Here is a 114565-nt window from a genome sequence, read left to right on the forward strand (position 1 = left end):
TCGAGCGCCTGGGCTTGGCGGGATTGGCGGCAAAGGCACGCGCCAGGGTCACCACACCGACCGTGCCCGACGCATTGTCGTCGGCGCCATGCCATATCTTGCCGTCGCTTTCGCCATCGTGGTCATGATGTGCGCTGATGATGATCGTTTCCGGCGCCAGCTTGGGATCACTTCCCTCCACCAGCCCGACGGCATTCCACGCGACAGCCTCCCGACGCGAACTGTTGTGCAGGTGCAGGTCGATGGCCGTATCCAGCAGCGCCATCGAGTGTGACTTGAGGTCCTTGTCGATGGCGTTCTGCAAGGCACCCGGCGTGCTGCCGCTCGTTGCCAGCAGCTGGCCGGAAACGTCAGCCGAAATCACCATGCTCGGAATATGCAGTGGGTTGTCCACCAGCGCCTGGGAAGGAATCGGATTGGCGGCGTGTTCGGCATGATGGCCGATGCGCGCACGGATCTCCTGCGCCGAGGGATGGTTGTGGTTCGGCTCGGGCGCGATCAACACGGCGACGGCGCCATGTTCCTGCGCATTGAGCACCTTCACGTAGCCCGTGGCATAGCGCGTGTTGCCGGTGCCGTTGAAAATCGAGTTGGCATCCGTTTCCTGCGGCTCGTGATCGAACACCACCACGGCCTTACCCTTGACATCGAGACCGGTGTAATCGTCGTAGCCCAACTCCGGCGCCGTGATGCCGTAGCCGGCAAACACGACCGGCGCATCGACATCGATATCCTCGGGGAAGGCGCCCGATACATCGGGGCTTTTCCACTCCAAGCTCTTGCCTTGACGCTTCAGCGTGAGCCGTGTGGCCTGGGCATCGGGCCGGTATTCCACCAACGGCACCGCCTGGAGATAGCTGGGATGTCCTTGCGCGTCGGTGGCAACAGGCTTGAGCCCGGCCTTGGCGAACTCCGAAGCGACCCACTGTGCGGCAGCATCATCGCCGGGCTGAAGCGAAAGCCGTCCCTGCAATGCGTCGGATGCAAGAAAGCCGACATCCGCGCGCAGGTCGCGCTCGCGAATCTGTGCAAGACCGGGCTGCTCGCTCGACTGCGCAGCGGCAAACGCTGTGGCGGACACACTCGCGGCAAACGCGATAGCGAGGAAGGTACGTGGCATGGGTACTCCTGGGGTAGCTCGGACGTCCAGATGTCCGGAGATGGGCTACCGAGGGTGCCATGTCGGCGCCGCCTCGGCAAACGAGCGCTGCCATGTCAAAGATCACGCGAGGCCCCGAATGCATCGCCATGCTCGATATTCCAGTGTCAACCGACGTCGCCCCTCGAACGCAACACGCCGCCCGGGCCCACGTGCCTTCGATTGCCAAGCAACCTGTGAATAGGCAATGCGGCGATGTCAGCGGCCAATCGCGCCGCTACGCCACGTCCGACCACATGCGCATCAGGTTGTGATAGCAGCCGGTCAGCTCTACGCGAGCGGCCGGATCGCTTTGACTGGCGTTGAGACGCTGGATGCTTCGGTCCAGATCGAACAGCAGGGCGCGCTGCTCGTTATTGCGCACCATGCTTTGCACCCAGAAGAAACACGCCAGGCGGGCGCCGCGGGTCACCGGCGTCACTTGGTGCAGGCTGCTGGCCGGATAGACGATCATGTCGCCTGCCGCGAGTTTCACCGACTGCGTGCCGTAGACATCCTCGATCTGCAGTTCGCCGCCGTCATAGCTTTGCGGATCGGCCAGGAACAGCGTGGCCGAGAGATCGGTGCGGATCTTCTCCTTGCTGCCCGGAACAAGACGTACCGAACCATCGACATGGCTGCCGAAGTGCATGCCGCCTTCGTAGCGATTGAACATCGGCGGATACACCCGATGGGGCAAGGCCGCGCTGATGAACAACGGATGCCGTTCCAGCACGCCAAGGACGATGTCGCCCAGCTCCCTCGTCATGGGCGTCTCTTCGGCGAGCTGAAGGTTGCGCTTGACCTGGGCGCCCTGATGGCCGGCGGTAGCGCGCCCATCCACCCATGGCGCCTCGGCGCTGTCCAGCCGCTGCCGGAACAGCTTGAGCTGCTCGCCATTGAGGATGCCTGGAATCACTACCAGCATGGCAATCGGTCCCTTGCGATCAAAGCCGATAAGTCACGGTCAGCAATTCGGTGGCACCCAGGCCCGGGATCGAGCGGCCGCCATCGGACTGGATGACCCCGACGAAATACTTCTTGTCGGTGAAGTTGAGCATATTCAGGCGAATATCGTATTTCGGCTGATGGTACGCGACCGTGGCGTCCCAGCGGGTATAGCCGCCCACGCTGACCAGATTGTTGTTGGCCGCGTAGCGCAACGACTGATAAGTCGCCCCGCCACCAACCTCCCAGTGCTTGGTGACATTGTAGGTGCTCCAGAGCGTGCCGCTGTTGCGCGGCGTGTTGGCCAGCACATTGCCCTGGGTCCCATCCAGCGCCTTGACGATGTCCGAATTGAGTCGCGTATAGCCGGAGAAGATCTGCCACTGTTCGGTCAGCTGGCCGGTGGCGCCCAACTCGACGCCACGCACGCGCACCGTGCCTTCCAGCTCGTATTCACCGGTGGACGTCTGGGTGCGGGCATTGGTCTTGGTGACCTGGAAGGCAGCCGCATTCAGCAGCAGGCGGTCATCCACAAAATCCCACTTGCCGCCCGCCTCGTAGGACCGGTTTTTCTCCGGCTGCAGCGCTTGCGTGCCGTTGGTCACGGTAAGCGTTTCCAGCGACGGATCGAACGACGTGCCGTAGGACAGGTAGTACGACTGCTCATGCGTGGGCTGGAAGATCAGGCCGCTGCGCACGCTGGTGAAGTAGACCGTTTGCGCGGCGTTGGGCGGCAAGGAGATCGTGTTGGTGAGGTCGGCGGCGAAGCGGTCGCGGCGCAAGCCCGCCACCAGTTGCCACTGCTCGTTGAAGTGCATGGTGTCGTTGGCATACACGCCGGCCGTATCGGCGCTCCCCAATGCATGGTTACCGACGCTGCGCGTGACGTTGTCCGGCTGCGCCTGCACGCCCGGATCGAGCAGCGACACCAGCGGCAGATGATTGCGGGTATAGCCCTGATTGTCATAGTTGTCGTGGCCGAGTTCGAGCCCAGTGAGAAGCTCATGGTGCACGCTGCCGGTATCAAAATTGGCCATGAGGTCGGTCTGACTGTCGAACGAACGGTCGTGGATCACGCGATCGTGGCTGGCCAACTGCACGAGCAGATCCTGCAAGGGCAGATCGGTCGGATTGCCGGCGTTCTTGTTCAGCGTCACGCCGGTGTTGGTCACCACGGCATTGGGCGCCGTTTCACGAGCATCCACTTTATAGGTGCTGTACTGCAGCTGGCTGCGCAACTGCAGGTCTTCGTTGAAATGGTGATCGAGCCGCGCACTGAACGCGTTGATGGTTTGCGTGGTGCGGTCGGTGGTGAAGCCGTAATAGTTGGCGTGACTGACCGCAGCGGGACGACCATTGACGGGCGGCAGGCCGTAGTCGGGCTGATCAATATTGCGCTGGAGCAGCGCCGACAAGGTGATCTCGGTCGGCGTACCGATGCCAAAGCGCAACGATGGCGCGATGCCGCCGTCGCGATTGGAGACCACGTCGCGCGTGGAATGGATGTCCTGGGCGAAGACGTTCAGGCGCCCCGCCGAGGTGGCTGAAAGCGGCGTGTTGAAATCGCCGCTGACGCGGTAATGATCGTCGCTGCCGACGGTAGCCGACAACTCGGCGTTGGGTTTCAGTTCCGGCACCTTGCTGACCTGATTGATCACGCCACCGGTCGAGCCACGCCCGAACAGCATCGAAGATGGTCCCTTGAGCACCTCGACCGCGGCGAGATCGAAAGTGTCGCGGTAGTACTGGCCACGATCGCGAAAACCGTCGAGATAGATATCCGTGCGTGCGCTGAAGCCGCGCAGGTTGATGTTGTCGCCGATGGTGCCGCCTTCTGCCGCGGTGATCGTGATGCCCGGTACATTGCGTAGCGCATCGGCCAGCGAGGTCGCGCCCTGGGCGTTGAGCAGATCGCGATTGATCACCACGACGGACTGGGGAATATCGCGCAAGGCGGTCGGCACCTTGGCGCCGATCGTCGACGTATCGGTGTCGTAGCTGTTGCCGATGACGCTGCCGGTAACGTGAACGGCACCCAGCGTCTTGGTCGCATTGTCCGAGCTCGGCGGATCTGACGGCGTGGCCGACTGCGCCCATGCCGAGAGGGGCAGAACAAGAGCGGCGACCAGGGCTGCATGCAGGGGATGAGTTCGCAGGTTCGGCATAAGTGGTTTCAGTGAGTCGATAGGACGGTCAGGAACACCCCTCGCCTGCTCCAACAGCCAGAACGAAAGTAGCGAGACGACAACTGTAAATAAGAATGGTTGTCATTATCGACACCAGTTACGTAATTGTGAAGCGCAATATTTTGCGACGCATGCCGTTTCTTTCTGCCCCACATGCAGGTGATTCGAAGGCAGGTTTCGGCGTCCGTCTCCGTACTCTTGGGCGTATGGCTGAAATGGGCCGAAGCGCTGGATTCCGGCGTTGGCCGGAATAACGTGAGGAAGGGTTGATGTCGGATCGATGGCGGTGGATCGAGTGCTTCACTTGATCCTTCTGTGGGCGCAGGCTGGATGAGATCAAGCCTGCCAGCGCCGGCGCTAACCAAACCTACGATTCAATCGACCTTGTCCTGCAGCAGGGACAGCTGCCTGCGCAACGCCTCGTTTTCGGCTGTCAGTTCGGCCACGCGTCGGCGCAAAGTCACCAACTCACCCGGGTCGACCTCCTCGGCCGCTTCCTGGATAGCGGGCTCCTTCGGAGGCTTGCGGCGGGAATCGCGCACACGCTTGGCGGCTTGCTTCAGCTCATCGCTGCCAGCTATCGCCGCTGCGCGCTGCTCCTCCTCGGGAAGGCTTGCGACCGCCGCCGCCGCATTGATCGAAAGCGTGCCCGACTTCACTGCCGCCACCACCTCGGGTGCGGCTTGCTTCTGGATTTTCTCGATCAGCACCACCTGGTTGTTGCTCAGGCGCGCCTCACGAGCGATCGCCTGACGACTCGGCAATGGCTCAGGCTCCGAGGCAGCAGAGGGAAACGCGTCGGACGTTGCTTCGTCAGCCGCTGTTGCCGATGCTTCGACCACCGGTTTCGCCTGCTCTTCGGCTTCCTGCACGCGTGCCCGACGTTCCGCCAGAATCTCGCGCTTGCGCAACGCAAGCACACCGCGCTGAAAGTCGGAAACGCTGCGGCGCCCAAGGTGCTGCTCGATCATCCACAAGTGCACGTCGCCCATGGACTGAAAACGCGTGTTCTGCACTGTCTGGAACGGCAGGTCGTGCTTGCGGCAAATGCCGTAACGGTTATGTCCATCCACCAGGATGTCGCCCCACAGCACCAGCGCATCGCGGCAACCCTCGGCAAGCAGGCTTCGCTCCAACGCCTCGTATTCGTCCGCCGTCAGCGGGTCGATATAGGCCTTGAGTTCTTCGTTGACAACGATATCCATGGATACGATCTGGACCACCAAAAAGGGCCGGGCATTGTAGAGAAGCAGCGCGAGGATTGCCTGCCTGCCGGCACCCATCGGGTTGATCGCTTGCGCTTCCATGCGCCTCGGCGTTGGCAAGCAGGCGAAGGGCGAATCGACCCATGCAGGCCCGGCGCCTGGATAGAAGCCGCGGCTCGCCCCGCCTGGATCCGATCGGCAGCCCGGCGGCTTTGAACAAGCGAACGAACTACATCAATGAAGTAGCCAAAACGGATATAGAATTTCCGCTGTTCACGCCCTCGAAAGCGGCTTGACACCCAGCGCATCCTCGGCCCGGTCGGCCGGTACGCTGCCAGTACCGACAAGATTGGCCAGCCCTTACCCCAGAGGCACCCTCATGAGCCGACCACCACTCCCCCCATTCACTCTCGAAACTGCCATTCAAAAAGTGCGACTGGCGGAAGATGCATGGAACACCCGCAATCCATCGCAGGTAGCTCAGGCCTATACACCGGACAGTCACTGGCGCAACCGCAGCCAGTTTCTGCAGGGCCGCGAAAGCATTGAAGCCTTCCTTACCCTCAAGTGGCAACGCGAGCTCGACTATCGCCTGATCAAGGAACTCTGGGCATTCCGTGAAAACCGCATTGCCGTTCGCTTCGCCTATGAATGGCGCGACGATAGTGGGCAGTGGTATCGCAGTTACGGCAATGAGAACTGGGAATTCGACGCAGAGGGATTAATGGGGCGACGTATCGCGAGCATCAACGATGCCCCCATCGCAAGCGAAGCAAGGAAGTACCATTGGGCCCTTGGGCGCCGTCCCGACGATCACCCTTCGCTATCGGATCTGGGCTTCTAGTAAGCGGTCCCGCGTCCGTGCCGGAAGACCCGGACGCCATGCGCGGCAGACTCTGCTAACTTGGGATCTTTGACTCCGGGGGATCTCATGTTGCCGCGCCTACGCCTTGCCGCCGCCCTTGCGCTTGCCATCGCCTCGTTCGCCGTTGATGTCGCGGCGGACGAAGCCACGCCCGCACACACGCCGACCACGAAAGAACTGTTGGCCAAGTCCAAGCCGGAAGAGTGGCGCGCGCCCAACCCCCAGAACCTGTTGGTGATGCAGCTGCCGCAAGGCAAGGTGGTGATCGAGCTGGCGCCGGATTTCACGCCACTACACGCGGCCAACATCCGCACCATGGCGCGTGAGCACTACTACGACCAACTCGCCATCGTTCGCGTGCATGACAATTTCGTCACCCAGTGGGGCGATCCGGCCACTGACGACAATGGCGACAAGAGCAAGCTCAAGTCGCTGGGCTCGGCAAGGTCCACCTTGCCGCCCGAGTACACCCGCACGATTGATGCGAAGCTCCCGTTCACCGCCCTGCCCGACGGCGACGTCTATGCACCGGAAGTCGGCTTCTCCGATGGCTTTCCGGTGGCGCGCAACAAGGCGACCGGACAGGAGTGGCTGACCCACTGCTACGGCATGGTGGGCGTGGGACGCGACAACGATCCGCAAAGTGGCAGTGGTAGCGAGCTCTATGCCGTGATTGGCCAGGCGCCGCGTGGACTGGATCGCAACCTCGCCGTGGTCGGTCGCGTACTGCAGGGCATGGAGTATTTGTCCGGTCTGCCGCGCGGCACGGGTCCGCTGGGTTTCTACGAGCAGCCGTCGCAGCATGTGACCATCAGCTCGGTGCGCCTGATGTCCGACCTGCCCGAGGCCCAGCGCAGCAAGGTCGAAGTGCTGCGCACCGACAGCGCCACCTTCGCCGCCCTGGTCGAAGCCAAGCGCAATCGCCGCGACGACTTCTATCAATTCCCGGCAGGTAAAGTCGATCTGTGCAGCATCACCATTCCGGTCCGCGAGGCCAGGACGTCTCGCTGATGCGCGTGAACACCGTCTAAGCGCCCCTGCCAGTAACGACACATTCTTCATACTTGCATCGCCAGGATGCAAGGTGAACATCGAAGCCATGCTCGTGCGTGGCGGGAGCGCGGCATGCGGCGCGGCTGGAAGTTATTGTCCCTGGTAGTCGGCGTGCTGGCGGCGCTGCTCATCGTACTGCTTGTCGTCATCGCGACGTTCGATTGGAATCGGCTCAAGCCAAGCATCAATACGCAAGTCAGCGAGAGGATGGGGCGCCCCTTCGCGATCCAAGGCGATCTCAGCGTGCGCTGGCGGCGCGACACTGGCGGAGGCGGTTTGGCTGCCCTGATGCCATGGCCAGAGTTCATCGCCAAGAACATCACGATCGGCAATCCTGACTGGGCCAAGCAAGCGAATTTTGCCCAGCTCGATGCCGTGTACTTTCGCGTCGCGCCATGGCCGCTGATCGTGCATCGCATCGATATACCGGTGGTGTTCCTGGTGCTGCCGGTTATCGATCTGGAACGCGACGCGCAAGGCCGCGCGACATGGGATTTCAACCCTGCAACGGGCGCTGCGCCGTCGGCGTGGAACCTGGACTTGCACGCCATCGGCTTCGATCGTGGACACATCGCCCTGGACGACGCGGTCAACAAGGCCAACTTGCAGGTAACCGTGGAACCGCTCGAACGAGCCATTCCCTATGACCAGATCGTTGAACAACAGTCGTCCGACGCACGCGAGCAGGCGAGCAGAACCGTCGGCGCGGCGGCACGCAAAGAGCTCGCCAGGGCAGCCACCGAAAGCACCCCACAGCCCGCCCACACCAGCGCCACTTATCAGTTTGCGTGGCAGGCGGATGGGCACTATCAGGGCGTATCTGCAAAGGGCAGCGGCAAGACGGGTGCCGTGCTGGCGCTGGAGCAAACCGAGCAACCGTTCCCGGTTCAGGCCGATATGCATATCGGCGACAACCACATTGCCCTGGTAGGCACACTCACCGATCCGCTTCACCTCGCCGGGCTGGACGTGCGCCTGTGGTTCTCTGGCCGCAGCATGGCCAAGCTCTACCCGTTGATCGGCATCACGCTGCCTGACACGCCTGCGTATGCCACCGAAGGTCATTTGAAGGCGAGCCTACAGCGCGGAGCCAGTCATTATTCCTATGATAATTTCCGTGGCCGCGTTGGCGGCAGTGATCTTGCCGGCAGCGTGGTATACGAAACGGGCGGCGCGCGCCCCAAGCTCAGTGGCCAGGTGACCTCACAAGTATTGATGCTATCGGACCTGGCGCCACTCATCGGCGCAGACTCCAATACCGAGAAACAGCAACGCGGCGTTGCGACCGTGCAACCCGCGGACAAGGTCTTGCCGGTCGAGCCTTTTCGCACCGATCGCTGGCGCGCCATGGACGCTGACCTGACGTTCAGCGCGGGGCGCATCGTGCGCGAGGCTGCGCTCCCCATCGAGGCGGTGTCGACACATATCGTGATGAACCATGGGGTCATGCATCTGGACCCGCTCGCCTTCGGCCTTGCCGGGGGCAAGATCAACGGCGACCTGAGCCTGGACGGCAGCAACACGCCCATGCGGGGCGTGATGAAACTCAATGCTCGCCACGTGAAGCTGAATCAGCTATTCCCGAGGTTCGAGCCGATGCGCACCAGCCTGGGCGAGATCAATGGCGATGCCGCATTGAATGCACGCGGCAATTCGGTGAGCGAGTTGCTCGGCACGGCCACCGGTGAAGTGAAGCTGTTGATGAACGACGGCGTCATCAGCAAGACGTTGTTGGAAACGGCAGGTCTCAACGTGGGCAACATCGTGATCGGCAAGCTGTTCGGCGACAAGACGGTAAAGATCAACTGTGCCGCGTCCGACCTCACGGCAACCAACGGCCTGTTCGAGACGCGCCTGTTCGTCTTCGATACCGAGGATGCCACCGTCAAGATCGATGGCAGCATCAATTTCGCCGATGAGCGACTTGATCTCAACGTGCGCCCAGAATCCAAGGGCCTGCGCATCTTATCGTTGCGCTCGCCGCTATACGTCAGGGGCACCCTGAAAGACCCCGACGTCGGCGTGCAAGCGGGGCCGCTGATCTTGCGTAGTGGTGGCGCCCTTGCGCTTGGCGTGTTGGCAGCGCCGGTGGCCGCCCTGCTGCCACTGGTCGCCACCAGCAAGGACGATGAGACCAACGCCTGCGCTGGGGTGCTGGAGCAGATGCGCGGTCCGTCCAAGAGCCGACCGGTGCAGCCTGCACCGAAGTCCAAGCCCACGGCACCCGGCTGAGCCTGCCTTTCCGACCGCGGCGGGCTCCCGCGCACGCCAGGACGGCGGCTAGAATGCGGCGTCCCCTCCCCGCTGGCTCGTATTCATGCAACCCGTCACCAAGGCCCGCTGGCAGATCCATTTCTGCGTCCTGCTGTGGGGTTTCACGGCCATTCTCGGCAAGTTGATCACCTTGCCTGCCCTACCCTTGGTGTGGTGGCGCATGCTTTTGGTCGTGGCGGCGCTGTTCCTGTTTCCGAGCGTGTGGCGCGGCCTGAAGGCGATGCCATCAAGACTACGTTGGGCCTACGCCGGCATCGGCGTGCTGGTGTCGCTGCATTGGCTGACGTTCTACGCTGCGATCAAGCTGGCGAACGCATCGGTGGCGGCAACGTGCATTGCACTGGGACCCGTCTTTCTCTCCCTGGTCGAACCATGGATTGCACGTCGCAAGTTCGATCCTCGCGAGTTGCTGATCGGTGTCGCGGTCGTACCAGGCGTGGCAATGGTGGTCGGCGGCGTGCCCGCACAGATGCGACTGGGTATTGCCGTTGGTGCACTGTCCGCGCTGTTGGTGGCCTTGTTCGGCTCATACAACAAGCGACTGGTTGAGCATGCCGATCCGCTCACGGTGACCTGTATCGAGCTGGGCACGGGTACGCTGTTCCTTACCTTGCTGGCCCCGCTGTTGCCGCACATGGGCCCCGCGTTCGTGCTGCCCAGCCTGCACGATGCGGCCTTGCTGATGCTGCTGTCGTTCGGCTGCACCCTGCTGCCGTTTGCGCTGGCGTTAGTGGCCTTGCGCCATATGAGCGCTTTCGGCACGCAGATGGTGACCAATCTCGAACCGGTGTACGCCATCCTGCTGGCCATCGTGTTGCTTGGCGAACAACGCCAACTGGATGGCTGGTTCTACGCGGGTGTCGCCGTGATCCTGGCTGCCGTCTTCATCCATCCTTTGCTCAGCCGCCAGCAAGCGGCGCCCTCCCAGCCCGAGCTGCTGGGCACGTCCGAAAGCCACGGCATCGTCGAATAGCCCCAAACCCCGCACGACTGCGGCTAAAGTACGCCGGAACGAGCGTACGGGTTCTTCCAACCTTGGCGGGGTGGCTAGGATGAGGCTCAGTAGCGTGCCGTCGGTCTTCAGGGTCGAGTGGTTTCTGGCCTTGAGCTTGGCCACTTGTGTGATGTTCCTGATATTCGGCGACAAGCCGCTGGGAAGGCTGGATCAACCGCTGCAGCTTGGCCTCGCCTTCGCCTGGTTGTTCTTCGTGATACTCGGTGCGGCCCTGGCCGTCGTGCGCCATGCGGACCAGCTCGGCGAGAAGCTTGGCGAGCCCTATGGCACGCTGATCCTGACGCTGTCGATCACCTCCATCGAGGTCATCAGCATCACCGCCATCATGTTGCATGGCGAGAACAACCCGACGCTCGCACGCGATACCCTGTTCGCGGTCACCATGATCATTCTCAATGGCATGGTCGGGCTGTCCTTGCTGATGGGCGGATGGCGGCACCATGAGCAGCACTACAACCTGCAGGGTGCCAATGCCTATCTAGGCGTAGTGATTCCCCTTGGGGTACTGGCCCTGGTCTTGCCGAATTTCACCGTGACAACGGCGGGGCCGACCTTGTCCTTTGCACAGGAGTCGTTCGTTGCGATCATCTCCGTTGGCCTGTATGTCGCTTTCCTGGCCTTGCAGACGAGGCGGCATCGCGCGTACTTCGCAGGCTCCGTGCACGGCGAAGACAAGCACTCCGTCGATGATCACAGCTCATCCACTCGGCTACTGACGCACACGGTGCTGCTTGTGGCCTACATGGCCCAGGTCGTATTCCTCGCGGAGAAGCTGGCGCAACCGGTGGATTACGTCGTCGAAACCATGAAGTGGCCGGCGGCCTTCGCCGGCCTGACCATGGCGATCCTGGTAGCGACTCCAGAGGCCATCGGCGCGGTACGCGCGGCGCGCGCCAATCACATGCAGCGCTCGGTCAATATTTTCCTTGGCTCGGTGCTGTCGACCATCGGCCTCACCATTCCGCTGATCTTGATGATCAGCCATCTGACCCGGCATCCCATCGTGTTGGGGCTGGAGCACACCGACCTGCTGCTCTTCATGCTTACGCTCGCGTTGTGTCTGGTGACGTTTTCGAGCGGTCACACCAACGTACTGCAGGGTGCTGTACACCTGATGCTCTTCGTCGCGTATCTGTTTTTCATCTTCCAGGGATAGCTGTTGCCGCTCGTCGGAACGGCGCCGCGGCGCTACGCGCCCTTGGTTCAAGGATATCTCGCAGCATTCCCCATCCAGCGGCCACGGACCACGTGGCAGTCGCAAACATTCTCAGAACCAGATCCGGACGCCGGCCAGCCACGACGTCTCCCGCGCCCGCAAGCTCGCAGCTGTGGCATCATCCTGCGTGCCGAAACGGCGCGTCCAGTTGATGCCGATATACGGAGCGAATTTCCTGCTGAATTCGTAGCGCATACGCAAGCCTGCTTCGACGTCGGACAGACCCGATGAAATGCCACGTTGCGGATCGTCCTTGCCATAGACATTCAGCTCCAGCTTCGGCGACAGAATCAACCGCTGAGTGAAGCGCAAGTCGTAGCTGGCCTCGAAGCGTGCGGCCGTGCGGCCCTGCTCGCCGACGTAAAACGTGGCCTGCGTTTCGAACCAGTACGGCGCCAGCCCCTGCACACCAAGCGCTGCCCATTGGCGGTTCGGTCCTTGTCCGACATCCTGGCGCACACCCAGCTGCCAGTCCCAGAAGCGCGTCCATGCGTGGCTCCACAACACGTCGACGCGAGCATCCTGGGTTCCTTCGCTGTCCCGCTCGCCTTCTGTCTTCAGCCACAGGCGATCGATACCATTGCCCCACCAACCCTCCGCCTCCCAGCTAGTGGCGTAATCGCCATTCGTACTGCGGCTACGCTCCAGACGATCGAACAGCAGCATGCCCAATGGCGGCGACGGATTCATTTCCATCGACTCCGTCATCTCCGCAGGCGTCATGGCATGCATGGTGGCTTGTGGCGGCGGTGGTGGCACATGGTCGTTTGGCGGACGCGTGTCCTCGGCCACCGGCTGTGATGCCGTCCCATGATCTGCATGTGGATCATCGTGGCCGGCACGCGGGTCCATCGGTGCAGATGTCGACATGCCGGGCATATCAGGCATGTTCATACTTTGTGCCCATGCCGACACGGGGAGCGCCGCCAGCAGTGTCAGCGCAGCCGGAAGTAGGTTGAGCCGGCTCATGCCACCACGACCTCACGGAACATGCCCGCCATGTGGAAGAGTAAATGACAGTGGAATGCCCAGCGCCCCTGGGCGTCGGCACTCACCCGGAAGCTCACGCGCTGCGCGGGCTGGACCACCACCGTGTGCTTGCGCGCCTGAAACTCGCCTTCCGGCGATTCAAGTTCGCTCCACATGCCATGCAGGTGGATGGGATGCGCCATCATGGTGTCGTTCACCAGCACGATGCGGACCTGTTCGCCATAACGCAGCCGCAGCGGTCCAGCCTCGGAGGCAAGCGTGCCGTCGAACGACCAGCGGTAGCGCTCCATGTTGCCGGTGAGGCGCAAGGTGATCTCCCTGTCCACTCGTGGCGATATGGGCGTATCGACGGCATGCAGATCGGCGTAGGTCAGCACGCGGCGACCGCTGTCACGCAGGCCCACACCGGGGTCGTTGAGATTGCTGCGCGGCGTCGCCACGCGCATATCCACTTCCGGCCCTGTTTTCAGTGCCGGCGCGTGGGACTCTTGCGCCATTGACATCGGCGGCATGCCCGGCATGTCCATCGTCATGCCCGTCATGTCATGACTCATGCCGTGCCCCATGTCGCCGTTATTCATCGCGCCCATCATGTCGGCCATGCTGAGCAGCGGGCGCGGATCGAGCGGCGGCACGGCGGCAGTCATGCCGTCGCGCGGCGCCAGCGTGGCACGCGCGAAGCCGGAGCGGTCCATGCTTTGGGCAAAGATGGTCCAGGCACGATCGGCGGCGGGTTCCACGATGACGTCGTAGGTCTCGCCATTGCCGATGCGGAATTCATCCACGCTCACCGGTTCGATGGCCTGGCCATCCGCGGCAACGACGGTCATCTTTAAGCCGGGAATGCGCACATCGAAGAACGTCATCGACGCGCCATTGATAAAACGCAGGCGCACCTTGTCGCCCGCATCGAACAGGCCCGTCCAGTTGCCCGCGGGCGTTTGGCCATTGAGCAGATAGGTGTACGTGGCCGCCGAGACATCGGCCAGATCGGTGGGATCCATGCGCATGCGATTCCACATCTGCCGCTGCGCCAGCGCCTGTGACATGCCATTGCGCCCTACGTCATGCAGGAAGTCGCCAACGGTGGGCTTGCCATGGTTGTAGTAGCCGCTCTGCCTCCTGAGGTTCGCGTAGATCGTTTCCGGGCCAGTGTCCGTCCAGTCACTCAGCAAGATCGTGTAGTCGCGCTGCACCGCATGGCGCTCGCCGTCTCGTGGCTCGATCACGATGGGACCGTACAGCCCGGTCTGTTCCTGGAAACCCGCGTGACTGTGATACCAGTACGTGCCGGACTGATTCACGGTGAACCGGTAAACATACTCGCCGCCCGGAGGAATGCCGCCAAAGCTCAGGCCCGGCACGCCGTCCATGTCGGCAGGCAACACGATGCCATGCCAATGGATGGCACTCGTCACCGCGAGGCGATTTCGCACGCGTATGGTCACCGTTTCGCCCTGCCGCCAGCGCAGCAGCGGCGCAGGCAGCTGGCCATTCACGGCGGTGGCTACGCGCCGGTGGCCCGTGAAATTGACTGGCAGCTCAGCGATTTCGAGTTCGAAATGATTGCCGCGCAATTCGCTACGCTGCACCCCGGCCTGCGCCAGCGCGCTACCGCGCCAGAGGCCAAGCCCAGCCGCGACCCCGCCAAGGGCCAATCCCTGTACGAAACGCCGACGCGGCAGCTGGACGCCACGGGAATCTTGCATGTCCATTGAGTCACTCCGTCATTCGTTCCCGCGAGGCGGGTGCGTCGAATCGGCCGAACAGTCGGCTCTTTGCAGCGAACGGAGAATCAGGCAACCGGTGGGCGCAAGGGAGGTTCGTAGACCGGTTGTGGGGCGACCTCGCGGCCCGCCTTCTCTCCCGAGTTGTCGGGGAGCGCGTGCGGCAGGGTTTGCACCAAGGATGGCGGCACGCTGACCGCCGCATGTGCGCAGACACCATCGGGCGTTGCCGTTGCCGCGTGCCCAGGGGCTTGATGCTGGGAATCTGCGGCATGGGGCATCGACATCGACATCGATGCTCCCTTCGACGGACAGCATTCTTCCTGTGCCCAAACCGTACTTGCCAGGGTCAACCATGCACACAGCGCCAGCGCGAACAAGGCGCGGCAGCGACGCAGGCGACGGAAAAGGTGGCGGGACATAGCCGCAGCATAGCCAGCTAACAACGGCAAGCTCAACTCTGGAGGTGGCTTCATCGGCGCTACCGCGCGGCTTGGCTGCCGAGATCGGGGCGCCTGCACCGATTTTTTGGGCGAAAAACGTCAATCCTCACTTCCAACTATAATTGTCCGCCAAATGGCGCCCATCCCCTATGAACTACCGTCACGCCTACCACGCCGGTAACTTCGCCGATGTCTTGAAGCATTCGGTGCTGTTTGCGCTGATCGAAGCGCTGCAGGCGAAGGCCACGCCGTTTGGCTTCGTTGATACTCATTCGGGCAGCGGCTGCTACGCCCTCGACGGCGTGGAAGCAGGCAAGACCGGCGAGTACAAGGATGGCATCGTCCGTCTGCTGTTCCCTGATTTGCACCAGTCGCAGGAACACCACGCCGCCTTGCCGCCACTGTTGCGCCGCTGGCTGGACTCGATTCTCAAACTGCCTGGCAACGAGCATGGGCTGAAGCTGTACCCCGGCTCGCCACTGCAGGTCGCGCGCGCCATGCGCGATATCGACAGCGCCCAGCTGTGTGAGCTGCACCCCGAGGAAGCGGAGCGATTGCGCGAATTGTTTCATCGCGATCACCGCGTGCACGTGCATCAACGCAATGGCTATGAAGCACTCAAGAGTCTGATTCCTCCGCAGGAGAAGCGCGGCCTGGTGCTGATCGACCCGCCGTACGAGGCCCAGGAATCCGAATATCGCGTGATCGAGAAGGCGCTCAAGCTGGCACTGCAGCGCTGGCCCACCGGTGTGTACGCCATTTGGTACCCGATCAAGCTACGCAGCCAGGTGCAGCCGTTCCATCGCTGGCTGCAGCATTGCGGCGCCAGGCGCGTGCTGCGTGCGGAGCTGCTGGTACGCCCCGACGACTCACCGTTGCGCCTCAACGGCTCGGGCATGGTGATCCTCAACGCCCCATGGAAGCTCGACGACACCTTGCGCGAACCGATGCGCGCCATGTCCCGCCTGCTCTCGCAGGAAAAGCCGGCCCAATGGCGGCTCGACTGGCTGGTCGAGGATACCCCCAGCTCAACGCGTGACGAAGCTCGCGCACGCCACCTATCGCCCCCATCGCGTGCCCGTTAAGCTCAGCCTTATCGCCGCCTGAGATGCCGGAGCCCGCCATGCGCAAACGCCTTGCCAATGTCCTGATCCGCGGCGCCCTGCCGGCGAGCCTGATGGCTCTGGCCGCCTGCGCACCCGCACCTATCTACAAGCCGTCTGCCAACACGGTCGCCATCACTCCGGACGCGGTGGCGCATGAGCCCGAACGCTATGCCAACGCCGACGTGATCTGGGGCGGGCGTATCGTGGCTGTGCACAATCTCCCCGACCGCAGCGAGATCGAAATCGTCGGCTACCCGCTCGACAGCTCGCAGCGCCCGAAGGCGGAGGGTGGCGGCTGGGGCCGCTTTATCGCGGTGATGCCTGGCTTTCTAGAGCCCTTCAACTACCCGTCGGGCGCACTGATCACCCTGGCCGGCCGCGTCAGCGGCAGCCGCGCCGGCGAAGTGGGCGAGGCCAGTTACGTGTACCCGCTGGTTGGCGTGGCACAGTCGCATATATGGACGGCTGAAGAGATGCATAGCGGCCATCCCAACATCAGCTTTGGCCTGGGCGTGGGTGTCGGCATTCGCTGACACGCCATGCGGGATCGATAGCGAAGCACACTGAGAAACGCACGCATACGAGACATGCACTGGCGCTTTGCCGTAGCGGGCACTCAATCAGTAGGCACCCTGCCAGCTCTTTCGACGTCACTACACTGGAACGCTGAAGGAAACGTTTGCGTAAGGGGATGATCCGATGTCTGGCCAAGCCAATTCATTGAGGGCGATCCTGCTCGCACTCGGCGCGAATTTCGCGATTTTCGTGAGCAAGCTCGCAGCCGCCCTGATCACCGGTTCGGGCGCGATGTTGGCGGAGGCGGTGCATTCATTGGCGGACTGCGGCAACCAGGGTTTGCTGCTGCTCGGCATGCGCCAGGCGGACCGCCCTCCCTCCGACGAGTACCCGCTCGGATGGGGACGTGCACTGTATTTTTGGTCGTTCCTCGTCGCCATCCTGCTTTTCAGCGTGGGCGGCATGTTTTCCATCTACGAAGGCATCCACAAGCTTTCCCATCCCGAGCCGCTGAGATGGCCGTGGCTGGCTATCGGCGTATTGGCTTTCGGCGTAGTGGCCGAATCCTTCTCGATGCACGGCTGCCTCAAGGAAGTGAACAAGGTGCGTGATGGCCGTAGCCTGTGGCAATGGTTTCATGAAACCCGCTCCAGCGAGTTGCTGGTGATCTTCGGCGAGGATCTCGCGGCCTTGTTCGGTCTCAGCGTCGCGCTGGTCGCCGTGCTGGCGACCATGATGACCGGAGACCCTACGTTCGATGCGATCGGCACCATCGTCATCGGTGCACTGCTGGTGGTCGTGGCCGTCGCCGTGGCCATGGAGGTGAAGGCACTGCTCATCGGTCAGGGGCTGGAGCCCAAGCAGCGCGAGGCTTTGCTGGCCTTCATCAATGACCGCCCGGAAGTGGATGTGGTGCTAAACCTCATCACCCTGCAGATGGGGCCGGACGTGATGGTGGCGGTCAAGGCGCGCATGGCGCCAGCACGCGACCAGCTATCGCTGATCCTGGCGATCAATGAGGTGGAACGCGCCATGAAAGCGCAGTTCACCGATATACGCTGGAGTTTCTTCGAGCCGGACGTGATGGACTAAGACGTGGGCTGCAACAGATCCCACTTGTTGCCATAGAGATCCTGGAACACCACGACCGTACCGTAGGCTTCCTCTCTCGGCGGTCCGCAGAAGACTGCACCTGCGGCTTTCATGCGCTCGTAATCGCGCCAGAAATCGTCGGTGTGTAGCAAGAGAAACACGCGGCCGCCCGTCTGATCGCCCACGCGAGCCAGCTGCTCCGGCGTGGATGCCTTCGCCAACAGCAGCCGTGTTTCGCCGGCGCCGGCGGGCGACACCATCACCCAGCGTTTACCGCCACCCATATTCGTGTCTTCAATCAACTGAAAGCCCAGCACGCACGTATACCAGTCGATGGCTGCGTCGTAGTCCGCCACGACCAGGGCGATACTTCCAATGTGTTGCTTCACTACGTTTTCTCCGAAGGCGCGGGCCAGGCCCCCAATTCCGCCTGCATCTTCTTGGTGAGTTTCGCGCGCACCAGCGTGTAGGCCTGCCGAATAAAGGCTTCCAGCTCGGATGTGGCGAAACGCTGGGGCTCTATCACCGAGACCCAGTGCGCGCGTGCCATATAGGGGGCGGGGATGATACCGGGCTGGTCGGTCAACTCCAGGAACCGCTCGTCCTCCACCTTGAAAGACAGTCGGCCTCCCTCCGCGCCGTCCAACGGCGTGACCACGAACATCTTGCCGCCTACACTGAAGACCAGATCGCCGCCCCATTTGATATCCCGGGTAACACCCGGCCAACGGCCGCAGCATTGCTCCAGTTGCTTGGCGGTCAGCCCGCAGGACGCCTTCGTCATGGTCTTTGCCTCCCTCGATGCCTCGGCAGGGGCCGAAGCCTTTCCAGCGATTCTGAAACGCAAGGCAGGCTTTGTCTGCAGGGGCTCACCCGCTTGCTCTTGGGCACATGCGATGCGACATCTCGCCGCAAAATATGTCGATATTACAAAGCGTTTGTTCATGTTGCGGCGCACCCAATACGCTAAAGTATGGTCATGAACGCCGCCATCGATCACAGCAGCCACCGGCACGCCGTGGTGCCCCCGCGCAACCCCGAGCGCTTCGCCCGTTCCCATCTGACCAGTCTCCCCAAGGGCGAGCTGGTGCGAACGCACGACGGACGGGAACTGCGCTTGCGTGACATCGAACCGGGTGACGTGGCGGCCCTGAAGCGGCAGTTTGCCCGCCTGTCGCCGGAAGACATCCGGCGCCGCTTCCTGCATTCGATGAGCGAGCTGCCGGATTCCATGGCCCAACGCCTGTGCCGTATCGATCCGGCCGTCGAGTCGGCCTTTGTCCTGGTCGATGAAACCGTTACGCCCGCCGAAATTCGCGGCGTGGGCCGCATCTATGTGGATGAGGCCGCGGACAGCGCTGAATTTTCGGTGCTGGTCGAGCACGATTGGGCCCGGGTTGGCCTGGGCGTCCTGCTGATGCAGCGCCTGGTTGCTGATTGCCGCCGCCGCGGCCTGCACGAAATATGGGGCTATGTGCTGCTGGAAAACCGTCCCATGCTGCACCTGTGCAAGGACGTGGGCTTTACCCGCCGTCTGCTGCCGGATGAGCCGGGTACCACACAGATTTCCCTGCGACTCTGACTCCTCCTGTATGAGACGACTGCCCCGGACTTGCGGGGCGGTCGCGTTACACTTGCCCGCTTCCCGGCGCGGCACGATCGCCATGCCAATGAACCTAGCGTCCGCATGGCCCATAAAATCCCGCACCCGTCCTTGCCCACCAGCCCCAAGCAGCGTCGTTTCTGGACCTCGCCGCACGGCTCCTCGCGCGCCTTGCTGGTGGCGGAGGCCGCGCGCAGCCATGACGGCCTGCTGGTGGCGGTGACCCGCGACACTCAGCGCGCCCACGCGCTGGAGGACGAGCTGCGGCTGTTTGCCGGCGGCCTTCCTGTGTTGCACTTCCCGGACTGGGAAACCCTGCCTTACGACGTCTTCAGCCCGCATCCGGACATCGTCTCGCAGCGCGTCGCCACGCTTTACCAGCTACCGAGCACGCAACGCGGCGTGCTGGTGGTGCCAATCGCCACCTTGATGCAGCGCATCGCCCCGCGCAGCCATATCACCGGCTCGGGCCTGATGATGAAGAAGGGCCAGAAGCTGGATCTGGCTGTCGAGCAGCGACGCCTGGAGGCGGCAGGCTATCGCAACGTGCCGCAGGTAGCGGAGCCGGGCGACTTTGCCGTGCGGGGCGCGCTGATCGACATCTTTCCAATGGGCGCGGCCGAGCCGTATCGCATCGAGCTGTTCGATGACGAGGTCGAATCGATTCGCAGCTTCGATGCGGAAACGCAGCGCTCGTTGCAACAGGTGGAGCGCATCGAGCTGCTGCCCGCCCGCGAGTTTCCGTTGACCGAGAATGCGGCCAAGGACTTCCGCGCGAACCTGCGCGAGCGCTTCCCTATCGATGTGCGTCGGTGCCCGCTTTACCAGGACATGAAGGAAGGCGTCACGCCGGGCGGCATCGAGTATTACCTGCCGCTGTTCTTCGAGCAGACCGCGACCCTGTTCGACTATCTGGCCGACAACGCCGTGTTCCTGCTGGGCGAAAGTGCGCTGGAGTCGGCCGAGCAGTTCTGGACGCAAACCAGCGAGCGCTACGACCAGCGCGCACACGATATCGAACGTCCGGTGTTGCCACCGGCCGAGCTGTATCTGCCGCCCGAGCTGCTACGCGAGCAACTCAACAAGCGCCTGCGCATCGAGCTGGTCGAGAGCGGCCATGAGCATGCACAGTCCAGTGGCACGCAGCCGGCGCCCGAGCTCCCGCTCAATCGCAAGGGTGAGGAACCCGGCACGTCGCTGCGTCATTTCCTGGCCAGCTATCCCGGGCGCGTACTTATCGCAGCCGACTCGGCTGGCCGCCGCGAAGCCCTGATCGAGCAACTCGCCAGCGCCGGCCTCAAGCCCGACGCCGTGGATGGCTGGCAGGGCTTTCTCGTGGCGAGCACCAAGGGCGAGCCGCGCCTCGCCATCACCATCGCGGCGCTTGAGCAGGGCTTCGCGCTCACCGAACCTGCGCTCACCGTGCTCACCGAACGTGAGTTGTTCGGTGAGCGCGTGCGCACGGAACGCAAGCGTCGCCGTGGCGCCGCGCGCGATCCGGAAAGCATCATCCGCGATCTCACCGAGCTGACCATCGGCGCACCGATCGTGCACGTCGACCACGGCGTGGGCCGCTACCAGGGCCTGGTGTCCATGGAACTGGGCGGCATGGAGGGTGAGTTCCTCACCATCGAGTACGCCAAGGGCGACAAGCTCTATGTGCCGGTCGCCCAGCTCGGCCTGGTCAGCCGTTACACCGGCACCGCGCCGGAACTGGCGCCGCTGCATTCGCTAGGTGGCGACGCGTGGGAACGCGCCCGCCGCAAGGCCGCCGAGAAAGTACGCGACGTCGCCGCCGAGCTGCTGGCCATCTACGCCCAACGCGAGGCGCGCGGTGGCGAAGCGTTGTCGATTGATCGCCAATTAGTGGAGGAATTCGGCGCCAGCTTCCCGTTCGAGGAAACGCCCGACCAGCTGCAGGCCATCGATGCCGTGCTCGCCGACCTGGCCGCGCCGCGCGCCATGGACCGCGTGATCTGTGGCGACGTGGGTTTCGGCAAGACCGAAGTCGCCCTGCGCGCGGCGTTCGCCGCCGCTACGGCCGGTCGACAGGTCGCCGTGCTGGTACCCACTACCCTGCTCGCCCAGCAGCATTACCGTAACTTCGCCGATCGCTTTGCCGACTGGCCGGTGCGCGTGGACGTGCTGTCGCGCTTCAAATCGACCAAGGAAGTGAACGACGCACTCAAGCGCCTGGCCGACGGCCAGATCGACGTGATCATCGGCACCCACAAGCTGCTGCAGCCGGATATCAAGTTCAAGAGTCTGGGCCTGGTGGTGGTGGACGAAGAGCAGCGCTTCGGTGTACGCCAGAAGGAGCAGTTGAAAAAGCTGCGCGCGGAAGTCGACCTGCTGACCATGACAGCCACGCCGATCCCGCGCACCTTGAACATGGCGATGAGCGGACTGCGCGATCTTTCGCTGATCGCCACGCCACCCGCCCATCGCATGGCGGTGCGCACGTTTATCGCGGCATGGGAGCCTGCACTGATTCGCGAAGCGTTCCAGCGCGAGTTGCAGCGCGGCGGCCAGGTGTACTTCCTGCACAACGAAGTGGACACGATCGAGCGCGCCACGCGCGAGCTGGAGGAACTGATACCCGAAGCGCGCATCGGCGTGGCCCACGGCCAGATGCCCGAGCGCGAACTGGAACGCGTCATGGCGGATTTCCACCGCCAGCGCTTCAACGTGCTGGTATGCACCACCATCATCGAAACCGGCATCGATATCCCTACCGCCAACACCATCATCATCAACCGCGCCGATCGATTCGGTCTGGCCCAGCTGCACCAGCTTCGCGGCCGCGTCGGTCGTTCGCATCATCGCGCTTACGCGTATCTGGTGGTGCCTGACCGCAAGGCGATGACCGCCGACGCGGAGAAGAGGCTTGAAGCGCTGGCTTCGCTGGAAGAACTGGGTGCCGGCTTCACGCTGGCCACCCACGATCTGGAAATACGTGGTGCCGGCGAGCTGCTGGGTGACGAGCAGTCGGGCCAGATCCAGGAGATCGGTTTCGGCCTGTATACCGAGCTGCTCGAACGCGCCGTGCGCGCATTGAAGTCCGGCAAGGTGCCCGACTTTGATCTCACCAGCGAGCACGAGACCGAAGTCGAGCTGCACCTGCCCGCGCTGATCCCCGACGACTATCTGCCCGATGTGCACACGCGCCTGACGCTGTACAAGCGCATCGCCAGTGCACGCAACGAGGATCACCTGCGCGACCTGCAGGTGGAAATGATCGATCGCTTCGGCCTGCTCCCCGATGCCGCCAAGCAGTTGTTCGGCGTGGCTGGCCTGAAGCTGATGGCCACGCCGCTGGGCATCCGCAAGCTGGATTTCGGCGCCAACGGCGGACGCATCACCTTCCGCGACAAGCCTGAGGTCGATCCGATGGCCATCATCCGCCTGATCCAGAGCCAGCCGCGTATCTACAAGCTGGACGGCCAGGACAAGCTCAAGGTGAACCTGGAACTGCCCGGCGCCACGGAACGTCTGCGCGCCGCGCAGGAAGTGCTGGTTTCGTTGGGCGCACGGCGCCCTGGCTGACCGTCGCGCCTCGCGTTAGCGCGAGCGCTTGCCGTACTATCGGCCCTAGATACTCGTTCGATGGAGTCGAACATGTTGTCTGAGGACGAACTGGCCTTACTGGAAGCCATACGCGAGAGCGGCAGCCTCTCGCGCGCCGCGGTTCGGCTAGGCAAGGCCCCTTCCACCGTTTCACATGCAGCGCGGCAACTCGAAGCGCGCTTCGACGCCCTGCTGTTCGATCGCCGCCGCTATCGACTACAGCTCACGCCTGCTGGCCAGTTACTGGCGCTTGAGGCCGCACGCCTGATGCTGGATGTTTCGCGGCTCAGCCGCCGCGTGAAACAGATTGCCGGCGGCTGGGAAGATCGCCTATGGCTGGTCAGCGACGAGTTGCTCGAGTTCGAGATTTTCACCCCGGTGATCCGTGCTTTCGACGCGTTGGAATCGGGCGTGGCGCTGCGCATCACCCACGAAGTGTTGAGCGGCACCTGGGAGGCTTTGCGCGACGGTCGTGCCGACCTCATCATCGGCGCCACCAACGAGCCGCCCGCCATTCCCAAGCTGCGCTGGTTCGAACTGGGGGTGATGGACTGGGTCTTCGCCGTATCGCCGCGCCATCCCCTGGCCAAGGCGCAGGAACCCTTGCAGCGCGAAACCCTGGCCCAGCATCGCAGCGTGGTCGTGGCCGATTCGTCGCGCAGTTCAGAAGGCCGTGCGTATGGCCTGGTCGGCGGCCAGGCCACGCTCGCCGTACCAAGCATGCAGGCGAAGATCATGGCCCAACGACAGAATCTGGGCGTCGGCTGGCTGCCTCGCCACCGTGTCGCCGGCCTGCTCAAGCGCGGCGAACTGGTGGAAAAGGCGATGGCCGATCCGCGTGAACCCAATACGCTGTACGTCGCCTGGCGCGGCGATCACGAAGGGCGCGCGCTGTCCTGGTGGCTGGACCAGCTACGCCAGCCGCGGCTGGCGAAGCGCCTGATCAAGGGATTGGAAATTACCGGGTGACGCGTGCGCGTTCATTGGCTTGCGCAGCGCATGATTGGACACAACGCTGTGGGAGGATGAGCCCATGACCAGCAACCGCTCCATGCCACCAGGCATCATCATTCCCGAACTGGCGTATGCCGATGTGCGGGCTGCGGTCGACTGGCTATGCATGGCCTTTGGTTTTCGCGAGCGACTACGCATCGGCCATCATCGGGCCCAACTGGTGCTCGATGGCGGCGCGCTCATCGTGACGCAACTTGCTGGCCCAGCCAGCCCTGCGCACATGGGGAATGCGATCATGGTTCGCATTACTGACGTCGACGGGCACTATGCGCATGCGCGCGAATGCGGCGCGAGAATCAGCCATCCACCCGCGGATTTCCCCTATGGCGAACGCCAGTATTCCGTCGAGGACATCGGTGGCCATCGCTGGACGTTCTCGCCATCGATTGCCGACGTTGCCCCGGCCGATTGGGGCGGCACGTGGTTCGATATCACTTGAGCAGGATGCACAATGACGCACGACTCCCTACAACCCGCTGACGCCGTGCCCGGATTCCGGGCCAAGACGCTGATACGCCCAGCCATTGCCTGGATCACGGTCGCGCTGTTCCTGGTATTCGGCTCCGACTGGATGGCCGAACTCAACAAGCACACCATTGGCCTGAGCCTGTTCGCCTGGCTGTTCTTCGTCATCGTATGGGTGGCGTTTGGCGTCGTGCACGAGGCTGAGGAGCTCGCCGGTTTGCTCGGCGAGCCGTTCGGCACCTTGGTGCTCACGCTGTCCATTGTGATCATCGAGGTGGTGCTGATTTCCGCCGTCATGCTGGGCGCGGGAGACACCTCGACACTCGCGCGCGACACCATGTTCGCGGTGCTGATGATCGTGCTCAACGGCGTCGTCGGCCTTGGCCTGCTGATTGGCGGCATCCGTCATCACGAGCAGTCATACAACCTGCACGGCGCCTCGGCCTATCTTGCGGTGATCATCCCGCTTGCCACCATTGCGCTGGTGCTGCCGAACTTCACCGCGTCCACCTCGGACGGCTCGCTGACGCCGCTTCAGGCGATCTCCTTCTCGATCCTCACCATCGCGCTCTACGGCATGTTTCTCTGGCTGCAGACCGGCCGGCACAAGGGCTATTTCGTGGCGCCGAAGGACACTTCGGACGTGAATGAACCGGAGGATCCGCCGCCGCCGCCGCGCAGGGCAAGCAAGGGCGAGCTGGCCCGGCACATCGTGCTGCTGCTGATCAACATCCTGCCCATCATCATCCTGTCCAAGAGCCTGGCCAAGGTGCTCGACTACGGCATCGCCGCCACCGGCGCGCCGCCTGCGCTGGGCGGCGTCATCATCGCCATGCTGGTATTCACGCCGGAAGGCATCTCGGCCCTGCAGGCGATTCGTCGCGACCAGCTCACGCGTGCGATCAATCTATGCCTGGGCGGCGCAGCTTCCACGGTTGGCCTCACGGTTCCTGCGGTACTGGCCATCGGCCTGTTCACCGGCAAGCCGGTCGTGCTGGGTCTGCCGCCCGCCAGCATCGTGTTGCTCGCATCCACCCTAGTGCTGAGCGGCCTGACGTTCTCGGGATGGCGCACGACGATGCTGGAAGGCGCCGTACACTTGTCGATGTTCGCCGTATTCCTGGTGCTGATTTTCAGCCCATGAAGCGAAGCATCGACCGGCTGCCCCGGCTAGTATCGGAGCAGCCCGACATCAGCCCTGCCCCACGGCCTCTCGCGTCCTGGTACCGGCGCGCACCAGGTAGTGCACGCCGAACATGCCGAGAGGGTCGTTCCATGTCTGCGCCACTTCAAGACCGGCCTTGTCGGCGAGGTGGGCGAAGTCGGCTGGCGAATACTTGCAGCTATATTCGACCTGTATGGCTTCGTCCTGCTTGAAGTTCACTTGCTGCCTTCCCACGCGAACCTTCTGCTCGCGCGTGCTGACGATGAAGGTTTCGATGCGCCCGGCCATGGCGTTGTAATGCGCGCGATGACGGTACGCCGAGACTTCGAAATCGCTGCCGACTTCGCGATTCAGGCGCACCAGCATGTTCAGCGTGAACTCGGCAGTGACGCCAGCACGATCATTGTAGGCCGCCTCGATCGTTGCCGTGTCCTTCTTCAGGTCCGCACCAATGAGGATGCCACCACCGTCGCCCATTTCGCCGCGCATCTTGCGCAGCAGGTCGGCCGCCTCGCGCGCTTCGAAATTGCCGATGGTCGAGCCGGGGAAATACAACACCGTACGACGCGGCGCGCGCGGCGGGATAGGCAGGCGCAATGCGCGGGTGAAATCGCCATGCAGCGGCTGCACCGGCACGGCCGGAAAGCTTTCCGTCAACCCTTCGACGCAGCGGCGTAGCGGTTCGGCCGAGATCTCCACCGGCACGTAGGCCACGGGCGTACGCAAGTGTTCCAGCAGCATGCGCGTTTTCACGGCATTGCCGCTGCCGTATTCGACCAGTCGCACGTCTTCGCCCAGCACGTTGGCGATGTCAGCGGCGTGCGCGGACATCAGCGCGATCTCGCAGCGCGTGAGGTAATACTCCGGCTGCTCGCAAATCGCCTCGAACAACTGCGATCCGCGTTCGTCGTAGAACAACCAGGACGGGAGTTGCTTGGGTTTTGCCCGCAGTCCGCGCTGAACGATCTCGATCAGTTCATCAGTGGGTGGACGGCGTTCGTCGCCACGAAGGTCGCAGGCTTGCATACTCATCGGTCTTGCCCCAGGCGTATCCCCATGAACTGCCACCGCGCATGGGGAGGAAAGAAATTTCGATAGCTGGCGCGGATATGCTCGCGCGGCGTCGCGCACGAACCGCCCCGCAATACCCACTGCCCACACATGAACTTGCCGTTGTATTCGCCCAACGCGCCAGCCAGGGGCCGGAATCCGGGATAGCTGACATACGGCGAGGAGGTCCACTCCCACACATCGCCGAACATCTGCAGCAGGCCAGACTGCTGGGCGGCCGCTCGTGGATGCAAGGCCCGCTCGTCGAGCAAATTACCCTGTACCGGCAACGAAACTGCAGCACTCTCCCACTCCGCTTCCGTGGGCAGACGCGCACCGGCCCAACGCGCGAACGCGTCGGCTTCGAAGTAACTGACGTGGGACACCGGCGCGTGAGGATCGATGGCTTGCTCGCCGGCGAGCGTGAACTCGCTGGTGCGATCCTCCCGCCAGTAAATTGGGCGCTGCCAGTTCTCGCGCCGCACGACGTCCCAGCCATCGGACAGCCACAGCGATGGCTCGTCATAGCCACCGTCATGCACAAACTCCGCGTACTCGGCATTCGTGATCAAGCGATTTGCCAATGCATGGGGTTGCAGCAGAACGCGATGACGTGGGCCTTCGTTGTCGAAGGCGAAATCCCGGCCTTGGTGCCCGATCTCGACGATGCCTTCGCGCCCCGCGATAAAATCCAGGGTCACCGTATCCGCGGTATTCCGGGGAGCAGGTCGCGCGGTGTAGGCGGGCAGCAATGGGTTCATTGCAAAGGCATGCTTGATGTCGGTGAGCAAGAGCTCCTGATGCTGCTGCTCGTGCTCAAGTCCAAGCTCGATCACCGCCAGGGTCTCAGCATCCACACCACGATGCAGTCGCTCGCTCACCGCCTCGTCAACGCGTTCACGGAAATCGTAGATTTGCGCGATGCCAGGGCGCGAAAGCAGGCCACGCTGGGGGCGCGCGTGCATGGGACCCACGCTCTGGTAATACGAGTTGAACAGGTAGTGCCACTCCGGATGCGATGAGCGATAGTCGGCATCACGTTCCAGCACAAACTTTTCGAAGAACCAGGTGGTGTGCGCGAGGTGCCATTTGGCCGGACTGGCATCGGGCATGGACTGGACCATCATGTCCTCGGCGCTCAGCTGCGCGCACAGCGCCGCACTGCGATGGCGAATTCGTCGAAACCGCTGCACCGGCGTCTCGATCTCCGCCGCCGTCCGAACCACCGTCATTGGCGCCCCCATGGCCGGGTACCGGCGCAACCGGCCCCCGAAATGTCGTGATGGATATGGTCATGCCAGTACATTCTGCGCACCATGCCGCAGCAGTCGTTCAAACCGTGTGATGCATGGATGGCGGAACCCTGACAGTCATGCAGAGTGGCGGCTCGTTCACATTCCGGGCCAGTCCCCCTGAAACGACGAAGCCCGGCAAGATGCCGGGCTTCGGGGTCAAGCTGAGCGGTGCTGGATCAGCGACCGTAACCGCGGTAGTGGTCGTGGTCGTGGTCATGATGGTAATAACCGCCACCACGCGGATAGTAGCCGCGGCCGTGGTAATAGCCTGGCCCCACCACAACCCCCACAGCTGCCGGCGCGTAGTACACCGGTGCCGGTTCGTAATAGACCGGAGCGGGGGCATAGACCACCGGCGCAGGCGCGGGATAGTAAGCCGGACCACCGTAGTAGCCGACACCCACCGCTGGCAGACCGATGCCTACGCTCACGTTAACGTGGCCAGCGAAGGCCGGCGCCACGGCCACGCAGCCGAGCAACATGGCACTCGCCAGGACGACACGCTTGACGGAGGAAAGCTTTGACTTGTTCATGACCTGTTTTCTCCCAGAGGTGGCTCGATTCCGAGATAAGGGCCTATGCGTCCTAGCCTTACATCGTTCTTTGCCGGGATCAATGTTCTGACTTTTGCGCTGAATCAGCACTGAGTGAAATCGTCCGGTTACCTCAACGTTTACCCTGTTTGCGGACGTGGTTCACACTGCTGTTCCAGGGCGATTCCTGCGGGTGCAGGCGAAGCAGCCAGCAGCCATGAATATCGGCCCGGCGGGTGAAGTCGAACGGGATGCTGGGCGCGCTCCAATCCTCGACCATGAAGCGGTCATTCAGGGCTTCATGATCGAGCTTGAACTTGCGGAAATTATTGGAGAACACGATCACGCCATCGGCCGTGAGACGCTCGGCACAGGCCAGCAGCAGCTTCACGTGGTCGCGCTGGACGTCAAAGTCCTCGGCCCGCTTGGAATTGGAAAACGTCGGTGGATCGACGTAGATCAGCCCATAATGTTCCTTGTCCTGCTCGAGGAAGGTCAGCGCATCGGCCTGCATCAGGCGGTGCTTGGTACCCGTGAAGCCGTTCAGCGACAGGTTGCGGGAGGCCCAGTCCAGATAGGTGGCGGACAGGTCGACACTGGTGGTGTCGCGCGCACCGCCGGCCGCCGCATAGACGCTGGCCGTCGCGGTGTAGGCAAACAGATTGAGGACACGCCTGCCCTCGGCCAGCTCGCGCACCTTGGCGCGCACCAGCCGGTGGTCGATGAACAGGCCGGTATCCAGATAGTCGGTCAGGTTGACCCGGAAGCGCAGCCCGCCCTCGGCCACCTCGACGAACTCACCACGCTGGTCAAACTGGCCGTACTTGGAGCCGCCCTTGCCGCGCTCGCGGGTCTTCAGGCCGATGCGCTCGCGCGGCACGCCAAGCACTTCCCCGGCCACCCGCACGATCTCACGCAGGCGATGCCGCGCGGTCTCCGGCGGAATGTCGGCCGGCGCGCGATACTCCTGGATGTGCAGATAGAGCGGGCCACCCGCATGGCTGTAGACGTCGATGGCCGCGGCGTATTCCGGCATGTCCTGGTCGTAAGCGCGCCAGCAATGGATGTTTTCGCGCTCCAGTCGCTTGCGCAGATGGCGCAGGTTCTTCTCAAGGCGGTTGCGCAACATCTGCGCGCCTTCGGACAGCGGCTTCGCCTCGCGTTGCACGTCTTCGCGAGCATGCAGCTCAAACACCAGCAACACGGTTTCCAGGGCGCCGTTATAGAGCGCGTACTTCTTCTCGGCGCGCAAGGGGATGGCATGGCCCAGCTCTGCGTCACCCGCCAACACGGCGGCACGCCAGCCGGCAAAGCGCTCGCGCAAGGCTTCGCCAATCGCGCGATAAAGACGAGGCATTTCGTTCCGCTCGCCCAGGCGCTCGCCATACGGTGGATTGGTGATGACCAGTCCACGGTTGAAGCCGGGCGGCGGCGCGACATGAGTGACGTCGTGCTTGTCCAGCGTCAGAAAGCCAGCCACGCCAGCCTCCTGCGCGTTGCGCTTGGCCGTCTGCACCATGCGCGGATCGGCATCGCTGCCGAAGAAGCAACTGCGCAAGGTGCTCAGACCCGCCTCGGCGCGCTGGCGAGCCTCGTCCAGCACGCTGCGCCATAGCGCGATATCGTGCTGCGCCCAGCCGAGAAAACCGTAGTACTCGCGATGCAGGCCGGGCGCCACGTCGGCCGCCATCCACGCGCCTTCGACCAGCAAGGTGCCCGAGCCGCACATCGGATCGAGCAAGGCGCCGCCTTCGGCGTAGATCTCCGGCCAGCGCGCACGCAGCAGCATGGCGGCGGCGAGATTTTCCTTCAGCGGTGCCTCGCCCTGCACTTCGCGCCAGCCGCGGCGATGCAGCGGCGCACCGGCGAGGTCGAGCGACACGGTGGCGCGATCGCGTCGCAGGCGCAGGTTGATGCGGACATCGGGTTCGTCGGTATCCACGCCCGGGCGCGAGCCGTCGCGCTGGCGGAACTGGTCGACGATGGCGTCCTTCACCCGCTGCGCGATGAACTGGCTATGGGTGAGCTTGCTTTGCGAGGTGACCGAATCCACGGCCAAAGTGGCATGTGATGCGAGATGGGTCGACCAGTCGATGGACTGCACGCCCCGGTAGAGATCGTCGTCGGTAGCGGCATCGAACTCGGCCAACGGCATCAGGATGCGACTGGCCAGGCGCGACCACAGGCAGGCGCGATAAGCGGTTTCCAAGGTGCCGGAAAAATGCGCGCCGGCCAGCGCTTCGCGCACATCGGCGGCGCCCAGCGCGACCAGTTCGTCGCGCAACAGGTACTCGAGGCCCTTCGGACAGGTGGCAAAGAAAGCGCTCATGCCGCGGCGGCCACGTGATCGAGAAACAGCCGGAACTCCTCGATGATGCGCTCCAGGCTGACACTCAGCCGGTGGTCGTCATCGAGCATCATCAAGGGAAGGCGGTGGCGGCTGGCGAAGGCCAGTGCGTCTTCGGGCACGCAGACGTCGTCCTGCCAGCCATGGATCAGCTGGGTGGGCACGCCAGCGCGCACGGCGAAAGAGCGCGGATAGCCCGGAATGACGTCGCTAGGCGCCGCCATCAGGAACAGGCCGGCCACCGGGCGTTCCAGCGAGGCCAGGCCAGATACAAAGGCGCCCATGCTCGAACCCACCAGGATCGGGGGGACGTCCAGCGAATCGATCGTTGCGAGCAGCCGTGCGATGCGTGGCGGTATCGAGCCGGCATAACCCAGGGTGTCCTCGTCGCGGTAGTCCGGCCGATGGGTTTGCCAGCCCAGCGCTTCGGCGAAAGCAGCCAACGCGCTGACCTTGGTGGCGTCCGGACCGGAGTCTGAACCGTGCGAAAGAATGATCTGGCCGCGCATCTGCGGTCTCCAAAACGACGTCTATCAGGCCGCGCATCGTAACAGGCGGCGTTCCGCGGGGTGTCCTGGCCATGCGAGACTGCCCGCATGCCGCTCACCATTCACGACCAGCCCCTACCCTACGCTTCCCTGCTCCCGCAGCGCCCGGCCAGCGCCGTGGAAATGGTAGTCATCCACTGCACCGAGCTGCCGGACCTGGCGACGGCCCGTGAATACGGGGAAAGGGTGCTGTACGAGAGCGGCGCGGGCGCCAGCGGGCACTACTACATCGACCGCGACGGCTCGATCTACCGTTATGTGCCGGGCACCCGGGTGGCCAACCATGTGCGCGGGCACAATCCCAACTCCATCGGCATCGAGCTGGTGAACCTGGGCCGCCACCCCGACTGGTGGAGCTCCAGGCACCAGACCATGACCGAACCCTACACGCCGGCCCAGATTGCCGCCCTGCGCGCCCTGCTGGCCCAGCTGCGCCAGGACTTTCCGAACCTGCACCTGATTGCCGGCCATGAGGACCTGGATACGGCTCGCATGCCGGCCAGTGACGATCCGACCAAGGAAGTGCCCCGCAAGCTCGATCCGGGCCCGATGTTTCCGTGGGATGAGGTGCTTGAGGGGAGTGGTTTGCAACGGATCGGCAACGGTGACGAGCGCCAGCCGTGAAGCATGCTCACCCCTTCGCCAGGCCGCTCTGGCGCCGCGCCAGATCGACAATGGCCTGGATCGCAGCACGGGCCTGGGGACTGTTGTGCCAGCAGGTCGAACCAAGGGCACGACTGATCTGATAGGTGAGATCCGCCGGGTCCTGCCCGGCCAACTGGGCAAGCTCGGTGAAACCGATCTGCTCCAGGCGCGTCACCACCGTGGCGCCGATACCCTTCAGGGCGAGCAGTTGCCCCTGCTCCTCCGTGGAAAATCCGTCCATGTCCGTTCAGGCGCTGCCTCGATGACTGGCTGCCAGCATTTCGTGCCCCCGCCAGTAAGGTCAAGCAGCGTTACGGGCCGAACCGGCCTGGACAAGACCGCTATAATCGTCGGCCAACCACCCGCCGAGCGCCACCCATGACGGAAACACACGTCCGAGAACTGGTCGACCTACTCGAACTCGAGCGACTGGAGGACAACCTGTTTCGCGGTCAGAGCCGGGACATCGGCACGCATTTCGTATTCGGCGGACAGGTGCTCGGCCAAGCCTTGTCGGCTGCCCAACGTACGGTCGACCCGCTGCGCGAGGCGCACTCGCTGCATGCGTATTTCCTGCGCGCGGGCGACACGGATGCCCCCATCGTCTATAGCGTGGAACGCGCCCGTGATGGCGGCACGTTCTCCTCGCGGCGGGTGGTGGCCATCCAGCATGGCCAGCCGATACTGACCGGTTCTGTCTCCTTTCAGGTGCCCGAAACAGGCTTCGAGCATCAATCCTCGATGCCCGAGGTGCCCATGCCCGAGGACGTCGAGCCGATGCATCCGCTGACGGTGGAAGAGCTGGCCCGGTTTCCCGAAAAGTTGCAGCGCTGGCTGGGCGTGGATGCGCCCTTCGAGTTCCGCCATGTGTGGCCGCAGGACAAGCTGCACCCCACCAAGCGCCCGCCCATCCAGCACATCTGGTTCCGCCTCACCGCGCCCGTAGGCGACGCCCCGTCGCTGCACCGAGCCCTGCTGGCCTATGCCTCGGACTTCAACCTGATTGGCACGGCAACGCTGCCGCACGGTATTTCGTACTACACCCACAATGTGCAGATGGCCAGCCTGGACCACGCCCTGTGGTTCCATCGGCCATTCCGCGTCGATGAATGGCTGTTGTATTCCTTCGACAGCCCGACGGCACAAGGCGCGCGCGGCCTGGCCCGTGGTCAGATTTTCAGCCGCGATGGCCGGCTGGTGGCCTCCAGCGCGCAGGAAGGTCTGATCCGCCTGCGCGGCTAAGTGAGCGCTTTGCCGTAAAATCGGGCCATGCTCGGGACACCGTGGCCAACCGTGGCGCCGGTGCCCGCCATGCCATGGCCCGCCCACGATACTCCCCAGGCCCGCTACGGCGACGAAGACAGGTTTACCCCATGCGCCAGCTCTATACCTCGCCCCGGCAGGAAAACATCGACCGTGTCGCCTCGCTGCTGGCCGAAAAAGGCATCGAGTGCACGATCACCAATCGCTCCAACTGGAAGAAGCCGAGCTACCAGCGCTTCAGCTATTCGCAACGCAATGAAGACCGCGACAGTTGGCCCCAGGTGTGGGTGAACAAGGCCGATGACTACACCGAAGCCCGCACCGTCTTGAAGGAGCTGGGCATCGAGCCCGTCATACGGCACGGCGAGGAGCTTGCCCTGGCGCGCAACCCGACGCCCGAGACCCACCAAAAGAGCGTTGCCACGCGCATTCGCCGCATCGTCATGCTGGCGGTCGCTGGCGCGTTTGTGGTCCTGATGCTGCGCTACATGGGTGTCATCTAGGGGGCAACGTCACCCGGCTGGCCGATCGACACCGTTTGACGGATCGGACTCCGCCCTTGCCCATCAACCCCCCAAGGCTTTGAGTCCTGTCCCAAGCATCTGCCCCCGACGGGAGATAACCGGGAATCTATCCCGCACGTGTTATAGGACTTTTCGTACTCACAAACTCCACTAAAGCGGACATAGAATCGTCCCATGCGCTCTGATCGTGTCCGCCTATTCCAAACCCTGCCGCACACTTGCGGCTATTTTGGCGAGCGCACGGCACAGAACCTGGTGATCGACCCGGCGGCCCCGCAACTCGACCAGCTCTATGGTCCGGCGCTGGAACGGGGCTTTCGTCGGGCCGGCGGCCATCTGTACTACCCGTATTGCACCAGCTGTCGCGCCTGCACGCCCTGCCGGATCGACGCGTTGCATTTCAGCCCCGACCGCTCCCAGCGCCGCTGCCTCAAGCGCAATGCCGATATCCAGGTGATCGAGTCGATGGCTGGCTATAACGCCGAGCGACATACGCTGTACGAGCGCTACCTGCGTAGCCGACACCCCGGCGGCGGTATGGATGAGGCCGATGCCAGCGACTTCCGGCGATTCCTGACGGCGCCATGGAGTCCGACCATGTTCCTGGAATTCCGCCTCGGCACTCGCCTGCTCGGTGTAGCCGTGACGGATGTCTGCCTGCAAGGCCTGTCGGCTGTCTACACCTTCTTCGACCCGGACGAAACCGCACGCAGCCTCGGCACCTACGCCATCCTGCAACAAGTCGCGCTGGCCCAGCGCCGCGGCCTGCCCTGGATCTACCTGGGTTTCTGGATCGCCGGTCATCCCAAGATGGATTACAAGCGCCGCTTCCGCCCGATGCAGATCCGCACCAGCGAGGGCTGGGTGGAGATGCAGGAAGATTGACTGCCCGGCTGCCGGCTGGGCTACGCCGTGCACCCGTCACGTCTCCAGGCCAGGCCAGCATCGCTCGATCGTCGCGTTACCTTCCCTGCTGGGCGACGGCAGCGGGCATCACCGGATACGGATGCAGTTTCACCAGCGGCACAGAAAGGCCGTCATCGCCGACGACGCGACAATGCGTGCGGTCGAGTTGCCGCGGTTCATCGACGCCGCAACTGTGCGCGATGATGCCGACCTCGTGCATCACGTTCTTGGCGTAGTGAAAGACGCGCTCGCTCTTGTCCGTCACCACCAGGCCGCGCTGCAGCTTGGGATTCTGCGTGGTGATACCGGTGGGGCAGGTATTGCGATTGCATTGCAGTGACTGGATACACCCCAGTGCCAGCATGAAACCGCGCGCGGAATTGACGAAGTCCGCGCCCATCGACAGCGCCCAGGCCACGTCGTAAGCCGCGATGCATTTGCCCGAGCAGATCACTTTGATGCGCTCACGCAGGCCCTTGACGATGAGCATATCGACCAGCGCCGGCAGCGCTTCGTGCAGCGGCAGGCCCACGCCCTCCATCAAGGTCTGCGGCGCGGCGCCGGTGCCGCCTTCCGAACCGTCGACAATGATGAAGTCGGGCGCGCTTTCGATGCCGCGCTTGCTCACCTCGTCGCACAGCTCGGCAATCCAGTCCATGCCGCCAAACACGGCCTTGAAGCCGACGGGCTTACCGGTGAGATCGCGAATGTGCTGGATCGCATTCATCAGCTCCTGCACATTGCCGATGTCCAGGTGACGGTTGGGACTTTGCGAATCCTGACCCACCGGAATGCCACGGATGGCGGCAATTTCCGGCGTCACCTTGGCCGCTGGTAGCAGCCCACCCATGCCGGGCTTGGCGCCCTGGCCGAGCTTGATGCTCACCATCTTTACCTGCTTGTGCGCGCAGATCGCCAGCAGCTTTTCATCGTCGAGCTTGCCATCAGCCGTACGCACGCCGTACTTGGCCGTGCCGATCTCGAAGATGATGTCGCATCCCCCTTCAAGGTGATACGGCGCCAACCCGCCCTCACCCGTGTCCATCCAGATACCTGCCTTCGCCGCACCGAACGACAACGCACGCACGGCCGGCGCGGACAACGCGCCAAAGCTCATCGCGGAAATATTGAAGAACGCCGCATGCTGATATGGCTCGCGTGCATACGGACCCAGCGTGACCGGCCGCGGCTCCACATGCTTCTGGCCCAGCGCGGGAAACGGTGCATTGACGAAGAACGGTACGCCCTCGCCGCGCAGATCGCGGGTGGAACCAAACGCATTGGTGTTGTCCACGTTCTTGGCGGCGCGGTAAACCCACAAGCGTTGGGCGCGGTTGAACGGCAACTCTTCGCGGTCGCTGGAATACAGGTATTGCCGGAAGAATTCGCCCAGGTGCAGGAACCAGTAACGGAAGTGCCCGATGACTGGAAAATTGCGCAGCACTGAGTTGGAAGTCTGGTTGCGATCAACGAACCACACCACCATCACCACGGCGACCAGCAACACAAGCAACAGCATGAACAGCGCGGCAAAGGTTTCAATCATCACCACCAGCCAGTGCGCGAATTCCGTCGGTTGCATCGTATCCTCCAGTGGATGAGGCGCAGCGTCACTACGCCCGAAGTGCAGTGGGAACGGGCCACCCGTCAGGCTGACCGCTTCACGCGAGCCTGCTTCGTCAGAGCTCCACGCGCAAGGCCTTGGCCGCGCGTATCGACTTGTCCTTGGCCGCCTCGATGCTTTCATCGCGCGCCAGCGTTACAGCCATGCGTCGACGACCTTTCACGGTGGGTTTGCCGAAGATGCGTAGCTGGGTGTCGGGCTCTGCCAAGGCATCCGCCACGTCGAAGTAACGCGGCGCTTCACCGTCGCCTTCCACGAGTACCGCACACGAGGCCGAGGGCCCGAGCTGGCGGATCGCAGGTATCGGCAAGCCAAGGATGGCGCGCGCGTGCAGCGCGAATTCGGACAAGTCCTGCGAGATCAAGGTCACCAGGCCGGTGTCGTGTGGGCGTGGACTGACCTCGGAGAAAATCACGTCATCGCCCTTCACGAAGAATTCGACGCCAAACACACCCCAGCCTCCCAGCGCAGCGGTGATGGCGGCGGCCTGACGTTGCGCTTCGACCAGCGCAGCCTCGCTCATCGGCTGCGGCTGCCACGACTCGCGGTAGTCGCCATCTTCCTGGCGATGGCCGATCGGCGCGCAGAAACTCACCCCATCCCGGTGACGTACGGTCAGCATGGTGATCTCGTAATCGAAATCCACGAAGCCTTCGACGATCACCCTGCCCTTGCCGGCACGCCCACCCGACTGGGCGTAGTCCCACGCAGGCTGCAATTCAGCCGGCTGACGCACCACGCTTTGGCCCTTGCCCGACGAACTCATCACCGGCTTGATCACGAACGGCAGACCGACGGCGGCTACGGCGTCGCGGTACTCGGCTTCCGTTTCGCAGAAGCGGTAGCGCGACGTGGGCAGCTGCAATTCTTCGGCAGCCAGCCGACGGATGCCTTCCCGGTCCATGGTGAGCCAGGCGGCGCGGGCGGTCGGGATGACGCGCAGGCCGTCCTTCTCCAGCTCGATCAGGGTGGGCGTGTGGATCGCCTCGATCTCCGGTACCACCAGATCGGGCTTTTCCTTTTCGATCAGTGCGCGCAAGGCAGCGCCGTCCAGCATGTCGATCACATGGCTGCGATGCGCCACCTGCATGGCTGGTGCGTTGGCGTAGCGGTCTACCGCGATCACTTCCACCGCATAACGCTGAAGTTCGATAGCCACTTCCTTGCCAAGCTCGCCGGAGCCAAGCAGAAGCACGCGCAAGGCATGGTCGGAATAAGGCGTGCCAAACGGCTTCATCGGATTCTCCGGAACGGGGCAAAGCCGCATTGTATGCGGCGGCGTGGCGCTCCGCGCCAACCCATCAACAACTTCACCAAACGCGCATTGACGGCCACCCGCATCAGGCGTTGACTGTTCCCAAGTATCCGTCCCATGGAAGGACGACATGCGCAGCCGGATCGCCCCGCTCTTGCTGGTGCTGACGTTGTGCCTCGCACCCTGGATGCCGGCCGGTGCCAGCACGCCGGTAGCCGACGACAGTACCTGGATGACGGTGCTGTTGGATGGCCGCAAGATCGGCCAGGTGCGTATCGACTACCAGCGCGACGGCGACGTCGTTACTACCACGCAAACCTTGTCGATCGATTTTCATCGCAATGGCAGGGACGTTCCTCTGAGCAACATGACGCGCAGCGTGGAAAGCACCGCTGGCCAGCCGCTGGCCTTTGCGGCACGCACGACGTTGTCTGCCATGGACACTACGATTCAAGGGCAGCGCCAACCAGATGACAGCTTTATCGTGACCACGACGGTCGGTGGCGTGTCCCGGCAGGAGCGGATGGATTGGCCACCAGGGGCGTTGCTCAGCGAAGGGCAGCGCCTTGCGTTCGCACGGGCCGGCGTTCGTCCGGGTCAGCTCTACGAGTTGCGCATGTTCGATCCGGCCAGTTTGCAGGTGGTGCACGCGTCCATGCAGGTGCTTGGCAACGAGCAGGTCGCCTTGCCCGGTGGGGTCGTGACACTAGGCCACCAGCGCCAGATCATCCGATCGCCACGCGGGACGCAAATTGTGGATCTTTGGCTGGACGAGCGCGGCCGCACCCGCAAGGGCGTGCTGGGCGTGCTCGGCCGCGAAATGGAAATGATGGCCTGCGACCGGACCTGTGCCCTCGCTCCCGAGCAGCACGTGGACATGCTCCGCACGGCGATGGTGGGTTCGCCGCGACCGCTCTCGGCGTCACTGCATGACACGTTTCTGCGCTATCGCATGCACCTGCCCGAGGGCGACCCGGCACCGGCCATCGCGACCGACGAGCAGCAGGTCTGGAATCTCGGGCATGGCGAATGGCGGGTCGACATCGGCCCTGCCGGGTCCCATGGCGAGGCGCCACCGCGACCGGAGGATTCACGCCCCAATGCCTGGCTGCAATCGGACTCACCGACCATTCGCCGGCTCGCGGCTCAAGTGGTGGGAGACGCATCGGACAGCATGGAGAAGATGCAGCGTCTGCGCCGCTTCGTCAGTGCCTACATCACCCCGCACGGGCTGGACGTGGGCTACGCCTCGGCGCTGGAGGTGGTAAGCCATCCCCAGGGTGACTGCACCGAATACGCCGTCCTGCTGGCTGCGCTGGCTCGCGCTGAAGGGATTCCAGCGCGGGTGGTCACCGGCATGGTCTACCGCGATCGTTATGGCGGCAGGTCGCACGTCTTCGTGCCCCATGCCTGGGTACAGGCATGGGTCGACGGTCACTGGCAAAGCTTTGACGCCGCCTTGCGCCATTTCGACAGCAGCCATATCGCCATGGACACGGGCGACGGGGATCCATGGCACTTCTTCAACATCACCAACCTTTTCTCCCGCCTGCAGATTGAAGACATCTCGCCGGTGAAGCCGGCACCAGTCCCAGAAAACCAGCACACCAGGCCAGGCATCGGCAGTCATTGAACGTCTTCTTGGCCGGCACTTGCTGATTGATATCTTTTTGATATCTACTTTCTCCTATCTAGGGAGGAATCACCATGAACGAGCGTCAAGGGTTTTCGATCGCGGGCATCCCCACCATCGTGCTGTGTCTCGTGCTGGCGCTAGTCAGCGCCGCTCTCTGGACCAACATGATGCAAAGCGGCGCGGGATGGATTGGCATGCTGGGCCTCGGCCTGTTCGTGGTCACGCTCGTCATGCTGAAAGGATTTTTCCAGGTGGCCCCGAACGAGGGCCAGGTACAGCAACTCTTCGGCAAGTACGCCGGAACCGTGCGAGAGGAAGGACTGCGATGGACCAATCCGTTCTACAGCCGCCGGCGCGTCTCGCTGCGCGTGCGCAACTTCGAGAGCAGCAAGCTCAAGGTCAATGACAGCGACGGCAACCCGATCGAGATCGCCGCCATCGTGGTCTGGCAGGTCGTCGATACCGCCGAAGCCGTGTTCTGCGTGGACGACTACGAGAACTTCGTGACCATCCAGAGCGAATCCGCGCTACGCCAGATGGCCCAGAACTACCCATACGACGGACATGACAACGGCAAGCCTGCCCTGCGCAGCCACGGCGAGGTGATCAATAACCATCTGCGCGATGAGATCCAGGCACGCCTTGAAAAGGCTGGCGTGCAGGTCATCGAAGCGCGCATCAGCCACCTGGCTTACGCCCAGGAAATCGCCCAGGCCATGCTGCAGCGCCAGCAGGCCAATGCCATCGTCGCCGCCCGCGAGCGCATCGTCGAGGGCGCGGTCGGCATGGTTGCCATGGCGCTTGAACGCCTGCGCCAGCAAGGCGTGGTCGAACTGGACGAAGAACGCAAGGCCGCCATGGTCAGCAACCTACTGGTCGTGCTTTGCGGCGACCGCGCCACCCAACCGGTGGTGAACGCCGGCACGCTCTATGGCGGTTGAAAAAAAAGCCTATCCGCTCCGTATTAGCGCTGCTGTGCTGGAAGCCATGCAGCGCTGGGCCGATGACGATCTGCGCAGCGTCAACGCGCAGATCGAGTTCGTCTTGCGCGAGGCTCTCAGAAAAAATGGGCGGCTGCAGCGCGACACGGCTGAGCCGGTAGCCGACGACGAAACCGGCTGATATTCGGCCTCGTTGAGGCGGGATAGGCCCGTCCTGATATCGACATGCCCTGCACGATACCCGCGCTAAGGTGAGGCGTGATGCCATACAACCCATCCCAGGTTGCGACGCATCCCACGGAGAACCCTCATGGCGAACGACTATCGCTCATTGCCCGATGGCCCGGTCCTGTGCGAAGCCTGTACGCAGGCTGGCCAAAAAGTGGAAATGCTTCCACATCCTGTACTGCCACCCGAAGCGGAAAAGCATGCAGAGTCGGAAAACACCGAGCTGCAGAGTTATCGGTGCCCGGAGTGCGAAACCCTGGAAATTTTCCGCGTCGACTGAATCGAGGCGCGAGGGTAACCCACCTCGCCATGATGCCGGCTCCCCTTTCGGGAAAGGCGCAAGAAACGGATGGCGACTCATCCGAACGAGCGGCAAGCTCCTGGCAACATCTACCGGAGCGTTGCCATGAGTTTCCGCATTACCGGTCTGCCCGCCGAGCCGTTCGCCGGCCTTTTCTCACTGTCCGCGGAAGCGCTTGCTGAGCGACTGGCGATGCGCGTTGTCGCCGATCGCGCGCATGGCTATCCCTGCCGCATCAGCCTCACCGATGCCGAACCCGGACAATCGTTGATCCTGCTCAACTTCGAGCACCAGTCGGCGGATTCTCCGTTTCGCTCCCGCCATGCGATCTATATCCGCGAAGGCGAGCAGCAGTACGACGAAGTCGACCTTGTGCCCGATCAGCTGCGCCGACGCCTGCTTTCCGTGCGTGGTTTCGATGAACGCGGCATGTTGCGCGATGCCGATGTGACGCCAGGAACCGCGCTGGAATCGCTGATCGAGCGCCTCTTCGACGATGACAACGTCGCCTACCTGCACATCCATATGGCACGCCCCGGCTGTTACGCGGCGCGAGTGGATCGTGCATGACGATGCTCAGCGTGCGTCGCGCCTGGCTGCGGAACCTAGCGCGACACCCAGCACCATCCATCCGACCATAAAGGCGACGCCCCCCAGCGGCGTGATCGCGCCGACCCAGCGCGGCGCGCCAAGAGCGAGCGCGTAGAGGCTGCCGCAGAAAACTACGATGCCCAGCAGGAACGCGACGGTCGCCACGCGTCGCGCACGCCCGTGAGCGACGCCCCCGGTCAAGGCGAGTGCGAGCGCATGCCAGAAGTGATAACTCACGGCGGTGTGCCACAACTCGCTGCCGCGCGCATCGAGCACGTCGCGCAAGGCGTGGACCCCGAAGGCGCCCAGCAACACGGCGGTGGCGCCGGCCAGGCCGATCAGCACGCCAGAGACGGAGACAGTTTGTCGCATGGCGTGCAGTTCCTTGGAGTAGCGGGCGCCGCCAGGGCGGCCGGTATCGTATGCTGACGGGATGATTCGCATCGATTCTCGCATGAAGCTTCGCCGCGCCAGCCGCCTCGTGTTGCTGCTGGCGATGATCCTGGGAAGCTTGCTGCTGGCTGGCTGCAACCGCGACGAGTCAGTGCCTTGGCGACTCACCAATATCACGGGTCACATGCCCGACCTGGACTTCAAACTGGTCGACGATCATGGAAATCCCGTTACTGGCCGGGACTATCGTGGCAAGGTCGTCATACTGTATTTCGGCTACACGCATTGTCCGGATGTCTGCCCGCTGACGCTGGCCCAATTGCACGTCGTGATGCAGCGACTCGGTCCGCTGGCCGACGGCGCGCGCATTCTGTTCGTGAGTGTCGACCCGGCGCGTGATACGCCCGAGGTCATGCACGCCTACGTGAATGCATTCGATCCACGAGCCGTAGGACTGTCCGGTGCACCACGCGAGATCGAGGCCCTGAGCAAGCGCTATCGATCGGCATTCACGCGCGAACCCGACAAGGGCGACGGCCAGTACGAGGTCAGCCATAGCTCGGCTATCTACGTGTTCGACCGCGGCGGCAAGGCACGTCTGCTGGCAACGCCGGGCAATCCTCAGGACGACCTTGTCCATGACCTGCATCTGCTGCTGAGCCTGGGAGCTTCCTCATGAGCTTTCGTTTGCATGCCACGCGCGCCCTGCCCTTGCTGATCGCCGGCATGCTGTTGGCCGGCGGCGCGCATGCCACCGAAGCGGAACACATCCGCGCCAGTCAGTCGTGGATACGCGTACTTCCCGGCGACCTGCCCGCTGGTGCTTATGTCACGCTGGAGAATACGGGTGACCAGCCTGCCAGCCTGCGCGGCGCCAGCAGTGCAACCTACGCCAGCGTCATGCTGCACAAGAGCTCGACGGAAGGCGGCATGGGTCGCATGGCCCCAGTCGATAGCCTCGTCATCCCTGCCCACGGCAAGGCTCAGTTGTCACCCGGCGCTTACCACCTGATGCTGATGAAGGCGGCTGCCCCGGTGAAGCCAGGCGACAAGGTCAAACTGACCCTGATCTTTAGCGACGACAGCAAACTGGATGCTGATTTTCTTGCCCGCCCGGCCAACGCCACCGATGCGGGCGATATGCCGTCGGGAATGGATCACGCCCACTGAGCATGGGCAGAACGAGTAGTCGTCGCGGCTCTCAACGCCGGAATGATTGTCGCCAGCGTGCGCGCGTCAGTCCTGAGCTACCGATACCGGCGTCGTGCGCGCGCCACGCCTCGCCGGGCGCGGTTTGCGGCGAATGCGCCCGCTGCGCGACAGGCGTAACCACTGACGCATGGCCAACAGGCCACCGATCGATTCAATAATGGCCGCGGGCACCCACATGATCACGCCGCCCACCAACTGCGCCGTCAGTACGTTGAAGGTAAAAGCACGCCCGCAAATCTCGAAGATCGGATAAAGGTCGGTCTTGGAAAACGTGACAATGGCGCCCGCCAGAATCTGCGGCGTCATGGTGATGCCCGGAGACAGCACGCGCATGCCCGGCGTCATGCGGCCTGGTGGTCGTGGACGGTGGTCGAGCACCAGCCACCAATAGCTGAAGCCGCTGACCAGCATCGACCAGTTCATGAAGCGATAGATACGCCAGTCCAGCATGGCCAGCGTCTGCATTGACGGCACCAGCCAGATCAGGATGAAGGCGACGAACAGCACCGTCGCCACCACCGGATTCAGCAGCACGGCGCTGAACAGGCGCCACGGCCAGGAACGCAACACCGGTCGTAGCAGGCGCACGCGCCAACCCAACGGCAATCCCTTGCGCAACACCGAGCCCGGATACGAGGCGATGATCAGCAGCGGCGCCAGATGATGCAGCAGCACCTGCTGGATGCGATGCATGAAAAACTCATGCTCGAAGAAGTAGTCCAGATAGGTATGCAGCGACGCGTAAATCATCGCCATGCCGATCCAGAACGCCATTTGGCGACCGACGCTCACCGACAGACGACGTCCGCCGCACACATAGAGCACGCCACAAGTCACGAAGATCAGCAGGAAGACCCAGGAAAACTCCCAGGGCACGATCCACTTGAGCACGCTTGCCATCATTGATCAGATCCGGACCGGCTCACCGGCGACCGCATAGCATAATTCCTTGCAACCGTTGTCCCTGGTTGGCTGCACTGCGACAGATTGCCGCCCAAAATCCTGCGCCGTCCATCTTAGACCCGGCGCCGGCTGCGCATGGAACGGCGCCAGCCGTACAGCAGTCCAATCAGGGCCACCAGGGCTGGCACCAGCACGATATTGATGAACTTCAGGCGCAGTCCCAACGCATCGATCTCCGCATTGAACTGGTGCTGCACATTGCGCAATTCCTTGTTGATTTCCAGCTGGCGTTGCAGGAACTGTTCGATCTCGGTGCGCTGCTCCGCGCTGACCCCATCGCTACGCGCCGCCTTGGCAGGCTGCAGTTCGCTGAGACGGCTGCGTGTCACCGCCAGCTCACGCTGCAACTCCTGCTTCTTCGCCAGGAATTTCTGGTCGGCCACGCTCTGCAACGCCAACACCCGGGTAAACGGACGCTGTGAGCTGACCCGCCCATGGATGGAGAGCAGTGCCGAGGAACCGCTGAGGTTATCGGCAATGTTGGTGATGAAGTCCCCATTGTTGGCCAACGCACTGAGCTGCGGCTGACCCAACATGCTTTGCGTGTAGGACACCCACAGGCGATCACTGAGCAGATCGGTATCGCCAACCAGGATCACCTCGGCGGCGGCGCCCGACGTCGCCAAATGGCCCGCCTCACCCGCACGCTCCGGGAAAGCACTGGAGAACTGTCCACGCAGACGCGCCGCGACGACATAGTGGGCGTTGTCCGGCTTGTAATTGTCCAGCAGGTTGGCGGGATTGCTGATCGACTCGCGCACGCGCTGGCTCGACACGACCTGGGCATCGGTCGAGGTCTGCATCAGCGGCAACAGCCGCGACGAGGTGCCGGGCAACAGATCAAAAAAGCCGGTGCTGGATACGTTAACCCGCTGCAGGCTGGCCGTGATCACATCGTCGTGATTGAGCTCCTGCTGCCCCAGGCCCAACATGGCAGGGTGGCTCATGGAAGTGTTGTCGGCCAGCTCGATACGCAATGCCCGCGACCGATCAAGCACGACCTTCTGTGGATCGTATTGCACGCCCCACGCCGCAAACAGCTTGGGCAAATCGGAATCATGGTCGTCGGTCAGCCCACTACTGTTCACGAACGGCGTGTTGTCCATCTCCGCCAGCGGATCGACAAACACCACGAGGTGACCGCCGCGCAGCACGTACTGGTCGATCGCATAGAGCGTATCCGCCGACAAATGCTTGGGATGGACCAGTAGCAGCGCCTGGATATCGCTATCGATGCCTTTCAGCTTGTTGGGATCGAGAGTCTTGATATCGAACAGCTGGCCCAGCTGACGCATTGCCGTCCACGGCTCTTCGCCGATCACCGGGTTACCCTGTACCGGCAGGCTGCTGATCAGACCGACACGCGGCTTGGACGGCTGGTCCAGCTCGTAAAGAAGTTTCGCGATGTCGTATTCAAGGAACGTCTCGCGTGACGGATCGAACAAGGGCATGGCCAGGGTCTTGCCCGGCAAATGGCCGTCGCCGTCGCCATCGGTGTCGGTGTCGGCATTGGGTGACAGGGTGCTGCCGACCAGGCCGAAAAACACCCGCTCGCCATTGGTGCCGCCGCTAATCGGCGTCAGCCCATAACCCTCGGCACTGGCCTCGTCGTCGGAGTACGGCACGGGATCGACGATCTGCAGGCGCAGTCGCCCATGCGCACGCGCCACCATCTCCTGCAGCATCTCACTGACGCGCTGCTCGTAACTGCGCAGCTGCGGCAGGTCACGCGTGGCATGTTCGGAGAAATAGAGCGTGAGCTTCAGCGGAGCGCGCAGGCCGCGCACGATGTGGATGGTGCCTGGCGTGAGGGTGTAGAGCTTGTCCGCGGTGAGATCCACCCGCCCCAGGCGCAACCAGCGGCTGCTGGCCAGCGTAAGGGCCACGAATCCGATCGCCAGCACGGCCAGCGCGGTCAGCAGGACGGTTCGTCGACTGAAGTGTAGGCGCGCCATCGGTCAGGGCGTCCGCTTGAGATCGAGTACCAGCACGCCGGCGGTCAGCCAGGCAGCCATGGTCAACAGAAAATACAGCAGGTCCCGCAGATCGAGCACGCCACGCGAGATCGCCTCGAAGTGCCGCAACATGCTCAGATGCGCCACCGCGTTCACCAGCTTGCGCGGCAGCGCACCCTGGAAAAACTCCAGCACCTGCGGCTGACCCACGAGGATCAGCAGGAAACACACCACCACGGTCAGCACGAAGGCCACCACCTGGCTCTGCGTCACCGCCGAAAGGCATGCACCGATGGCCAGGAACGCGCCCGCCATCAACCAGCTGCCCATGTAGCTGGCCAGGATCACACCGTTATCAGGTGATCCCAGATAGTTCACCGTGATCCAGATCGGAAACGTGAGCACCAGGGCCAGTCCGATGAACAGCCAGGCAGCGAGAAACTTGCCCAGCATGGCCTGCGCCAGAGTCAGTGGCAGGCTGAGCAGCAACTCGAGCGTGCCACCCTTGGCCTCCTCAGCCCACATGCGCATCGACACCGCAGGCACCAAGACCAGGTAAAGCCATGGATGCATCACGAAGAACGGTTGCAGATCGGCCTGCCCGCGCTGATAAAAATCACCCGCGTAGAACGTAAGAATGCCGGCAAGCACCAAAAAGATAACCAGGAACACATACGCCACCGGCGTCACGAAATAGCTGCGCAATTCGCGCCGCACCACCGCCACGACCGGACTCATGCCCTGCCCTCGGCGCTGGTGGTGATGTTCCGGAACACCTCATCGAGACGTCCACGTTCCAGCTGAATTTCCGACACTTCCAAGCCCTGTTGGCGCAACAACATTTCCACCGGCTCAAGAATGCGCTCGCCCGGCCTGGGAAACACCGTGATGCGCCCATCGAGCGGATCCACTTCGATCGACGCCACTTGCGGCAGGCGGCCCAGCATTTCCTGCGACACGCCGCTGCCCGGCGCGCTGAACGACACGGCGCCGTGATAACGCGAACGCGCTTCCAGCTCGGCCGGCGTGGCATCGGCCAGCAGACGGCCGTTGGCGATGATCACCACGCGGTTGCACAGCGCATGCACCTCCTCCAGCAGATGGGTGGAGATCAGGATGGTGCGTTCGCGTGCCATGGCGTCGATCAACTGACGCACGGTGTGCTTCTGGTTGGGATCGAGGCCGTCGGTAGGTTCGTCGAGCATCAGCACCGGCGGGTTGTGCAGGATCGCCTGCGCCAGGCCGACCCGTCGCCGCAACCCCTTCGACAGCGTATCGATGCACTGATCCAGCACGCTCTCCAGTTGCAAGCGCGCCACCACCTCTTCGAAGCGGCGATAGCCGGCGTCATGGCGCAGGCCGCGAATGCGGACGATGAAGGTGAGGAATTCGCGCACGGTCAGCTCGCCATAGCTGGGCGCGCCTTCCGGCAGATAGCCGAGTGCGCGCTTTGCTTTGAGCGGCTCCTTGCGGACGTCGTGGCCGCACACCCGCGCCGTGCCGGAGCTGGGCTCCAGGAATCCGGCGATCATGCGCATGGCGGTGGTCTTGCCGGCACCATTGGGGCCCAGCAGGCCCAGCACTTGGCCAGGCTCGGCACGAATGCTGAGCGCATCTACCGCGGTCAGGTTGCCATAGCGTCGGGTGAGCTGTTCGGTTTCGATCATGTCCAGTCGAGGTCAGAGCGCGGGCTTCGCACGAAGCGTGCCGCCGGGTCGTCCAGCGACGGTCGACCCGCAATGTAACCGAAAAGTTCGACCACACCGGGGCGACGGCCTCGCATAAATGAAAAGGCCCTTCACGGGGAAGGGCCTTCTCGATAAACCGACGTTGGAGGCCGGCTTACTTTGCGGTCGTGGCAGCGCTGGCGGGAGCGGCCGGAGCCTGGTCACCACTGTCGTCGAGGCTCGGCGGCTTGATGCCCGCTTCCTGCTCCGGAGTCTGGTCCGGGGCGGAGCTCAGCGGCAGGTAGACGTCGAACTCAGCGTAGCTCTTCACTTCGTCGCCCTGCTTCACTTCCGGCTTGGCTTCGATGTCGTAGAAGCGGTTCACCACCTCGTCGAACTTGTAGCCGTGCGTCTGGGCATAAGCCTTGAGCAGGTCGCGGGTCTGCGGCACGCCAGCAGCGGTACCGTTCCACACGGCCTTGAGGGCCGGGCCACCGAAAGCAAGGAAAGCGCGCACGTTGTCGTCGACGATCAGGCGGCCGAAGCGGTCATGACCACCCGGAGCATTGTTCTCCGGCGTGCTGGTGGCAGCATTGGCGCTGGTGCCGGCCTCTGCAGTCGTCGCCAGGTCCGGAGCTTTGGCCGGGGTCAGTTCCACGGCCTGGCCAGCCACGTTCAGGCTGGTCGCGCTGATCGGCATGCCGACGTCGAAGGTATAGGTCTGATCACCATAGTTGGTGGTGAAGATGACGCGCGGACCCACCACATTCACGCCAAGCTTCTTGGCGGCAGCCTGAATCTGGCTGACAGCCTTGTCGGTCGCGTCGTTCAGGGCTTCAAGACCACCCTTGCGCTCGATCGACGAGGACACCAGCAGCATCGGCGTGGGCTGGGTCTGCTCGATGTACGGGGTCAACTTGCTGTAATCGACGTTCTGGACCGAAGCCAACACGTTCTGCAGGTCATTCAGGGTGAACTGGATGAACGCATCCGGATCGCCATGAATGTAGAGGTTGGAATAACGGTTGATCAGGTTGAAGCCGTAGTCGACATCATACGACCAGGTGATCTTGGTCAGCTGACCGCGGCTGCCCTGGCGATCGAGGTCGAGGGTGAAATGCTTGTCATTGCCACGCCAGTCGTTGTCGACGTTCCAGATGATGGAAGCCTTCTTGGCGGTGGAGTCGACCTTGTCGAAGCTCGGGTCGGCCGACGCGATGGTCAACTTGCCGCTACCGACCTTCGGGTCGCTGCCGGTCCAGGTCAGCTCGGCGCCCGGGCCATAGGCCTTGCCCGAGAAGTCGTACTTGATGTTTCGGTCGTACTCGCGCTGCACGGAGTATTCCGGGAAGCGACGCAGGTTGTTCAGCACGTCATAGACCTGACGCATGTCCTTGCCGACGACCAGCGACCTTTCCACATGGCCACTGCCAGGCATAACCAAGCCCACCACCACCGCCACGACGGCGACAATGACTAGGGCAACAATAAATTCAAGAACACGCATCATTCCAGGGTTCTCCGCACGTCTCTCTGTCTACGGCACAAGGCAGTCGCCGGAGACCGGCCGGCCACGGGAGATTCCCGAAGGATCGCATCGTGACAGGGGGTCGGCCAGCGCCGAAGCCTCCGATGGTACTTAATCGCGCGCAGGAACGCTATCGGGCCGTAAAGACTGCCTAACGGCCATTCTTCTGGGTATGGCGCAGGGCCCCATGGAGCCCTGCCTGGGCATCAAACGATGCCCAGTTCCAGCGCCTTCAGGACAGCCCGGGTACGGTCGCGCACGCCCAGCTTGGACAGGATGTTGGAGACATGGTTCTTGACCGTCCCCTCCGCCACTTTCAGGGAGTTGGCGATCTCCTTGTTGCTATAGCCACCGGACAGCAGACGCAGGATCTCGGTCTCGCGCTCGGTCAACGGATCAGGCTGTTCCAGGCTGGTGAACTGGTTCTGCATGCGCCCCACGCCGGCAAGCAGGCGCTGGGTGACCATGGGTGCCACCAGGGAGCCGCCGGCAGCCACGGTGCGCACGGCCTCCACCAGTTGCTCCAGCGACACGTCCTTCAGCAGGTAGCCGCGTGCCCCGGCCTTCAGGCCCTGCAGCACCAGCTGATCATCATCAAAGGTGGTGAGGATGATGGTGGGCGGCAGTTCATTGCGCGCGGACAGCGCCTGCAACACTTCCAGGCCACTCATATTGGGCATGCGCAGGTCAAGCAGCACCACATCGGGCTTGATCCGCGGAATATCCTGCACGGCCTGGGCGCCATCGGCGCACTCGGCTACCACGCGGATGTCCTCCGCCAGATCCAGCAGTGAACGGACACCTTGGCGAACCAGGTTCTGGTCGTCGACGAGACAGACGGAAATCATCGCGGATCCTCGAAGCAATGGTGGCCCATGTGCGATGCCCACGGGCTACGGGGAAGAACGATGCTGCTATCCAAGCAGGTCATTTTGGCACGAGCAACGGGTGGTGGGGACCCCATCTAGAGCATGCCCAAAGCGGGCGGCTCGAACCGCGACGGGGTATGCGCCAGCTCGGGTGCCTCCCCCAAGGGTAGACGTACCGTGAGCGCAAAGCCCTGATGGAGGGCCGGGTCCACCATCACGCTGCCGCCAAACTCGGCCAGCCGCTCACGCATGCCCGACAGGCCGTTGCCCGGCCGAAAATTCGTCGCGCCCCGGCCGTCGTCGCGTGCGGCCAGTTCCAGCAAATTGGCGTTGACGTAGTCAAAGCGCAGCCACAGGTTGCGGGCAGCGGCGTGGCGCGCCGTATTGGTGATGATCTCCTGGGCACAACGCAGCAACACCTGCGCCCGGCGTGGATCCTCCACGCTGAAGCGTGGCGGCGTATCCAGCTGCACATTCAGGCCAGGCACGCCTTCGATCAGACTGCGCAAGGCCTGGGTCAGGTCGATGGCATCGTCCTGGCGCAACTCGCTCACCACTTCGCGCACATCCGAGAGCAGGTGCTTGGCCGTGGCCTGAGCTTTCAAGACGTGTTCGGCGGCCTGTGGATTAGTCAAATGACTGGCCACTTCCAGGTTGAGGCTCAGAGCCGTAAGGTGATGGCCAATCAGGTCATGCAGGTCGCGCGCGATGCGCATGCGCTCCGCGATGCGGGTGGACTCGGCTAGCAGGGCACGGGTGGCGCGCAGCTCCGAATTGAGGCGACGCTGAACTTCACGCTCCTCCGCCTGCAGGCTGGCGATCATCGAGGTAAAGAACACCAGCGCCGAAATGCCGAGATACATGCAGACCTGGAGGATGGCCGTGACAGTGGTCCACCCCTTATAGCTGGCGATGATCGGTATCAGCATGAGGTTCTGCATCAGCATCCACATCAGGCCCGCCCCTACCGGCAACTGCCACGGCAGCACGACCGCGATCACCAGCATCAACATGGCTGACAGGCCGCTCTGGCTGAACCAGCCCATCGCGATGGCCGAGCCGGTCAAGATGACCAGGCCAATCAGCCGCAGGACGGGGGGCAACCCGGCCTGGCGGGTCACGCTCGATCGACGGGTCAGCAACAGATAGGTCACGCCGAACGTCAGGTAGGAAAAAATCCAGCCGGAAATATCCGGGTTACTCCACCAGGAGTTGACCTGCGCCAGGCTCCAGCTACCCGGTAGCAGCGGCAGCGCCACGCACAGGTACGTGGTCAGCCCGGCGTAACGAAGTAAGCGGATGTGATTGATATTGGACCATGTCATACCCGGCATCATTAGCCAGGCGCCCTCGTGGTGCAATGCGTGAGAAGTCATTGCCCACTCCCTGCCAAAAGCCATGGCAGCTCGAGCTTTACAAAGGTTTTACATGGTGCGCCGTGATATGTGCGGCCCGTCGCCGCGTGCCATAATGCCGCCCGTCACGCGGGGCCGAACACCGGTCTTGTCCTCGAACCACACAAAGCGGAGCAACGAATGGCCCTTGCCATCCGCGACGTGCGAGAGCACGACCTGGATGCCGTACTGGCGCTCAACAACGCCGCCGGCCGCACCATCCTCGCCCTTGACGCGGCACAGCTGCGCTACTTCTACGACCACGCCGACTATTTTCGCGTGGCCGAGATTGATGGCCATCTCGCCGGGTTCCTTATTGCGCTGCGCGAAGGCAGCGAATACGACAGCCCCAACTACTGCTGGTTCTCCGAGCACTATCCGCAGTTCGTCTACATCGACCGCATCGTCATCGCCAACGCCTATCGCCGTCACGGCCTGGGTCGTATCTTCTATTGCGACGTCAATAGTTATGCCGAAGTGCGCGTACCGCTGCTGACCTGCGAAGTGTTCCTGGAGCCACGCGACGACGTGGTGGTGCTGTTCCACGGCACCTACGGCTTTCAGGAAGTCGGCCAGCAGCGCATGGGTGCCGATGGCCCGCAAGTCAGCCTGCTGGCCAAGGACCTGCCCAGCTACGCGTTCGTTCGCGAAACCTATCTCGATCACGACGGCCTGCCCGACGTTCCCTGGCTGGCCGAGCGCCAGCGCCCCTTGACCCCTGATGCTCCCCAGCGCCGTTTGGCCGGGAAGCGTCACCCATGAATGCGCGAATGGATACTCAAGACGCTTGCGACCTGCGCTTCGGCCAGGTCGGCATTGCCAATGTACGCGTACGCCGCGTGGACGCCGCCGCCCTCTGCGAAGAGCTGGAGCGTCGCGTCCATGCGGCGCCTCAATTGTTCTCCCGTGCCGCGGTCGTGCTGGACCTGAGCCATCTGCGCGAGCTGCCCGATGACGGCTCGGTCGATGCCTTGCTGGAAGCCGTGCGCAGCGCCGGCATGCTGCCGGTGGGCCTGGCCTACGGCACCAGCGAGGTCGAAGCCCTTTCTCGACGGATGGGCCTGCCGCTGATTGCCAAGTTCCGCGCCGCTTACGAGCCCGCCGATGGCGGCAGCATTGCGCCGCCAGCGCCACCCGCTGCCACGGAAGAGCCCGCACGCCGTGCGGAACCGGTCCGCAACGAGCCGGCGCAGCAAGCCGCTCCATCGCTGGGGGCCATGCATCATGACGGCGCGGTACGTTCAGGCCAGCAGATCTATGCTCGCGACCGCGACCTGATCGTCACCGGCGTCATCGCGAACGGTGCCGAGGTCATTTCCGACGGCAGCATCCATATCTATGGTGGCCTGCGTGGTCGTGCCATGGCCGGCGCACAGGGTGATGAGAAGGCGCGCATCTTCGTTTCGGATTTCCGCGCTGAACTGGTGGCGATCGCCGGGCATTACCGCGTGTTTGAACAAATTCCCAAAGACCTGGAAGGCCAGTCTGTGCAATGCTGGCTCGAAGGTGAAAAACTGCTGATCGCCAAGCTGTGACGATCGCTTGATTGCTGTTACCTACTATTACAAAGAACTATGCGGAGATGAGCCTTGACTGCTGAGATTATCGTTGTCACCTCGGGCAAAGGCGGCGTCGGCAAGACCACCACCAGCGCCTCGCTTGCTACGGGCCTCGCCATGGCCGGCAAGAAAGTCGCGGTGATCGATTTCGACGTCGGCCTGCGCAACCTCGACTTGATCATGGGCTGTGAGCGGCGCGTGGTGTACGACTTCGTCAACGTCGTGCACGGCGAAGCCACGCTCAAGCAAGCCTTGATCAAGGACAAACGCTACGACAGCCTCTACGTGCTGGCGGCCAGCCAGACGCGTGACAAGGACGCCCTGACCCAGGAAGGTGTCGAGAAGGTCCTCGAGGATCTCGGCAAGGAAGGCTTCGATTACGTCGTCTGCGATTCGCCGGCAGGTATCGAAAAGGGTGCGCATCTGGCGATGTACTTCGCCGATCACGCCGTGGTGGTGGTCAACCCCGAGGTGTCCTCGGTGCGCGACTCCGACCGCATCCTCGGCTTGCTCGCCAGCAAGACGCGTCGCGCCGAACGTGGCGAAGGTGCCATCAAGCAGCACCTGCTGCTGACCCGCTACAACCCGGTTCGCGTCGCCGTCGGCGAGATGCTGAGCGTAAAGGACGTCGAGGACATCCTCGGTATCAACGTCGTCGGCGTCATTCCCGAGTCGGAGAACGTACTGGCCGCGTCCAATGCGGGCGTGCCGGTCATCCTCGACGACAACTCGCTGGCCGGCCAGGCCTATGGCGATACGGTGGCCCGCATTCTCGGCGAGGAACGTGCCCTGCGCTTCCTCGACGCGCCCAAGAAGGGCTTTTTCCAGCGCGTATTCGGAGGCTAATCGCGATGGGTATTCTTGATTTCCTGAAGCGCAAGCCGGAACCCACCGCTGTCGTCGCCAAGGAGCGTCTTCGCATCATCGTGGCTCAGGAGCGTTCCAACCGTGGCGCCCCTGACTACCTGCCGTTGCTGCGCAACGAGCTGCTCGAAGTGATCAAGAAATACGTCCACGTCGACCTCGAAGCCATCAACATCAACGTCGAGCGCGACAGTGGACACGAGATCCTCGAGCTTTCGGTAGCCCTGCCCGACCACGCCCAGCCCAAAGCGGGCTGATGCCACTGCGCGGGCCTCGCCTGCGCAGCAACTCGCACGACCTGTCGCCGCCAGCAGGCGGCGACCTTTATCGCCATGTCATTGGAACCCTCCACTTCTCTCGACGAAGCCAGCGTGATGCGCCTGGCCGAACTGGGCTTCGCCACGCCATCGACGCTGCTGGCGCGCTATGGGCTGCGCCTGGAGCGGGTTGACCTCGGCCTTCCGATTCCCGGCAGTTTCTGGGGTGATGAAGAGGCCGGCATCATCGGCACGACCGTTTATGCCCGCGACGACACGCCGGTGCATTCGCTGCTGCATGAGGCCGGGCACCTGATCGTGCTGCCTGAAGAGCGACGCGAGTCTGTCCACACCGATGCCACCGACTCGATCGATGAGGAGGACGCCACCTGCTATCTGCAGATCGTGCTCGCCGACGAACTGCCCGGCGTGGGGCGCCAGCGCCTGATGACGGACATGGATGCCTGGGGCTATTCGTTTCGGCTGGGATCGACGCGAGCGTGGTTTGAGCAGGATGCGGCGAATGCGCGGCAATGGTTGTTTGCGCGCGGGCTGCTGGATGAGGGTGGGGCCGCCGTTTTCGGCTGAAACCTACCGCGGCTCGGTGATCTCCGTCTGCAACTCCGTCTCCACCGTCGGCCCAAAATGCTGCGCCGCCAGCGGACGCCGCGTCATGGAGTGGTACCAACGCCAGGAGAGCCATCCAATCACGGTGAGCAAACTCGCCCCAAGGGCCAGATACAGCATGTGGCCGGACAGCAATGGCGACATCACGCCGGCCACGAACGCACACAGCAGCAGGCTGGCGAACGCCTGCACCGACGAAGCACCGCCGCGCCGGTGCGGAAAGCGATCCAGCAACAACAGGGTCAAGGTCGGGAATGCCAGCTGCACGCCAACGCCATGCAAAACCAGCGGCAACATGGACCACGGCAGCATGGGTTCGCGACTCACCAGGGCAGCGAGCAGGTGCAATGCACACGCCAGGAGCAAGCAGCCGTAACCCAGATTCACGGTGAAGGCCACGCTGCGTCGACTGGCCAACCGGCCCGACAGCCAGGCGCCAATGACCAGCCCCGTCACCACCGGCAGGAACAGCCACGGGAATCCTTGCGCGGAAAGGTGCAACAGGTCCCGGATGATGTGGGGCGCAGACGAGATATACAGAAACAGCCCGGCGAAGTTCACCGAACAGGAGATTAACAGCGGCCAGAATTGGCGATCCCGACCGAATTCCAGATAGCCGCGTACCAGCGTACGAGGGTGAAAAGGGGTCCGGGCCTCGGGCGGATGGCACTCGTCGAGAAACAGGATCAAGGCCGCGGCCAGCAGCAGGGTGAAGCCCATCAGGACCCAGAAAATACCGTGCCACCCGTCGAGGAACAGCAACTGCGCGCCGACAATGGGCGCAATCACGGGCGCAACGCTGAAGATCATCATCACACGCGACATCAACTGCTGGGCCGCCGCCCCCGCCAGGCTGTCGCGAACCACGGCCCGCCCCACCACCAGGCCTGCGCCCGCGCACACGCCTTGCAGGGCACGGCAGGTCAGCAGCATGCCGTAGGAGGTGGAAAGCGCTGCACCTGCCGAAGCCAACGCATACACCAGCATGCCCGCGACAATCACGGGTTTGCGCCCAATGGCGTCGGAAATGGCACCGTGAAACAGGCTCATCGCCGCATAGGTGATCAGATACACGCTGATCATCTGCTGCAGCCCTGCGCTGTCCACGCCAAAGCGGGCGCCGATCAGCGGAAACGCCGGAAAAACAGCGTCGATCGAGAACGGGCCGATCATCGACAGTCCCGCGAGCAGCCACGGCAGGCTGCGCCGTATGGGACGCTGGGATGGGGTCATGAGCATGGCACGGCTGGCGGAGAGCGCCGAGTATAGCGGCGCCCCAAGCCCCACGAATCATGACGATTGGCCGTTTCGAGGCGCGCCTTACCTAAAGCCCCCTGCCCTGGGCGTCAAGCCAGCACGCCAATAACTGGTAAAGGCTAAGGTCCCATCGCCCTACGGACGACAAGCTGCCGCGGCCTTATTTTTCGCGCTCTTGCTCGCGCACCTTGCTGCGCACGAAGAGGCCAACGGCGATCCCCGTCCCGACCATGATGATGCTGCCACCGATAGCCAGCCAGCCTACCGGTTCCATTAAGACGGCATGCCATATCGGGTGCATAACAGGGCTTCCTCTGAAAGGGCACGGAAAACCTAGTACTGGCAGAAAGTCATGTCTTGACTTGAATCAGACCTGCGCATGCGCGTTCGCTGCGACTCGTTGGCCCGGCCTGCGACTCACGCATGGCCGCCATCATGACGATCGGGCATGCATCGGCTAGCATGGCGCGCACGGGGAGATGGCATGCCTCCCGCCCTCGCGCCGTCACCGACATTGGATGACACGCGGAAGGGCAAACCACCTTCGGGTTGATGATGCCTGCACCGCCGGAGCTTCCGGGGCGCAGGCGTGTGGCCTGTTTCCGGAAGTCTTTTGACTTGCTAAGGAGACAAACGACGTGGGCTACACCGGATTTATCGCCGTAGGCGTGGGTGGTGTATTGGGCTGCTGGCTGCGCTGGGGCCTGGGCGTGATGCTCAACCCCCTGTTCCCCACCCTGCCCTTGGGCACGCTCGCCGCCAATCTCATTGGCGGCCTGTTGATGGGTGTCGTGCTGGGCCTTTTCGACCATTTCCAGACGCTGCCGCCGGAGCTGCGCTTGTTCCTCGCCACTGGGTTTCTCGGCGGCCTCACCACGTTTTCAACGTTTTCGGCCGAATCGACCACGCTCCTGCTGCGCCAGCAATACCTCTGGTTCGGCGGGCACGTGGCCGTGCATCTGGTGGGCTCCATCGCACTGACCATATCCGGCATCGCCCTTACCCGCGCGCTGTTGCGCAGCTAGGGAGTCTCTGACTCATTCGGAGGAGGTATGAACCAGGAAACCTTGCAGCAGGGTGTGCAACTGTCCTTCTACTGCCATACAAGAGCGCGCCACGACGGTGTGCTGATGTATGAGTGGCTACTTGAGCGGGCCAAGAAGAGCGGCATCGGCGGAGGCTCCGCGTTTCGTGCCATGTGTGGCTTCGGGCGGCACGGCGTACTGCGCGAAGAGCAGTTCTTCGAGCTGGCCGATGATCTGGCCGTCAAGGTGGAATTCCTGGTCAGCGAAGCCCAGGCGCAAGTGCTGTTGGAGGCGGTCCGGGCCTGCGGCGTCGACGCGGTGTATGCAATCGCTCCCGCAAGCTTTGCCTCGCTGGGCAAGACCTGAGAGTCTGATTCATGTCTCCGCGCAGATGGCTTTGAGCCGCGCCCAGCAATGATCGTCGCCCATCAAGCGAGGTACGCATGAGCCAGGATTCCCTGAAGCAACGTGCAGCCAGTCTGCTCGAACACGCCGGCATCCAGATTGGCGGCCCCGCACCGACCGACATGCGCGTGCATGATGACCGTCTGTATGCACGCGTCTTCGCGCACGGTTCATTGGGGCTTGGCGAAAGCTATATGGACGGCTGGTGGGACGCCGACGATTTGCCCGGCATGTTCACGCACCTGCTCCACACGCAGTTGGACATGGAGCTGAAGACGTTGGACACCTTGATCGCCCACCTCAAGGCTCGCTTCATCAATATGCAGCGCGGCGACAACGCGTTCGAGGTAGCCAAGGCGCATTACGACCTCGGCAACGATTTGTTCAGGGCCATGCTGGGCAAACGCCTGGTGTATTCGTGCGGTTATTGGGCCGAAGCAAGCAACCTTGACGACGCCCAGGTGGCCAAGCTCGACCTGATCTGCCGCAAGTTGAAGCTCAAGCCTGGCCAGCGCGTACTGGATATCGGCTGCGGCTGGGGCGAAGCGCTCAAGTACGCCGCCGAACGCTATGGCGTGCATGCCGTAGGCATCACGATTTCACAAGAGCAGGCGGAATTCGCGCGCCAGCTGTGCGCCGGACTGCCGGTGGACATTCGCCTGCAGGACTACCGGGATATCGACGAACCGTTCGATGCGATTTTCTCGATCGGCATGTTCGAGCATGTCGGCGCACTCAACTACCGCACGTATTTCGAGGTCGCCCGCCGCTGCCTGCGCCCGGACGGTCACGACGGAAGCGGACTCTTCCTGCTGCATTCCATCGGCACCAACAATTCACCCGCCAGGCCGGATCCGTGGATCGAGAAATACATCTTCCCCAACTCGATGATCCCCGCGGCGGGCCAGGTCGCCGAAGCCCTCCAGAACCTGTTCGTGGTGGAGGACTGGCACAACTTCGGTGCCGATTACGACCGCACACTGACCGCGTGGCGCGCGAATTTCGACGCGGCGTGGCCGCAACTGTCGGCGCACTACGGTGATCACTTCCGCCGCATGTGGCATTTCTATCTTTCGGTGTCTACCGCCGTATTCCGCAGTCGCCGCAATCAACTCTGGCAGATCACGCTGAGCCCTCATGGTGTACCGGGCGGATGTCGCGTGCCCCGATGACGCGGGCTTCGACGTGCTCGCCTGTTTTCTGCATGATAGCGGGGCAAAACGCGCACCTGCGTTTGTTCATTCGCCCAGATCACGCCCTCAATGGACCGGAAAATTGCCTTGAAGCTGTTTCAACACATCGGCGCAGCGCTGGTCCTCAGCTTGCTGCTTGTCGCCACTGCGACGGCAACACCGGGCCTCTGGGTGGCGAAAAATGACCACGCGACGGTCTACCTGTTTGGCACCGTGCACTTGCTGCCAACGGACACGAACTGGTCCTCGCCCCAGCTGGACCAGGCGCTGGCGGAAAGCCAACGGCTGAGTATCGAGATCGTCGATGACGACGCCGCGTCGATGCAGGCGCTGGTGATGCAACACGGCGTGGATCTCAGCCATCCGCTATCGAGCAAGCTCGACGACAGCGACCAGCGCAGCCTCGAGCAAGCCGCCGAAACCGCCAAGCTTCCCGGTGGCGCCGAAGCGTTGCAGCCCATGCGGCCATGGCTGGCCGCACTGACTCTTACCATGGCGCCGCTGATCCAGGCGGGCCTGGACCCGAATCTGGGCGTCGACAAGCTGCTCAAGGCGCGCATGCAGAAGGACGGCAAGGCGGTGGATGGACTGGAAACTGCCGAGCAGCAAATCCGCATGCTGGCAGACCTGCCCGAAGCGATGCAGCTCGACTTCCTGCGCCAGTCCTTCAAGGAAGTGGCTGAGGGTCCGGCGAAACTTCGGGAGCTGATCGACGCCTGGCGCGATGGCGATACCGCTACGATCGCGCGCATCGAGGATGAAGATATCCGCAAGGAGAGCCCCTTGCTGTACCAGCGCCTTATCGTCGAGCGTAATCGCGCCTGGGCCAAGCTCATCGCCGAACGCCTGCAACAACCTGGCGTCAGCTTCATCGCCGTGGGCGCGGGTCACCTCACCGGACCGGACAGCGTCCAAGTACAGCTGAGCAAGCTGGGGGTGGAAACCTCCGCTGTGAAGAACTGAGGGAATCTCCCTGTAGGAGCGCACCCTGTGCGCGACAAGCCTACGTAGCGGTGACGCCGTGATCGCGCACAGGGTGCGCTCCAACAACGACGCACTCGCCCCCCGCCCCTGATTTCTGGCACCATCGCCCGGTTAAGCGCGCGCCCCGCGCGCCACTCATCGACGTAACTGCATGAATCTGCAAGCCAATTACGAACAGATCCCGCTCAAGGAGTACGCCGAGCGGGCTTACCTCGATTATTCGATGTATGTGGTGCTGGACCGCGCCCTGCCCTTTGTGGGCGACGGGCTCAAGCCGGTGCAGCGGCGCATCATCTACGCCATGAGCGAGTTGAGCCTGGCCTCCACGGCCAAGCCCAAGAAATCCGCGCGCACCATCGGCGACGTCATCGGCAAGTTCCATCCGCACGGCGACAGCTCGTGCTACGAGGCGATGGTGCTGATGGCCCAGCCGTTCTCGTACCGCTATCCGCTGGTCGACGGCCAGGGCAACTTCGGCTCGCCAGACGACCCGAAGAGCTTCGCCGCGATGCGCTACACCGAGTCGCGCCTCAGCCCGATTGCCGAAGCACTATTGGGCGAACTGGGCCAGGGCACGGTGGACTGGGTGCCAAACTTCGATGGCACCATGGAAGAGCCAAGCTGGCTCCCGGCACGCGTGCCGCATGTATTGCTCAATGGCTCCATGGGCATCGCCGTGGGCATGGCCACCGACATTCCGCCGCACAACCTGCGCGAAGTGGTCAGTGCCTGCATCCGCCTGCTGGACGATCCCGACGCCACCGTGGCGGACCTGTTCGAGCACATCCAGGCCCCCGACTACCCCACCGAAGCCGAGATCATCACGCCGCGCAACGAATTGCTGGCGATGTACCAGAACGGCACCGGCTCGTTGCGGGCCCGCGCCGTGTATCACATGGACGAAAGCAACATCGTCATCACCGCGCTGCCGCATCAGGTGAGCCCGTCCAAGATCCTCGAGCAGATCGCCGCGCAAATGCGTGCGAAGAAACTGCCGATGATCGAAGACCTGCGCGACGAGTCCGATCACGAGAACCCGATCCGCCTGGTGGTGGTGCCCCGCTCCAACCGCATCGATCCCGCGGAGGTCATGCAGCACCTGTTCGCCACCACGGACATGGAAAAGAGCTTCCGCATCAACCTAAACATGATCGGCCTCGATGGCCGGCCGCAGGTGAAGGACCTCAAGCGCATCCTCGGCGAGTGGCTGAGCTTCCGCACCACCACGGTCACCCGCCGCCTCGAACATCGACTGGCCAAGGTCGAGCGTCGCCTGCACCTGTTGGAAGGCTTGCGCATCGCCTACCTCAACCTCGACGAGGTGATCCGCATCGTCCGCAGCGAGGACGAGCCCAAGCCCGTACTGATGGCGCGCTTCAAGCTCAGCGACGAGCAGACCGACTACATCCTCGAAACCAAGCTGCGCCAGCTGGCCCGCCTGGAAGAGATGAAGATCAATGCCGAAAGCGACCAGTTGGAAGAGGAACGCGCGCGCATCAATGTGCTGCTGAAATCGCCGGCCAAGCTCAAGGGCCTGATCAAGGAAGAACTGCGCGCCGATGCCGCCAAGTACGGCGACGATCGCCGCTCGCCGCTGGTGCAGCGCGACGCCGCGCAGGCACTGGATGAGAGCGCCCTGGTCGCCAGCGAGCCGGTGACCGTGGTAATCAGCCAGAAGGGCTGGATCCGCGCCGCCAAGGGTCATGACATCGACGCTGAAGGCCTGAACTACCGCGAAGGTGACAGCCTGCTCGCAGCGGTGAAGGCCCGTACGACGCAACAAGTGGCCGTGATCGACTCCACCGGCCGCAGCTATTCCACCGCCGCGCATACGCTGCCGTCGGCGCGTGGCAACGGCGAGCCGCTGACCGGCCGCTTCAGCCCGCCCTCAGGCGCAAGCTTCGATGCGCTCACCGCCGGCGACAACGACACGCGCCTGATCCTGGCCACCGACCACGGTTACGGCTTCGTCACCCGCTTCGAAGCGCTGACCGGCCGCAACAAGGCCGGCAAGCAGATCATCACCCTGAGTGACGGCGCCAAAGTACTGGCTCCGCAGATCAGCGCCGACCCGGCGCGCGATCGCATCGTGGTGGTGACTACCGAAGGCCATCTGTTGATGTTCTCGGTGGCCGAGCTGCCGGAGTTGGACAAGGGCAAGGGCAACAAGCTGATCGACGTACCCAAGGCCAAGCTCGCCTCCGGCGAAGAGCGCGTGGTAGGTGTCGCGGTGGTGACCGAGGGCAAGGGTGAGGTCACGCTGTACGCCGGCCAGCGCAAGCTGACCCTGAAATGGTCGGACCTGGTCGAGTATGGTGGCAACCGCGCTACCCGCGGGGGCGTGCTGCCACGCGGCCTGCGTCGAGTGGAGCGCATCGAAACGTCGGCATGATGCCAGCGGCGGGAACTTCCCGCCGTCTCACCGCATCGAACGGGACGTGTGCACACCGCTGGCGGTCGTGCGTTATCACCAGCACGTCTCCGGAGTTTTCCATGAAGATCATCCGAACCACCGGCCTCCTCGCCGCTTGCCTGTTGACCACGGCGGCCTGGGCGCAGAGTGCCGGGCAGCCACTGAATCTCAAGCTCCCCGCCAACGTGCCCGCAGCCAGCGCCTCCGCCGCAGCTCCCGCCGTCGCTGCCGATGCAAAATCGACGGGCAGTGCGAGTTCGACCGCGCCAGCCAACACGACGCCGGGTGCGTATGCCAAGGACCCACCAGGTACCTATTACGGCGACACGTCGGGCGCGGTGGGCGATATCCCCTCCCCGTCGGGCCGAAACGTGGTCACCTGTGACGACGCCACGTACAACCAGCCCCAGATACACGGCGCGGTCAGTACCGGCGTGGTGGCCTCCAACCATGGCAGCGGCAACTGGCAGTCGGGCGGCGTCACCATCAGCCAGGCCAGCGGCAGCTGCGAGCACCCCACTGGCGGCATGAGCATCTCGGTGGGCGGCAGCACGGGACACTACGGACACTGAGAGCCGGTTCTTGCCATGCCGGGGCCTGGCGTCGCATGCATCGCCGAAGGCCAGCGGCTGTGAGCTGAGCTAGTCGGGAGGACGTAAACCGCTAGCTCCGGTACCTCGACCAGCGCCCGTCTCAATGGGGCCTTGTCGCAAGACAAACCCTCACTCCAAGCCTCGGAGAAGCCTGAGCGGCACTTGAGGCCATCTTTCTCCTGGCTGGTGAGACCGATGTCGGCGAGGTCGAAAGTTCTTGGAAAGGGTCGGCCGGCACACTGCTGGCATGGTTTATTGCATTCATGGCTTGCGCGCTTCGCGCCTTTTCCCGTCTTTCGCCCGTTGCCCCGGAGCCCCCGAGTGATTCAGAACGTCGAGTTCCGCCTCGAGGGCGGTCGCAGCGGAGTGCTGCTTATTCATGGCCTTACCGGCACTCCCACCGAAATGCGCCTGCTCGGCAAGGGTCTCAACCGTGCCGGCTACAGCGTCTACGGCATGCAGCTGGCCGGGCATTGCGGCGATGTGCCTGATTTGCTGAAGACCGGCTGGCAGGACTGGTACGCCAGCGTCGAGGCGGCCGCCGAGAAGTACCGCCACGAAGTCGACCATCTGTTCGTCGCCGGCCTGTCGATGGGCGCCGTGCTGGCGCTGAAGCTGGCCGCTGAGCGACCGGAATGGGTCAAGGGCGTGGGCGTCTTTGGCGCCACCTTCCGCTATGACGGCTGGGCGATTCCGTGGGTCGGCAAGTTCTCGTTCCTGCTGCCGTTCCTGCACAAGTTCGGCATCGGCAAGCACCGCATGGTGCACGAGGCGGAGCCGTACGGCATTCGCGACGAGCGTCTGCGCGCGCAGATCAGCTCGGCCATGCTGGGTGGTGACAGCGCTGCGGCCGGCCTGCCCGGCAATCCGTGGCCGTCGCTGGCGGAGATGTACAACATGGCCGCAGTGGTGAAGCGCGAGCTGCCCAAGGTCACCGCGCCCTGCCTGATCGCTCATGCGACCCAGGACGATATCGCCAGCCTCGAAAATGCGTACCTCGTGCAGCGCTCGGTGTCCGGTCCGGTGGAGATGCTCTTGCTCGAAGACAGCTACCACATGATCACGGTCGATCGCGAACGCCGCCTGCTGACCGATCGCGCGGCCGAGTTCTTCCGCCAGATCGCAGCCTCCTACGAGCCAGCCGCGCGCGCAGCGGCCTAAGGAGCCAAGGTGACTCCTCTGGTCGTCACGTTGTGGCTGCTCAATGTCACCCTGGATACCGTGGGCCAGCTCGCCTTCAAGGCGGCGGCCAGCGATCCGCGGGCGGGTGATGGTTTCGCGCGCTGGCGCTACATGCTGGCACGCCCGTGGATCTGGGTCGGCATCACGTCCTACGTGGCTGAGTTCCTGGTCTGGATCGCCTTCCTGTCGCTGGTCGACCTTTCGGAAGGCGTGTTGCTGGGTTCGATCAATATCGTCGTCATCATGATCGCCGGCCGCATTCTGTTCCGCGAAAAGCTCACCCCCATGCGCGTCACCGGCATTCTTTTGGTGACCGCGGGCGTGGCCATCGTTGGCTTGGCAGGAGGGGGTTGATCGCATGAAGCGCTTTTATTTCTTTGGCTTCACCATCCTGGTGCTGTTCGACACCGTGGTGCAGCTGAGCTTCAAGTACGCCGGCAATCACGCGTTTCCGCCCGAGGCCAACTGGGCCTGGATCGTGCGCGTGTTTGGCCATCCGTGGATCTACTTCGCGGTGATCGGCTATGTGGGCAACTTCTTCACCTGGATGACCCTGCTCAAGCACGCGCCGATCGGGCCCGCCTTTGCGGTCACCCATCTGGAAGTGGTCAGTGTGATGATTTTCTCGGCGTGGCTGTTCCAGGAACCGTTGACCTGGCCGCGCGTACTCGGCGCAGCCGTGATCGTGGCCGGCATCCTCTGCCTCGCCTTCGCCGAAAGCGGCGCGCATCCAGAACACGATGCACCCACCGAGGCCAAGGGTGCGCTGGGCGTCGCCGCGGGCGACTGACATGCCACGCGAGCTGCCGCCCACCGCTGGTCTGCCGCTTCGTGTCACCGACCTGCTGCCTGGTCGTGCGCCGTTTGCCGAGCGCGTAGCCCACTGGCTAGGTGTCGAGCACCTTCAATTGGAATGCTCCGGCACCGCGGCCATGGTGGTGGCACTTCGCGCGATGCATCGCCTGCGCCCTCAGCGCGATGAGGTGGTGGTGCCGGCATGGACCTGCCCGCTGGTCGCGCTGGCCATCCATCGCGCTGGCCTCAAGCCGCGATTGTGCGACCTCGCAGCCAACCATTTCGACATGGATACCGCACAGCTCGCCAGCGTCGTGGGCGAGCAGACGCTGGCCATCGTGCCCACGCACCTGGCCGGCCGCGTGGCCGATGTGAACGCGGCACTGGACGTTGCCCATCAGACGGGGGCCTATGTACTGGAGGACGCTGCACAGGCATTAGGCGCCACGCAGGACGGGCGCAGCGTCGGCCTGCTGGGCGATGCCGGCTTCTTCAGTCTTGCCGTAGGCAAGGGGCTCACCTTGTTCGAGGGCGGTTTGCTGCTGGCGCGCGATACGGTCATGCGCGACGCCTTCGCCGCAAGTCACCGAACGACTATCCAGTCCGATGCCGGCATGGACTGGAAGCGGGCGCTGGAGTTGATCGGCTATGCAATCGCCTATCGCCCCTCCCTGCTACCGCTGGCCTATGGCCGTCCGTTGCGCAAGGCACTGGCAGAGCATGATCCCGTCGCTGCCGTCGGTGATGATTTCGGCCCCGATATTCCGCTGCACACGGTGAGCAGCTGGCGCCAGGCGGTCGGCGCGCGCGCATTGCCACGCCTGCCCGACCTTCTCGACGTCACGCGGAACCAGGCGCTAAGGCGCGTTGAGCGCGTACGCCGGATTCCCGGTATCAGTGTCTTCGACGACGCGCCTGGCCAACGCGGTGTGTGGCCGTTCCTGCTGCTCACCCTGCCCAGCGAAGCCATCCGCGATGACGCCCTGCGCACGCTGTGGACGGCCGGGCTCGGGGTCAGTCGCCTGTTTATCCACGCCCTGCCCGACTACGCCTATCTGCGCGACATCGTCCCGGATACGCCGTTACCGAATGCACGCAACTTCGCCGCGCGTTCGCTCACCATCACTAACAGCCCGTGGCTGGACGACGCCACGTTCGAAGCGATTTGCGCTGAGCTGGAACGCGCCGTGCGCGGTCGCTGACACGCTACCGACTCGTTTCTCCCTGCGCCGTGGCGTGCTCGCGCTTTTGTCCACTGGCGAGCAAGAGCAACGCCCCCACGCCAAGACTTAGGCATGGCCCCACCAGGGACATGCCATGCCCGTGAGGAATCGTCACACCCAACGCCATCATGGTGTTCCACGAAGCATGGAAAAAGATGCACAGGAGAATGCTTCGCGTGTGGCCGTAAAGCCAGCCAAGGATCAGTGCATTACCCATCACCCCGACCAGGAACAAGGCAAAGTTGCCGCCGTACTGGGCGACGCCCGGCAAGAAGAACAGGGGCAAATGCCAGAGCGCCCAGATGGGCCCGATCAACAGCGCCGCCCTACCGTGCCCTATGCTGCGTCCCCATTCCTCTTGGGCCACGCCACGCCAGCCAAGCTCCTCCAGACCGCCGCCCACCATCATCATCGGGAACAGCGACAGGAACAGATACCAGGGCCTGATTGATATGTCGGCCAGCAAGGAGGGGCGTAGCGCGGCCGCCACACCGACGGCGCCAAATGCCAGCACGATAGGCAGGCCCAGGGCCACCGGATACCAGACCAACGGGACGCGCCAGCGCAGCAGTCGTTGGTGGAACTCCCGCAGCGGCGCTTGCTGGGTTGTCCGACAAACGGCGACATAGGCGGCAATGGTAGGGCCCAAACCACCCAACACATAGAGCGTCATGTAAGGCCACTGGCCGTAGCTGGTCACCTGCGCACGCGCCAGGAGAATGAGCAAGCCCCAGGCAACCCATGTCAACGCAAAGGCGGTGACGAGAAAAATGAGCGCGCGACGACTGATCGAAAAGGTTGCTTGCATGAGATGCAACATCCTTAAGCGTCACCGGAATGAGCCGGCGCTCTTTATCTCTATCCCCCGAAGGATCCGGGGCCTGATTGCCTCAGTCGCGTGGGCGCGAGGTTACACGCTGCTTTCTGCAATCGCCGCCAGCAGGCGCGTATTGAGCGCGCGTTGCTGCGCCTGCCAGGCATCCAGTTCGCTCTGCGGAATCGGTGACTGCCCGTCCATGCCACTGAGCAGTCGCTTCCACCAGGTGGTGTATTGGTAGGCCGATACTTCGCCATTGATGTCACTGGCGATGATGCGGCCACGCAGCGCTTCGATGATGGCCATCGCGTGCTGTTCCTCCAGCCGCCCCTGGTCCCAGTTGGTGCGCGCGGTGTCGACGCTGAATGCGTCCTTGTCGATCGATAGGTAGGTCGCTTGCGGCGCCCGGTGCAACTGCTTCAGGAAGGCACAGGTGAGCGCATCCGGGTCGTCAAAGCGGTGGAAGGCGCCGGTGAGGCCCCAACGACTGGCCCAGTTCACATCCACGTCCATGCACCAATAGCTGAGCTTGCCGGCCCGCAGCGGGCGCAGATAGTTTTCCCAGGCGTGTTTGGCGCCGATGTCGCCCGACGTGATACCCACCACATGTACATGCGTCACGAAAGGCAGCATGGCGACACGACGCACCCAGGACCCGCAATGGATGCCCCAGGGAAAGCGCATATTGTCCGGGTGGTTGTCGAATACCACCAGTTGGAACGAGCCGCGCGAACGCTGACGCTGTACCAGCGGCCAGGTGAGATGGTGATAGTCACCCGAGCCCATCAACACCGTGCCGTAGTCGGCAGGCATGCGCGCATCGAGATACTGGCCCAGTCGATGGAACGTGCGCAGCGTGCAGCCGAAGCGGATCGCTTCCTGCCAGTCCGACAGCGCCAGCTCAGTCGCACCAGGGATCGGCCCCACCGAGTGGTCGAAGTCCAGAATCAGCGGTTCACGCTTGTTCATCGGCCGCCCATTGGCTATCGCTCTCGAAGAACCGTCCCAGTCGCCGCGCCAGCAGGCGCAACAGCGGATTGCGCAGGTAGATCGCGTGCCGGGTCAGGGTGAATTGTGCGCCTAGATAGGCCTTGATTTGCGGGTCGGTCCAGCCGGCCACGTAATGGGTCAGGCCCTGCTCGCGCGCCCATGCCAGGTTGTGGAACCAACTGGTGAAATACAGGTTCTGTTCGCGCGCCTGCGGATAGGCAAAACCCACGTACTTGTCGATGAGCTTGCCGTCCACGGCGAAACACAGGTTCCAGCCGATCATCTCGCCTTGATGGCGATAGACGAACACCACCCCGCCGTTGGCGGCATCACGCAGCACCGCGGCGAAGAAGGCGCGACTGAGCTTATCGAAATGGATCTCGCTCTGCGCATAGACGTTCTCGTAGAGCGCGTAGTACGCGTCCACCACGGCATCATTCGCAAACAGGGCGTCGCCGCAGCGAACCTCGTCCACGGCGACCTCGTCCCGCTTGCGCAGCTTGCGGCGAATGTCCTTGCGTCGTCCTGAGGACAGGCGAGCGAGGTAGTCGTCCTCGCTGGCGAAATCGATCGGCACATAGGCCAATGCCTGCCCTTCCAGCAGCACGAAGCCCGCCGTCTGGCAGGCCTCGGCAAAACGTCCGCACCATGCACCGCTGGCCGCGTCGAACAAGGGCGACGCCTGTGGGATGTCCTTGACGATCAACAGCCGCTGGCCACGGCCCAGCTGATCGCGCAAAGCCGCCGGCAGGCGCGAAGCATCGGCGTCGCGTGGGAACAACGCGTACTCGGACACCGTGGTACCCACGAAGGCCGTACGCCAGCGCAGCAGTCGTCCCCACCAGCCGTAGCCAGGCGCGCGCACGATCTTCTGCCGCACATCGGCATCGGCCGTCGTCAGCAGATCGAATGGCGCAACGAATGCCGGCGTGCCGGCCGCTTCCAGCACACGAAAGTCGATGGGGGGATGCTCCGCGAACCGGGCGATCAACGCGTCCGGTTCGAGCTGGTTAAGGTACTGCACACGGCTTTTCCGCTGGGTTCAGGCCCATAGCATACGGCCCCCGCTCCCTTACAGGCAGACGGGGCGCCGCATAAGGTTCGCGAAAGGCAGCCTGTGCAGGATGGACTTACCGATTTTTGAGCGTCGAGATTCTGGACATTATCCTGACGGTTCGTCAGGCTTGGGAAAGGGCATCGATCCGATGCTGCTAAACCTCGGCGCCATGGAATCCAGGAAAGTACACATGAGCACAGTTCAGCAGGACACGTTCGACATCATCGCAAAGCAGGCGAAGATCGACATCGCAACGATCACCCCGCAATCCACTTTGAAAGACCTGGGCATCGCTTCACTGGACGCCATCGAGGTGATCTTCGATATCGAAGAACACTTCAATATCAATCTCCCCAACGAAGATACCGACTTGGAAAACGGCACGGTCGGCCACCTCGTTGAAGCCATCGAGCGCCAGCTCGCACAGAAGCCGGCCAGCGAATAAGCCATGCGCCGCATCGTCATCACCGGCATGGGCGCGATTTGCGCGCTCGGCCATGACGCGCCTTCCACCTGGAAGGCGATGACCGAGGGCCGTTCCGGCATCGGCCCCATCCACCACATCAAGCCCGGTGAGCTGCGCAACGGTGGCATTGCCGCCGAGATCAGCAACTACGATCCGGCGAACTTTTTCGATGAAGCGCGCCGCGCCATGCTCGATCCCTTCAGCGAGTACGCGCTGATTGCGGCGAACGAAGCGATCCGCCAGTCCGGCATCAGCTTCGCCGGTGAAGCCGCCGCGCGGACGGCGGTGGTGATCGGCACCGGCGTCGGTGGCGAAACCACGCGTGACGGCATGTATGAGCGCCTTTACGGCGAGCACCAGGGCCGTTTCCACCCGCTGAGCATCGTGCGCTTGATGACGAACGCGGCGGCCAGCCAGGTGAGCATGGTGCATGGCATTACCGGGCCATCCTTCGTGGTGGCCACCGCCTGCGCCTCGTCGAATCATGCCTTCGCCCAAGCATCCCTGATGATCCGTGCCGGCCTGGTCGACGCCGCTATCGTCGGTGGCACGGAAGCCTGCATCACGCTGGGCACGCTGCGCGCGTGGGAAGCCATGCGCGTGCTGTCGCCCGATACCTGCCGCCCGTTCAGCGCCGGCCGCCGTGGCCTGGTGCTGGGCGAAGGCGCCGGCATGTATGTACTGGAGACGCTCGAATCGGCACAGGCGCGCGGGGCGAATATCCTGTGCGAACTGGCCGGTACGGGCATGAGCTCGGATGCAGGCGATATCGCCGCCCCCTCCGATATCGGCGCCGCCGCGGCGATAAACCTCGCGCTGCGTGATGGCGGCCTGTCGCCTGAAGACGTGGACTACATCAACGCGCACGGCACCGGCACCGTGGCCAACGACAGCACCGAGACGCGTGCCATCCATAGCGTTTTCGGCGCGCATGCACGCGAGCTGGTGGTTTCATCGACCAAACCGATGCATGGCCACGCTCTCGGCGCCGCCGGCGCATTGGAACTGATCGCCGCCGTCGGCGCTATCCGTGACGGTATCGTGCCGCCCACGCTCAATTACCTGGGTCCCGATCCGGCCTGCGACCTGGACTATGTGCCCAACGAGGCCCGTGCCATGAAGGTGAATGTGGCGATCAGCAACTCGTTCGCATTCGGCGGACTCAATGCGGTGGTGGCGATTCGGCGGGCGCCGTAGTCCGCCTCGCCCCTCTCCGCGCTCCTTCGCGGGAGAGCTCTAGCCCCTTCTCCCCGTCGGGGAGAAGGTTGGGAAGAGGGGCGGGTGCTCGCGGTCACGCTACAACCGAGCGTCATAGCCAACTTGCCGCTTACGCAGCGGGCGTTTCGACTGCCTGCCGGCAGCCGAGTCACTTTTCTTTTGCTGGCCCAAAAGAAAAGTAACCCAAAGAAAATGGCCTGAAGAGCTCATAGCATTGCGTTAGATACGAGCCTGGCGGGCGTGGCCAGCTAGACAGGTGGCGGCCCATGGCCGACACACAGTGGCTATACAGCAACGCGCCGAGGCAGAGAGGGCTTAAAGCGTGGGAGGCGAGTTGACCATCTGCGCCTCCGGATACTGCGAGCGTTTCGACCGTCGGCCGGACCTGCTTTAAGTCCTCACCGCTATGGCGCGTTGCGGTGTAGCCGCTGTGTCTCGCCTTGGGTAGCAAACGATCCTATCGCGCTAACCTTCCAACGCTTCTATCCCACGGAGTGCTACCAGCCTTTAAGGCCGTTTTCTTTGGGTTACTTTTCTTTTGGGCCAGCAAAAGAAAAGTGACTCGAGCGCCGGCAGGCGATCGAAACGCCCGCTGCGTAAGCGGCAAGCTGGCGGCAGCCCCCAGTTGTCGCGCTATGGCGAGCACGCATCCCAACCTTCTCCCACCTTCGGGTCGCCCCAGAGGAGAGAAGAAGCGCAGCGCCCCAGCCAGCGCGCTCACAGGCGCGAGAACGACCACGACTGCATCCGCCCGTCCCGGTACGGCATCACGCCGTGGAACGGGCGCGGGTCATCGTCGAACACCAGCGGCAGGAAGTGCCTGTCGCCCTCCCACATGGGTAATTCCATCAGTCTGTTGAGCGGCACCCACTCCAGCGTACCTTCGGGGTTGCTGGTCAGCGGCGTGCCGCTGAAGCTGTCGATGACGAAGATGAAGCCAAGCCAGTCTTCGCCTTGCTTGCCAAAGCCTGGCCAGTTGAGCGTGCCGCGCATGGTCATCGACTCACAGACGATGCCCGCCTCCTCCAGGATCTCCCGGCGCATGCAGGCGGCAATGTCCTCAACCGCTTCCATCTTGCCGCCCAGACCGTTGTATTTGCCCAGATGCTGGTCGTCCTGACGCGCGTTGCGATGGATCATCAGCACTTGCCGTCGATCGGGCGACAGCACGTAGCCAAGCGTGGCGACGATGGGCATGTAAGGCATGGGGCTGCCAGGTGTTGGGAAAGCGCCAGTTTAGAGCCTGTTCCCCTGATTCGCTTGCGTAGGCCTTGCACGAAGCGGGCCGGGCCGGCGACCATCAGGGATATGCTCACGTCCTCGCAACGACGTCCATTCCATCGCCGCCTGGCCTGGCAGCTGCTCGCACCGCTGGTGCTACTCGGCAGCGTGACGGGCTGTGCGCGGCAGACACAGGCCGTGGACGGCAGCGAGCGCGTGTTCGAAGGGCAGAATTTCCGTGTGGTAAGCATCGACATCAAACGCGAGTCGCTGAGCCTGCACTGGAAGGACCCCAACAGCGGGGAGCCCTACGCCAGCATCAACACGTTGCGCCAATGGGGCATGTCGCATGGCCGGCGCATGCTGTTCGCTGCTAATGCAGGCATCTATGACCGCCAGTTCGCGCCGCTGGGCCTTTTTGTCGAAAACGGCAAGACGGTGGTGCCGTTGAATCTCGCCCATGGCAATCCGGCGTCGGGCAATTTCTCCCTGTTGCCAAACGGCGTGTTCGCGATCTATTCCGACGGCCACGCCGCCGTGCGTACCAGCGCCGATTTCAAGGCCGACAGCAAGCCCGTACGATGGGCCAGCCAGTCCGGCCCCATGCTGGTGATCGATGGCAAGCTCAACTATCAGTTCATCGACGACTCATCGAGCCTGAAATGGCGTAGCGGCGTCTGTGCCAAGACGCCGCACAACGTCGTCTTCGCGGTAAGCGAGGCACCGGTCAATTTCCACACCTTCGCACGGCTGTTCAAGGACGAGCTAGGGTGCCGCGATGCCTTGTATCTGGACGGGACGATTTCGCAGGTCTATGTGGATGGCGAAGGCTATGCCGGTGCACCCACGTTTATGGTGAAGCCCTACGCCGGCATTTTCGCGGTGTTTGCCCAACCTACGCTTTGACGCCGGCGCGCCCATGCTGTCGGTCTTGATCTTCCACCCTCACCAACGGACTGACCGACGCGCGCCATGACAAAACTACGACGCTTCCGCTGGCTACGTTATTTGTTCGGAACCTTGCTGATCCTGGTGATCGGCCTATTTGCCGCGGGCTGGTTCCTGCTTGCCGGCAGCCGCGCGCGGCTCGATGGCGAAGTGCATCTCAGCGGCCTCGAGGATGCCGTATCGATCAGCCGCGATGCGCTGGGCACGGCCACCCTGCAAGGACAGCATCGCGACGACCTCAGCTATGCACTGGGTTATGTGCATGCGCAGGAACGTTTCTTCGCGATGGACCTGATGCGTCGCCTGCCGGCCGGTGAGCTTTCCGAACTGGTGGGCGCCAAGGCGCTGGACACCGATATCAACCACCGCCGCCATCGCCTGCGCAGTGTGGCCGAAGCCGCCTATGCCCAGCTCGACGCCGCGCAGAAGCACACGCTTGATCTTTACGCCGCAGGTGTCAACGCCGGCCTCGCCGATCTCCACGTGAAGCCGTGGGAGTACTTGTTGCTCAACGCCAAGCCGCAGGCGTGGCGCCCGGAAGATTCCTTCCTGGTTATCGCCGCGATGTACCTGGACCTCAACGGCGATGGTCGCAATGAGCGCGAACTGCATATCGCCGAATTGCGCTCGGTGCTGCCCGCCCCGGTGGCGGACTTCCTGCTGTCGCCCGATCCGGATTGGGAAGCGCCACTGCAGGGCGACCTCTCGCGCCCGCCGGTGATCCCCGCCCCCGACGTACTCGACCTGCGCCAGACGCCGTCTGCAACCAAGGGCGACAGCAGTGCCCTTACCGCGGCCCTGCTACCGGCCCTCGATCAAGCGCGTCCAGGCAGCAACAGCTTCGCCGTCGCCGGCAGCCTTACCGAGAACGGTTCGGCCATCCTCGCCAACGACATGCACCTGAGTCTGCGCGTTCCCAACATCTGGTTCCGCACGCGTCTGCGTTACCCCGACCCCAGCGCCCCTGGCGGCCAGCGCGATGCCAGCGGCGTCACCCTGCCCGGCACGCCCGCGCTGGTGGTCGGTTCCAATGGCCAGGTCGCGTGGGGCTTCACCAATAGCTACGGCGACTGGCTGGACTGGGTGCGCGTGCAGCGCGACCCGAGCGACGCGACCCGCTACAAGGTACCTGACGGTTGGGCCAGCATCGAAGTGCACGACGAAGTCATCCGCATCAAGGACGCGCCGAGCCATACGCTGAAGGTGGAGGACACGCGTTGGGGCCCAATCATGGGCTTGGACACCGACGGCGCCCCGTTGGCCTTGGCCTGGATCGGCGACCGCCCCCGTGGCTACAACGTCAATGTGATGCAACTGGAGCACACGGGTAGCGCCCACGCCGCACTCGACCTCGCGCCCACCTTTGGCATGCCCCCACAGAACCTGCTGGTGGCTGACAGCGCCGGCCATATCGGCTGGACCGTCACCGGCAACAGCATGCCCCTGCGCAAGGGTTTCGATCCGCAGTTACCGGCCGACTGGTCGGCACCCGACACCGGCTGGGTGGGCTGGATCGAGCCGTCGCAGTATCCACGCATCGAAGATCCCGCCGACGGTCGTCTTTGGACGGCCAATAACCGTACGGTGGATGGTGCCGAGCTCGACTTGCTCGGCAATGGCGGCCACGACCTCGGCGCCCGTGCGCAACAGATCCGCGACGACCTGCGCGCGCGCAACAGCTTTACGCCCGGCAACCTGCTCGACGTGCAACTGGACAACCGCGCGCTGCTGCTCACCCGCTGGCAACGCCTGCTGCAAGACACGCTGGCCAGCACGCATGATCCCGAACTGGAGCAGTTGCGGCAGCTCACCGCCACCTGGACCGGTCGCGCCGCACCGGAAAGCGTCGACTACCGCCTGGTGCGTGCCTTCCGCGACAAGGTGAAGGAAAACGTGCTGGCGCCGTTCGTGGCCCAGGTGAAGCAGCGTCACGACGATTTCAGCTGGCCTGGCATGATCGACGCCGAGGCCGCCGTGTGGGCACTGCTGCGCGATCGCCCCGCCCACCTGCTCGATCCCAAGTACGACAACTGGAATGCGCTGCTGCAGGCGGCTGCGCATCAGGTGATCGATGAGCTCGGCAAGCAGCCGGGCGGCCTTGCCGCACGCAGCTGGGGCGAGATCAATCGCACCGCCATACGCCATCCGCTATCGCGTGCATTGCCTGCCTTCGTAGGACGCATGCTCGACATGCCCGATGAACCGCTGCCCGGCGACAACAACATGCCACGCGTCGCCACACCCGGCTTCGGCGCCTCGGAACGCCTGGATGCCATGCCCGGCCACGAAGCCCAGAGCATCCTGCACCTACCCGGTGGCCAGAGCGACAACCCGCTGTCGCCGTATCACGGCGCCGGTCACGAAGACTGGCTCAACGGCCGCCCCACTCCGCTGCTGCCGGGACCTGAGCAACACACGCTGACGCTGATGCCGGTCGCACGGTAGCGCCGACAGAAGGACATCCTAGTGGGATGCAGCGGGTGCTTAGATTGCCCGTTTGAACGCCGAGCCTCTCGCTTCTACTCCTTCTCCCCGTCGGGGAGAAGGTTGGGATGAGGGGCTGGTGCTCGCGATCGCGCGACAGCCGAGCGTCTCCGCCAGCTTGCCGCTTACGCAGCGGGCGTTCCGAACCGCTGCCGCGGTCCGGGTCACTTTTCTTTTGCTGACCCAAAATAAAAGTAACCCAAAGAAAATGGCCTGAAGAGCTCATAGCATTGCGCGGGATACGAGCCTGAAGGGCGTGGCCAGCCGAATTAGTGGCGGCCCAAGGCGAGACACAGCGGCTACCCCGCAACGCGCCGAGACGCAGAGGGCTTAAAGCGCGGGTCGTGCGGTGGCCATCGGCGCACTCAAATGCAGCAAGCGACGCGACCTTCGGCCGACCTGCCTTAAGTCCTCACCGCCTTGGCGCGCTGCGGGGTAGCCGCTGTGTCTCGCCGTGGGCGACCAGCTATCTGCTCGCGGGAACCTTCCAACGCTTCTATCTCACGAAATGCTGCCAGCTCTTGAGGCCGTTTTCTTTGGGTTACTTTTCTTTTGGGCCAGCAAAAGAAAAGTGACTCGAGCGCCGGCAGGCGATCGAAACGCCCGCTGCGTAAGCGGCAAGCTGGCGGCGGCGCCTAGTTGTCGCGTGACCACAAGCCCCCCTCATCCCAACAATCGCTCGCACACCGCCTGATAGAGCAACGGCAGCTTTTCCAGGTCGGCCACAGCGACACATTCATCCACCTTGTGAATGGTGGCATTGACCGGCCCAAGCTCGACCACCTCTGCACCCAGCGGCGCGATAAAGCGTCCATCGGAAGTACCACCCCCAGTGCTCTCTTCAGGCTCGACGCCACACAACTCACGGCAAACGGCGACAACGGCTTCGCGCACGGCGCCGCCCGGCGGCGTGAGGAACGGTTCGCCCGAGAGCGACCAATCGATCTGCCAGTCCAGTCCATGCTTGTCGAGCATGGCCTCGGTACGAGTGCGCAGGTCCGCGGCGCTGCTGGCCGTGCTGTAGCGAAAATTGATCAGCGCGGTAAGCGTGCCGGGAATGACATTGTTCGCGCCGGTGCCGGCATTGAGGTTGGATACCTGGAACGAGGTGGGCGGAAAATCCTGGTTGCCTTCATCCCAACGCCCAGCAGCCAGTTCGGCCAGCGCGGGCGCGAACGCATGAATCGGGTTGTTCGCTTTTTCGGGATAAGCCACATGCCCCTGCACGCCACGTACCGTAAGCGTGCCCGACAGCGAACCGCGACGTCCCACACGAATCAGATCACCGAGCCTCGCCTTCGATGAAGGCTCACCCACCACGCACCAGTCGATGCGCTCGCCCGTCGTACGAAAATGCTCGGCCACTCGACGCACGCCATCGAGATTGGTCGGACCTTCTTCGTCACTGGTGAGCAACAGGCCGACGCGGCCATGGTGCTGCGGATAGGCTTGGACGAACGCTTCCAGCGCCACTGTCATCGCGGCGACCGAGCCCTTCATATCTGCCGCGCCACGGCCATATAGATGGCCATCGCGCACGACGGGATCAAACGGATGGCTTGCCCACTGTTCGACGGGTCCAGTGGGCACCACATCGGTATGACCGAGAAAAGCCAGCAGCGGTCCACCTGAACCATGCGTAGCCCATAGGTTGTCGACGTCACCGAAGCGCAGATGTTCAACCCGAAATCCTGCCGCCGCCAACCTATCACCCAGCAGCAACTGGCAACCGGCATCATCCGGCGTTACCGAGCGTCGACGAATCAGCTCACAAGTGAGATCGAATACGGCAGACATGGTTTTTCCTCAAACAGATAAACGACGCACGGGCCTCGCATGGTGCTGCACGCGATCATAGGCGGTGCAGTCGTCATCCGGTAAGCGCTACGCCCAGGAAGTGGCCTACGGCGTAGGTGACGCTCGCCGCGGCAACCGTGATACCCAGTTGCCGCGCAATGGAGAACAACATGCTGCGGCCGGTAAACAAGGCTGTGCCCATGCCGATCAAGGCCAGACCGGCGATGGTGGAGGCGATGCAGGTCAAAAAGGCTGCGTGGCCGCTCAGGAACAAATACGGCGCCACCGGGAACAGCGCGCCGAGTGCAAACAGGCAGAACGAGGAAATGGCTGCTCCGTAGGCTGAACCACCCAGCTCCTCGGGATCGATGCCAAGGTCTTCGCGCACCAGAGTATCCAGCGCAGTCCGCGGACGCTCGGTGAGATGCTCGGCCAAGGCTTCGGCGGTCTTTGGCTCCAGGCCTTTCTCGCGATAGATGCCCGCGATACTGCGCGTACCGTCTTCCGGCGCCACCGCCAGGCGCTCGGCACGCGCGGAGATCTGCGCCTGGTAAAACTCACGAGAGCTGTTTACCGACAGCCACTCGCCCAGCGCCATCGAACAGGCGCCTGCCACCAGCCCGGCAAAGCCGGCAAGCAGGATCGCATGGTCACCGGAGGCAGCACCGGCCATGCCCATCACCAGGCTGCCGTTGGAAACCAGTCCGTCGTTTGCGCCGAGCACCGCCGCGCGCAGGGTATTACCGCTTTGCGTGCGATGACGCCCACTGCGCGTCGTTGGCGCCTGCGGTTCCAGGAAGTGATCGCGAAAACCACTGCGATCCACCGGCGTAGGCAGATGATCGGCATGTTCGAGCCGAACCACCGTGGGCATCACGAACTCGGTGCCGAAACGGCGCGCAAACCAGGTCAGCACATGGACACGTGCGCCGATACGCGGTGCCGGCACCTCAGCGCCGATCTGCTTCAGCCGATCTTCCCAGAACAGCGCATTGGCGCGTTCGCCATCGGCAATACGGCCATAAGCACGCCGCAGGCGTTCGTCGCTGGCCAGTTCGGCCAGGCGATCATAAAGCGCGGCATTGTCGCGCTCGATGCGAAGATTGCTGCGGTAGTGGCGTGGCGAACGCGGCCTGCTCATATCACTTGCCGAACAGCTTCTTGAAGCCGTTATCGGTAAAGCCCACGCTGACCGAACCATCGCCTTGCTGCACCACCGGGCGGCGGATCAAGGCGGGATACTCCTTGAGCAGCAGCGTCCATTCGGGATCACTGCCAGGGTTCTTGCGCTGCGGCAGCAGGTTGCGCCAGGTGGTGGACGACTTGTTGACCAACTTCTCCCAGCCACCCAACTGCTGTGCCCACGCTTTCAACGTCCCGGCGGGCACCGGTTGGGCACGATAATCGACGAAGACGTGTTCCATCTCGAACCGATTGAGCCAGTTGCGCGCCTTCTTGCAGGTATCGCAATTGGGCAGGCCATAAAGCGTGAGAACTGTCATGGGTTGAAATCCGTTTTCAGGCGCTGCTGCTTGAGCATGCGCCAGATGAAATAGAACGCCGCCGCCGCACCCAGGTGCTTGATGGTATGTCCGCTGACAATGCCCCCGCTCAGCTGGAATATCTGCACATCGAGTCTTTCACAGACAAAGGCGAAGGCATAGCAGACCAGTGCGGGAATCATCAGCCGGCGCCCGGTCCATGGCGTCGGCAAGCACGCCAGTGCGAGCAGGATCAACAGGATCGCACCAGCCTGCGCCGTCAGGTATGGCAGGAAATTTCCGCTGACTTTCCAATACACCACGCTGCCCATGCCGAGCAGCGTCAGCACCAGCAAGGGCAGCAGCGAGCGCCAATGCAGGCGCTCGGCAAACGTCGCCGCGAGCAAGGGCATGAAGACCACCGTCATGGGCAGCCGATCCCACACCAGCCGTGCATCGGAGGGTGCCCAGTGGTAGTAGCTGGAACCGAAGGCCGTAAGCAGAAGACCCAGAAACATCAGGTCATAGCCATACCGCGACGCCGAACCCATGGCACGCACCGCCGGCGTGCGCATGATCGCCAACCCAGCCAGCCCGGCCAACAGGAATGCGATATTGGAGGCAACATTGCCGAAGTTGGGAATGCCGAGCCAGGCGCGCTTGTCCGCGAAATCGTGATAGTCCTGCGGCTGCGCCACCGGCGGCAGCAGCAACGCAAGCACCAGCAACACCGCGCCCAGCAACGCCAGTGCGTAAGCACGACGTCGTACCACGTTGGGCAGCGGTGGCACTGGCGACTCCATCATTCGCCCAAGCGCAGCAATTCGTTGATACCGGTCTTGCTGCGCGTCTTCTCATCCACCTGCTTGACGATGATGGCGGCGTACAGGCTGTGCGTACCGTCCTTCGACGGCAGGCTGCCGGCCACGACCACGCTGCCCGCGGGCACGCGGCCATAGCTGACCTCGCCGGTGGCGCGGTTGTAGATGCGCGTGGACTGGCCGAGAAACACGCCCATGCCGATGACGCTGCCCTTCTCCACGATCACGCCCTCGACCACCTCGGAGCGCGCGCCGATGAAGCAGTTGTCCTCGATGATGGTGGGGTTGGCCTGCAACGGCTCCAGCACGCCGCCGATACCGACGCCACCGGAAAGATGCACGCCTGCACCAATCTGCGCGCACGAGCCCACCGTCGCCCACGTGTCCACCATGGTGCCGGCGCCCACATACGCGCCAATGTTCACGTAGCTGGGCATCAGCACCGCATCCTTGGCCACATGCGCACCGCGGCGCACCAGCGCGCCGGGTACCACGCGCGCGCCCAATCCCTGCAGTTCAGCATCGTTACCATGGGCGAAGCGCAGGGGCACCTTATCGAACGCCAGCGCCGGGCCGCCATCGACCACACGATTGCCATTGAGGCGGAAATACAGCAGCACCGCCTTCTTGATCCACTGATTCACCTTCCAGCCGCCATGGCCATCGGGTTCGGCGACACGCCGCTCGCCGGACTCCAGCAGGTCGATCACCTGCTCCACGGCAGGACGCAGATGCGTATCGATCTCAGCCTGGGTCAGCTCGTTGCGGCGCTCAAAGGCGTCGTTGATAAGGGTTTCGATGCTTTGCATGGGCGTTCGCTGGCAAGGGAATACCCGTGCATGGTAACCGCCCGGCGGCATTCGAGAAACGAGTAAAGGCCTTGGATTCCTCGAGCCTGGAACGCTGGTCACGCCCTGCCCGCGCGGCTGGCGCGCCGCGCCGGCTAGGTCCGTTTGGCCGTGCCAAGTCTTTCAAGGAGCGCTTGAAGCAAACGATCCTGTTGCGCGACATCGAGTGGCGCGTCGTGGCGATCCGTGATCAGGAAGAAGTCTTCCACGCGCTCGCCAAACGTGGCAATGCGCGCATCATGCACGCGCACGCCAGCATCCGTCATCGCCTGCGCCACGGCCGCCAGCAGACCGGGCCTATCGCTGCATACCAGCGCCAGACGCGTGCGTCCGCCAACCGTACTGAACGCGATCTTGGGCGCCGCCTGGAAATGCTTGAGGTGGCGAGACATGCTCCGCCGCGACGGCTGATGTACGTGCCCCGGCTGGGACAATGCACGATGCAATCGCTGCTTCAACTCTTCTGCACGTTCGGCACTGGCCGGCTTCTGGGTATCGGACTCAAGTAACAGGAACGTGTCCAACGCCATGCCCGTGGGCGAACTGAGAATGCGCGCCTCCATGACCGACAAATGCAGGCGATCAAGCATCGCCGTTACTGCAGCAAACAGACCATCGCGATCGGGCACGTAGACAAAGAGCTCCGTCGTACCGCGAATCGACTGGGGATGAGCTGCCACCAGCGGCGTAGCGCCTTTCGCCTGCAGTATTGCCGCGGTCTGCCAGGCAATTTGCTCAGGCCGGTGACGCAGAAAACTCGACTCGGGGAAGCCGCGCCACGCACGCAGGCAAGCATCGGCAGTGAAGCCCTCGCTTTCGAGCAACGCCAACGCCTGTTCGCGGCAAGCGCGCACCCGCGCCGCGGCATCGGGCGGCAACGCGTCCTCGCTGCGCAACGCATAACGTGTCGCCGAATAGAGATCGGCCAGCAGGCGATCCTTCCATCCATTCCACAACTTCGGGCTGGTGCCGATGATGTCGGCAATCGTGAGCAAATAGAGCAAATCAAGCCGCTCGCCAGTGTCGACGGTCTCGGCGAAGCGCTGCACCACGTCCGGATCGGTAATGTCCTGCCGCTGCGCCGTTGTGCTCATCAGCAGGTGCCAGCGCACTAGCCATGCGACCAATTGCGTGTCGGCCTCGGGCAAACCGAGCCGCCGTCCAAAGGCAAGTGCCTCTTCTTCGCCAAGCACGGAGTGATCGCCACCGCGTCCCTTGGCGATGTCATGGAACAGCGCGGCGAGCAACAATAGCTCCGGTTGGGGCAGCGTCGGCCATATTTCGCAGGCGATGGGAAACTCCGCCGCCGCGGCCGGATCGGCGAAGCGAGCCACATTGCGCAGCACGCGCAGCGTGTGCTCATCCACCGTGTAGACATGGAACAGGTCGTACTGCATGCGACCGAATACCGTGCCGAACGCGGGCAGGATGGCAGCAAGCAAGCCATGGCGATTCATGCGCCACAACGCCTCTACCGCCGGAGCCCCCAGTCGAAGCAAGCACAGGAATGCCGCAAGCACATCTGGATCGTCGGCGAGCGAGCGTTCCAACGCCGCGGTGGCCTGGTGAATGCGGCGCATCGTGTCTGCCGTAAAGCCGACAATGCCTGGCTCCCCCAGTCGCACGATGAACGCTTCCACCAAGGCGGCGGGCCGGCGCATGAAAAGGTCCGGATCGCGCACCGCAAGGCGCTTGCCGTAACGGATGAATTCCTCACCGACCGCCTGCGCTGCGCTTGGCGGTTCGAGCATTTCCTCGAAGCGCTCGGCAATCTGCACGCCTAGGCGCTCCACCTGACTGGCGGCACGATAGTAGCCCTGCATGAATTGCTCGACGCCGAGGTTCTTCTCGTGTTCGTCCTGGAAACCGAGCTGCGCGGCGAGTGCGCGCTGGTAATCGAACAACAGACGCTCTTCGGCGCGCCCCGCCTCTAGATGCAAGGCAAAACGGTAACGACGCAGCGTTGCCTCGGCCTGCTCGAGCGTATTCTTTTCAGCGGGATCCAGTAGCCCCTCGCCCACCATGTCATCGAAGTCGTCCGCATGCGCGAGTCGACGACCAAGCCAGCGCAGCGCATCGAGTGTACGCAGGCCACCAGGACCATCCTTGAGGTTGGGCTCCAGGTTGTAAGCCGTATCGTTGTAGCGGGCATGGCGTGCATCGCGCTCGGCCAGACGCACCGCCAGATAGGCGACGGGCGGCCACAGCACCGGATCGGTGGTGATGGCCTTGATGCTCTCTTCCAACGCCGGGTCACCCACCAGTCGCCGCGCATCCAGCAGGCTGGTGAACACGCTCGCGTCATTCGCAGCCAGCGCACGGCATTGCGCCAGATCGCGCACTGCGTGCCCCACTTTCAATCCGATATCCCACAAAGTGGCGAAGCACTGTTCCAGCGCACGCAAGCGTGCCGGGTCCGACGGCCCCACCAACGCGAGCAAATCCACATCCGAATAGGGAAACAGCAGGCCACGGCCAAAGCCACCGACGGCAAACAAGGCTGCGCCAGAGACATCACCCAGGCATGCGGTCCACACGTGCGCCACGATGCGCTGCACTGATTCGCTACGCCGCCGCGCCAGTGCGCTTGCATCGGCACCATCGCGAAAAGCCGTGGCCAGCGCACGATCGACGTCACCCAACAATTGCCGAAGTGCGCGACGCGCATCCGACGACACACCCGAACGCGGTACCGCCGCAGGCAGGCGAGGCAACGGGGGCAACACGATCGGGGCGACGGGCATGGGCTTGGTGCGCGTGTGGCAATGCAGCAAGTCTGCCACGCATGGGGACGGGACGGAGGCTTGATATTGCGGCAATTCGCTATGCCTGCGGGAAGGGGCGCAAGGCGGCCAGGGACCTTGGGGACGCTATTCAGCCCACGCGGCAGCTAGCCAGCAGCCACGCTGGAGCAATGACGATAAGACGGCAGAAATGAAACGGTAAGGCCAGCATGCTCCCTCACCCCAGCCCTCTCCCCAAAGGGAGTGGGAGCAAAAAAGGGCCGCCGAAGCGACCCTCCATCAACTCACAGCGCGTCCGGCCAAGGTGTCAAAATCTCGAACCCATCATCGGTGACCGCAATGGTGTGCTCCCACTGGGCCGACAGCGAATGATCCTTGGTGACCACCGTCCAGCCATCCGGCAGCTGCTTGGTCTGCGGCTTGCCCGCATTGATCATTGGCTCGACCGTGAAGGTCATGCCCTTCTTCAACTCCAGGCCGGTGCTCGGACGACCGTAGTGCAGCACCTGCGGTTCGTCGTGATAGACCTTGCCAATGCCGTGCCCGCAATACTCGCGCACCACCGAGAAACCGGCCGCTTCCGCGTGCTTCTGGATAGCGTGGCCAATATCACCCAGCGTGGCGCCCGGACGCACGGCCTGGATGCCCTGCATCATCGCTTCGTAGGTGGTCTCGACCAGGCGCCTGGCAAGCACCGACGGCGTGCCGACGAAGTACATGCGGCTGGTATCGCCGTGCCAGCCGTCTTTGATGACGGTGACGTCGAGATTGATGATGTCGCCGTCCTTCAGCAGCTTGCCCGGGGTGGGGATGCCGTGGCAGATCACGTGATTGACCGAGGTGCACAACGTCTTCGGGAAGCCGTTGTAGCCAACGTTGGCGGGCGTCGCCTTTTGCACATTCACAATGTGCTCGTAGGCAAGCCGGTCCAGGTCCTCGGTGGTGACGCCAGGCTTGACGTGTTCCTTGAGCATGGCAAGCACTTCAGCGGCCAACTGACCGGCCACGCGCATGCCCTGGATGTCTTCGGGGGTTTTCAATGTAACTGCCATAGTTCCGCTCACATGGCGTCAAACCGGCCGCATTCAAGCGATGAACCTGCCGGTGACTTGCCGCTCCGCCGGCTTACCGGCTACAATTTCGAAGTTTTGCTGACCCCATGTGGCCGTTTCAACGGATCCCAGATGACGTCGCAATGCGAGGGAGATTGTAACCGCGATGCGGCACAAGCTCCCAAGTCCTTGAATGGACTATCAAACGCCACACACGCATCGGCACCGGCTTCGGGGTGCCTCGGTTTGCCTTCACACAATACAGGCGACCGCGGTCGAAGTCGGGGATGCGTGGAGGTCCCAACCCCCGGGCTTACTAAGCCCTATGAAATTGGAGTTACACCATGGCTCAAGTCACCATGCGTCAGATGCTCGAAGCTGGCGTGCATTTCGGTCACCAGACCCGTTACTGGAACCCGAAGATGGCCCCGTACATCTTTGGTGCGCGCGGCAAGATCCACATCATCAATCTCGAAAAGACGCTGCCGCTGTTCACCGACGCGATGAACTTCCTGTCGGCGATCGCGCAGAAGCGCGGCACCGTGCTGTTCGTCGGCACCAAGCGTTCCGCCCGCGAGCCGTTGGCCGAGGAAGCCGCACGCGCTGGCATGCCCTTCGTCACCGCTCGCTGGCTCGGCGGCATGCTGACCAACTTCCGCACCGTCAAGCAGTCGGTCGCCCGCCTCAAGGAGCTGGAAGCCGCTGAAACCGACGGCAGCTTCGAGAAGCTGGTCAAGCACGAAGTGCTGGCTCGTCGCCGTGAGCGCGACAAGCTCGAGAACTCGCTGGGCGGCATCAAGGACATGAACCGCCTGCCGGACGCGCTGTTCATCATCGATATCGGCCACGAAGACATCGCCGTACAGGAAGCCAAGAAGCTCGGCATCCCGGTCATCGCCGTGGTCGACACCAACTACAACCCGGAACTGGTTGACTACGCCATCCCGGGTAACGACGACGCCATCCGCGCCATCCAGCTGTACGCCCGCGCTGCCGCTGACTCGATCCTGGAAGGCAAGGCCGCTGCGCCGTCGGCTGCCCAGGGCGACGCCAACGAGTTCGTCGAGCTGGACGAGGAAGGCAATCCGGTTGCCAAGGACGAGCGCAAGGCCGCTCCGCCGCGCCGCGACAACCGCGGTCCGGCCAAGAAGGGCGCTGGTGCGCCGCGTCGTGACGGCGGCCGTGGCCGCGGTCGTGGCGACGAGTCGGCGCCGGACGCCGAGTAAGCCTGCCCTGCCCCGGCCCGCAAGGGTCGGGGCGCATCAAAGATTTTGAGGAACCCAGATGACTGCCATTACCGCAAAACTGGTTAGCGAACTGCGCGAGCGTTCGGGCGCCGGCATGATGGATTGCAAGAAGGCCCTGGTCGAGAACAGCGGCGACATCGAAGCCGCGGTCGAATACCTGCGCAAGACCGGCCTGGCCAAGGCCGACAAGAAGGCCAGCCGCGTTGCCGCTGAAGGCCTGATCGCCGCCGCCTCCGCCAACGGCCAGGCCGTGCTGGTCGAAGTCAACAGCGAAACCGACTTCGTCTCCAAGGCGCCGAACTTCAAGGAATTCGCCGACTCCGTCGCCAACGTCGCCCTGACCTCGGGCGCCATCGACGTCGACGCGCTGAAGGCTACCGCCCATCCGGCCGGCGGCACCGTCGAAGAGGCCACCAAGACGCAGATCGCCACTATCGGCGAGAACATCCAGGTTCGCCGCATGGTCCGCATCAGCAACGATGGCCCGTTGGCCACGTACCTGCACGGCGGCCGCATCGGCGTGATCGTGGCGCTCAAGGGCGGCTCGGAAGAGCTGGCCAAGGGCATCGCCATGCACGTGGCGGCCATGAACCCGCCGCACATCAAGCCCGAGGACGTCCCGGCCGAGTTCATCGCGAAGGAAAAGGACATCGCGCTGAGCCAGATGACCGACAAGGACAAGGCCAAGCCGGCCGAGATCCTGGAAAAGATCATCTCCGGCAAGATCAACAAGATCGTCTCGGAAGTGACCCTGGTCGGCCAGCCGTACGTGCTGGACACCAATGTCACGGTTGGCGACGCCCTCAAGAAGGAAGGCGCTGACGTGGTTGCCGTGGCCCGTCTGGTTGTGGGCGAAGGCATCGAGAAGGTGCAGGAAGACTACCTGGCCGAAGTGGCGAAGGCGATGCAGGTCTAAGGACCTCGCTGCCGTCAGGCCTGGAGAGCCGCGGGAAACCGCGGCTTTTCTGCTTTATGAATGCCCGTTTCTGGCCCACCCTCCCTCCACCCCAGGCGGGACGCTGCTTCCCCTTTGGAGCGGAGGCCAAGTTCGAAACGGGAGCGCTCCGCCCCGCGGCGGCATAAAACTCTTACCCGCTCGCGTCGCTGTCGTTACAATGCGTGCGTTTTGCCCCACACAATCCGGAGACCCCATGAGCGCTCAGCTTAACTATCGTCGTATCCTGCTCAAGCTCTCCGGTGAAGCCCTGATGGGCGAGGCCGACTACGGCATCGACCCGAAAGTCATCGGCCGCCTTGCCGACGAAATCATCGAAGTGCAGAAGGCCGGCATCCAGATCGGCGTGGTCATCGGTGGCGGCAATATTTTCCGCGGCGCAGGCCTCGCTGCAGCCGGTATGGATCGTGTCACCGGCGACCACATGGGCATGCTCGCCACGGTGATGAATGCGCTGGCCATGCAGGACGCCATCGAGCGTCGCGGTGGCTACGCCCGCGTGATGAGCGCCATCCCGATCCATGACGTCGCCGAGGACTACATCCGCCGCCGCGCGATCCGCCATATCGAGAAGGGTCGCATCGTGCTGTTCGCTGCCGGTACCGGCAACCCGTTCTTCACCACCGACTCGGCTGCCGCACTGCGCGCGGTGGAAGTGGGTGCGAACCTGCTGCTCAAGGCGACCAAGGTCGATGGCGTCTACACCGCCGATCCTGCACGCCACGCCGACGCCACGCGCTACGACCATCTCACCTACGACCAGGTGATCGAACGCAAGCTGGCGGTGATGGATACGGCGGCCATCGCACTGTGCCGCGACCATGGCATGCCGCTGCGCATCTATGACATGACGGTACCCGGCAGCCTCATGCGCATCATGGGCGGCGAGGCGATCGGCACGCTCGTTTCCGAAGACTGATCCTTATTGCTCCCTCTCCTCTTTGGGTAACCCGAAGGGGAGAGGAGGCCAATCTTGCAAGCTCCTTCCGCCTCGCAGCCCCCTGCTATACTCGTGGGCTTGCACGCTATACCGGGTGACCTCCATGCTTAACGACATCAAGACCGATGCCCAGACCCGCATGGGCAAGAGCATCGACTCGCTCAAGCACGACCTGACTCGCCTGCGCACCGGCCGCGCCAGTACGGCGCTGGTGGAGGGCATCAAGGTGCCTTACTACGGTTCGGACATGCCGCTGAATCAGGTCGCGACGATCGCTCTGGGCGACTCGCGCTCCATCATCATCACCCCGTTCGAGAAGACTCTGATCGCGCCGATCGAAAAAGCCATCATGGCGTCGGATGTCGGCATCACGCCCACCACCGCCGGCGTCGTCATTCGCTTGAACATGCCGCCGCTGACAGAGGAGCGCCGCAAGGAGCTCGCCAAGCACGTGGCACACGAGGGCGAGAACGCGAAAGTTGCCATCCGCAATGTGCGTCGCGATGCCTTGCAGCAGGTCAAGGATCTGCTCAAGGAAAAGCTGATCACCGAAGACGAAGAGCGCAAGGCCGAGGACGAGATCCAGAAGCTGACCGACCGCTTCGTGAAGGATGTCGACAGCGTGGTGAAGCACAAGGAAGAGGAGCTGATGGCGCTCTGAGCGCCATCGCCCTGCACTATGACCAGCGCCGATCCTGCGCGGATACCGCGCCACATCGCCATCGTGATGGATGGCAACGGCCGCTGGGCGAAGCTCCGCCATCGGCCACGCACTTTTGGCCATAACGCTGGACGCAAGGCGGTCCGCGATGTGGTCGAGGGCTGCCTGCGCCAGGGCGTTAAGGTACTTACGCTGTTCGCGTTCTCCAGCGAGAACTGGCAGCGTCCGCAGGAAGAGGTCGGCGCGCTGATGGAGCTGTTCCTTCGTGCGCTGGACAAGGAAGTGGACGAGTTGCACAGCAACGAGGTGCGCCTGCGTTTCGTCGGCGACCTGAGCGCCTTCGACAACGGCATGCGCCAGCGCATGACTGCCGCCATGGCGCGAACGGCCGGCAATGATGCCCTGCATCTGAACGTGGCCATGAACTACGGCGGCCGCTGGGACATCGTGCAGGCCGCACGCAAGGCTGCCGAGTCGGTAGCACGCGGCGAACTACGCGCCGACGAGATTGACGAAGCCGTGCTCGGCCACGGGATGAGCCTGGCCGACTTGCCGCCGCTCGATCTTTTCATCCGCACCGGCGGCGAATGCCGCGTCAGCAATTTCTTATTGTGGCAACTGGCTTACGCTGAGCTACATTTCACCGATACCCTCTGGCCCGACTTCGACCAGGCTTGCCTGCGCAGTGCCATTGAGGACTATGCACGCCGTGAACGCCGCTTCGGCCGTACCGGCGAGCAAGTTGCCCAGCGTTAACCCAAGGACCCACATGCTGCTCCAGCGCACCCTTACCGCACTGCTGCTCGCTCCGTTGGTGATCCTGCTGATCCTGCTGGCGCCGAACTGGTTGTTTGCTCCCATCGTTGCCATCGCCTTTCTCGCTGCCATGTGGGAATGGACCAGTCTTTCCGGCGTGCAGGACACCGCATCGCGTGCCGCACTGGTAACGCTTACCGCCGTGCTGCTGGCCCTGTGCTGGTGGGTGCGCGATAGCGCGTGGTGGCCGCTGCTGATCGGCATAGGCGTCGCGTGGTGGTTGCTCACGGGCCAATGGTTGCGTCATTTCGCCTTCGCCGCCGCGCCGACCCGCGAAAACCGTCTGATCAAGCTGGGCGCGGGACTGCTAGTGATCGTGCCCGCATGGGTGGCGGTGGTATCCGTGCATGGCTCGGGCGATCGCGGTCAATGGTGGACCCTGCTCGCTCTGTTCATCGTCTGGGCCGCTGATATCGGCGCCTATTTCAGCGGCCGCCAGTTCGGCCGTCGCAAACTCGCACCGACGATCAGCCCGGGCAAGACCTGGGCCGGCGTCTACGGCGCGTTCGTGGCCGGCGCGCTGGTCGCGCTGGGTGGCGGCTGGTTGCTGGGCTTGCAGGACGGCAAGCTGCTGGGCCTGCTGGTGCTGTCTGTCATTACCGTGGTCGCATCGATCGTCGGCGATCTGCTGGAAAGCCTGATGAAGCGGCACGCCGCGGTGAAGGATTCCGGCAGCCTGTTTCCTGGCCATGGCGGCATGCTGGATCGTCTCGACAGCGTGTTCGCGGCCATGCCCGTGTTCGCGGCCGGCATGCTCTTGCTGGGCCTATGAACACCTCCGGTTTGCGCAAGGTCGCCGTGCTTGGGGCCACCGGCTCGATTGGCGGCAGCACACTCAACGTGATTGCCCGCCACCCGGATCGCTTCCGCGCCAGCGTACTCACCGCGCACCGCGATGTCGCGGCGCTGGCGGAGCTATGCGCCCGGCACCAGCCCGACCTGGCCGTCATCGCCGATCCCACCCTGGAGGGCGAGCTGGCGCGTCGCCTGGCCGCGGCGGGCGTGCGCTGCGAGATTGCCAGCGGCCATGACGCCCTCACGGCTGCCGCGTCGGGCGCGCTGTGCGACACCGTGGTCGCCGCCATCGTCGGCGCAGCCGGCCTCGACTCCACCCTTGCGGCCGCGCGGACGGGCAAGCGTCTGCTGCTGGCCAACAAGGAATCCATCGTGATGGCCGGTCCGCTGCTGCTGGAGGCGCTTGCCACCGGTGGCGGCGAGCTGATTCCGGTGGATTCCGAGCACAACGCGATATTCCAATGCCTGCCCGGCGGTCGTCCCGACCTTGCGCGCAGCGGCGTGCGTCGCCTGATACTCACGGCTTCGGGCGGCCCCTTCCGCGGTCGCACTCGCGCCGAACTGGCCGGGGTCACGCCGGAGCAGGCCTGCAAGCACCCCAATTGGGTCATGGGCCGCAAGATTTCGGTCGATTCGGCCACCCTGATGAACAAGGGTCTCGAGGTCATTGAGGCGCACCATCTGTTCGGCGCCTCCGCCGACGCCATCGAGGTACTGGTGCACCCCCAGAGCCTGGTGCATTCGCTGGTCGACTACGTCGATGGCTCGGTGCTTGCGCAACTGGGCAACCCCGATATGCGCACCGCCATCGCCCATGCGCTGGCCTGGCCCGAGCGCATCACGGCGGGCGTGGCTCCGCTCGACCTCGCATCGTGCGCGCCGCTGGCGTTCGAGCAACCCGACCTCGCCACCTTCCGTTGCCTCGGGCTGGCCTTCCAGGCCCTGCGCGCGGGCGGTGACGCACCGGCCATCCTCAACGCCGCGAACGAAGTGGCGGTCGAGGCCTTTCTCGCCGGCGGCCTGCCCTTCCTGGCGATCGCCGATCTCGTGGAGAGCGTACTTACGGAACTGCCGGCCGAACCCGTGGTCGATCTCCAGTCTCTGAATGAACGCGACCGGATGGCCCGTGACGCCGCCCGACGCATTCTCCGCAACCTGTGCTGACAAGCCTGATAAGCTCTTACTGATGAATCCTTTCTTTGGCTCGGTGTTCTGGTTACTGGTCACGCTCGGCGTGCTGGTCACCTTTCACGAATTTGGCCACTACTGGGTAGCACGACGCTGCGGCGTCAAGGTGCTGCGTTTTTCTGTGGGCTTCGGCAAGGCGATCTGGAAGCGGATCGGCCGCGACGGCACCGAGTACCAAGTGGCCATGATCCCACTGGGCGGCTACGTGAAGATGCTCGACGCCCGCGAAGGTGACGTCGATCCCGCCCTGGCCGGCCAGGAATTCACAGGCAAGCCGGTGTGGCAACGCATCGCCATCGTCGCCGCTGGCCCGGGCTTCAATCTGATCTTCACCGTGGTCGCGTTCTGGCTCATGTTCATGCTGGGCAAGCCCGACATGGCGCCCGTCGTGACGGCCGCGCCGCAGAGCCTGGCGGCCGAAGCCGGGATTCGCGCTGGCGATCGCATCCTCAGTGTCGACGGCAAGGCGGTGGCGACCTGGAGTGACTCCATGGACGCCGTGGCCAACGGCATGCTCGGTCGCGACCCGCTGCCGCTGCAGGTGCGTGGTGCGGATGGCACGGAGCGCCAGCTGGTGCTTCCGCTTAACCAGCTACCCCCGGGCGAGGATATCGGCCAGTACCTGGACAAGCTGGGCCTGAAGCTGGCGCCGTTGCCGCCCGTAGCCGCCACGGTGCTCCCCGGCAAGCCGGCCGAGCAGGCGGGTATGAAGGGTGGCGACCGGATCCTCAGCATCAATGGTCGTGCCGTAGCAGGCTACGAGGACTTTCAGGAGCTGATCCCCCAGGAAGCAGCCAAGTCGCCGACCCTGAACGTGATGGTTGAGCGCGACGGCAAGACGCTGCCGCTGTCGATCACCGCACGCATGGAGTCACTGGAAGGCCACCCACCCAAATGGGTGATCGGCGTGTCTTCGCTCGAACGGGAGCAGGCCGTGCTCCGCTATGGGCCGCTGAAGGCCATGGGCGCTTCGCTGCAGACCACCTGGAGCAGCACGGCCGCCACCTTCAACATGATCGGCAAGATGCTGACCGGCCAGGCGTCGACCAAGAACCTGTCCGGGGTCATCGGCATCGCCCAGGTCGCGAACGCATCGGCAAGCATGGGGGCTGGCTGGTTCCTCAGCTTCCTGGCCATGGTTTCGCTAAGTCTTGCGATTCTCAATCTGTTGCCGATCCCCGTCTTGGACGGCGGTTACCTGCTGTATTACCTTATTGAGTTGGTCAAGGGCAGCCCTGTCAGTGAGCGTGTGATGATGGCCGGCCAGTATGTCGGCCTGGTCCTGCTATTCACGTTAATGGGGTTGGCCTTCTACAACGACATCCATCGCATCCTGCCCTCGTGACGCGCTCGGCTAGTAGCAAAAGCCGTGCAGTGCCCGGGGGTGATGGCGTGCCGACGTTTCGCGCATCAATGTGCGCGACTCGGCGGCACCGCGGTGGTTTACCCGGCGCATCTGGGGAAGATGCGAGCACCCTTTCAAGGCTGGGTTTTACCCGGCTTCACGCATTGATCGGGGCGGTCTTGGCCGCCTCATCGGAATAAACCAACGGAATCGACGATGAAGCGTATCGCCGCCCTGATCCTGCTTGCCTCCCTGTCCGCCAATGCTCTTGCATTCGACCCGTTCGTCGTTTCCGACATCCGTATCGATGGCCTCAGCCGTATTTCCACCGGCACGGTGCTCAACTACCTGCCCATCAACCGGGGCGACCGTCTGACCAACGACGGTGCCCAGCGCGCCGTTCGCGCGTTGTACCAGACCAAGTTCTTCAGTGACGTCCAGGTCGACCGCGAAGGCGACATCATGGTCATCAAAGTGGTCGAGCGCCCCTCGATCGCCAAGCTGACGCTGCGCGGCAACAAGGACATCAAGGAAGAGGATCTGCGCAAGGGCCTGAAGGAAATCGGCCTGTCCGAGGGCGAGACGTTCGACCGCCTGTCGCTGGACCGCGTGCAGCAGGAACTGATCCGCCAGTACTACAACCGCGGCAAGTACAACGTGTCGGTCGAACCGCACGTGACGAATCTTGATCGCAACCGCGTGTCCATCGACATCGAGATCCGCGAAGGCAAGGTTGCCAAGATCAAGGAAATCAATATCGTCGGCAACACGGCGTTCACCGACAAGGAGATCCGCAAGGGTTTCGAGTCTGATACGCCGAACTGGCTGTCCTGGTATTCCAAGGACGACCAGTACTCGCGCGAGAAGCTTTCCGGTGACCTGGAGAAGCTGCAGTCCTACTACATGGACCGTGGCTACGCTGACTTCGGCGTCGACTCCACCCAGGTAACCATCGCGCCCGACAAGCGCTCCATGTACATCGCCGCCAGCGTCAAGGAAGGCGATATCTACATCATTTCCGACGTGCACCTGCTTGGCGAACTGATCCTCCCCGAGGATTCGCTGCGGCAGCTGGTGTATATCAAGAAGGGCGACACCTTCAACCGCAAGGCGATCGAGGCAAGCTCGAACGCGATCAAGAACATCCTTGCCGGCATCGGCTACGCGTTTGCCAAGGTGACGCCGGTACCGAAGCTCGACAAGGACAAGCGTACGGTCGATCTGACGCTCTACATCGAGCCAGGCAAGCGCGTGTATGTTCGTCGCATCAATTTCCAGGGCAACACGCGCACGGAAGACGATGTGATGCGCCGCGAAATGCGCCAGCTCGAAGGCAGCTGGTTCTCCCAGCCGGCCATCGATCGTTCCAAGATCCGCCTGCAGCGACTGGGCTATTTCAAGACGGTCACGATCGACAAGGCGCTGGTACCTGGTACGGAAGACCAGGTCGACCTGACGGTGAAGGTGGAAGAACAGTCCGCCGGCAGCCTGATGTTCGGCGTGGGCTATTCGCAGTACTCGGGCATCATCCTGTCCGCATCGGTCTCGCAGAACAACTTCCTGGGCACGGGTGACAGCTTCTCGGTGGGCGCGTCGCGCAGCGATTATTCGACCAGCATCAACGCGAACTACTTCAACCCGTACCTCACCGACAGCGGCGTCGGCATTGGCTACAACGCCGGCTACACCAAGTCGAACTACGGCGATACGAACTCCACGTTCGTGAACTACACCAGCAGCGTGAAGTCGTTCTCGAGCTTCCTGAGCTTCCCTATCTCGGAAACGGACAATATCCGCACCGGCCTGGGCATCAGCAGCAACAAGATCAACCTCAGCTACCAGTACCTCACCACCGACGTGAACGGCAACCCGGTCACCGCGACGGAGAACTTTTCGCCGCAGGTGTTGATCGACTACCAGAACGCGATCGGTCACCAGACCATCCACACCTGGGACGCGACGCTGGGTTGGACCCACGACACCCGCAACGGTTATTGGGCGCCGACCCGTGGTGGCCTGGTCTCGCTGTCCACTGACATCGCCCTGCCCGGCTCCACCGTGCAGTACTACAAGATTGCCGGCGAGGCGAACCACTACTGGCCCATCGGCAAGGGCTTCGTGCTCTACGTCGACGGCCAGCTGGGTTATGGCCAGACCTATGGCCAGACCTTCCCGAATGACGGCGGCAGCACCTATACGGCGGGCGAGAAGGTTACCTATCCGTTCTGGGAGAACTACTACTCGGGCGGTGTGCGCGACGTGCGCGGCTTCCAGGACAACACCCTGGGTCCCCGCTTGTGCGTAGGCACGACGACCAATGCCCAGGGCAAGGTCGTGCCAATCACGCCGAATCCCGATGGCACCTGTTCGGGCAGCGTTTATAGCTACGGGCAGCCGGTCGGTGGTGCGTTCAAGGTGTTGGGCACGGCCGAACTGTACCTGCCGCTGCCGTTCCTCAAGGACATCAACACCGCACGCGTGTCGTGGTTCGTCGACGTCGGCAATGTGTATCCGACCTACTCGAGCTTTACGGCCAGCACGCTACGCGTGTCGACCGGTGTCTCGCTGCACTGGCAGGCGCCGATTGGCCCGCTGATCATCAACTTCGCGGTGCCCCTGCGTACCCAGGCGGACGACGGCCACTACGAAGAGCGCATCCAGTTCACCTTCGGCAGTCAGTTCTAAAGCTCTGAATTGCCCCAGAGTGAGGCATAGAGAGGGCGCGGCGATGCCGCGCTTTCTTTTTCCGGACCCCTGGAAGGGCATGACGCCCTACAATGGTCCGATTGCAGGGAGCCATGCATGAGCATTTTCCACATCACCGTGGCCGAACTCGCCGAACGGTTCGGCCTCGAATTTCGCGGCGACGGCGCGCGCGTCATTGACGGCGTCGCCACGCTGGCCAGCGCCGGCCCCAGCCAGCTGAGCTTTCTCTCCAATAGCAAGTACGCGGCACAACTCACCGGCACCAGCGCCGGTGTCGTGGTGATGCGTGAGGAACATGTCGCCGACAGCCCCGTCCCGGCGCTGGTCGCGCGTGACCCCTACGTGGCCTACGCGAAGATCGCCGTACTGTTCGAGCGCCAGCCTGCCGCGCCTCTTGGTATCCATCCCAGCGCCGTCGTTGCCGCCAGTGCACGCGTGTCCCCGACCGCCAGCGTTGGCCCCTGCTGCGTGATTGAAGACGACGCGGTGGTGGAAGACGGGGTGGTTCTGGGCCCCCATTGCATCGTCGGTCCGGACTGCACGGTGGGTGCGCAGTCGCGACTGGTGGCGCGGGTCACCCTGGTCGCCAGCGTCACTTTGGGCAAACGCGTGCTGGTCCATCCCGGCGCAGTGATCGGTTCGGATGGCTTCGGCCTCGCCTTTGATCGCGACCACTGGATCAAGTTGCCCCAGTTGGGCGGTGTACGCATTGGTGATGACTGCGAGATCGGGGCCAATACCACGATCGATCGCGGGGCGCTGGACGATACGGTGCTGGAAGAGGATGTACGCCTGGACAACCAGATCCAGATTGCCCACAACGTCTACATCGGCGCGCATACCGCCATGGCAGGATGCGCAGCGGTGGCCGGCAGCGCCAAGATCGGACGCTACTGCATGATCGGCGGCAACGCCGGTGTGCTGGGCCATCTGGAGCTTGGCGACCGGGTTAACATTACCGCCAAAAGCTTGGTTACACATTCCATACGCGAGCCGGGTGAATATGCCTCGGGCATTCCTCTACAGGAGAGTCGCCTGTGGCGGCGCAATGCAGCCCGGTTCAAGCATCTGGACGAATACGTGCGCCGCATCTCGGCGCTAGAGAAGGACAAAAACAATGAGTGACCTCACCGTGCCCTTCCACCTCCCTGTGACTGTAGAGCATATCCAGCAGTTGCTGCCTCATCGCTATCCGTTTCTGCTGGTGGATCGCGTGATCGAGATGGTGCCTGATGAAAGCATCGTGGCGATCAAGAACGTGACGATCAACGAACCGTTCTTTGAAGGCCACTTCCCTGGCCACCCGGTCATGCCGGGCGTGCTCGTGGTCGAGTCCATGGCGCAGACCGCCGGACTGCTCACGCAGATCTCGCGCCGTCTCAAGGGAAACACGGGTAGCCCGCTGTTCTACCTGGTCAAGGTGGACAATGCGCGCTTCAACGCACCGGTCGTACCGGGCGATCAGCTTCGCCTGGAAGTGACGCTCAAGCGCCTTCTGCGCAGCATGGGTCTGTTTGAAGCACGCACGATTGTCGACGGCAAGGTCGTAGCCAGCTGCGAACTGATGTGTGCCGCGAGGTCAGAGAAATGATCCATCCCACCGCGCAGATCGATCCTTCCGCCGTCATCGGCGACAACGTCAGTATTGGTGCTTATAGCGTCATTGGTGCCGATGTGCAGATCGGTGACGGCACGGTGGTTGGACCGCACGCGGTGATCGAAGGCCCCACGCGCATCGGTCGCGACAATCGCATCAGCCAGTTCGCCTCGTTGGGCGGCGCGCCGCAGGACAAGAAGTTCGCCGGCGAGCACACCGAGCTGATCATCGGTGACCGCAATCTGATACGCGAATTCGTCACCATCAACCGCGGCACCGGCGATGGTGGCGGCGCCACGCGTCTCGGTAACGACAACTGGGTGCTGGCCTATGTGCATATCGCGCATGACTGCCACATCGGCAATAACACCGTGTTCTCCAACTACTCGGCGCTGGCCGGGCACGTGGAAATCGGTGACTGGGTCGTCATGGCCGGTTTCTCGGGCGCACATCAGTTCTGCAAGATCGGCGCGCATGCGTTCATCGGCATGGGCTGCCTGGTCGGGTCCGACGTACCGCCCTTCGTGACGATGGCCAATGATCAACGCGGTCGCCCCCGCGGTATCAACAGCGAAGGCCTCAAGCGCCGCGGCTTTGACGCCCCGCGCATCTCCGCCATCAAGCGCGCCTATCGCACCTTGTACATGGCCGGCCTGAGCCTGGCGGATGCGCGCGAGCAACTGACCGAACAGGCCTCGGGCAGCGAGGATGTGCGCGCCATGCTCGAGTTCCTTGATCGCAGCGAGCGGGCACTGGCGCGTTGAGATGAGCTCCGCTCATCGCAACGAATCAGGCACGCGCTCTGGCTCCGGCGGCTGATGTAAACGTCATGACCGCCGTCGAAGCAACCAATCAAGCCCCACTGATCGCCCTGATCGCCGGAGAAGATTCCGGCGATCAGCTCGGTGCCGACCTCATCGCCGCGCTCCGCCGTCGTTATCCCGATGCGCGTTTCGTCGGCATCGGTGGCGCGCGCATGCAGGCCGTGGGATTCGAGTCCTGGTACGACATCAAGGAACTCTCCCTATTCGGCTTCGCCGAGGTCGTGTCGCACCTGCCGCGCCTGTTGCGCTTGCGCAAAGAACTCATGGCGCGACTGGTCGCCGCCAAACCATCCGTGGTGGTCGGCATCGACGCACCGGATTTCAATCTCGGAGTGGAAAAGCGACTGCGACAGGCCGGTCTGCGCACGGTGCATTATGTAAGCCCGTCGGTATGGGCCTGGCGCGAGAAACGAGCCGAGAAGATCGGGCTCAGTGCGGATCGCGTGCTGTGCCTGTTCCCGATGGAACCGGCTATCTACGCGCGGCACGGCATCGACGCCCGTTTTGTTGGCCATCCACTCGCCGATCGTTTTGCGCTCGTCTCCGACCGTGTTGGAGCGCGTGCATTCCTGCAGTTGTCGCAGAACGCGCCCGTGCTTGCCGTGCTGCCAGGTAGCCGGGCCTCCGAAGTGGCGCACCTGGGCCGTATCTTCCTCGACGCCGCACGCCAGGTGGCGACCCACCTGCCCGGTCTTCGCATCGTCATCCCGGCTGCCAACGAGCGCGTCAAAGCCAGCATCAAGTCCATGCTCGGCGACGCACAGGGCGACGAGGCGCCGGTACTGCTCGACGGCCACGCGCATGAAGCGATGCTAGCGGCCGATGTGGTTCTGCTTGCATCAGGCACGGCGGCGTTGGAAGCCATGCTGGCCAAACGTCCCATGGTCGTGGGCTATCGCGTCTCGCCCGTGAGCTATCGCATCGCGCGCGCGCTCAACATGCTCAAGACCGATGTTTACGCCCTGCCCAATATTCTCGCCCGTGCCAATGGCATGGGCGACAACGCCGTGCTTGTCCCCGAACTGATGCAGGACGATTTCACCGCCGACAAGCTTGCCGCCGCGACGCTGGAGCTGTTCCGCGACAGCGAACGCCGTGGTGCCATCGTTGCGGCTTTCGAGCAACTGCATCTGGCCTTGCGTGGCGATCTTGATGGGGATGCCGGCGACCTGGCGGCCGATGCGGTCGCCGAGCTGATCGAGGCGCCGCGTGGCCGCTAGAAAAATCACCGCCAGCGCCGAAGGCTTGCTGATTGCCGGCGTCGATGAGGCCGGCCGAGGTCCTCTGGCAGGACCCGTGGCGGTTGCTGCTGTCATTCTCGATCCAGCCCGCCCCATCGAAGGGCTCAACGACTCCAAGAAGCTGAGCGAAGCGAAACGCGAGGCGCTCTATCCCCAGATCATCAGCAGGGCCTTGGCGCACTGCGTGGTCATGGTGATGCCGGAGGAGATTGATCGGCTCAACATTTTTCAGGCCACCATGACCGGCATGTGCCGCGCACTGGCAGGGCTCGCCCCCGCGGCGCACGAGGCATGGATCGACGGCAATGCACTACCCCGCGACTTGCCCTGCGCAGGCCGGGCCATCGTCGGCGGCGACGCGTTGGAACCGGCGATCAGCGCGGCCTCCATTCTCGCCAAGGTCAGCCGCGACCGCTGGATGGTCGAGCTCGATCGCGAACATCCCGGCTACGGCTTCGCCGTGCACAAAGGTTATCCGACGCCAGCGCATCTGGAATCGCTGAGGCGTCTGGGCCCCTGCCAGCATCACCGCCGCAGCTTCGCGCCGGTGAAGTTGCTGGTGGACCAAGGTGTGTTGTTCTAGGCGCCACTAGCACCGTGAATGCTGCGGGCTGGCGTCACCGCTAAAGTGTTTGGGCCCAGCCTCGCCGGCATCCGCTGCTGCATGAGCACTGCCATGCACAGTGAAAACTGGAAGCAGCTCAACGCCCGCTGCGACGGAATTAGCCATCCATATCAAACGCGCCGAGCTCGTCATCATAAGCATCAACGAGGCCAAGATTACAGCCTCCCAGCATGGCCTATGACCCACGCCAACGCGTGTGAACCGGCGTTAGAATGCAGTCGAGAAACGGGAACCCATGACTCTCGACCTGGCTCCGCCAAAGTCGGGAACTAACGGAGAAACCCATTCTCTATTGGCAAGAGGCAGGTCTCTTTGAGGCAACCTTTTCCGCCATTGCTGCATCCCAACGGATACAGGAAGCGAAGTCACCGGGCCGATGTCACCAGCGCACGCCAACCCAACCGATACGCCCGATTCTGCGGCGCGGTGAACTTCCAGCAAAGCATGGACGCGAGATCAACCCGCGTGCTTTGTACCTGTCACGCGACCTTGAGACACTCATTACGCGCGCTAGACCGCAGGAGTCGTGTCATGACGCTTCCCAACCGCCCGCAAAACGCCGTACCGCGCGGCGAACCCGAGACTTCCACCGCCACGAAGCTCCTCACGCCCGAGGAGCTCACCGCCATCGTCGACGCGGAGTACCAACACGTCGACTATGACCTGCACCCATTGGCCGTGCCGAGTCTCGACCACTACATCGACAATTCCATGGGAGACGAGCTGTTTCACATCTCGTAAGAGATGAGAGCATCCCCACCGACGACGGAAACTCAGCTTACTTTCCGTCGTCGCAGGAGCCCCGCAGTTATTCGGCCACTGCGTTCCAACCCATGAACCAGGCCAACCATCCACCGAAGGTGGCATCGGCATAGACATAGGCGCTGCCCAACACCGGCAACATGGCGGCGATCTCGGCGTAGCTCAACGCGGCAAATGCGGCCGCCAGTCCGGCCAGCACAAAGGAAAAGGTGAGCGCCGGACCCGCGAGTGCGGCAGCTGTTTGGCCGGTGATCACGAAGATACCCGCACCGATCACCTAGCCTAGGCCGAGTACGATCAGATCCTTGAGACCCAGGGCGCGCCGCAATGCATGGTTGGCAGCAAGCGAGGACTCGACAGACTTGACGGCGAACAGTGATCGGATCAGTGACATGGGCAAGTCCTGGGCAGCGCGATACGCTGACTTTCAAAGCGAATAAAGCCCCGGACCCTGCCAGTCCTCGTCGCCACCTGCAATCACCCTAAGCTCACTTTATAGGCGCCCTCTGCTGCCTCCTTACGGCCGTTGCTTGCGGTAATCTGCTGCGTCAGGGGGATTCACTATGAAACGACTGTTCACGCGTGCGCTGGTTTTGCTTGCGCTGTCGCTCGCTTCGGCGGCCTACGCCAAGCCGACCGAGGGCGACGTGGCGCCGGATTATCTCGGCCATGACCGCCACGGCAACGACGTGCGGGTAAGCGCGCTGCACGGCAAGGTCGTCATTGTCAGCTTCTGGGCATCCTGGTGCGGCTATTGCCTGAAGGAAATGCCGATACTGGCGGCCATCCAGAAGAAGATGGGCACGGCGGATCTGCAGGTCGTGGGCGTCAATCACGACGACGATCGGGACACGTTCACCAAGATTCAGCGTCGCTGGAAGGATCTGGACGTGATCCTTACCTACGAGGCCGGCGACAACCGCATCTCCAAGCCCTACGGCGTCAACGGTCTGCCGTATATGGTGATGATCGGCCGTGACGGACGCATTGCTCACATCCACGTGGGCTACGGCGAAGACATGCTCGACGACATGCTCGGCGAGATCCAGGATTTGATCGATGCCCCCGCGCCCTCGGCCGCCACGCCAGCGGCTCCCATGACTGCCGCCGCAACGTCGCAAGCCCCATAGCTGGCCGAATGGCGGCGTGTGCACCGATGTCAATTCTTGCCCACCCCGGCCAGCAACGCTAGGCTGAGCATCCTTTCTGCGTGCGCGCCATGTCCGTCCGCTTCGCTCACCTTCATTTGCACAGCGAATACTCGCTGGTCGATTCGACCATCCGCATCAAGGCGCTGGTCGAGGCCTGCGTGCGCGAGGGTGTACCTGCGGTAGCGCTCACCGACGACAGCAACATGTTCGCGCTGGTGAAGTTCTATAAGGCGTGCAGCGCCGCCGGCATCAAACCGATCGGTGGCTGCGACCTGTGGGTCAGCGCACCGGATGATCCGCGACCCTGGCGTCTCACCCTGCTGTGCCAGAATCGCGAGGGTTATCTCAACCTGTCGCGTCTGGTCTCACGCGCCTGGCGCGAAGGCCAGCAGAGTGGCCGCGCACTGATCGACGCCGCCTGGCTGACCCCCGCGGCCACGCACGGCCTGATCGCCCTGCTCGGACGCGAGAGCGAGGCCGGTCGTATGGCGGTCAATCAGGGCGTGACGGCGGTGGCTGCGCGCTTGCGCCCGTTTGCCACGCAAATGGCCGACCGCCTCTACCTGGAACTGACCCGCTGCGGCCGCGACGGCGAGGAAAACTGGAACATCGCCGCCCTGGCCCTGGCCGCCGAGCTGGATTTGCCGGTCGTCGCCAGCAACGACGTGCGCTTTCTCAAGCAGGATGATTTCGAAGCCCACGAAGCGCGCGTGTGCATCAACCAGGGCCGCGTGCTGGCCGATCCCAAGCGCCCTCGCGACTACAGCGATCAGCAATACGTCAAAACGCCAGGCGAGATGGAGGCGCTGTTCGCGGATATTCCGGAGGCGCTGGAAAACACCATCGAGCTGGCCAAGCGCTGCACGCTGGAACTCAGCTTCGGCACCTACTACCTGCCCGACTTCCCGGTGCCGGAAGGCCACGACCTGGCCAGCTATATCCGCGAGATTTCGCGCGAGGGCCTGAAGGAGCGTCTCACGGTTGCGCCCCTGGCCGCCGGACGCACGCTGGCCGACTACGAAGCGCGACTGGAACGCGAGCTGGACGTCATCATCAAGATGGGCTTCCCCGGCTACTTCCTGATCGTGGCGGACTTCATCAACTGGGGTAAGCAGAACGGCATCCCGGTTGGTCCGGGCCGTGGTTCGGGTGCGGGTTCGCTGGTCGCCTGGGTACTGAAGATCACCGACCTCGATCCGTTGCAGTTCGAGTTGCTGTTCGAGCGCTTCCTCAATCCCGAACGCGTGTCGATGCCCGACTTCGACATCGACTTCTGCATGGATCGCCGCGACGAGGTGATCGACTACGTCGCGCGCAAGTATGGCCGCGACCACGTCAGCCAGATCATCACCTACGGTTCGATGGCGGCGAAGGCCGTGTTGCGCGACTCCGGCCGCGTGCTCGGCATGGGTTACAACCAGGTCGACCGCATCGCCAAGCTGATCCCGGCGCGGCCACTGGATCTCACCTTGTCGTGCGCGTTGGGCCGCTCGGAGAAGGCCAAGAAAGAACCCGATCGGGTGGTCAAGGAATTCTGCGAGCTGTACGAGCAGGACGAGGAAGCGAAAACGCTGATCGACCTCGCACTCAAACTTGAGAGCCTCACCCGCAACGCCGGCAAGCACGCCGGCGGCGTGGTGATCGCACCGACCCCGCTCACCGATTTCGCCCCCCTGTACTGCGAAGCGGGCGGCGGCGGCGTGGTGACCCAGTACGACAAGGACGACGTGGAAGCCGTCGGCCTGGTGAAGTTCGACTTCCTCGGCCTGCGCACGCTGACCATCATCGATTGGGCGGTGAAGGCGATCAACGCGCGTCGCGAGAAGACCGGCGAGGCCGCACTCGACATCTCCGCCTTGCCGCTGGACGATCCGGCGCCGTACGAGCTGTTGAAGAAAGCGCAGACGGTGGCGGTATTCCAGCTCGAATCCTCCGGCATGCAGCGCATGCTCAAGGACGCCAAGCCCGACCGATTCGAGGACATCATCGCGCTGGTGGCGCTGTACCGCCCCGGCCCGATGGACCTGATCCCCAGCTTCGTGGCGCGTAAGCACGGCCGCGAGCAAGTGGAATACCCCGACCCCCGCGTCGAGCCGATCCTGAAAGAGACCTACGGCATCATGGTCTATCAGGAGCAGGTGATGCAGATGGCGCAGATCGTGGGCGGTTATTCGCTCGGCGGCGCCGACCTGCTGCGTCGTGCGATGGGCAAGAAGAAACTCGAGGAAATGGCGAAGGAACGCGCCAAGTTCCGCGAGGGTGCCGCCAAGGACGGCCTCAGCGGCGAAAAGGCCGATTCCATCTTCGACCTGATGGAAAAATTCGCCGGCTACGGCTTCAACAAATCGCACGCGGCCGCTTACGCACTGGTGTCGTATCAGACAGCATGGCTGAAGGCGCACTACCCGGCCGAGTTCATGGCCGCGACGATCTCGTCGGACATGGACAACACCGACAAGGCGGTGACCTTCATCGCCGAGTCCGAGGCGATCGGCCTGAAGGTGCTGCCGCCGGATGTGAACGCCTCCGAATTCATGTTTGTCGCGGTCGAGCCCAAGGTGATGCGCTATGGCCTGGGCGCGATCAAGGGCGTGGGCCAAGGCGCCTGCGAGGCGATTGCGGACGAACGCAAGCGTGGCGGTGCGTACAAGGAGCTCACCGACTTCTGCCGCAGGGTCGATTCGACCAAGCTCAACCGCCGCGTACTGGAAGCCTTGATCCTGTCGGGCGCGCTCGACGCGCTCGCGCCTACGCGCGCCAGCCTGATGCTGCAACTGCCCAATGCCATGAAGGTGGCGGAGCAGCACCTGCGCGACAAGCAGTCCGGCCAGAACGATATGTTTGGCGCCTTCATGTCGGATAAAAGCGGGGTCAGCGCCGCTCCCGTCGTGCAGGTGGACCTGCCCACGGTGCCCGAATGGCCGCTAGAGCAGAAATTGCAGGGCGAGCGCGACACGCTCGGCCACTACCTGTCCGGCCATCCCACCGACCCCTGGAAGGACGAACTGGCCCAGCTATCGACCTGCCCACTCGGTGAAATCGCCGACCGTTACCAGCCACCCAAGCCGCGCAAGAATGACGACGGCGACAACAACCGCTTCCGCCGGGGCCCGGATACACCGTGGACGGTGGCCGGCATGGTCACCGCAGTGCGCAAGCGCGGCGAGAGCGATGCCTTCGTACGACTGGAAGACGGCAGCGGCGTCATCGAGGTGAGCTTCTTCGGCGAGCTATACCAGCAGGTGGCGCCGCTACTCACCCGCGACCAGATACTGGTGGTGGAAGGCGGCCTGCGCATTGACGATTTCTCCGGTGGCGGCTTCGCCTTGCGCGCGCGCAACGCCCTGTCCCTGGGAGATGCCTGTCGCCGCTACGCGCGCTTATTGCGATTGAAGCTGAATGGGGTGGGCCCCAGCTTCATCGAGGATCTGCGCCGCACCCTGTCGGGTTATCGCGGCGGGCGCGCCAGCGTGGTCCTGTACGGCTACCACAACCAGGCCGCCCAGGCGGATCTCGAGCTGGGAGAGGAATGGCGCGTGGACGCCATCCCCGAACTCCTACGCGCCATCCGCGCGGTGCCGGGGGTCGAGGCGGCCAGGTTGCGCATTGTGAAGAACGACGACCGTCCACGCGGCGATTGACCTCTCGTCAACCCGATCTACCTCACCGTCATCCCGGCAGCAGCCGGCATGACGGTGAGGGTGCCCCATACGCCCCCGTTCCCGTCTTTTTTCGCGGATCGGTATACTGCTCCGCTTCCGTGTTACGAATTGCACCGAATGAACCCTAACTTCCTCGATTTCGAACAACCCATCGCCGAGCTGGACGCGAAGATTGAAGAGCTTCGCCATGCCAGTCATGGGCAGGCGTTCAATATCGATGAGGAAGTCGGCCGCCTGCGCGAGAAGCTGAAGCTCAAGACCAACGAGATCTTCCGCAACCTCACGCCCTGGCAGGTGACCAAGCTGTCGCGCCATCCGGCGCGCCCGTACACGCTGGACTACATCAGCGTGATCTGCGAGGAATTCCACGAGTTGGCCGGCGACCGCGCCTATGCGGACGACGCCGCCATCGTGGGCGGCCTGGGTCGTATCAATGGCCGCCCGGTGATGATCATCGGCCACCAGAAGGCGCGCGACACCAAGGGCAAGGTACGCCGCAATTTCGGCATGCCGCGCCCCGAGGGTTACCGGAAGGCGCTGCGCCTGATGAAGATGGCCGAGCGCTTCGGCCTGCCCCTGCTGACCCTGATCGACACCCCCGGCGCCTATCCTGGCGTCGGTGCCGAGGAGCGCGGCCAGAGTGAGGCTATCGCCCGCAATCTGCTGGAAATGGCCGACCTGCGCACGCCCATCATCTGCACCGTGATCGGTGAAGGCGGCTCGGGCGGCGCGCTGGCCATCGGCGTGGGCGACCGCACCGTGATGTTGCAGTACTCCACTTATTCGGTGATCTCGCCGGAAGGTTGCGCCTCCATCCTGTGGAAGAGCGCCGACAAGGCGAAGGACGCCGCCGAGGCGCTGGGCCTTACTGCGCCGCGTCTGCTTGAGCTGGGTCTGATCGACAAGCTGGTGCGCGAACCGCTGGGCGGCGCCCATCGCAACCCGCATTCGATGGCCGTGCGCCTCAAGGCCGTGCTGCTGAACCAGCTTGACGAGTTGGAAGCGCTGCCGATGAAGGACCTGCTCGAGCTGCGCTACAAGCGCTTGCGTGGCTACGGCGCTTACCAGGAGTAAGCCGCCATGGCCGGGGTGCGCGCGCTGGACCATGTGAACCTGCGTGCACCTGCCGCACTGATCGAGCGGTTGCGCCGCTTCTATATCGACATCGTGGGCCTGCAGGAAGGCCCTCGGCCCTCGTTTCGCTCCGGTTCGCGCGGCCATTGGCTGTATGCCGGCGAACAGCCGCTGATGCATCTGAGCATTTCCGGCGATGGCGACGGCCCACCACAGCGCACTGGCTGGCTTTCGCATGTCGCGTTCGCCTGTGACGACCTGGCGGCCGCCCGTGCACGGCTCGACGCCGCCCATATTCCCTACCAAGTCGACATCGTCGACTCCCGGGGCCAGGTGCAGCTGTTTCTTACCGATCCCGCGGGTGTTGGGGTGGAGCTGAATTTCCAGGTCGACAAACGCTGATCACATTCGCAGCGTTACCATCGGCGCACCCTCGCCAGGAAATCGCGTTCATGGCCCACGAGCATGCCACCAAGCTTGCCGTTCTCATCGACGCCGACAATGCCCAGCCGGCCATTGCCGAAGCGCTGCTGGCCGAGGTCGCCAAGTACGGCACCGCCCACGTCAAGCGCGCCTTTGGCGACTGGACCAGCACGCACCTAAAGGGCTGGAAAGAGCAGCTGTTGAAGCAGTCCATCCAGCCGATCCAGCAATTCGGCTATACCAGCGGCAAGAACGCCACCGACTCGGCGATGATCATCGATGCGATGGACCTGCTGTATTCGGGACGCTTTGACGGCTTCTGCATCGTCTCCAGCGACAGCGACTTCACCCGGCTGGCGGCGCGCATCCGTGAATCGGGCTTGATCGTCTACGGCTTTGGTGAGCGCAAGACACCCGACCCGTTCGTGGCCGCCTGCGACAAGTTCATCTACACCGATATCCTGGTCGCCAAGCCGGACGAGGAACAGCCGCTCAAGCCGCGCACGGCCGCACAACTCAAGCAGGACACGGTCCTGGTCAACCTGCTGCGCAATGCGCTGGAAGCTGCGTCCGACGACGATGGCTGGGCGGCCCTGGGCGGCGTAGGTTCGATCATGACCAAGCAGCGCCCCAATTTCGATGCGCGCACCTACGGCTACAACAAGCTGAGCGAGCTGATCAAGGCGACCACCTTGTTCGACATCGATCGTCGCAGTACCGGCGAGGGACGGCCGAAGGTGATCTACGTGCGCAACAAGACCAAGAAATCGCCGAATGGTGAGTAAGCTGATCGAGATCCTGCAACAGGCGCTGCGCCGGCAACCGCAAGGAGGGTTGTGCGTGGCGTACAGCGGCGGCCCGGATTCCACCGCCCTGCTGCACGCGCTCGCCCAGCTTCCCGAAGCCCATGCGCGCGGCCTGCGCGCCTTGCATATCGACCACGGCCTGCATCCCGACAGTCGACAATGGTCGGAACACTGCCGGCAACTGGCCAAGGAGTGGGGCGTGCCATGTCTGGTGTTGCGCGTAGAGGTCGATCACGCCCAAGGCTATGGGCTGGAAGCCGCGGCGCGCGATGCGCGCTATCGCGCATTCGCCATGTCGTTGACCCGTGACGAGCATCTGCTGCTGGGCCATCATCGCGACGACCAAGCCGAAACCGTGCTGCTCAAACTGCTGCGCGGCGCCGGGCCGGAAGGCCTGGGCGGCATGCGTGAATCACGCGCGCTGGGACAGGGAAGCTTATGGCGCCCCCTGCTCGATGTACCCCGTCAGCTGTTGCGTGACTACGTCGACGCACACGAGCTTCCGTGCATCCACGACCCATCCAATGCCGACAGTCGCCTGTCGCGGAATTTTCTCCGCCACGAGATCCTGCCGCGGCTCAGCCAGCATTGGCCGCAGGCGGTGGAGTCCATCGCGCATAGCGCGCGCCTTAGCCGCTCTGCCACCGAGACCTTGGCGCGACACTGGCGTGCCGTTCAGGCGGACATGCTCGATAGCGTGACCGGCAGCCTGGATGCCGCCCGCTGGCTGGCATTGGCACCGGCCCTGCGCCATCCGCTGCTCGACGACTGGCTGCATGCACGCGGCCTGCCCGCACCAACCACGGCGCAACGCGAGCAGATCGAACGGCAATGCCTCGCTCGCGACGGCCAGCTGCCATGTGTTCGCTGGGCCGGTGCCGAGCTGCATATATGGAAAGGCCGGCTGTGGGCGCTACCGCCGCAGCGGCGTGTCGATCCGCATTGGCAGGCGTCCTGGCTAGGCGAACCCTTGGCCCTGCCCGATGGCGGGAGCCTGCTGCTGGAAGCACCTGCGCGACTTGAGCAGCCGTTGACGGTTCGACTGCGCCAGGGTGGTGAACACATCCGCCCCGCTGGTGACGCCCATACGCGAGAGCTACGCGACCTGTTCCAGCAGAGCAGCATGCCGCCCTGGCGCCGTGCTGCCTGCCCCTTGCTGTATGCCGGGGAGGAGTTGATTGGCGTGGGCGATCGCTGGCTGACAGAGCATGGTGCGACATTGTTTCTTGCTGCAGGCGCGGCCCCGCGCTGGCAGCCCGCCTCCTGAAGGCCGTTGAGCCTGTGCGGGCTGTCGCAACATGGCCACCATTGCCGATGAAACGGCCGGGCAAGACCTCACGCACATTGATTCCGCACGCCCCCTGCGTTAGCTTTGCGGGCCATGGCCAAGTCCGCTTCCGCTCCCGCCGCTCCGGCTCCCGCCGCTGACTTCGAACATTCGCTAGACGAGCTCGAACAGCTGGTTGCGCGTATGGAAGGCGGTGACCTTAGCCTGGACGAGTCCCTTTCCTCGTTCGAACGTGGCATCGGCCTCTATCGCCATTGCCAGCAGGCGCTGGAAACGGCCGAAATGCGCGTGCGCCTGCTGCTTGATCCCGATGCTCCCAACACCGCCGAACCGTTTGAACCCGAACTCTGAACTCGGCCAGGCTCTCAAGTCGCTGATCGCGCGCGCCGACGAGGCGCTGACTCGCTCGCTGCCGCCGGAAGACAGCTCCCCAGTCGAACTTCACCGCGCCATGCGCTATGCCGTGCTTGGCGGCGGCAAACGGCTGCGTCCCCTACTGGTCTACGCCGCCGGTCATGCGTTCGGGGAAAGCAGCTCGCGGCTGGATGCCCCCGCCTGCGCCGTGGAACTGATCCACGCCTATTCGTTGGTACACGACGACCTGCCGGCCATGGACGACGACGCCTTGCGCCGTGGACGTCCCACCTGCCATATCGTGTTCGGTGAAGCCATGGCGATTCTTGCCGGCGACGCGCTGCAGGCGCTGGCGTTCGAACTGCTGGCGCATGACGTGGACCAGGGTGTGTCGCCCACGCGTTACGTGGAAATGCTGCGCGTGCTCGGGCGCGCCTGCGGTGCCGAAGGGATGGCGGGCGGCCAGGCCCTGGATCTCGCGGCAGTCGGGCGCCGGCTTTCGCTGGACGAGCTGGAAAACATGCACGCCTGCAAGACCGGTGCGCTGATTCGCGCCTCGGTCCGCCTTGGGGCCCTGGCCTCTGAGGCGCCCGACGATGCGCTTGAGGCGCTCGATCGGTATGCGCACGCCGTGGGGCTTGCCTTCCAGGTACGCGACGACATTCTCGACGTGGAAGGCGAGTCGTCCGTGATTGGCAAGACCGCTGGCAAGGATGCCGCCGCCGACAAACCCACCTTTCCCTCGATCATTGGCATGGATGCATCGCGCGAACACCTCGCACGACTGACCGCCGATGCGCTGGAAGCCATTGCGCCCCTGGGAGAACGCGGCGCACTGCTGGAAGAACTCGCCCGCTACGCCGCAGCACGTCAGCGCTGAGCCTTACGGCCGCACGGCCCTTCGAGCCTTCGTCAACCTGACGGCGACTGAAACGTCTAGTGACAGATACCTCCGTTACCTGTCCCTCCCCATGCCTTGCTTCTCTGCTGTTTTGCCGCGCCGCGGCGGCTTCCTGCTGTTGTCCGCCTGCGCCAGCTTGCTCATCGCCAGCGTGGCCAGCGCGGCAACCCCACCCGCAGCGGATTTCAGCGGGGCCTGGCGGCTGGACGACCGCAACAGCGACACGGCTGACACGCTCACCGCCTCGCTGCGCACGGAGGCACGCAAGGAGCAGGAAGCCAAGGAGCAGCAAGCTCCGGCATCGGCCTCTTCATCCTCGACACCACCCAGCAATAACGGCGGCGGACGCCACGGCAGCGGGATGGGCCATGGTGGGATGGGCGGCGGCGGCACGGGCGGCGGGGGCATGGGAGGTGGCGGCATGGGTGGCGGTGGCCATGGCCGGCACGGCGGTGGCGATCAGCCCGGCAACAAGAGCCCCACCGCCGACAAAGACCCCCTCGCAACGGCCACTTTCCCGATGCCGCCCTTGCTGAAGGTCGACTCGGTCCTGCTCGTGCAGCAGGACCCGAAGACCTTCCAGATTCATCTGAACGACGGCAGCCAGCTGACCGGCAAGCTCGACAGCCAGGCGCGGCAATCGCTCAACGGCAACGCCATGGTGCGGGGCCACGTCGACGCGGGACGACTCATGTTCTCGATCGAATACGCCGACGGCTCCCGACTCGACCAGACCTGGCAGCTGTCTGCCGATGGCCAGCAGATGATCGTCACCGGTGCATGGAAAGTACCTACGCTGGAGCAGCCGGTGACCTTCAAGCGCACCTACGTCGGGCTGCACTGAAACGAGAAAGGCAGCCCAAGGGCTGCCTTTCCATCCCTCATGAAGGGCGACTATTTGATCAGGCGCAACGTAAACGGATAGCGGTAACGCACGCCTTCGTTGGCGCGGATCGCCGCGATGATGGTGAACACCAACCACGCCACCCCGACCACCAAGCCAATGGGAATCGCCAATACCACACCCAGTCCCAGGGTCATCAGCGTCAAGAGGAACAAGGCGATGCCGACGATGGCAATGGTGATGTTGAAGTTCAGCGCTTCCTTGCCCTGATCGTTCACGAAGGGCATGGAGTCCTTCTTCACCAGCCAGATGATCAGCGGACCAATGAAGCAGCCCCAGCCAAACCAGTGGCCGGTCACGATGCAACCCAGCAAGGCCGACAGATGAGCGAACATCGCCCATGTCCGCTCTTCGGCAGCAGGCGTGTCAGACGGCGACGATTGGGGCCCGTTCGACGGCGGCGGTACGACAGACTCGGGTGGAACGCTCATGCGTACATCTCCTGGTCGTAAAAGCCTGATTTTTTATAGCCGGCGCTAGAACCGGCACGCCGATCCTAGCAAGTACGCAGGAATTTGCCGACTAATAACCCATCCCCAGAACTACAGCCCGCGAGACTATTCGCCAGCGATGGTCATCTGCTCCAGCAGGATGGACCCGGTGAGGAGGTGCGAACGCGGATCGACGTCCGCCCCCACCGCCACGACGCCTGTGTACATGTCGCGCAGATTGGCGGCGATGGTGATTTCTTCCACGGGATAGGCGATTTGCCCGTTCTCGACCCAGAACCCGGCGGCACCACGCGAGTAGTCGCCGGTAATGGTTGACACGCCCTGCCCCATCACCTCGGTTACCAGCAACCCCGTACCCAGGCGCTTGAGCATGCCGGCGAAGTCCAGCTGCGTACCATCGTCCTGGCCTGGCTCAACGATGAGGTTGTGGATGCCGCCAGCATTACCGGTGGACTCCAACCCCAGCTTGCGCGCCGAGTAGCTGCCCAATACATAGCGCGCCAGCACGCCGTTCTCGATCAGCGAACTGTCGCGCGTGGCGACACCTTCTGCATCGAATACGCCCGAACCCTGGCCACGCATCAAAAACGGCCGCTCCACGATATTCAGCCATGACGGCATCACCTGCTTGCCGACGTGATCGAGCAGGAAGCTGGCTCGCCGATACAGCGCACCGCCGCTGACTGCACTGACCAGATGGCCGATCAGGCCGCGGGCGACCTCCGGTGCAAACAGCACCGGACTCTGGCGTGTCGAAAGGCGCTGCGCACCCATGCGCGATAGCGTGCGCTGGGCTGCCTTGTCGCCGAGGGCCTGTGCGCTCATGAAGTCGTTCGCCGAACGCACGCTGTCGTACCAGTAATCCCGCTGCATGCCTTCCTCATCGCCTGCGATCAGCGACAGCGACAGCGAATGCCGCGTCCCGCGTTCGCGGCCGAGGAACCCATGCGAGTTCGCATACACCGCCAGGCTCTCACCCATCTGCACGCCAGCACCGTCGGAATTGGTGATGCCCGCGTGCGCGCGGCCGGCGTCCTCTATGTCCTTGCCCAGGGCGATGGCCCCGGCGGTATCGATGCGCCATGGGTGCCACAGGTCCAGGTCGGGAAACACCGTGGCCATGCGTGCGGCGTCGGCCAGGCCGGCCGCCGGGTCTTCCTCGGTGAAACGGGCGATGGCGCAGGCCTGGTCCAGGGTGGCCTGGATCGAATCCGGATTGAGGTCGGCGGTGCTGGCCGAGCCCTTGCGCTGGCCGAAATAGACGGTCAGCCCAAAACCCCGGTCCCGCGTATGCTCGACCGTCTCCACGTCACCGAGGCGCACGTTCACGCTCAGTCCCGTATCGATGCTGGCAGCCACTTCGGCCTGGCTGGCGCCAGCGGCCCGGGCGCGGCGGATCACGTCCTCGGCCAGTTGGGCCAGTCGATCCAGTTCTTCGAGGCTGCGGTCCTGGGTGCGGCTGAGTTCGGTCACGCGTGGGCTTCCTGGAGACTGACGGGTAGAATACGCGGTCCGACCCGCGCAATTCCCAGACATGGGGGTGGCGCGGCCGAATGCAAAGAGCGTCCAGCGGAGAACGCCATGTCACCGACAGCCGGCATCTACCGTCACTACAAGGGCCAGCGTTACCGCGTGCTGGGCACGGCCCGGCACAGCGAGACGATGGAGGAAGTAGTGGTCTACCAAGCACTCTATGGCGATTACGGTCTGTGGGTTCGCCCGGCCGCCATGTTTTGCGAAACCGTGGAAATGGACGGTGAACCGATTGCACGCTTTGCACTGGAACAGGCCGAGCCGGATCCGCTCGACCGCCGCGACGCCACGCACTGAAAGCCAAGGCCGCTGGGCCTACTAGCTGGAACCATTCTGTGAACCGTAACTACACCGACGATCCCGAGCACGACTACGGCCCCACGCGCACGCAACAGCGCCGCGACGCGCTGGCCGTGCTCGCGCTGGCCAATCAGCTGGTCGAACTGCCGGCGAGCAAGTTGGCCAAGCTGGACCTGCCCGAAGACGTGCAGCGCGAGATCGCGCAGACACGCCGCATTACTGCGCACATCGCGCATAAGCGGCAGCTGGCGTTCCTGGCGAAAGTCATGCGCCGTCACGATCCGGAAGTATTCGACGGCGTGCGTGCCGCGCTCGGCGTGAATCGCGAGCGCCAGCGCCAGGAAACAGCGGCGATGCATCGACTGGAAGCGATGCGCGATCGGCTGATCGCCGACGCCGACGCTGCGATCAGCGAGTTGATAACGCAGCATCCGAACGTCGATCGCCAACACCTACGCTCACTGGCTCGCCAGGCGAAAACCGAGCAGGAAGGCAATAAACCGCCGCGCGCCTACCGCGAAATTTTCCAGCTGCTCAAGCAGCTGGCTGACGACGAAGCGGATGAGTCCGATGAGCCAGATGATGTGGGTGGAGGCGACGAGGAAGCCCTCTAGATACCAGGCACGCCTCGGCTCCAAAGCGCCCCAGAAATACGTCACCGTCATCCCAGCGAAAGGCACTGGACCCCAGCTTTCGCTGGGATGACGATGAGGCGAGATGGCGGTTAGGCGAGCGATCGGTGAAGTGCGACGACGTTGAGGTGGGATCAACCCTTCGCACTGAACTGGGTGCAGCCATCCTCGGGCGATACCCAGCAATCGTGCAGCATGCAAAGCCGGCTGGCCGCGATGCTCGCGCCATAGGCCGATCCAAACGAGGTCAGCCCCGGCATGCGCTGCTCTACCGCCCGCTGATCTTCCAGCCGGTGAACGCAACGCTCGCAAGATGCCGCCAACTTGCCAACTGGCGTGGCATCGACGTCGCTCACCCGCCCAGCCCGTTCCAGTACGACGCGAACACGTGCACGGACAGCACGTAGCCAATGATCACGTTCACCACCACGCCAGCGGTGAACGCGAGCAGCGGCCTCCATCCCGTTGCACTGAGCGAGCGCAGACGCGTGGTGAGGCCGATGCTGAGAAAGCAGAACGTGAAGGCCCAGGTACGCAACGTGCTGATCGGCGCCACCAGGTCTGGCGTAACGATCTTGCGGTAATCGACCAGCGAGTAATGACTGGCGATCCACGTCACCAGCGCCGAAGCCAGCACGAAACCCAGCACGAACTTCGGAAAGCGCGCCCAAATCTCGCGCACATCCGCTTTTGCCCTGACCCCATCGTCACCGGTATTCCAGCGCGTGGTGGCCACCCAGGCCAGCGTAAAGGCCCAGATGCCGATCCAGATGTCACGTCCCACCACCTTCATCAGCGTGAACGCCTGCACGGCGGCATCGGGCGCGCCGGCGATCGCACCGCCCGCGTTGCGCGCCGCATCGCCATAGGCCTGCGCGGCGGCGACGCCCGCTGCGTCCGCGAACTCGGATGTGCCAATCCATGCACCGGCCACGGCGGTCGACAAACCCAACGCCCGTGACGCCAACGGCAGCACGAAAATCATCACGATCGCCCATACGACTACGAGCGTGATGGCCACCGAGGTGTCTTCCCTGCGCGCACGAACCGCACCGCCGCTGGCAATCGCCGCTGAAACGCCGCACACCGCGCCACCGACGCCGAGTACCGCGGCAAAGCGCTTGTCGAGACCGAGTGCCTTGCCGGCGAAGAAGATCGTGAAGAAGGTGGCCAGCGAGACGATGGTCGCCTGTCCCACCGCCACCGGACCCGCCCACACCAGCAAAGTCAGCGGCAAGGTGGCGCCCAGCAGCACGATGCCCACCTTGATGTAGAACTCCACGCGCAGCCCGGACTGGAACCACTCAGGCAGCTTGACCGTGTTGGATACCAGCAGACCCAGCGCCAGCGCGAGTAGCGGCGCCTCGAGGTTGTAGCGCGACGCCTCGACCCATGCGGATGCGGTAAAGATCAACAACGACGTCACAAATAGCGTGAGGAAAGCGGGTAGAAAACGCGCCAACGAATGCCCCAGGACCGCAAGCCCGGTACCGAACAGCAAGGCGAACGCAGCGAACAGCGCGAGATAGTTCGGCCAGTGGGAAGCAATGCCCTGCCCGGCCTCGGCCAGCGTCTTCCACTTCGCCGGCGCCACCGCCAGCCATTTGAGGCTGCTGCCATGGGCGAACAGAGCCCACGCCACCACGATCACCAGCAGGCCGATCCACACCGACCACCAGTCCTCGTTGGCAAAGACTCCCCACCGCGCAGGACGTGCAGCGGCGGCGCCTTGGGCACCGGCCTGACCCGGCAGAACACGTGTCGCTTCGCTCATCGCAACGCCCTTCACCGAAAGCAAGAACCGGA

The 114565-nt window shown here is 63.5% G+C and carries 111 protein-coding genes and 1 riboswitch (1 of these 112 cut by a window edge); of the genes, 69 read left to right on the forward strand and 42 right to left on the reverse strand.

The annotated features are described in order from the left end of the window. From OUZ30_RS13995 to OUZ30_RS14010, 4 genes are all read right to left on the reverse strand, one after another. Positions 1-1120: the 5' portion of a M20/M25/M40 family metallo-hydrolase gene (locus tag OUZ30_RS13995; protein ID WP_266182920.1), read on the reverse strand. It extends 530 nt beyond the left edge of the window; only the first 1120 of its 1650 coding nucleotides appear in the window; the start codon lies at positions 1118-1120; its stop codon lies off the left edge, out of view. Positions 1121-1376: 256 nt separating this feature from the next. Continuing rightward, positions 1377-2066: a Fe2+-dependent dioxygenase gene (locus OUZ30_RS14000; RefSeq protein ID WP_266182921.1), complete on the reverse strand. Its 690-nt coding sequence runs from the start codon at positions 2064-2066 to the stop codon at positions 1377-1379. Positions 2067-2085: 19 nt separating this feature from the next. After that, complete coding sequence (locus tag OUZ30_RS14005; RefSeq protein ID WP_266182922.1) at positions 2086-4251, reverse strand: TonB-dependent receptor; 2166 nt, start codon at positions 4249-4251, stop codon at positions 2086-2088. Positions 4252-4646: 395 nt separating this feature from the next. Beyond that, positions 4647-5477, reverse strand: coding sequence for a plasmid replication/partition related protein (locus OUZ30_RS14010; RefSeq protein ID WP_266182923.1), 831 nt, complete (start codon positions 5475-5477; stop codon positions 4647-4649). Between the two features lie 379 nt (positions 5478-5856). On the opposite strand from OUZ30_RS14010, the gene OUZ30_RS14015 reads away from it, so the two are divergent. The 5 genes from OUZ30_RS14015 (at position 5857) to OUZ30_RS14035 (ending at position 11840) form a co-directional block, all read left to right on the forward strand. Further along, the gene (locus tag OUZ30_RS14015; protein ID WP_266182924.1) at positions 5857-6321 is read left to right on the forward strand and encodes a nuclear transport factor 2 family protein; all 465 of its coding nucleotides are present in this window, start codon (positions 5857-5859) and stop codon (positions 6319-6321) included. An 87-nt stretch (positions 6322-6408) separates the two neighbouring features. After that, positions 6409-7353 carry a peptidylprolyl isomerase gene (locus OUZ30_RS14020; protein ID WP_266182925.1) on the forward strand — a complete coding sequence of 315 codons (945 nt, stop codon included), beginning with the start codon at positions 6409-6411 and terminating at the stop codon, positions 7351-7353. 114 nt (positions 7354-7467) lie between these two features. Next, complete coding sequence (locus OUZ30_RS14025; protein ID WP_266182926.1) at positions 7468-9627, forward strand: AsmA family protein; 2160 nt, start codon at positions 7468-7470, stop codon at positions 9625-9627. 85 nt (positions 9628-9712) lie between these two features. Then, the gene (locus tag OUZ30_RS14030) at positions 9713-10642 is read left to right on the forward strand and encodes a DMT family transporter (RefSeq protein WP_266182927.1); all 930 of its coding nucleotides are present in this window, start codon (positions 9713-9715) and stop codon (positions 10640-10642) included. Between the two features lie 79 nt (positions 10643-10721). After that, positions 10722-11840, forward strand: coding sequence for a calcium:cation antiporter (locus tag OUZ30_RS14035; protein WP_266182928.1), 1119 nt, complete (start codon positions 10722-10724; stop codon positions 11838-11840). 111 nt (positions 11841-11951) lie between these two features. Here the strand turns inward: OUZ30_RS14035 and OUZ30_RS14040 are convergent, their stop codons facing one another. Next, a complete protein-coding gene (locus OUZ30_RS14040) occupies positions 11952-12794 on the reverse strand; it encodes a copper resistance protein B (RefSeq protein WP_266182929.1) in 843 nt (280 codons plus the stop codon). A gap of 71 nt (positions 12795-12865) precedes the next feature. Further along, entirely contained in the window at positions 12866-14605 is a 1740-nt protein-coding gene (locus tag OUZ30_RS14045; protein ID WP_266182930.1) for a copper resistance system multicopper oxidase, read from the reverse strand. Between the two features lie 604 nt (positions 14606-15209). Here OUZ30_RS14045 and OUZ30_RS14050 point away from each other — a divergent pair. From OUZ30_RS14050 to OUZ30_RS14060, 3 genes are all read left to right on the forward strand, one after another. Beyond that, positions 15210-16145 carry a 23S rRNA (adenine(2030)-N(6))-methyltransferase RlmJ gene (locus OUZ30_RS14050; protein WP_266182931.1) on the forward strand — a complete coding sequence of 312 codons (936 nt, stop codon included), beginning with the start codon at positions 15210-15212 and terminating at the stop codon, positions 16143-16145. A 38-nt stretch (positions 16146-16183) separates the two neighbouring features. Further along, positions 16184-16699: a Slp family lipoprotein gene (locus OUZ30_RS14055; RefSeq protein WP_266182932.1), complete on the forward strand. Its 516-nt coding sequence runs from the start codon at positions 16184-16186 to the stop codon at positions 16697-16699. A 166-nt stretch (positions 16700-16865) separates the two neighbouring features. Then, positions 16866-17774, forward strand: a complete 909-nt coding sequence (locus OUZ30_RS14060; RefSeq protein ID WP_266182933.1) for a cation diffusion facilitator family transporter — start codon at positions 16866-16868, stop codon at positions 17772-17774. On the opposite strand, the gene OUZ30_RS14065 is transcribed toward OUZ30_RS14060, so the two are convergent. Then, on the reverse strand, positions 17771-18163 hold the full coding sequence (locus tag OUZ30_RS14065; protein ID WP_266182934.1) for a VOC family protein: 393 nt from the start codon (positions 18161-18163) through the stop codon (positions 17771-17773). The two genes, OUZ30_RS14060 and OUZ30_RS14065, sit on opposite strands and share 4 nt — an antisense overlap. Next, positions 18163-18558 carry an MmcQ/YjbR family DNA-binding protein gene (locus OUZ30_RS14070; RefSeq protein ID WP_266182935.1) on the reverse strand — a complete coding sequence of 132 codons (396 nt, stop codon included), beginning with the start codon at positions 18556-18558 and terminating at the stop codon, positions 18163-18165. Before OUZ30_RS14070 ends, OUZ30_RS14065 begins: the two co-directional genes overlap by 1 nt. 195 nt (positions 18559-18753) lie before the next feature. Between OUZ30_RS14070 and OUZ30_RS14075 the strand changes: the two genes are divergently transcribed. The 5 genes from OUZ30_RS14075 to OUZ30_RS14095 all read left to right on the forward strand — a co-directional run bounded on the left by OUZ30_RS14075 (position 18754) and on the right by OUZ30_RS14095 (position 25567). Beyond that, positions 18754-19356, forward strand: a complete 603-nt coding sequence (locus tag OUZ30_RS14075) for a GNAT family N-acetyltransferase (RefSeq protein WP_266182936.1) — start codon at positions 18754-18756, stop codon at positions 19354-19356. 105 nt (positions 19357-19461) lie between these two features. Then, the gene (gene mfd, locus OUZ30_RS14080; protein ID WP_266182937.1) at positions 19462-22923 is read left to right on the forward strand and encodes a transcription-repair coupling factor; all 3462 of its coding nucleotides are present in this window, start codon (positions 19462-19464) and stop codon (positions 22921-22923) included. A gap of 72 nt (positions 22924-22995) precedes the next feature. Beyond that, entirely contained in the window at positions 22996-23913 is a 918-nt protein-coding gene (locus OUZ30_RS14085; protein WP_266182939.1) for a LysR family transcriptional regulator, read from the forward strand. Positions 23914-23977: 64 nt separating this feature from the next. Next, the gene (locus tag OUZ30_RS14090) at positions 23978-24397 is read left to right on the forward strand and encodes a VOC family protein (RefSeq protein WP_266182940.1); all 420 of its coding nucleotides are present in this window, start codon (positions 23978-23980) and stop codon (positions 24395-24397) included. Between the two features lie 12 nt (positions 24398-24409). After that, positions 24410-25567, forward strand: a complete 1158-nt coding sequence (locus OUZ30_RS14095) for a calcium:cation antiporter (protein WP_266182942.1) — start codon at positions 24410-24412, stop codon at positions 25565-25567. A gap of 48 nt (positions 25568-25615) precedes the next feature. Here the strand turns inward: OUZ30_RS14095 and egtD are convergent, their stop codons facing one another. The 5 genes from egtD to OUZ30_RS14120 form a co-directional block, all read right to left on the reverse strand. Next, the gene (egtD, locus tag OUZ30_RS14100) at positions 25616-26620 is read right to left on the reverse strand and encodes an L-histidine N(alpha)-methyltransferase (RefSeq protein ID WP_266182943.1); all 1005 of its coding nucleotides are present in this window, start codon (positions 26618-26620) and stop codon (positions 25616-25618) included. Further along, positions 26617-27870, reverse strand: a complete 1254-nt coding sequence (gene egtB / locus OUZ30_RS14105) for an ergothioneine biosynthesis protein EgtB (RefSeq protein WP_266182944.1) — start codon at positions 27868-27870, stop codon at positions 26617-26619. Before egtB ends, egtD begins: the two co-directional genes overlap by 4 nt. 239 nt (positions 27871-28109) lie before the next feature. After that, positions 28110-28466: a hypothetical protein gene (locus tag OUZ30_RS14110; RefSeq protein WP_266182945.1), complete on the reverse strand. Its 357-nt coding sequence runs from the start codon at positions 28464-28466 to the stop codon at positions 28110-28112. A gap of 133 nt (positions 28467-28599) precedes the next feature. Continuing rightward, positions 28600-30795 (reverse strand): bifunctional 23S rRNA (guanine(2069)-N(7))-methyltransferase RlmK/23S rRNA (guanine(2445)-N(2))-methyltransferase RlmL, encoded by a 2196-nt coding sequence (gene rlmKL, locus OUZ30_RS14115; RefSeq protein WP_266182946.1) that lies wholly within the window; start codon positions 30793-30795, stop codon positions 28600-28602. Then, positions 30792-31322 carry an alpha/beta hydrolase gene (locus OUZ30_RS14120; protein WP_266182947.1) on the reverse strand — a complete coding sequence of 177 codons (531 nt, stop codon included), beginning with the start codon at positions 31320-31322 and terminating at the stop codon, positions 30792-30794. Before OUZ30_RS14120 ends, rlmKL begins: the two co-directional genes overlap by 4 nt. Positions 31323-31409: 87 nt before the next feature. On the opposite strand from OUZ30_RS14120, the gene OUZ30_RS14125 reads away from it, so the two are divergent. Next, a complete protein-coding gene (locus OUZ30_RS14125; RefSeq protein WP_266182948.1) occupies positions 31410-31985 on the forward strand; it encodes an N-acetylmuramoyl-L-alanine amidase in 576 nt (191 codons plus the stop codon). 7 nt (positions 31986-31992) lie between these two features. Here OUZ30_RS14125 and OUZ30_RS14130 read toward each other — a convergent pair whose 3' ends face one another. Then, positions 31993-32247, reverse strand: a complete 255-nt coding sequence (locus tag OUZ30_RS14130) for a helix-hairpin-helix domain-containing protein (protein ID WP_266182949.1) — start codon at positions 32245-32247, stop codon at positions 31993-31995. A 137-nt stretch (positions 32248-32384) separates the two neighbouring features. Between OUZ30_RS14130 and tesB the strand changes: the two genes are divergently transcribed. The 3 genes from tesB (at position 32385) to OUZ30_RS14145 (ending at position 34678) form a co-directional block, all read left to right on the forward strand. After that, the gene (gene tesB / locus OUZ30_RS14135; protein WP_266182951.1) at positions 32385-33248 is read left to right on the forward strand and encodes an acyl-CoA thioesterase II; all 864 of its coding nucleotides are present in this window, start codon (positions 32385-32387) and stop codon (positions 33246-33248) included. A 131-nt stretch (positions 33249-33379) separates the two neighbouring features. Further along, positions 33380-33772 (forward strand): putative signal transducing protein, encoded by a 393-nt coding sequence (locus tag OUZ30_RS14140; RefSeq protein WP_266182952.1) that lies wholly within the window; start codon positions 33380-33382, stop codon positions 33770-33772. A gap of 195 nt (positions 33773-33967) precedes the next feature. Then, positions 33968-34678 carry an arginyltransferase gene (locus tag OUZ30_RS14145; protein ID WP_266182953.1) on the forward strand — a complete coding sequence of 237 codons (711 nt, stop codon included), beginning with the start codon at positions 33968-33970 and terminating at the stop codon, positions 34676-34678. Between the two features lie 76 nt (positions 34679-34754). Here the strand turns inward: OUZ30_RS14145 and OUZ30_RS14150 are convergent, their stop codons facing one another. Continuing rightward, the gene (locus OUZ30_RS14150; RefSeq protein WP_266182954.1) at positions 34755-36281 is read right to left on the reverse strand and encodes an FMN-binding glutamate synthase family protein; all 1527 of its coding nucleotides are present in this window, start codon (positions 36279-36281) and stop codon (positions 34755-34757) included. Between the two features lie 97 nt (positions 36282-36378). Beyond that, positions 36379-37560 (reverse strand): formate-dependent phosphoribosylglycinamide formyltransferase, encoded by a 1182-nt coding sequence (gene purT, locus OUZ30_RS14155; protein ID WP_266182955.1) that lies wholly within the window; start codon positions 37558-37560, stop codon positions 36379-36381. Positions 37561-37708: 148 nt separating this feature from the next. Here purT and OUZ30_RS14160 point away from each other — a divergent pair, with 148 nt between their 5' ends. The 5 genes from OUZ30_RS14160 (at position 37709) to OUZ30_RS14180 (ending at position 41254) form a co-directional block, all read left to right on the forward strand. After that, positions 37709-39211, forward strand: a complete 1503-nt coding sequence (locus tag OUZ30_RS14160; RefSeq protein WP_266182956.1) for a transglutaminase-like domain-containing protein — start codon at positions 37709-37711, stop codon at positions 39209-39211. A gap of 74 nt (positions 39212-39285) precedes the next feature. Next, on the forward strand, positions 39286-40155 hold the full coding sequence (locus tag OUZ30_RS14165) for an SPFH domain-containing protein (RefSeq protein ID WP_266182957.1): 870 nt from the start codon (positions 39286-39288) through the stop codon (positions 40153-40155). Beyond that, a complete protein-coding gene (locus OUZ30_RS14170) occupies positions 40145-40336 on the forward strand; it encodes a type II toxin-antitoxin system antitoxin (RefSeq protein WP_266182958.1) in 192 nt (63 codons plus the stop codon). Before OUZ30_RS14165 ends, OUZ30_RS14170 begins: the two co-directional genes overlap by 11 nt. A 129-nt stretch (positions 40337-40465) precedes the next feature. After that, positions 40466-40663, forward strand: a complete 198-nt coding sequence (locus OUZ30_RS14175; RefSeq protein WP_266182960.1) for a hypothetical protein — start codon at positions 40466-40468, stop codon at positions 40661-40663. 126 nt (positions 40664-40789) lie between these two features. Then, a complete protein-coding gene (locus OUZ30_RS14180; protein WP_266182961.1) occupies positions 40790-41254 on the forward strand; it encodes a DUF1203 domain-containing protein in 465 nt (154 codons plus the stop codon). A 6-nt stretch (positions 41255-41260) separates the two neighbouring features. Here OUZ30_RS14180 and OUZ30_RS14185 read toward each other — a convergent pair whose 3' ends face one another. After that, complete coding sequence (locus OUZ30_RS14185) at positions 41261-41647, reverse strand: DUF423 domain-containing protein (RefSeq protein WP_266182962.1); 387 nt, start codon at positions 41645-41647, stop codon at positions 41261-41263. Positions 41648-41729: 82 nt separating this feature from the next. On the opposite strand from OUZ30_RS14185, the gene OUZ30_RS14190 reads away from it, so the two are divergent. Continuing rightward, the gene (locus OUZ30_RS14190) at positions 41730-42347 is read left to right on the forward strand and encodes an SCO family protein (protein WP_266182963.1); all 618 of its coding nucleotides are present in this window, start codon (positions 41730-41732) and stop codon (positions 42345-42347) included. Further along, complete coding sequence (locus OUZ30_RS14195) at positions 42344-42838, forward strand: copper chaperone PCu(A)C (RefSeq protein ID WP_266182964.1); 495 nt, start codon at positions 42344-42346, stop codon at positions 42836-42838. Before OUZ30_RS14190 ends, OUZ30_RS14195 begins: the two co-directional genes overlap by 4 nt. Positions 42839-42904: 66 nt before the next feature. Here OUZ30_RS14195 and OUZ30_RS14200 read toward each other — a convergent pair whose 3' ends face one another. The 7 genes from OUZ30_RS14200 to OUZ30_RS14230 form a co-directional block, all read right to left on the reverse strand. Then, positions 42905-43783 (reverse strand): cytochrome c oxidase assembly protein, encoded by an 879-nt coding sequence (locus OUZ30_RS14200; RefSeq protein ID WP_266182966.1) that lies wholly within the window; start codon positions 43781-43783, stop codon positions 42905-42907. A 113-nt stretch (positions 43784-43896) separates the two neighbouring features. After that, entirely contained in the window at positions 43897-45798 is a 1902-nt protein-coding gene (locus tag OUZ30_RS14205; RefSeq protein WP_266182968.1) for a GldG family protein, read from the reverse strand. 3 nt (positions 45799-45801) lie between these two features. Then, complete coding sequence (locus OUZ30_RS14210) at positions 45802-46536, reverse strand: ABC transporter permease subunit (RefSeq protein ID WP_266182969.1); 735 nt, start codon at positions 46534-46536, stop codon at positions 45802-45804. Next, a complete protein-coding gene (locus tag OUZ30_RS14215) occupies positions 46533-47465 on the reverse strand; it encodes an ABC transporter ATP-binding protein (protein ID WP_266182970.1) in 933 nt (310 codons plus the stop codon). The genes OUZ30_RS14210 and OUZ30_RS14215 overlap by 4 nt, the downstream gene beginning before the upstream one ends. Before the next feature lie 175 nt (positions 47466-47640). Continuing rightward, positions 47641-48975 carry an SRPBCC family protein gene (locus tag OUZ30_RS14220; RefSeq protein WP_266182971.1) on the reverse strand — a complete coding sequence of 445 codons (1335 nt, stop codon included), beginning with the start codon at positions 48973-48975 and terminating at the stop codon, positions 47641-47643. 224 nt (positions 48976-49199) lie between these two features. Further along, entirely contained in the window at positions 49200-49841 is a 642-nt protein-coding gene (locus OUZ30_RS14225) for a response regulator (RefSeq protein WP_026635939.1), read from the reverse strand. Positions 49842-49957: 116 nt separating this feature from the next. Next, positions 49958-51187, reverse strand: coding sequence for a sensor histidine kinase (locus OUZ30_RS14230; protein ID WP_266183185.1), 1230 nt, complete (start codon positions 51185-51187; stop codon positions 49958-49960). 210 nt (positions 51188-51397) lie between these two features. Between OUZ30_RS14230 and OUZ30_RS14235 the strand changes: the two genes are divergently transcribed. From OUZ30_RS14235 to OUZ30_RS14255, 5 genes are all read left to right on the forward strand, one after another. Continuing rightward, complete coding sequence (locus tag OUZ30_RS14235; protein WP_266182972.1) at positions 51398-52018, forward strand: GNAT family N-acetyltransferase; 621 nt, start codon at positions 51398-51400, stop codon at positions 52016-52018. Continuing rightward, positions 52015-52791, forward strand: a complete 777-nt coding sequence (gene minC / locus OUZ30_RS14240) for a septum site-determining protein MinC (RefSeq protein WP_266182973.1) — start codon at positions 52015-52017, stop codon at positions 52789-52791. The genes OUZ30_RS14235 and minC overlap by 4 nt, the downstream gene beginning before the upstream one ends. A gap of 54 nt (positions 52792-52845) precedes the next feature. After that, entirely contained in the window at positions 52846-53661 is an 816-nt protein-coding gene (minD, locus tag OUZ30_RS14245; RefSeq protein WP_266182974.1) for a septum site-determining protein MinD, read from the forward strand. 5 nt (positions 53662-53666) lie between these two features. After that, positions 53667-53936, forward strand: coding sequence for a cell division topological specificity factor MinE (gene minE, locus OUZ30_RS14250; RefSeq protein WP_266182975.1), 270 nt, complete (start codon positions 53667-53669; stop codon positions 53934-53936). Between the two features lie 117 nt (positions 53937-54053). Further along, positions 54054-54524 (forward strand): hypothetical protein, encoded by a 471-nt coding sequence (locus OUZ30_RS14255; RefSeq protein WP_425601522.1) that lies wholly within the window; start codon positions 54054-54056, stop codon positions 54522-54524. A gap of 3 nt (positions 54525-54527) precedes the next feature. On the opposite strand, the gene OUZ30_RS14260 is transcribed toward OUZ30_RS14255, so the two are convergent. Both OUZ30_RS14260 and OUZ30_RS14265 read right to left on the reverse strand, forming a co-directional pair. Further along, positions 54528-55796, reverse strand: coding sequence for a multidrug effflux MFS transporter (locus OUZ30_RS14260; RefSeq protein ID WP_266182977.1), 1269 nt, complete (start codon positions 55794-55796; stop codon positions 54528-54530). Positions 55797-55980: 184 nt separating this feature from the next. Beyond that, complete coding sequence (locus OUZ30_RS14265; protein ID WP_266182978.1) at positions 55981-56121, reverse strand: hypothetical protein; 141 nt, start codon at positions 56119-56121, stop codon at positions 55981-55983. A gap of 165 nt (positions 56122-56286) precedes the next feature. Beyond that, a riboswitch (Fluoride riboswitch) is annotated at positions 56287-56389 on the forward strand. Positions 56390-56458: 69 nt separating this feature from the next. Here OUZ30_RS14265 and crcB point away from each other — a divergent pair. From crcB to OUZ30_RS14315, 10 genes are all read left to right on the forward strand, one after another. Next, positions 56459-56845 (forward strand): fluoride efflux transporter CrcB, encoded by a 387-nt coding sequence (gene crcB, locus OUZ30_RS14270; protein ID WP_266182979.1) that lies wholly within the window; start codon positions 56459-56461, stop codon positions 56843-56845. Positions 56846-56872: 27 nt separating this feature from the next. Further along, positions 56873-57211 carry a DUF190 domain-containing protein gene (locus tag OUZ30_RS14275; RefSeq protein WP_266182980.1) on the forward strand — a complete coding sequence of 113 codons (339 nt, stop codon included), beginning with the start codon at positions 56873-56875 and terminating at the stop codon, positions 57209-57211. Positions 57212-57288: 77 nt separating this feature from the next. Then, entirely contained in the window at positions 57289-58422 is a 1134-nt protein-coding gene (gene cfa / locus OUZ30_RS14280; protein WP_266182981.1) for a cyclopropane fatty acyl phospholipid synthase, read from the forward strand. Between the two features lie 108 nt (positions 58423-58530). After that, the gene (locus OUZ30_RS14285; RefSeq protein WP_266182983.1) at positions 58531-59406 is read left to right on the forward strand and encodes a TraB/GumN family protein; all 876 of its coding nucleotides are present in this window, start codon (positions 58531-58533) and stop codon (positions 59404-59406) included. Between the two features lie 172 nt (positions 59407-59578). Beyond that, a complete protein-coding gene (gene parC, locus OUZ30_RS14290) occupies positions 59579-61819 on the forward strand; it encodes a DNA topoisomerase IV subunit A (protein ID WP_266182985.1) in 2241 nt (746 codons plus the stop codon). Between the two features lie 101 nt (positions 61820-61920). Continuing rightward, entirely contained in the window at positions 61921-62412 is a 492-nt protein-coding gene (locus OUZ30_RS14295) for a hypothetical protein (protein ID WP_266182986.1), read from the forward strand. A 342-nt stretch (positions 62413-62754) separates the two neighbouring features. Continuing rightward, positions 62755-63594 (forward strand): alpha/beta hydrolase, encoded by an 840-nt coding sequence (locus OUZ30_RS14300; RefSeq protein WP_266182987.1) that lies wholly within the window; start codon positions 62755-62757, stop codon positions 63592-63594. A gap of 9 nt (positions 63595-63603) precedes the next feature. Then, positions 63604-63969: an EamA family transporter gene (locus OUZ30_RS14305; RefSeq protein ID WP_266182988.1), complete on the forward strand. Its 366-nt coding sequence runs from the start codon at positions 63604-63606 to the stop codon at positions 63967-63969. A 4-nt stretch (positions 63970-63973) separates the two neighbouring features. Further along, positions 63974-64405: a DMT family transporter gene (locus OUZ30_RS14310; RefSeq protein WP_266182989.1), complete on the forward strand. Its 432-nt coding sequence runs from the start codon at positions 63974-63976 to the stop codon at positions 64403-64405. A gap of 1 nt (position 64406) precedes the next feature. Continuing rightward, entirely contained in the window at positions 64407-65612 is a 1206-nt protein-coding gene (locus OUZ30_RS14315; RefSeq protein ID WP_266182990.1) for a DegT/DnrJ/EryC1/StrS family aminotransferase, read from the forward strand. Positions 65613-65616: 4 nt separating this feature from the next. On the opposite strand, the gene OUZ30_RS14320 is transcribed toward OUZ30_RS14315, so the two are convergent. The 3 genes from OUZ30_RS14320 to OUZ30_RS14330 form a co-directional block, all read right to left on the reverse strand. Next, complete coding sequence (locus OUZ30_RS14320; protein ID WP_266182991.1) at positions 65617-66441, reverse strand: CPBP family intramembrane glutamic endopeptidase; 825 nt, start codon at positions 66439-66441, stop codon at positions 65617-65619. Positions 66442-66543: 102 nt separating this feature from the next. Beyond that, positions 66544-67419 (reverse strand): hypothetical protein, encoded by an 876-nt coding sequence (locus OUZ30_RS14325; RefSeq protein ID WP_266182992.1) that lies wholly within the window; start codon positions 67417-67419, stop codon positions 66544-66546. Continuing rightward, a complete protein-coding gene (locus tag OUZ30_RS14330; RefSeq protein ID WP_266182993.1) occupies positions 67406-68464 on the reverse strand; it encodes a GNAT family N-acetyltransferase in 1059 nt (352 codons plus the stop codon). The genes OUZ30_RS14325 and OUZ30_RS14330 overlap by 14 nt, the downstream gene beginning before the upstream one ends. Positions 68465-68687: 223 nt before the next feature. On the opposite strand from OUZ30_RS14330, the gene OUZ30_RS14335 reads away from it, so the two are divergent. Together OUZ30_RS14335 and OUZ30_RS14340 are read left to right on the forward strand one after the other, a co-directional pair. Further along, positions 68688-68942, forward strand: coding sequence for an acyl carrier protein (locus OUZ30_RS14335; RefSeq protein ID WP_266151891.1), 255 nt, complete (start codon positions 68688-68690; stop codon positions 68940-68942). 3 nt (positions 68943-68945) lie between these two features. Beyond that, positions 68946-70160 carry a beta-ketoacyl-[acyl-carrier-protein] synthase family protein gene (locus OUZ30_RS14340; protein ID WP_266182994.1) on the forward strand — a complete coding sequence of 405 codons (1215 nt, stop codon included), beginning with the start codon at positions 68946-68948 and terminating at the stop codon, positions 70158-70160. Between the two features lie 738 nt (positions 70161-70898). Here the strand turns inward: OUZ30_RS14340 and OUZ30_RS14345 are convergent. Further along, positions 70899-71387 (reverse strand): NUDIX hydrolase, encoded by a 489-nt coding sequence (locus OUZ30_RS14345; protein WP_266151893.1) that lies wholly within the window; start codon positions 71385-71387, stop codon positions 70899-70901. A gap of 102 nt (positions 71388-71489) precedes the next feature. Between OUZ30_RS14345 and OUZ30_RS14350 the strand changes: the two genes are divergently transcribed. Both OUZ30_RS14350 and OUZ30_RS14355 read left to right on the forward strand, forming a co-directional pair. Continuing rightward, complete coding sequence (locus OUZ30_RS14350) at positions 71490-72308, forward strand: phosphodiester glycosidase family protein (protein ID WP_266182995.1); 819 nt, start codon at positions 71490-71492, stop codon at positions 72306-72308. 66 nt (positions 72309-72374) lie between these two features. Continuing rightward, complete coding sequence (locus OUZ30_RS14355) at positions 72375-74795, forward strand: penicillin acylase family protein (protein ID WP_266182996.1); 2421 nt, start codon at positions 72375-72377, stop codon at positions 74793-74795. Positions 74796-75497: 702 nt separating this feature from the next. On the opposite strand, the gene dapE is transcribed toward OUZ30_RS14355, so the two are convergent. The 7 genes from dapE to map all read right to left on the reverse strand — a co-directional run bounded on the left by dapE (position 75498) and on the right by map (position 83577). Continuing rightward, positions 75498-76631 carry a succinyl-diaminopimelate desuccinylase gene (dapE, locus tag OUZ30_RS14360; protein WP_266182997.1) on the reverse strand — a complete coding sequence of 378 codons (1134 nt, stop codon included), beginning with the start codon at positions 76629-76631 and terminating at the stop codon, positions 75498-75500. A 73-nt stretch (positions 76632-76704) separates the two neighbouring features. Further along, entirely contained in the window at positions 76705-77772 is a 1068-nt protein-coding gene (locus OUZ30_RS14365; protein WP_266182998.1) for a VIT1/CCC1 transporter family protein, read from the reverse strand. 1 nt (position 77773) lies between these two features. After that, the gene (locus OUZ30_RS14370; protein ID WP_266182999.1) at positions 77774-78133 is read right to left on the reverse strand and encodes a Spx/MgsR family RNA polymerase-binding regulatory protein; all 360 of its coding nucleotides are present in this window, start codon (positions 78131-78133) and stop codon (positions 77774-77776) included. Continuing rightward, the gene (locus OUZ30_RS14375) at positions 78130-78903 is read right to left on the reverse strand and encodes a hypothetical protein (protein WP_266183000.1); all 774 of its coding nucleotides are present in this window, start codon (positions 78901-78903) and stop codon (positions 78130-78132) included. The genes OUZ30_RS14370 and OUZ30_RS14375 overlap by 4 nt, the downstream gene beginning before the upstream one ends. 11 nt (positions 78904-78914) lie before the next feature. Next, complete coding sequence (gene dapD / locus OUZ30_RS14380; protein WP_266183001.1) at positions 78915-79742, reverse strand: 2,3,4,5-tetrahydropyridine-2,6-dicarboxylate N-succinyltransferase; 828 nt, start codon at positions 79740-79742, stop codon at positions 78915-78917. A gap of 134 nt (positions 79743-79876) precedes the next feature. Further along, the gene (gene glnD, locus OUZ30_RS14385) at positions 79877-82525 is read right to left on the reverse strand and encodes a [protein-PII] uridylyltransferase (protein ID WP_266183002.1); all 2649 of its coding nucleotides are present in this window, start codon (positions 82523-82525) and stop codon (positions 79877-79879) included. Positions 82526-82809: 284 nt separating this feature from the next. Then, on the reverse strand, positions 82810-83577 hold the full coding sequence (map, locus tag OUZ30_RS14390; protein ID WP_266183003.1) for a type I methionyl aminopeptidase: 768 nt from the start codon (positions 83575-83577) through the stop codon (positions 82810-82812). Between the two features lie 344 nt (positions 83578-83921). Here map and rpsB point away from each other — a divergent pair, with 344 nt between their 5' ends. The 15 genes from rpsB (at position 83922) to OUZ30_RS14465 (ending at position 99258) form a co-directional block, all read left to right on the forward strand. Further along, the gene (rpsB, locus tag OUZ30_RS14395) at positions 83922-84803 is read left to right on the forward strand and encodes a 30S ribosomal protein S2 (RefSeq protein ID WP_266183004.1); all 882 of its coding nucleotides are present in this window, start codon (positions 83922-83924) and stop codon (positions 84801-84803) included. Between the two features lie 58 nt (positions 84804-84861). Beyond that, a complete protein-coding gene (tsf, locus tag OUZ30_RS14400; RefSeq protein ID WP_266183005.1) occupies positions 84862-85740 on the forward strand; it encodes a translation elongation factor Ts in 879 nt (292 codons plus the stop codon). 235 nt (positions 85741-85975) lie between these two features. Continuing rightward, positions 85976-86698, forward strand: coding sequence for a UMP kinase (gene pyrH / locus OUZ30_RS14405; RefSeq protein WP_266183006.1), 723 nt, complete (start codon positions 85976-85978; stop codon positions 86696-86698). Positions 86699-86822: 124 nt separating this feature from the next. Then, positions 86823-87380: a ribosome recycling factor gene (gene frr / locus OUZ30_RS14410; RefSeq protein ID WP_266183007.1), complete on the forward strand. Its 558-nt coding sequence runs from the start codon at positions 86823-86825 to the stop codon at positions 87378-87380. 18 nt (positions 87381-87398) lie between these two features. Beyond that, the gene (gene uppS, locus OUZ30_RS14415) at positions 87399-88136 is read left to right on the forward strand and encodes a polyprenyl diphosphate synthase (protein WP_266183008.1); all 738 of its coding nucleotides are present in this window, start codon (positions 87399-87401) and stop codon (positions 88134-88136) included. A gap of 13 nt (positions 88137-88149) precedes the next feature. Continuing rightward, entirely contained in the window at positions 88150-88968 is an 819-nt protein-coding gene (locus OUZ30_RS14420; protein ID WP_266183009.1) for a phosphatidate cytidylyltransferase, read from the forward strand. Positions 88969-88979: 11 nt separating this feature from the next. Continuing rightward, positions 88980-90155 (forward strand): 1-deoxy-D-xylulose-5-phosphate reductoisomerase, encoded by a 1176-nt coding sequence (locus tag OUZ30_RS14425; protein WP_266183186.1) that lies wholly within the window; start codon positions 88980-88982, stop codon positions 90153-90155. A gap of 22 nt (positions 90156-90177) precedes the next feature. Then, a complete protein-coding gene (gene rseP, locus OUZ30_RS14430) occupies positions 90178-91524 on the forward strand; it encodes an RIP metalloprotease RseP (RefSeq protein WP_266183010.1) in 1347 nt (448 codons plus the stop codon). A 216-nt stretch (positions 91525-91740) separates the two neighbouring features. Then, positions 91741-94209 carry an outer membrane protein assembly factor BamA gene (bamA, locus tag OUZ30_RS14435; protein WP_266183011.1) on the forward strand — a complete coding sequence of 823 codons (2469 nt, stop codon included), beginning with the start codon at positions 91741-91743 and terminating at the stop codon, positions 94207-94209. Between the two features lie 117 nt (positions 94210-94326). After that, positions 94327-95355 (forward strand): UDP-3-O-(3-hydroxymyristoyl)glucosamine N-acyltransferase, encoded by a 1029-nt coding sequence (gene lpxD, locus OUZ30_RS14440; RefSeq protein ID WP_266183012.1) that lies wholly within the window; start codon positions 94327-94329, stop codon positions 95353-95355. After that, positions 95348-95821, forward strand: a complete 474-nt coding sequence (gene fabZ / locus OUZ30_RS14445; RefSeq protein ID WP_266183013.1) for a 3-hydroxyacyl-ACP dehydratase FabZ — start codon at positions 95348-95350, stop codon at positions 95819-95821. The genes lpxD and fabZ overlap by 8 nt, the downstream gene beginning before the upstream one ends. Further along, positions 95818-96591 carry an acyl-ACP--UDP-N-acetylglucosamine O-acyltransferase gene (lpxA, locus tag OUZ30_RS14450; protein ID WP_266183014.1) on the forward strand — a complete coding sequence of 258 codons (774 nt, stop codon included), beginning with the start codon at positions 95818-95820 and terminating at the stop codon, positions 96589-96591. The genes fabZ and lpxA overlap by 4 nt, the downstream gene beginning before the upstream one ends. Before the next feature lie 65 nt (positions 96592-96656). Next, positions 96657-97871 carry a lipid-A-disaccharide synthase gene (lpxB, locus tag OUZ30_RS14455; RefSeq protein ID WP_266183015.1) on the forward strand — a complete coding sequence of 405 codons (1215 nt, stop codon included), beginning with the start codon at positions 96657-96659 and terminating at the stop codon, positions 97869-97871. Next, positions 97861-98475 carry a ribonuclease HII gene (rnhB, locus tag OUZ30_RS14460; protein WP_266183016.1) on the forward strand — a complete coding sequence of 205 codons (615 nt, stop codon included), beginning with the start codon at positions 97861-97863 and terminating at the stop codon, positions 98473-98475. The genes lpxB and rnhB overlap by 11 nt, the downstream gene beginning before the upstream one ends. A gap of 573 nt (positions 98476-99048) precedes the next feature. Continuing rightward, on the forward strand, positions 99049-99258 hold the full coding sequence (locus OUZ30_RS14465) for a hypothetical protein (RefSeq protein WP_266183017.1): 210 nt from the start codon (positions 99049-99051) through the stop codon (positions 99256-99258). Positions 99259-99325: 67 nt separating this feature from the next. Here the strand turns inward: OUZ30_RS14465 and OUZ30_RS20455 are convergent, their stop codons facing one another. After that, positions 99326-99556, reverse strand: a complete 231-nt coding sequence (locus OUZ30_RS20455; protein ID WP_425601500.1) for an amino acid permease — start codon at positions 99554-99556, stop codon at positions 99326-99328. A 286-nt stretch (positions 99557-99842) separates the two neighbouring features. On the opposite strand from OUZ30_RS20455, the gene OUZ30_RS14475 reads away from it, so the two are divergent. The 9 genes from OUZ30_RS14475 to OUZ30_RS14515 all read left to right on the forward strand — a co-directional run bounded on the left by OUZ30_RS14475 (position 99843) and on the right by OUZ30_RS14515 (position 109782). Beyond that, a complete protein-coding gene (locus tag OUZ30_RS14475; RefSeq protein ID WP_266183018.1) occupies positions 99843-100409 on the forward strand; it encodes a TlpA family protein disulfide reductase in 567 nt (188 codons plus the stop codon). A gap of 89 nt (positions 100410-100498) precedes the next feature. After that, positions 100499-104071: a DNA polymerase III subunit alpha gene (gene dnaE, locus OUZ30_RS14480; protein WP_266183019.1), complete on the forward strand. Its 3573-nt coding sequence runs from the start codon at positions 100499-100501 to the stop codon at positions 104069-104071. A gap of 138 nt (positions 104072-104209) precedes the next feature. Beyond that, entirely contained in the window at positions 104210-105166 is a 957-nt protein-coding gene (locus OUZ30_RS14485; protein ID WP_266183020.1) for an acetyl-CoA carboxylase carboxyltransferase subunit alpha, read from the forward strand. A 6-nt stretch (positions 105167-105172) separates the two neighbouring features. After that, positions 105173-105568 carry a VOC family protein gene (locus OUZ30_RS14490; RefSeq protein ID WP_266183021.1) on the forward strand — a complete coding sequence of 132 codons (396 nt, stop codon included), beginning with the start codon at positions 105173-105175 and terminating at the stop codon, positions 105566-105568. 50 nt (positions 105569-105618) lie between these two features. Then, positions 105619-106374, forward strand: coding sequence for an NYN domain-containing protein (locus OUZ30_RS14495; protein ID WP_266183022.1), 756 nt, complete (start codon positions 105619-105621; stop codon positions 106372-106374). Continuing rightward, positions 106364-107662, forward strand: a complete 1299-nt coding sequence (gene tilS / locus OUZ30_RS14500) for a tRNA lysidine(34) synthetase TilS (RefSeq protein ID WP_266183023.1) — start codon at positions 106364-106366, stop codon at positions 107660-107662. Before OUZ30_RS14495 ends, tilS begins: the two co-directional genes overlap by 11 nt. Positions 107663-107776: 114 nt before the next feature. Further along, positions 107777-108034 carry an exodeoxyribonuclease VII small subunit gene (locus OUZ30_RS14505; protein ID WP_266183024.1) on the forward strand — a complete coding sequence of 86 codons (258 nt, stop codon included), beginning with the start codon at positions 107777-107779 and terminating at the stop codon, positions 108032-108034. Further along, the gene (gene ispA / locus OUZ30_RS14510; RefSeq protein ID WP_266183025.1) at positions 108018-108917 is read left to right on the forward strand and encodes a (2E,6E)-farnesyl diphosphate synthase; all 900 of its coding nucleotides are present in this window, start codon (positions 108018-108020) and stop codon (positions 108915-108917) included. The genes OUZ30_RS14505 and ispA overlap by 17 nt, the downstream gene beginning before the upstream one ends. A 91-nt stretch (positions 108918-109008) precedes the next feature. Next, the gene (locus tag OUZ30_RS14515; protein ID WP_266183026.1) at positions 109009-109782 is read left to right on the forward strand and encodes a hypothetical protein; all 774 of its coding nucleotides are present in this window, start codon (positions 109009-109011) and stop codon (positions 109780-109782) included. A gap of 50 nt (positions 109783-109832) precedes the next feature. On the opposite strand, the gene OUZ30_RS14520 is transcribed toward OUZ30_RS14515, so the two are convergent. Together OUZ30_RS14520 and pmbA are read right to left on the reverse strand one after the other, a co-directional pair. After that, complete coding sequence (locus OUZ30_RS14520) at positions 109833-110273, reverse strand: DUF4870 domain-containing protein (protein ID WP_266183027.1); 441 nt, start codon at positions 110271-110273, stop codon at positions 109833-109835. A gap of 126 nt (positions 110274-110399) precedes the next feature. Then, positions 110400-111767, reverse strand: a complete 1368-nt coding sequence (pmbA, locus tag OUZ30_RS14525) for a metalloprotease PmbA (protein ID WP_266183028.1) — start codon at positions 111765-111767, stop codon at positions 110400-110402. Positions 111768-111875: 108 nt separating this feature from the next. On the opposite strand from pmbA, the gene OUZ30_RS14530 reads away from it, so the two are divergent. Both OUZ30_RS14530 and yjgA read left to right on the forward strand, forming a co-directional pair. Next, positions 111876-112124, forward strand: coding sequence for a DUF1653 domain-containing protein (locus OUZ30_RS14530; protein ID WP_266183029.1), 249 nt, complete (start codon positions 111876-111878; stop codon positions 112122-112124). A gap of 38 nt (positions 112125-112162) precedes the next feature. Next, the gene (gene yjgA, locus OUZ30_RS14535) at positions 112163-112741 is read left to right on the forward strand and encodes a ribosome biogenesis factor YjgA (RefSeq protein WP_266183030.1); all 579 of its coding nucleotides are present in this window, start codon (positions 112163-112165) and stop codon (positions 112739-112741) included. A 152-nt stretch (positions 112742-112893) separates the two neighbouring features. Here the strand turns inward: yjgA and OUZ30_RS14540 are convergent, their stop codons facing one another. Both OUZ30_RS14540 and OUZ30_RS14545 read right to left on the reverse strand, forming a co-directional pair. Then, positions 112894-113115, reverse strand: a complete 222-nt coding sequence (locus OUZ30_RS14540; protein WP_266183033.1) for a hypothetical protein — start codon at positions 113113-113115, stop codon at positions 112894-112896. Beyond that, positions 113112-114533, reverse strand: a complete 1422-nt coding sequence (locus tag OUZ30_RS14545) for a YeiH family protein (RefSeq protein WP_266183035.1) — start codon at positions 114531-114533, stop codon at positions 113112-113114. The genes OUZ30_RS14540 and OUZ30_RS14545 overlap by 4 nt, the downstream gene beginning before the upstream one ends. Positions 114534-114565 lie beyond the last annotated feature (32 nt).

The sequence above is a fragment of the Dyella humicola genome (assembly GCF_026283945.1).
GTDB classification, from domain to species: Bacteria; Pseudomonadota; Gammaproteobacteria; order Xanthomonadales; family Rhodanobacteraceae; genus Dyella; species Dyella humicola.

Coding starts and splice junctions, on each gene's coding strand:
- OUZ30_RS14000 (WP_266182921.1), bottom strand. CDS start 2,066: ATGCTGGTAGTGATTCCAGGCATCCTCAATGGCGAGCAGCTCAAGCTG.
- OUZ30_RS14005 (WP_266182922.1), bottom strand. CDS start 4,251: ATGCCGAACCTGCGAACTCATCCCCTGCATGCAGCCCTGGTCGCCGCT.
- OUZ30_RS14010 (WP_266182923.1), bottom strand. CDS start 5,477: ATGGATATCGTTGTCAACGAAGAACTCAAGGCCTATATCGACCCGCTG.
- OUZ30_RS14015 (WP_266182924.1), top strand. CDS start 5,857: ATGAGCCGACCACCACTCCCCCCATTCACTCTCGAAACTGCCATTCAA.
- OUZ30_RS14020 (WP_266182925.1), top strand. CDS start 6,409: ATGTTGCCGCGCCTACGCCTTGCCGCCGCCCTTGCGCTTGCCATCGCC.
- OUZ30_RS14025 (WP_266182926.1), top strand. CDS start 7,468: ATGCGGCGCGGCTGGAAGTTATTGTCCCTGGTAGTCGGCGTGCTGGCG.
- OUZ30_RS14030 (WP_266182927.1), top strand. CDS start 9,713: ATGCAACCCGTCACCAAGGCCCGCTGGCAGATCCATTTCTGCGTCCTG.
- OUZ30_RS14035 (WP_266182928.1), top strand. CDS start 10,722: ATGAGGCTCAGTAGCGTGCCGTCGGTCTTCAGGGTCGAGTGGTTTCTG.
- OUZ30_RS14040 (WP_266182929.1), bottom strand. CDS start 12,794: ATGAACATGCCTGATATGCCCGGCATGTCGACATCTGCACCGATGGAC.
- OUZ30_RS14045 (WP_266182930.1), bottom strand. CDS start 14,605: ATGGACATGCAAGATTCCCGTGGCGTCCAGCTGCCGCGTCGGCGTTTC.
- OUZ30_RS14050 (WP_266182931.1), top strand. CDS start 15,210: ATGAACTACCGTCACGCCTACCACGCCGGTAACTTCGCCGATGTCTTG.
- OUZ30_RS14055 (WP_266182932.1), top strand. CDS start 16,184: ATGCGCAAACGCCTTGCCAATGTCCTGATCCGCGGCGCCCTGCCGGCG.
- OUZ30_RS14060 (WP_266182933.1), top strand. CDS start 16,866: ATGTCTGGCCAAGCCAATTCATTGAGGGCGATCCTGCTCGCACTCGGC.
- OUZ30_RS14070 (WP_266182935.1), bottom strand. CDS start 18,558: ATGACGAAGGCGTCCTGCGGGCTGACCGCCAAGCAACTGGAGCAATGC.
- OUZ30_RS14075 (WP_266182936.1), top strand. CDS start 18,754: ATGAACGCCGCCATCGATCACAGCAGCCACCGGCACGCCGTGGTGCCC.
- mfd (WP_266182937.1), top strand. CDS start 19,462: ATGGCCCATAAAATCCCGCACCCGTCCTTGCCCACCAGCCCCAAGCAG.
- OUZ30_RS14085 (WP_266182939.1), top strand. CDS start 22,996: ATGTTGTCTGAGGACGAACTGGCCTTACTGGAAGCCATACGCGAGAGC.
- OUZ30_RS14090 (WP_266182940.1), top strand. CDS start 23,978: ATGACCAGCAACCGCTCCATGCCACCAGGCATCATCATTCCCGAACTG.
- OUZ30_RS14095 (WP_266182942.1), top strand. CDS start 24,410: ATGACGCACGACTCCCTACAACCCGCTGACGCCGTGCCCGGATTCCGG.
- egtD (WP_266182943.1), bottom strand. CDS start 26,620: ATGAGTATGCAAGCCTGCGACCTTCGTGGCGACGAACGCCGTCCACCC.
- egtB (WP_266182944.1), bottom strand. CDS start 27,870: ATGACGGTGGTTCGGACGGCGGCGGAGATCGAGACGCCGGTGCAGCGG.
- OUZ30_RS14110 (WP_266182945.1), bottom strand. CDS start 28,466: ATGAACAAGTCAAAGCTTTCCTCCGTCAAGCGTGTCGTCCTGGCGAGT.
- rlmKL (WP_266182946.1), bottom strand. CDS start 30,795: ATGAGCGCTTTCTTTGCCACCTGTCCGAAGGGCCTCGAGTACCTGTTG.
- OUZ30_RS14120 (WP_266182947.1), bottom strand. CDS start 31,322: ATGCGCGGCCAGATCATTCTTTCGCACGGTTCAGACTCCGGTCCGGAC.
- OUZ30_RS14125 (WP_266182948.1), top strand. CDS start 31,410: ATGCCGCTCACCATTCACGACCAGCCCCTACCCTACGCTTCCCTGCTC.
- OUZ30_RS14130 (WP_266182949.1), bottom strand. CDS start 32,247: ATGGACGGATTTTCCACGGAGGAGCAGGGGCAACTGCTCGCCCTGAAG.
- tesB (WP_266182951.1), top strand. CDS start 32,385: ATGACGGAAACACACGTCCGAGAACTGGTCGACCTACTCGAACTCGAG.
- OUZ30_RS14140 (WP_266182952.1), top strand. CDS start 33,380: ATGCGCCAGCTCTATACCTCGCCCCGGCAGGAAAACATCGACCGTGTC.
- OUZ30_RS14145 (WP_266182953.1), top strand. CDS start 33,968: ATGCGCTCTGATCGTGTCCGCCTATTCCAAACCCTGCCGCACACTTGC.
- OUZ30_RS14150 (WP_266182954.1), bottom strand. CDS start 36,281: ATGCAACCGACGGAATTCGCGCACTGGCTGGTGGTGATGATTGAAACC.
- purT (WP_266182955.1), bottom strand. CDS start 37,560: ATGAAGCCGTTTGGCACGCCTTATTCCGACCATGCCTTGCGCGTGCTT.
- OUZ30_RS14160 (WP_266182956.1), top strand. CDS start 37,709: ATGCGCAGCCGGATCGCCCCGCTCTTGCTGGTGCTGACGTTGTGCCTC.
- OUZ30_RS14165 (WP_266182957.1), top strand. CDS start 39,286: ATGAACGAGCGTCAAGGGTTTTCGATCGCGGGCATCCCCACCATCGTG.
- OUZ30_RS14170 (WP_266182958.1), top strand. CDS start 40,145: ATGGCGGTTGAAAAAAAAGCCTATCCGCTCCGTATTAGCGCTGCTGTG.
- OUZ30_RS14175 (WP_266182960.1), top strand. CDS start 40,466: ATGGCGAACGACTATCGCTCATTGCCCGATGGCCCGGTCCTGTGCGAA.
- OUZ30_RS14180 (WP_266182961.1), top strand. CDS start 40,790: ATGAGTTTCCGCATTACCGGTCTGCCCGCCGAGCCGTTCGCCGGCCTT.
- OUZ30_RS14185 (WP_266182962.1), bottom strand. CDS start 41,647: ATGCGACAAACTGTCTCCGTCTCTGGCGTGCTGATCGGCCTGGCCGGC.
- OUZ30_RS14190 (WP_266182963.1), top strand. CDS start 41,730: ATGAAGCTTCGCCGCGCCAGCCGCCTCGTGTTGCTGCTGGCGATGATC.
- OUZ30_RS14195 (WP_266182964.1), top strand. CDS start 42,344: ATGAGCTTTCGTTTGCATGCCACGCGCGCCCTGCCCTTGCTGATCGCC.
- OUZ30_RS14200 (WP_266182966.1), bottom strand. CDS start 43,783: ATGATGGCAAGCGTGCTCAAGTGGATCGTGCCCTGGGAGTTTTCCTGG.
- OUZ30_RS14205 (WP_266182968.1), bottom strand. CDS start 45,798: ATGGCGCGCCTACACTTCAGTCGACGAACCGTCCTGCTGACCGCGCTG.
- OUZ30_RS14210 (WP_266182969.1), bottom strand. CDS start 46,536: ATGAGTCCGGTCGTGGCGGTGGTGCGGCGCGAATTGCGCAGCTATTTC.
- OUZ30_RS14215 (WP_266182970.1), bottom strand. CDS start 47,465: ATGATCGAAACCGAACAGCTCACCCGACGCTATGGCAACCTGACCGCG.
- OUZ30_RS14220 (WP_266182971.1), bottom strand. CDS start 48,975: ATGATGCGTGTTCTTGAATTTATTGTTGCCCTAGTCATTGTCGCCGTC.
- OUZ30_RS14225 (WP_026635939.1), bottom strand. CDS start 49,841: ATGATTTCCGTCTGTCTCGTCGACGACCAGAACCTGGTTCGCCAAGGT.
- OUZ30_RS14230 (WP_266183185.1), bottom strand. CDS start 51,187: ATGACATGGTCCAATATCAATCACATCCGCTTACTTCGTTACGCCGGG.
- OUZ30_RS14235 (WP_266182972.1), top strand. CDS start 51,398: ATGGCCCTTGCCATCCGCGACGTGCGAGAGCACGACCTGGATGCCGTA.
- minC (WP_266182973.1), top strand. CDS start 52,015: ATGAATGCGCGAATGGATACTCAAGACGCTTGCGACCTGCGCTTCGGC.
- minE (WP_266182975.1), top strand. CDS start 53,667: ATGGGTATTCTTGATTTCCTGAAGCGCAAGCCGGAACCCACCGCTGTC.
- OUZ30_RS14255 (WP_425601522.1), top strand. CDS start 54,054: ATGCGCCTGGCCGAACTGGGCTTCGCCACGCCATCGACGCTGCTGGCG.
- OUZ30_RS14260 (WP_266182977.1), bottom strand. CDS start 55,796: ATGACCCCATCCCAGCGTCCCATACGGCGCAGCCTGCCGTGGCTGCTC.
- OUZ30_RS14265 (WP_266182978.1), bottom strand. CDS start 56,121: ATGCACCCGATATGGCATGCCGTCTTAATGGAACCGGTAGGCTGGCTG.
- OUZ30_RS14275 (WP_266182980.1), top strand. CDS start 56,873: ATGAACCAGGAAACCTTGCAGCAGGGTGTGCAACTGTCCTTCTACTGC.
- cfa (WP_266182981.1), top strand. CDS start 57,289: ATGAGCCAGGATTCCCTGAAGCAACGTGCAGCCAGTCTGCTCGAACAC.
- parC (WP_266182985.1), top strand. CDS start 59,579: ATGAATCTGCAAGCCAATTACGAACAGATCCCGCTCAAGGAGTACGCC.
- OUZ30_RS14295 (WP_266182986.1), top strand. CDS start 61,921: ATGAAGATCATCCGAACCACCGGCCTCCTCGCCGCTTGCCTGTTGACC.
- OUZ30_RS14310 (WP_266182989.1), top strand. CDS start 63,974: ATGAAGCGCTTTTATTTCTTTGGCTTCACCATCCTGGTGCTGTTCGAC.
- OUZ30_RS14315 (WP_266182990.1), top strand. CDS start 64,407: ATGCCACGCGAGCTGCCGCCCACCGCTGGTCTGCCGCTTCGTGTCACC.
- OUZ30_RS14320 (WP_266182991.1), bottom strand. CDS start 66,441: ATGCAAGCAACCTTTTCGATCAGTCGTCGCGCGCTCATTTTTCTCGTC.
- OUZ30_RS14325 (WP_266182992.1), bottom strand. CDS start 67,419: ATGAACAAGCGTGAACCGCTGATTCTGGACTTCGACCACTCGGTGGGG.
- OUZ30_RS14335 (WP_266151891.1), top strand. CDS start 68,688: ATGAGCACAGTTCAGCAGGACACGTTCGACATCATCGCAAAGCAGGCG.
- OUZ30_RS14340 (WP_266182994.1), top strand. CDS start 68,946: ATGCGCCGCATCGTCATCACCGGCATGGGCGCGATTTGCGCGCTCGGC.
- OUZ30_RS14345 (WP_266151893.1), bottom strand. CDS start 71,387: ATGCCTTACATGCCCATCGTCGCCACGCTTGGCTACGTGCTGTCGCCC.
- OUZ30_RS14350 (WP_266182995.1), top strand. CDS start 71,490: ATGCTCACGTCCTCGCAACGACGTCCATTCCATCGCCGCCTGGCCTGG.
- OUZ30_RS14355 (WP_266182996.1), top strand. CDS start 72,375: ATGACAAAACTACGACGCTTCCGCTGGCTACGTTATTTGTTCGGAACC.
- dapE (WP_266182997.1), bottom strand. CDS start 76,631: ATGTCTGCCGTATTCGATCTCACTTGTGAGCTGATTCGTCGACGCTCG.
- OUZ30_RS14365 (WP_266182998.1), bottom strand. CDS start 77,772: ATGAGCAGGCCGCGTTCGCCACGCCACTACCGCAGCAATCTTCGCATC.
- OUZ30_RS14370 (WP_266182999.1), bottom strand. CDS start 78,133: ATGACAGTTCTCACGCTTTATGGCCTGCCCAATTGCGATACCTGCAAG.
- dapD (WP_266183001.1), bottom strand. CDS start 79,742: ATGCAAAGCATCGAAACCCTTATCAACGACGCCTTTGAGCGCCGCAAC.
- glnD (WP_266183002.1), bottom strand. CDS start 82,525: ATGCCCGTCGCCCCGATCGTGTTGCCCCCGTTGCCTCGCCTGCCTGCG.
- map (WP_266183003.1), bottom strand. CDS start 83,577: ATGGCAGTTACATTGAAAACCCCCGAAGACATCCAGGGCATGCGCGTG.
- rpsB (WP_266183004.1), top strand. CDS start 83,922: ATGGCTCAAGTCACCATGCGTCAGATGCTCGAAGCTGGCGTGCATTTC.
- tsf (WP_266183005.1), top strand. CDS start 84,862: ATGACTGCCATTACCGCAAAACTGGTTAGCGAACTGCGCGAGCGTTCG.
- pyrH (WP_266183006.1), top strand. CDS start 85,976: ATGAGCGCTCAGCTTAACTATCGTCGTATCCTGCTCAAGCTCTCCGGT.
- frr (WP_266183007.1), top strand. CDS start 86,823: ATGCTTAACGACATCAAGACCGATGCCCAGACCCGCATGGGCAAGAGC.
- uppS (WP_266183008.1), top strand. CDS start 87,399: ATGACCAGCGCCGATCCTGCGCGGATACCGCGCCACATCGCCATCGTG.
- OUZ30_RS14420 (WP_266183009.1), top strand. CDS start 88,150: ATGCTGCTCCAGCGCACCCTTACCGCACTGCTGCTCGCTCCGTTGGTG.
- rseP (WP_266183010.1), top strand. CDS start 90,178: ATGAATCCTTTCTTTGGCTCGGTGTTCTGGTTACTGGTCACGCTCGGC.
- bamA (WP_266183011.1), top strand. CDS start 91,741: ATGAAGCGTATCGCCGCCCTGATCCTGCTTGCCTCCCTGTCCGCCAAT.
- lpxD (WP_266183012.1), top strand. CDS start 94,327: ATGAGCATTTTCCACATCACCGTGGCCGAACTCGCCGAACGGTTCGGC.
- fabZ (WP_266183013.1), top strand. CDS start 95,348: ATGAGTGACCTCACCGTGCCCTTCCACCTCCCTGTGACTGTAGAGCAT.
- lpxA (WP_266183014.1), top strand. CDS start 95,818: ATGATCCATCCCACCGCGCAGATCGATCCTTCCGCCGTCATCGGCGAC.
- lpxB (WP_266183015.1), top strand. CDS start 96,657: ATGACCGCCGTCGAAGCAACCAATCAAGCCCCACTGATCGCCCTGATC.
- OUZ30_RS14465 (WP_266183017.1), top strand. CDS start 99,049: ATGACGCTTCCCAACCGCCCGCAAAACGCCGTACCGCGCGGCGAACCC.
- OUZ30_RS14475 (WP_266183018.1), top strand. CDS start 99,843: ATGAAACGACTGTTCACGCGTGCGCTGGTTTTGCTTGCGCTGTCGCTC.
- dnaE (WP_266183019.1), top strand. CDS start 100,499: ATGTCCGTCCGCTTCGCTCACCTTCATTTGCACAGCGAATACTCGCTG.
- OUZ30_RS14485 (WP_266183020.1), top strand. CDS start 104,210: ATGAACCCTAACTTCCTCGATTTCGAACAACCCATCGCCGAGCTGGAC.
- OUZ30_RS14490 (WP_266183021.1), top strand. CDS start 105,173: ATGGCCGGGGTGCGCGCGCTGGACCATGTGAACCTGCGTGCACCTGCC.
- OUZ30_RS14495 (WP_266183022.1), top strand. CDS start 105,619: ATGGCCCACGAGCATGCCACCAAGCTTGCCGTTCTCATCGACGCCGAC.
- tilS (WP_266183023.1), top strand. CDS start 106,364: ATGGTGAGTAAGCTGATCGAGATCCTGCAACAGGCGCTGCGCCGGCAA.
- OUZ30_RS14505 (WP_266183024.1), top strand. CDS start 107,777: ATGGCCAAGTCCGCTTCCGCTCCCGCCGCTCCGGCTCCCGCCGCTGAC.
- OUZ30_RS14515 (WP_266183026.1), top strand. CDS start 109,009: ATGCCTTGCTTCTCTGCTGTTTTGCCGCGCCGCGGCGGCTTCCTGCTG.
- OUZ30_RS14520 (WP_266183027.1), bottom strand. CDS start 110,273: ATGAGCGTTCCACCCGAGTCTGTCGTACCGCCGCCGTCGAACGGGCCC.
- OUZ30_RS14530 (WP_266183029.1), top strand. CDS start 111,876: ATGTCACCGACAGCCGGCATCTACCGTCACTACAAGGGCCAGCGTTAC.
- OUZ30_RS14545 (WP_266183035.1), bottom strand. CDS start 114,533: ATGAGCGAAGCGACACGTGTTCTGCCGGGTCAGGCCGGTGCCCAAGGC.